Origin of the sequence: Gluconacetobacter diazotrophicus PA1 5 (assembly GCF_000067045.1) — a bacterium.
Taxonomy (GTDB): Bacteria; Pseudomonadota; Alphaproteobacteria; order Acetobacterales; family Acetobacteraceae; genus Gluconacetobacter; species Gluconacetobacter diazotrophicus.
This window is the reverse complement of record NC_010125.1, coordinates 1,662,501-1,777,153: the sequence shown is the minus strand read 5'-3', so window position 1 is coordinate 1,777,153 and position 114,653 is coordinate 1,662,501. Positions and strand designations below refer to the sequence as shown.

General features: G+C 64.4%; 107 protein-coding genes, 1 tRNA gene, 2 rRNA genes and 1 pseudogene (2 of these 111 cut by a window edge). 30 read left to right on the top strand and 81 right to left on the bottom strand.

Annotation, left to right across the window (positions count from 1 at the left end; all coding sequences use genetic code 11):
- The 11 genes from GDI_RS08310 to GDI_RS08260 form a co-directional block, all read right to left on the bottom strand.
- Positions 1-817: the 5' portion of an MIP/aquaporin family protein gene (locus GDI_RS08310; RefSeq protein WP_012225261.1), read on the bottom strand. The gene continues 32 nt to the left of window position 1, outside the view; 817 of the gene's 849 nt are visible here — the first part of the coding sequence; it begins with the start codon at positions 815-817; the stop codon falls past the left edge of the window.
- A 63-nt stretch (positions 818-880) separates the two neighbouring features.
- Positions 881-2,485 carry a glycerol-3-phosphate dehydrogenase gene (glpD, locus tag GDI_RS08305; protein ID WP_012555005.1) on the bottom strand — a complete coding sequence of 535 codons (1,605 nt, stop codon included), beginning with the start codon at positions 2,483-2,485 and terminating at the stop codon, positions 881-883.
- 151 nt (positions 2,486-2,636) lie between these two features.
- Positions 2,637-3,410, bottom strand: coding sequence for a DeoR/GlpR family DNA-binding transcription regulator (locus tag GDI_RS08300; protein ID WP_012225256.1), 774 nt, complete (start codon positions 3,408-3,410; stop codon positions 2,637-2,639).
- Between the two features lie 4 nt (positions 3,411-3,414).
- The gene (gene recQ, locus GDI_RS08295; protein ID WP_012555004.1) at positions 3,415-5,277 is read right to left on the bottom strand and encodes a DNA helicase RecQ; all 1,863 of its coding nucleotides are present in this window, start codon (positions 5,275-5,277) and stop codon (positions 3,415-3,417) included.
- Positions 5,278-5,302: 25 nt separating this feature from the next.
- Positions 5,303-5,677 carry an OmpA family protein gene (locus GDI_RS08290; RefSeq protein WP_012225253.1) on the bottom strand — a complete coding sequence of 125 codons (375 nt, stop codon included), beginning with the start codon at positions 5,675-5,677 and terminating at the stop codon, positions 5,303-5,305.
- A 140-nt stretch (positions 5,678-5,817) separates the two neighbouring features.
- Entirely contained in the window at positions 5,818-7,458 is a 1,641-nt protein-coding gene (gene cydC, locus GDI_RS08285; protein ID WP_012225252.1) for a thiol reductant ABC exporter subunit CydC, read from the bottom strand.
- A gap of 58 nt (positions 7,459-7,516) precedes the next feature.
- Complete coding sequence (gene cydD, locus GDI_RS08280) at positions 7,517-9,301, bottom strand: thiol reductant ABC exporter subunit CydD (RefSeq protein ID WP_041249364.1); 1,785 nt, start codon at positions 9,299-9,301, stop codon at positions 7,517-7,519.
- Positions 9,302-9,367: 66 nt separating this feature from the next.
- The gene (locus GDI_RS08275) at positions 9,368-11,179 is read right to left on the bottom strand and encodes a sensor histidine kinase (RefSeq protein ID WP_012225243.1); all 1,812 of its coding nucleotides are present in this window, start codon (positions 11,177-11,179) and stop codon (positions 9,368-9,370) included.
- On the bottom strand, positions 11,180-11,368 hold the full coding sequence (locus tag GDI_RS08270; protein ID WP_012555001.1) for a hypothetical protein: 189 nt from the start codon (positions 11,366-11,368) through the stop codon (positions 11,180-11,182).
- A gap of 162 nt (positions 11,369-11,530) precedes the next feature.
- On the bottom strand, positions 11,531-12,103 hold the full coding sequence (locus GDI_RS08265; RefSeq protein ID WP_012225239.1) for a sigma-70 family RNA polymerase sigma factor: 573 nt from the start codon (positions 12,101-12,103) through the stop codon (positions 11,531-11,533).
- Positions 12,104-12,201: 98 nt separating this feature from the next.
- Positions 12,202-12,723 carry a sigma-70 family RNA polymerase sigma factor gene (locus GDI_RS08260; protein ID WP_012225237.1) on the bottom strand — a complete coding sequence of 174 codons (522 nt, stop codon included), beginning with the start codon at positions 12,721-12,723 and terminating at the stop codon, positions 12,202-12,204.
- A gap of 247 nt (positions 12,724-12,970) precedes the next feature.
- Between GDI_RS08260 and GDI_RS08255 the strand changes: the two are divergent.
- From GDI_RS08255 to GDI_RS08240, 4 genes and pseudogenes are all read left to right on the top strand, one after another.
- A pseudogene (locus GDI_RS08255) lies at positions 12,971-13,958 on the top strand (IS481-like element ISGdi9 family transposase); the annotation flags it as partial.
- The gene (locus GDI_RS08250; protein WP_041249745.1) at positions 13,944-14,669 is read left to right on the top strand and encodes a response regulator; all 726 of its coding nucleotides are present in this window, start codon (positions 13,944-13,946) and stop codon (positions 14,667-14,669) included. The pseudogene GDI_RS08255 and the gene GDI_RS08250, both read left to right, overlap by 15 nt.
- A gap of 63 nt (positions 14,670-14,732) precedes the next feature.
- A complete protein-coding gene (locus GDI_RS08245; RefSeq protein ID WP_012225231.1) occupies positions 14,733-16,541 on the top strand; it encodes an ABC-F family ATP-binding cassette domain-containing protein in 1,809 nt (602 codons plus the stop codon).
- Between the two features lie 73 nt (positions 16,542-16,614).
- Entirely contained in the window at positions 16,615-16,962 is a 348-nt protein-coding gene (locus GDI_RS08240; protein WP_012225229.1) for a 4a-hydroxytetrahydrobiopterin dehydratase, read from the top strand.
- Here GDI_RS08240 and GDI_RS08235 read toward each other — a convergent pair.
- The gene (locus GDI_RS08235; RefSeq protein WP_012225222.1) at positions 16,959-18,002 is read right to left on the bottom strand and encodes a Gfo/Idh/MocA family protein; all 1,044 of its coding nucleotides are present in this window, start codon (positions 18,000-18,002) and stop codon (positions 16,959-16,961) included. The genes GDI_RS08240 and GDI_RS08235 overlap by 4 nt on opposite strands.
- A 141-nt stretch (positions 18,003-18,143) precedes the next feature.
- Between GDI_RS08235 and GDI_RS08230 the strand changes: the two genes are divergently transcribed.
- Complete coding sequence (locus GDI_RS08230; protein WP_144880013.1) at positions 18,144-19,295, top strand: PA0069 family radical SAM protein; 1,152 nt, start codon at positions 18,144-18,146, stop codon at positions 19,293-19,295.
- Between the two features lie 164 nt (positions 19,296-19,459).
- Positions 19,460-21,970, top strand: a complete 2,511-nt coding sequence (gene secD / locus GDI_RS08225) for a protein translocase subunit SecD (RefSeq protein WP_012225218.1) — start codon at positions 19,460-19,462, stop codon at positions 21,968-21,970.
- 60 nt (positions 21,971-22,030) lie between these two features.
- Here the strand turns inward: secD and GDI_RS08220 are convergent, their stop codons facing one another.
- Positions 22,031-22,378, bottom strand: a complete 348-nt coding sequence (locus GDI_RS08220; RefSeq protein ID WP_041249363.1) for a hypothetical protein — start codon at positions 22,376-22,378, stop codon at positions 22,031-22,033.
- 191 nt (positions 22,379-22,569) lie between these two features.
- Here GDI_RS08220 and GDI_RS08215 point away from each other — a divergent pair, with 191 nt between their 5' ends.
- A complete protein-coding gene (locus GDI_RS08215) occupies positions 22,570-23,301 on the top strand; it encodes an SDR family NAD(P)-dependent oxidoreductase (protein WP_012225214.1) in 732 nt (243 codons plus the stop codon).
- 211 nt (positions 23,302-23,512) lie between these two features.
- On the top strand, positions 23,513-24,862 hold the full coding sequence (locus tag GDI_RS08210; RefSeq protein WP_012225212.1) for an 8-oxoguanine deaminase: 1,350 nt from the start codon (positions 23,513-23,515) through the stop codon (positions 24,860-24,862).
- A gap of 50 nt (positions 24,863-24,912) precedes the next feature.
- Here the strand turns inward: GDI_RS08210 and mscL are convergent, their stop codons facing one another.
- The gene (mscL, locus tag GDI_RS08205; protein WP_012225210.1) at positions 24,913-25,377 is read right to left on the bottom strand and encodes a large conductance mechanosensitive channel protein MscL; all 465 of its coding nucleotides are present in this window, start codon (positions 25,375-25,377) and stop codon (positions 24,913-24,915) included.
- Between the two features lie 199 nt (positions 25,378-25,576).
- Between mscL and rpmE the strand changes: the two genes are divergently transcribed.
- The 3 genes from rpmE to GDI_RS08190 all read left to right on the top strand — a co-directional run bounded on the left by rpmE (position 25,577) and on the right by GDI_RS08190 (position 27,335).
- Entirely contained in the window at positions 25,577-25,807 is a 231-nt protein-coding gene (gene rpmE / locus GDI_RS08200; protein ID WP_012225209.1) for a 50S ribosomal protein L31, read from the top strand.
- A 195-nt stretch (positions 25,808-26,002) separates the two neighbouring features.
- Positions 26,003-26,515, top strand: a complete 513-nt coding sequence (locus GDI_RS08195; protein ID WP_012225207.1) for an Hsp20 family protein — start codon at positions 26,003-26,005, stop codon at positions 26,513-26,515.
- Between the two features lie 241 nt (positions 26,516-26,756).
- The gene (locus GDI_RS08190; RefSeq protein WP_012225206.1) at positions 26,757-27,335 is read left to right on the top strand and encodes a DUF1013 domain-containing protein; all 579 of its coding nucleotides are present in this window, start codon (positions 26,757-26,759) and stop codon (positions 27,333-27,335) included.
- 41 nt (positions 27,336-27,376) lie between these two features.
- On the opposite strand, the gene GDI_RS19085 is transcribed toward GDI_RS08190, so the two are convergent.
- Positions 27,377-27,547 carry a YdcH family protein gene (locus GDI_RS19085; RefSeq protein WP_012225204.1) on the bottom strand — a complete coding sequence of 57 codons (171 nt, stop codon included), beginning with the start codon at positions 27,545-27,547 and terminating at the stop codon, positions 27,377-27,379.
- Between the two features lie 161 nt (positions 27,548-27,708).
- On the opposite strand from GDI_RS19085, the gene GDI_RS08185 reads away from it, so the two are divergent.
- From GDI_RS08185 to GDI_RS08175, 3 genes are all read left to right on the top strand, one after another.
- Positions 27,709-27,909 carry a YdcH family protein gene (locus GDI_RS08185; RefSeq protein ID WP_012225202.1) on the top strand — a complete coding sequence of 67 codons (201 nt, stop codon included), beginning with the start codon at positions 27,709-27,711 and terminating at the stop codon, positions 27,907-27,909.
- An 80-nt stretch (positions 27,910-27,989) separates the two neighbouring features.
- Positions 27,990-28,475: a 5-(carboxyamino)imidazole ribonucleotide mutase gene (gene purE, locus GDI_RS08180; protein ID WP_012225200.1), complete on the top strand. Its 486-nt coding sequence runs from the start codon at positions 27,990-27,992 to the stop codon at positions 28,473-28,475.
- On the top strand, positions 28,472-29,620 hold the full coding sequence (locus tag GDI_RS08175; protein ID WP_012225199.1) for a 5-(carboxyamino)imidazole ribonucleotide synthase: 1,149 nt from the start codon (positions 28,472-28,474) through the stop codon (positions 29,618-29,620). The genes purE and GDI_RS08175 overlap by 4 nt, the downstream gene beginning before the upstream one ends.
- A 33-nt stretch (positions 29,621-29,653) precedes the next feature.
- On the opposite strand, the gene GDI_RS08170 is transcribed toward GDI_RS08175, so the two are convergent.
- Positions 29,654-30,637: a helix-turn-helix domain-containing protein gene (locus GDI_RS08170; protein WP_012225197.1), complete on the bottom strand. Its 984-nt coding sequence runs from the start codon at positions 30,635-30,637 to the stop codon at positions 29,654-29,656.
- A gap of 197 nt (positions 30,638-30,834) precedes the next feature.
- Here GDI_RS08170 and GDI_RS08165 point away from each other — a divergent pair, with 197 nt between their 5' ends.
- From GDI_RS08165 to GDI_RS08155, 3 genes are read left to right on the top strand one after another with little or no spacing between them, the layout of a single operon-like run.
- Positions 30,835-31,800: a thiamine pyrophosphate-dependent dehydrogenase E1 component subunit alpha gene (locus GDI_RS08165; RefSeq protein WP_012225195.1), complete on the top strand. Its 966-nt coding sequence runs from the start codon at positions 30,835-30,837 to the stop codon at positions 31,798-31,800.
- A gap of 45 nt (positions 31,801-31,845) precedes the next feature.
- Positions 31,846-32,874 (top strand): alpha-ketoacid dehydrogenase subunit beta, encoded by a 1,029-nt coding sequence (locus GDI_RS08160; protein WP_012225193.1) that lies wholly within the window; start codon positions 31,846-31,848, stop codon positions 32,872-32,874.
- 3 nt (positions 32,875-32,877) lie between these two features.
- Positions 32,878-34,002 carry an acetoin dehydrogenase dihydrolipoyllysine-residue acetyltransferase subunit gene (locus tag GDI_RS08155; RefSeq protein ID WP_012225191.1) on the top strand — a complete coding sequence of 375 codons (1,125 nt, stop codon included), beginning with the start codon at positions 32,878-32,880 and terminating at the stop codon, positions 34,000-34,002.
- A gap of 102 nt (positions 34,003-34,104) precedes the next feature.
- Here the strand turns inward: GDI_RS08155 and GDI_RS08150 are convergent, their stop codons facing one another.
- The 16 genes from GDI_RS08150 to GDI_RS08075 all read right to left on the bottom strand — a co-directional run bounded on the left by GDI_RS08150 (position 34,105) and on the right by GDI_RS08075 (position 51,384).
- The gene (locus tag GDI_RS08150; protein WP_231854272.1) at positions 34,105-35,070 is read right to left on the bottom strand and encodes a phosphatase PAP2 family protein; all 966 of its coding nucleotides are present in this window, start codon (positions 35,068-35,070) and stop codon (positions 34,105-34,107) included.
- Between the two features lie 25 nt (positions 35,071-35,095).
- Complete coding sequence (locus GDI_RS08145) at positions 35,096-36,262, bottom strand: glycosyltransferase family 87 protein (RefSeq protein WP_231854270.1); 1,167 nt, start codon at positions 36,260-36,262, stop codon at positions 35,096-35,098.
- 23 nt (positions 36,263-36,285) lie between these two features.
- The gene (locus tag GDI_RS08140) at positions 36,286-38,184 is read right to left on the bottom strand and encodes a hypothetical protein (RefSeq protein WP_012225186.1); all 1,899 of its coding nucleotides are present in this window, start codon (positions 38,182-38,184) and stop codon (positions 36,286-36,288) included.
- Entirely contained in the window at positions 38,184-39,707 is a 1,524-nt protein-coding gene (locus tag GDI_RS08135) for an NAD(P)/FAD-dependent oxidoreductase (protein ID WP_041249362.1), read from the bottom strand. The genes GDI_RS08140 and GDI_RS08135 overlap by 1 nt, the downstream gene beginning before the upstream one ends.
- Before the next feature lie 162 nt (positions 39,708-39,869).
- Positions 39,870-41,576, bottom strand: coding sequence for a TadE/TadG family type IV pilus assembly protein (locus tag GDI_RS08130; protein WP_041249361.1), 1,707 nt, complete (start codon positions 41,574-41,576; stop codon positions 39,870-39,872).
- Positions 41,573-42,205, bottom strand: a complete 633-nt coding sequence (locus GDI_RS08125) for a TadE/TadG family type IV pilus assembly protein (protein ID WP_231854269.1) — start codon at positions 42,203-42,205, stop codon at positions 41,573-41,575. Before GDI_RS08125 ends, GDI_RS08130 begins: the two co-directional genes overlap by 4 nt.
- Positions 42,177-42,668 carry a TadE/TadG family type IV pilus assembly protein gene (locus tag GDI_RS08120; RefSeq protein WP_012554990.1) on the bottom strand — a complete coding sequence of 164 codons (492 nt, stop codon included), beginning with the start codon at positions 42,666-42,668 and terminating at the stop codon, positions 42,177-42,179. Before GDI_RS08120 ends, GDI_RS08125 begins: the two co-directional genes overlap by 29 nt.
- Positions 42,646-43,341, bottom strand: coding sequence for a tetratricopeptide repeat protein (locus GDI_RS08115; protein WP_231854268.1), 696 nt, complete (start codon positions 43,339-43,341; stop codon positions 42,646-42,648). Before GDI_RS08115 ends, GDI_RS08120 begins: the two co-directional genes overlap by 23 nt.
- A gap of 86 nt (positions 43,342-43,427) precedes the next feature.
- A complete protein-coding gene (locus tag GDI_RS08110; RefSeq protein WP_012225178.1) occupies positions 43,428-44,369 on the bottom strand; it encodes a type II secretion system F family protein in 942 nt (313 codons plus the stop codon).
- Positions 44,366-45,319: a type II secretion system F family protein gene (locus tag GDI_RS08105; RefSeq protein WP_041249360.1), complete on the bottom strand. Its 954-nt coding sequence runs from the start codon at positions 45,317-45,319 to the stop codon at positions 44,366-44,368. The genes GDI_RS08110 and GDI_RS08105 overlap by 4 nt, the downstream gene beginning before the upstream one ends.
- Before the next feature lie 2 nt (positions 45,320-45,321).
- Positions 45,322-46,758, bottom strand: a complete 1,437-nt coding sequence (locus tag GDI_RS08100) for a CpaF family protein (RefSeq protein ID WP_012225176.1) — start codon at positions 46,756-46,758, stop codon at positions 45,322-45,324.
- Positions 46,755-48,356 (bottom strand): AAA family ATPase, encoded by a 1,602-nt coding sequence (locus GDI_RS08095; RefSeq protein ID WP_157871017.1) that lies wholly within the window; start codon positions 48,354-48,356, stop codon positions 46,755-46,757. Before GDI_RS08095 ends, GDI_RS08100 begins: the two co-directional genes overlap by 4 nt.
- A gap of 7 nt (positions 48,357-48,363) precedes the next feature.
- Positions 48,364-49,785, bottom strand: a complete 1,422-nt coding sequence (locus GDI_RS08090; protein ID WP_012225174.1) for a type II and III secretion system protein family protein — start codon at positions 49,783-49,785, stop codon at positions 48,364-48,366.
- Positions 49,772-50,650, bottom strand: a complete 879-nt coding sequence (gene cpaB / locus GDI_RS08085; protein ID WP_012225173.1) for a Flp pilus assembly protein CpaB — start codon at positions 50,648-50,650, stop codon at positions 49,772-49,774. The genes GDI_RS08090 and cpaB overlap by 14 nt, the downstream gene beginning before the upstream one ends.
- A 10-nt stretch (positions 50,651-50,660) precedes the next feature.
- Positions 50,661-51,152: an A24 family peptidase gene (locus GDI_RS08080; RefSeq protein WP_231854266.1), complete on the bottom strand. Its 492-nt coding sequence runs from the start codon at positions 51,150-51,152 to the stop codon at positions 50,661-50,663.
- 61 nt (positions 51,153-51,213) lie between these two features.
- Positions 51,214-51,384, bottom strand: coding sequence for a Flp family type IVb pilin (locus tag GDI_RS08075; RefSeq protein WP_012225171.1), 171 nt, complete (start codon positions 51,382-51,384; stop codon positions 51,214-51,216).
- Positions 51,385-51,815: 431 nt separating this feature from the next.
- Here GDI_RS08075 and GDI_RS08070 point away from each other — a divergent pair, with 431 nt between their 5' ends.
- From GDI_RS08070 to GDI_RS08060, 3 genes are all read left to right on the top strand, one after another.
- Positions 51,816-52,388 (top strand): flagellar basal body-associated FliL family protein, encoded by a 573-nt coding sequence (locus GDI_RS08070; protein ID WP_012225170.1) that lies wholly within the window; start codon positions 51,816-51,818, stop codon positions 52,386-52,388.
- Between the two features lie 62 nt (positions 52,389-52,450).
- Positions 52,451-53,638, top strand: a complete 1,188-nt coding sequence (gene fliM / locus GDI_RS08065; RefSeq protein WP_012225169.1) for a flagellar motor switch protein FliM — start codon at positions 52,451-52,453, stop codon at positions 53,636-53,638.
- 130 nt (positions 53,639-53,768) lie between these two features.
- The gene (locus GDI_RS08060) at positions 53,769-54,479 is read left to right on the top strand and encodes a DUF6468 domain-containing protein (RefSeq protein ID WP_012225168.1); all 711 of its coding nucleotides are present in this window, start codon (positions 53,769-53,771) and stop codon (positions 54,477-54,479) included.
- 88 nt (positions 54,480-54,567) lie between these two features.
- Here the strand turns inward: GDI_RS08060 and GDI_RS18605 are convergent, their stop codons facing one another.
- The 4 genes from GDI_RS18605 to flgF all read right to left on the bottom strand — a co-directional run bounded on the left by GDI_RS18605 (position 54,568) and on the right by flgF (position 59,443).
- On the bottom strand, positions 54,568-55,467 hold the full coding sequence (locus tag GDI_RS18605; RefSeq protein WP_157871015.1) for a MucR family transcriptional regulator: 900 nt from the start codon (positions 55,465-55,467) through the stop codon (positions 54,568-54,570).
- Between the two features lie 517 nt (positions 55,468-55,984).
- A complete protein-coding gene (locus tag GDI_RS08050; RefSeq protein WP_012225164.1) occupies positions 55,985-57,061 on the bottom strand; it encodes a flagellin in 1,077 nt (358 codons plus the stop codon).
- 19 nt (positions 57,062-57,080) lie between these two features.
- The gene (flgK, locus tag GDI_RS08045) at positions 57,081-58,592 is read right to left on the bottom strand and encodes a flagellar hook-associated protein FlgK (protein WP_012225163.1); all 1,512 of its coding nucleotides are present in this window, start codon (positions 58,590-58,592) and stop codon (positions 57,081-57,083) included.
- A 107-nt stretch (positions 58,593-58,699) separates the two neighbouring features.
- On the bottom strand, positions 58,700-59,443 hold the full coding sequence (gene flgF / locus GDI_RS08040; protein ID WP_041249359.1) for a flagellar basal-body rod protein FlgF: 744 nt from the start codon (positions 59,441-59,443) through the stop codon (positions 58,700-58,702).
- A gap of 252 nt (positions 59,444-59,695) precedes the next feature.
- Between flgF and flgG the strand changes: the two genes are divergently transcribed.
- Genes flgG through flgH form a run of 3 tightly spaced genes read left to right on the top strand, consistent with a single transcriptional unit; the run spans position 59,696 to position 62,265 of the window.
- Positions 59,696-60,481, top strand: a complete 786-nt coding sequence (gene flgG / locus GDI_RS08035; RefSeq protein WP_173363406.1) for a flagellar basal-body rod protein FlgG — start codon at positions 59,696-59,698, stop codon at positions 60,479-60,481.
- Between the two features lie 43 nt (positions 60,482-60,524).
- Positions 60,525-61,505, top strand: a complete 981-nt coding sequence (gene flgA, locus GDI_RS08030; RefSeq protein WP_012554980.1) for a flagellar basal body P-ring formation chaperone FlgA — start codon at positions 60,525-60,527, stop codon at positions 61,503-61,505.
- Positions 61,506-61,512: 7 nt separating this feature from the next.
- A complete protein-coding gene (flgH, locus tag GDI_RS08025) occupies positions 61,513-62,265 on the top strand; it encodes a flagellar basal body L-ring protein FlgH (protein ID WP_012225159.1) in 753 nt (250 codons plus the stop codon).
- Between the two features lie 22 nt (positions 62,266-62,287).
- On the opposite strand, the gene GDI_RS08020 is transcribed toward flgH, so the two are convergent.
- The 25 genes from GDI_RS08020 to GDI_RS07900 form a co-directional block, all read right to left on the bottom strand.
- Positions 62,288-62,674 carry a hypothetical protein gene (locus GDI_RS08020; RefSeq protein WP_012554979.1) on the bottom strand — a complete coding sequence of 129 codons (387 nt, stop codon included), beginning with the start codon at positions 62,672-62,674 and terminating at the stop codon, positions 62,288-62,290.
- Positions 62,675-62,806: 132 nt separating this feature from the next.
- Positions 62,807-63,265 carry a chemotaxis protein CheD gene (locus tag GDI_RS08015; RefSeq protein WP_012225157.1) on the bottom strand — a complete coding sequence of 153 codons (459 nt, stop codon included), beginning with the start codon at positions 63,263-63,265 and terminating at the stop codon, positions 62,807-62,809.
- On the bottom strand, positions 63,262-63,651 hold the full coding sequence (locus GDI_RS08010) for a response regulator (protein WP_012225156.1): 390 nt from the start codon (positions 63,649-63,651) through the stop codon (positions 63,262-63,264). The genes GDI_RS08015 and GDI_RS08010 overlap by 4 nt, the downstream gene beginning before the upstream one ends.
- An 86-nt stretch (positions 63,652-63,737) precedes the next feature.
- Positions 63,738-64,775, bottom strand: coding sequence for a protein-glutamate methylesterase/protein-glutamine glutaminase (locus GDI_RS08005; RefSeq protein WP_012225155.1), 1,038 nt, complete (start codon positions 64,773-64,775; stop codon positions 63,738-63,740).
- 3 nt (positions 64,776-64,778) lie between these two features.
- Positions 64,779-65,612: a CheR family methyltransferase gene (locus GDI_RS08000; RefSeq protein ID WP_231854264.1), complete on the bottom strand. Its 834-nt coding sequence runs from the start codon at positions 65,610-65,612 to the stop codon at positions 64,779-64,781.
- 5 nt (positions 65,613-65,617) lie between these two features.
- A complete protein-coding gene (locus GDI_RS07995) occupies positions 65,618-66,079 on the bottom strand; it encodes a chemotaxis protein CheW (protein ID WP_144880017.1) in 462 nt (153 codons plus the stop codon).
- 42 nt (positions 66,080-66,121) lie between these two features.
- Positions 66,122-68,377 (bottom strand): chemotaxis protein CheA, encoded by a 2,256-nt coding sequence (locus GDI_RS07990; RefSeq protein WP_012225142.1) that lies wholly within the window; start codon positions 68,375-68,377, stop codon positions 66,122-66,124.
- Positions 68,378-68,394: 17 nt separating this feature from the next.
- Positions 68,395-68,778 (bottom strand): response regulator, encoded by a 384-nt coding sequence (locus tag GDI_RS07985; RefSeq protein WP_012225140.1) that lies wholly within the window; start codon positions 68,776-68,778, stop codon positions 68,395-68,397.
- A gap of 2 nt (positions 68,779-68,780) precedes the next feature.
- On the bottom strand, positions 68,781-69,098 hold the full coding sequence (locus GDI_RS07980; RefSeq protein WP_012554973.1) for an STAS domain-containing protein: 318 nt from the start codon (positions 69,096-69,098) through the stop codon (positions 68,781-68,783).
- Complete coding sequence (locus tag GDI_RS07975) at positions 69,098-70,594, bottom strand: methyl-accepting chemotaxis protein (protein WP_012225134.1); 1,497 nt, start codon at positions 70,592-70,594, stop codon at positions 69,098-69,100. Before GDI_RS07975 ends, GDI_RS07980 begins: the two co-directional genes overlap by 1 nt.
- Positions 70,595-70,986: 392 nt before the next feature.
- On the bottom strand, positions 70,987-71,715 hold the full coding sequence (gene fliP / locus GDI_RS07970; protein ID WP_041249358.1) for a flagellar type III secretion system pore protein FliP: 729 nt from the start codon (positions 71,713-71,715) through the stop codon (positions 70,987-70,989).
- A 73-nt stretch (positions 71,716-71,788) separates the two neighbouring features.
- Complete coding sequence (locus GDI_RS07965) at positions 71,789-72,139, bottom strand: flagellar biosynthetic protein FliO (protein WP_012225132.1); 351 nt, start codon at positions 72,137-72,139, stop codon at positions 71,789-71,791.
- Between the two features lie 35 nt (positions 72,140-72,174).
- Positions 72,175-72,552 (bottom strand): flagellar motor switch protein FliN, encoded by a 378-nt coding sequence (gene fliN, locus GDI_RS07960; protein WP_012225131.1) that lies wholly within the window; start codon positions 72,550-72,552, stop codon positions 72,175-72,177.
- Positions 72,553-72,569: 17 nt separating this feature from the next.
- The gene (locus tag GDI_RS07955) at positions 72,570-73,268 is read right to left on the bottom strand and encodes a FliH/SctL family protein (RefSeq protein ID WP_012225130.1); all 699 of its coding nucleotides are present in this window, start codon (positions 73,266-73,268) and stop codon (positions 72,570-72,572) included.
- Positions 73,265-74,278, bottom strand: a complete 1,014-nt coding sequence (gene fliG, locus GDI_RS07950) for a flagellar motor switch protein FliG (RefSeq protein WP_012225129.1) — start codon at positions 74,276-74,278, stop codon at positions 73,265-73,267. Before fliG ends, GDI_RS07955 begins: the two co-directional genes overlap by 4 nt.
- Before the next feature lie 41 nt (positions 74,279-74,319).
- Positions 74,320-75,951 carry a flagellar basal-body MS-ring/collar protein FliF gene (fliF, locus tag GDI_RS07945; RefSeq protein ID WP_390614173.1) on the bottom strand — a complete coding sequence of 544 codons (1,632 nt, stop codon included), beginning with the start codon at positions 75,949-75,951 and terminating at the stop codon, positions 74,320-74,322.
- A 251-nt stretch (positions 75,952-76,202) separates the two neighbouring features.
- Entirely contained in the window at positions 76,203-76,520 is a 318-nt protein-coding gene (locus GDI_RS07940; RefSeq protein WP_231854262.1) for a hypothetical protein, read from the bottom strand.
- Positions 76,521-76,736: 216 nt separating this feature from the next.
- Positions 76,737-77,513 (bottom strand): flagellar hook assembly protein FlgD, encoded by a 777-nt coding sequence (locus GDI_RS07935; protein ID WP_012225126.1) that lies wholly within the window; start codon positions 77,511-77,513, stop codon positions 76,737-76,739.
- A gap of 41 nt (positions 77,514-77,554) precedes the next feature.
- On the bottom strand, positions 77,555-79,837 hold the full coding sequence (locus tag GDI_RS07930) for a hypothetical protein (RefSeq protein ID WP_012225124.1): 2,283 nt from the start codon (positions 79,835-79,837) through the stop codon (positions 77,555-77,557).
- Between the two features lie 36 nt (positions 79,838-79,873).
- Entirely contained in the window at positions 79,874-80,755 is an 882-nt protein-coding gene (gene motA / locus GDI_RS07925) for a flagellar motor stator protein MotA (protein WP_012225122.1), read from the bottom strand.
- Positions 80,756-80,872: 117 nt separating this feature from the next.
- Positions 80,873-81,979: a flagellar motor protein MotB gene (locus GDI_RS07920; protein WP_012225120.1), complete on the bottom strand. Its 1,107-nt coding sequence runs from the start codon at positions 81,977-81,979 to the stop codon at positions 80,873-80,875.
- 17 nt (positions 81,980-81,996) lie between these two features.
- A complete protein-coding gene (locus GDI_RS07915) occupies positions 81,997-82,761 on the bottom strand; it encodes a hypothetical protein (RefSeq protein ID WP_012225118.1) in 765 nt (254 codons plus the stop codon).
- Between the two features lie 191 nt (positions 82,762-82,952).
- Positions 82,953-83,381, bottom strand: coding sequence for a flagellar FliJ family protein (locus tag GDI_RS07910; RefSeq protein ID WP_012225117.1), 429 nt, complete (start codon positions 83,379-83,381; stop codon positions 82,953-82,955).
- Entirely contained in the window at positions 83,378-84,745 is a 1,368-nt protein-coding gene (fliI, locus tag GDI_RS07905) for a flagellar protein export ATPase FliI (RefSeq protein WP_012225108.1), read from the bottom strand. Before fliI ends, GDI_RS07910 begins: the two co-directional genes overlap by 4 nt.
- Before the next feature lie 138 nt (positions 84,746-84,883).
- Positions 84,884-85,729: a DUF1217 domain-containing protein gene (locus GDI_RS07900; RefSeq protein ID WP_012225103.1), complete on the bottom strand. Its 846-nt coding sequence runs from the start codon at positions 85,727-85,729 to the stop codon at positions 84,884-84,886.
- 222 nt (positions 85,730-85,951) lie between these two features.
- Between GDI_RS07900 and GDI_RS07895 the strand changes: the two genes are divergently transcribed.
- Positions 85,952-86,350: a flagellar biosynthesis regulator FlaF gene (locus GDI_RS07895; RefSeq protein WP_012225100.1), complete on the top strand. Its 399-nt coding sequence runs from the start codon at positions 85,952-85,954 to the stop codon at positions 86,348-86,350.
- A 30-nt stretch (positions 86,351-86,380) separates the two neighbouring features.
- Here the strand turns inward: GDI_RS07895 and GDI_RS07890 are convergent, their stop codons facing one another.
- Positions 86,381-87,214, bottom strand: a complete 834-nt coding sequence (locus tag GDI_RS07890) for a response regulator transcription factor (protein ID WP_012225098.1) — start codon at positions 87,212-87,214, stop codon at positions 86,381-86,383.
- A 231-nt stretch (positions 87,215-87,445) separates the two neighbouring features.
- On the opposite strand from GDI_RS07890, the gene GDI_RS07885 reads away from it, so the two are divergent.
- The 3 genes from GDI_RS07885 (at position 87,446) to GDI_RS07875 (ending at position 93,064) form a co-directional block, all read left to right on the top strand.
- Complete coding sequence (locus tag GDI_RS07885; RefSeq protein ID WP_144880019.1) at positions 87,446-87,694, top strand: hypothetical protein; 249 nt, start codon at positions 87,446-87,448, stop codon at positions 87,692-87,694.
- 1,182 nt (positions 87,695-88,876) lie between these two features.
- Positions 88,877-90,619, top strand: a complete 1,743-nt coding sequence (locus tag GDI_RS07880) for a hypothetical protein (RefSeq protein ID WP_162098032.1) — start codon at positions 88,877-88,879, stop codon at positions 90,617-90,619.
- Between the two features lie 204 nt (positions 90,620-90,823).
- Positions 90,824-93,064, top strand: a complete 2,241-nt coding sequence (locus tag GDI_RS07875; RefSeq protein WP_012225093.1) for a methyl-accepting chemotaxis protein — start codon at positions 90,824-90,826, stop codon at positions 93,062-93,064.
- 151 nt (positions 93,065-93,215) lie between these two features.
- On the opposite strand, the gene GDI_RS07870 is transcribed toward GDI_RS07875, so the two are convergent.
- The 5 genes from GDI_RS07870 to GDI_RS07850 all read right to left on the bottom strand — a co-directional run bounded on the left by GDI_RS07870 (position 93,216) and on the right by GDI_RS07850 (position 97,683).
- Positions 93,216-94,925 (bottom strand): flagellar hook-basal body complex protein, encoded by a 1,710-nt coding sequence (locus tag GDI_RS07870; protein WP_012225091.1) that lies wholly within the window; start codon positions 94,923-94,925, stop codon positions 93,216-93,218.
- A gap of 179 nt (positions 94,926-95,104) precedes the next feature.
- On the bottom strand, positions 95,105-96,181 hold the full coding sequence (locus GDI_RS07865; protein WP_012225089.1) for an EscU/YscU/HrcU family type III secretion system export apparatus switch protein: 1,077 nt from the start codon (positions 96,179-96,181) through the stop codon (positions 95,105-95,107).
- A 29-nt stretch (positions 96,182-96,210) separates the two neighbouring features.
- Complete coding sequence (locus GDI_RS07860; protein ID WP_012225087.1) at positions 96,211-97,023, bottom strand: flagellar biosynthetic protein FliR; 813 nt, start codon at positions 97,021-97,023, stop codon at positions 96,211-96,213.
- A gap of 34 nt (positions 97,024-97,057) precedes the next feature.
- Positions 97,058-97,333, bottom strand: a complete 276-nt coding sequence (locus GDI_RS07855; protein ID WP_012225085.1) for a flagellar biosynthetic protein FliQ — start codon at positions 97,331-97,333, stop codon at positions 97,058-97,060.
- An 8-nt stretch (positions 97,334-97,341) separates the two neighbouring features.
- The gene (locus GDI_RS07850) at positions 97,342-97,683 is read right to left on the bottom strand and encodes a flagellar hook-basal body complex protein FliE (protein ID WP_012225082.1); all 342 of its coding nucleotides are present in this window, start codon (positions 97,681-97,683) and stop codon (positions 97,342-97,344) included.
- A gap of 291 nt (positions 97,684-97,974) precedes the next feature.
- On the opposite strand from GDI_RS07850, the gene GDI_RS07845 reads away from it, so the two are divergent.
- A complete protein-coding gene (locus tag GDI_RS07845) occupies positions 97,975-98,961 on the top strand; it encodes a flagellin (RefSeq protein WP_012225079.1) in 987 nt (328 codons plus the stop codon).
- Positions 98,962-99,239: 278 nt separating this feature from the next.
- Here the strand turns inward: GDI_RS07845 and flgC are convergent, their stop codons facing one another.
- The 7 genes from flgC to GDI_RS07810 form a co-directional block, all read right to left on the bottom strand.
- Positions 99,240-99,647 carry a flagellar basal body rod protein FlgC gene (gene flgC, locus GDI_RS07840; RefSeq protein ID WP_012225078.1) on the bottom strand — a complete coding sequence of 136 codons (408 nt, stop codon included), beginning with the start codon at positions 99,645-99,647 and terminating at the stop codon, positions 99,240-99,242.
- 13 nt (positions 99,648-99,660) lie between these two features.
- Complete coding sequence (locus GDI_RS07835; RefSeq protein WP_012225077.1) at positions 99,661-100,080, bottom strand: flagellar basal body rod protein FlgB; 420 nt, start codon at positions 100,078-100,080, stop codon at positions 99,661-99,663.
- A gap of 160 nt (positions 100,081-100,240) precedes the next feature.
- Entirely contained in the window at positions 100,241-100,738 is a 498-nt protein-coding gene (locus GDI_RS07830) for a hypothetical protein (RefSeq protein ID WP_157871012.1), read from the bottom strand.
- A gap of 52 nt (positions 100,739-100,790) precedes the next feature.
- Entirely contained in the window at positions 100,791-101,510 is a 720-nt protein-coding gene (locus GDI_RS07825) for a glycosyltransferase family 25 protein (protein WP_012225075.1), read from the bottom strand.
- Positions 101,511-101,612: 102 nt separating this feature from the next.
- Entirely contained in the window at positions 101,613-102,032 is a 420-nt protein-coding gene (locus tag GDI_RS07820) for a hypothetical protein (RefSeq protein WP_012225074.1), read from the bottom strand.
- The gene (locus GDI_RS07815) at positions 102,029-102,355 is read right to left on the bottom strand and encodes a rod-binding protein (protein WP_012225073.1); all 327 of its coding nucleotides are present in this window, start codon (positions 102,353-102,355) and stop codon (positions 102,029-102,031) included. Before GDI_RS07815 ends, GDI_RS07820 begins: the two co-directional genes overlap by 4 nt.
- A 5-nt stretch (positions 102,356-102,360) precedes the next feature.
- Positions 102,361-103,428: a flagellar basal body P-ring protein FlgI gene (locus GDI_RS07810; protein WP_231854308.1), complete on the bottom strand. Its 1,068-nt coding sequence runs from the start codon at positions 103,426-103,428 to the stop codon at positions 102,361-102,363.
- Between the two features lie 316 nt (positions 103,429-103,744).
- Here GDI_RS07810 and GDI_RS07805 point away from each other — a divergent pair, with 316 nt between their 5' ends.
- A complete protein-coding gene (locus GDI_RS07805; protein ID WP_231854260.1) occupies positions 103,745-104,575 on the top strand; it encodes a transglycosylase SLT domain-containing protein in 831 nt (276 codons plus the stop codon).
- On the opposite strand, the gene GDI_RS18600 is transcribed toward GDI_RS07805, so the two are convergent.
- Together GDI_RS18600 and GDI_RS07795 are read right to left on the bottom strand one after the other, a co-directional pair.
- Positions 104,572-105,975, bottom strand: coding sequence for a tetratricopeptide repeat protein (locus GDI_RS18600; RefSeq protein WP_231854258.1), 1,404 nt, complete (start codon positions 105,973-105,975; stop codon positions 104,572-104,574). The two genes, GDI_RS07805 and GDI_RS18600, sit on opposite strands and share 4 nt — an antisense overlap.
- Before the next feature lie 178 nt (positions 105,976-106,153).
- Positions 106,154-107,827, bottom strand: a complete 1,674-nt coding sequence (locus GDI_RS07795; protein WP_231854257.1) for a tetratricopeptide repeat protein — start codon at positions 107,825-107,827, stop codon at positions 106,154-106,156.
- Positions 107,828-107,974: 147 nt separating this feature from the next.
- Here GDI_RS07795 and flhA point away from each other — a divergent pair, with 147 nt between their 5' ends.
- A complete protein-coding gene (gene flhA, locus GDI_RS07790; protein ID WP_012225068.1) occupies positions 107,975-110,224 on the top strand; it encodes a flagellar biosynthesis protein FlhA in 2,250 nt (749 codons plus the stop codon).
- Positions 110,225-110,302: 78 nt separating this feature from the next.
- Here the strand turns inward: flhA and GDI_RS07785 are convergent, their stop codons facing one another.
- The 5 genes from GDI_RS07785 to GDI_RS07765 all read right to left on the bottom strand — a co-directional run.
- Entirely contained in the window at positions 110,303-111,280 is a 978-nt protein-coding gene (locus GDI_RS07785) for a MotE family protein (protein WP_012225067.1), read from the bottom strand.
- Positions 111,281-111,505: 225 nt separating this feature from the next.
- Complete coding sequence (locus GDI_RS07780) at positions 111,506-112,792, bottom strand: ATP-grasp domain-containing protein (RefSeq protein WP_012225066.1); 1,287 nt, start codon at positions 112,790-112,792, stop codon at positions 111,506-111,508.
- 121 nt (positions 112,793-112,913) lie between these two features.
- Positions 112,914-112,990 (bottom strand) — tRNA-Met (locus GDI_RS07775).
- 38 nt (positions 112,991-113,028) lie between these two features.
- Positions 113,029-113,144: ribosomal RNA gene (gene rrf / locus GDI_RS07770) — 5S ribosomal RNA — on the bottom strand.
- A gap of 113 nt (positions 113,145-113,257) precedes the next feature.
- Positions 113,258-114,653: ribosomal RNA gene (locus GDI_RS07765) — 23S ribosomal RNA — on the bottom strand; it runs 1,345 nt beyond the window's last position.

The window sequence follows — 114,653 nt, the reverse complement described above, 5'->3', positions numbered from 1 at the left end:
CGGGCAGGGTCTCGACCAGGACCGGCGGCTGCCGGCGCGGCATGTAGGGCCGGATCAGCATCTGGTACGCCCCTGCCCCGACCACGCCGCCCAGCAGCGGCCCCATGATCGGCACCCACCAGAATACGCCGGGCGACGGCAGGGCGGACGGCCCCCACCCGGCCAGGAAGCAGAACAGGCGCGGCCCCAGGTCGCGCGCCGGGTTCAGGGCCCACGCCTCCAGATATCCCGCGGACCCGCCCAGCGCCGCCACCAGCAGGCCGATGATCAGCGCGCCGGAATTCGCCTGCGGCGCCTGGATATTATATTCGCACGTCACCGCGAAGATGCCGAACAGCAGGATCGCGGTCAGGATGGCCTCGTCCACCAGGGCGTGAAGCGGCGTCACGAAATCCCCGGGATGGGTGAAGAACACCCCGGCGGCCCCGCCGTCATGCAGCCGGTCCAGGTGATGCAACTGGTTGAAGTGATCGATCACCGGCGCATACAGCACGTAGACGATCGCCGCCCCCGCCATCCCGCCCAGCACCTGGACGGCGCTGTAGGGCAGGACCTTGCGCCAGGGAAAGCCCCGATAGAGCGCCAACGCCAGCGTGACGGCCGGGTTGGCGTGCGTGCCCGACACCGCGCCGGTGACGTAGATCGCGATCGTGACCCCCAGCCCCCAGACGATGCAGACCCCCCAATAGGCCGTCTTGTACGGGCTGGGGTCATAGAGCGTGTACATCGCCGCCACGGAATCACCGATCACGATGATGATGAAGACCGCGACGAATTCGGAGATCAGCTCCCCGATGAATTGTCTGTTCCTGAACATGTCCCACTTCTTTTCGGTTTCTTGTTGGGGAAATGTGTGGTTTTCGGTATTCGGCCGGCGCGGTCAGCCGGCCAGGGCGACCCGGGCCGGGCATGGTTCGCGTCTGTCTTCGGGGGCGGCGTCCCGCTGCCGGTCGCGCAGGTAGCGGTCCAGGCGCGCGACATCCTCGTCCGTGACATGCAGCCCGAGGCGGGAGCGACGCCAGAGGATGTCCTCGGCCGTCACCGCCCATTCCTGGCGGACAAGGTAATCGACCTCGCGCGCCGTCAGGCCGCCGCCGAACGATTCGCCCAGGTCCGCCGGGCCGCGCGCATCGCCGATGATGGTCCAGGCCCGCGATCCGTAATCGCGGACCAGCCGCCAGGACTCCTCGGCCGACAGGAAGGGCGCGTCCTTGCGCAGCCGCGCCAGGGCGGAATCGAACCCGCCCGGGCCCAGGTCACCGCCCGGCAGGGCGCGCTCGGCGGTCCATCCGTTGCCCTTCAGGACCGGCAGGAACGGCGCCAGCTTTTCCAGCGCATGTTCGGCCAGCCGGCGATAGGTCGTGATCTTGCCGCCGAAGATCGACAGCAGCGGCGCCGCGTCGGCAGGGTGCGCCCCGGCGGCCACATCGACGTCCAGCACATAATCGCGCGTTACCGCCGATGCGTTCCGCGCCGCGTCGTCATAGAGCGGCCGCACGCCGGCATAGGACCACACGACATCGGCGGGCGAGACCGGGCTGCGCAGATAGCGGTTCACACTGTCGCACAGATAGCGAATTTCATCGGCGGAGATCTCGACCTGTCCCGGATCGGTGGTCCACGGCAGGTCGGTGGTGCCGATCAGGGTGAACTGCCGTTCGTAGGGAATGGCGAAGACGATCCGCTTGTCGGGATTCTGGAAGATATAGGCCTGTTCGCCTTCGAACTGGCGCGGCACCACGATATGGCTGCCCTTGACCAGCCGCACCTGCTTCGTGGTGGCGATGCCCAGCCGGTCGCGCAGCATGCTGCCCACCCAGGGCCCGGCAGCGTTGACCAGGGCCCGTGCCCGGACCGTGCGGGTCCCGCCCGCCGCATCGGCCAGCGTGGCCTGCCACAAACCGTCCACGCGCCGGGCATCGACCAGCGTGGTGCGGGTGCGGATGTCCGCGCCGCGCGTCCGGGCATCCATCGCGTTCAGCACCACCAGCCGGCTGTCCTGCACCCAGCCGTCGGAATAGACGAATCCCCGCTTGAAGGCCGGCTGCAACGGCACCCCCAGCGGATCGCGGTCCAGCCGCACGCCGCGCGAGCGCGGCAGGGTCATCCTGCCCCCCAGATGGTCGTAGAGGAACAGGCCCAGCCGCAGCATCCACGCCGGCCGCACCAGCCGCGAATGCGGCAGCACGAACGACAGCGGCCAGATGATGTGCGGCGCGATGCGCAGCAGCCGCTCGCGCTCGATCAGCGCTTCGCGCACCAGGCGGAATTCGTAATATTCCAGATAGCGCAGGCCGCCATGGATCAGCTTGGTGCTGGCCGACGAGGTATGGCTGGCCAGGTCGTGCTGTTCCACCAGCAGCACCGACGCGCCCCGTCCCACGGCATCCCGCGCGATCCCGGCACCGTTGATGCCACCCCCCACGATCAGCAGGTCATAAGGGGGCCGCGCCGGTTCGCCCCCGTTCGATGCTTCGGACAGCATGCTCGTTTCCTCCCTACGATGTTCGTAAACGAACATCGTAGGGGTCTTCAAGCCTCTCTCATAGCGGGACAAGGCACGTTTTTGTGACAATTTGCGCAGTTTCAGCGGCAGGCAGCAGCAGAAATGTTCGTTTTGGAACGAGGGTTTTCGCTCAGGACTCGGCGATATGCAGGGCGACCCGATGCGCGTCCAGGATCGCGCGCACCGCCGGGGGCGGCGCGCGGTCGGTGAACAGCGCCTGCACGTCCGACAGGTGGCCCACCCGCCCCATCGGCCGGCGCCCGAACTTGGTATGGTCGGCCAGCAGGAAAATCGTGCGGGCGTTGCGCATGATGGCCTGCGCCAGGTCGATCTCGTCCAGGTCGAAATCCAGCAGCGTGCCATCCTCTTCGATCCCGCTGATGCCGATCACGCCGAAATCGGCGCGATACTGGTCGATCAGCGCGGTCGCGGTGGGCCCCGTGATGCCGCCGTCATGCGAGCGCACCGTCCCGCCGGCGATCACGACGCGGAAATCGGATTGCGGCGCCAGGGTGGACGCCACATGCAGGTTGTTGGTGATGATCCGCAGCGCCCGGTGGTGGCGCAGCGCCCGCGCGAACGCCTCGGTCGTCGTGCCGATATTGATGAACAGCGAGGAATTGTCGGGAATTTCCCGCGCCGCCACCTGGCCGATCGCTTCCTTTTCCCGGCGGTTGAGGATCTGCCGTTCCGCATAGGCGATGTTTTCGATCGACGAGACCAGGCCCGCGCCGCCGTGATGGCGCGTCAGCAGCCCGCATCCGGCCAGGTGGTTGACATCGCGCCGGATGGTCTGGACGGCCACGCGCAGCCGCTGGGCCAGGTCCTCGTTCGAGACATAGCCCCGCGTCCGCACCAGGGACAGGATTTCGCGGTGCCGTTCCTCGGTCGGGACGCCGGCCATCGCCCTAGTCCGCCCCGGCCAGGACCTGGAGCACCGCCGCGCCATAGCGATCCAGCTTGGATGCCCCCACGCCCTTGATCCGCGCCAGCGCGTCCAGCGTTGCCGGCCGTTCCACCGCGATGTCGTGCAGCACCGCGTCATGGAAGATCACGTAGGGCGGAATTTCCTGTTCGCGCGCCTCGCCCAGGCGCCAGGCGCGCAGGGCGGCGAACGGTCCCTCGGCTTCGGGCGGCAGCGACACGGCCGCCCGGTCGCCGCCGGCCGCCCGGTTGCTCCGGGTCCCGGCAGCCCGCAGATCGTCGGTGGGGTCGACGCGGAGCATCAGCTTTTCCTCCCCTCGCAGGATGGGACGGGCGGTGGCCTCGTTCAACGCCAGGGCGTTATATTCACCGGAAACCTGCACGATCCCACGGGCGATCAACTGCCGGATGACGCCGCGCCAGAACTGTTCCGGCTTGTCCTTGCCGATGCCGAACACGCTCAACCGGTCATGGCCCCAGCGCCCCGCCATGTCGCTGGTCTTGCCCCGCAGGATCGAGGCCACATGCACGGCGCCGAATTTCTGGCCGATGCGATAGATCGTGGACAGGACCTTCTGCGCGTCCACCGTGCCGTCGAACGAGGCGACGGGATTGCGGCAATTGTCGCAATGCCCGCACGCCGTGGCCAGCGTCTCACCGAAACAGGCCAGCAGCGCCTGGGTGCGGCAGCCCGTGGTCTCGGTCAGGGCGATCATCGCCTCCAGCCGCGCGCTCATGATCCGCTTCTGGGCCTCGGGCGCGCTGGACTGGTCCAGCCAGTGCCGCGCCCGGGCAATGTCGTCGCCGCCATACAGCAGGACGGTCTCGGATTTCTCGCCGTCGCGCCCGGCGCGGCCGATCTGCTGGTAGTACGCCTCGGGCGAGGACGGCATGTCCAGATGCACCACCGTGCGCACGTCCGGCCGGTCGATCCCCATGCCGAAGGCGATGGTCGCCACGATCACCACCGGCTCGCCGGAGCGGAACCGCGCCAGCGCCGCCCGCTTTTCGATCGGCGACAGGCCGGCATGGAACGGCAGGGCGGGCCAGTCCCGCTCGCGCAAGGATCGGGCGACGCGTTCGGTCTTGTTGCGGCTGCCGCAATAGACGATCGCGGCCTCGCCGGCGTGGCGGCCCAGCACGTCCAGCACCTGGCGCATTTCCGAAATCTTGGGCCGGACGGCGATGTCCAGGTTGGGCCGGTGGAAGCTGGCGCGCAGCACGCGGGCATCCGGCATCGCCAGGGCGTCGAGGATATCGGCCTGGGTACGGGGGTCGGCGGTCGCGGTCAGCGCGATACGCGGCACACCGGGGAAATGTTCCGGCAGGCGCGCCAGCGCCCGGTATTCCGGCCGGAATTCATGCCCCCACGCCGAAATGCAGTGCGCCTCGTCGATCGCGATCACCGACAGGGTCAGCCGCGACAGCCGGTCCAGCATCCCCGGCGACAGCAGGCGCTCGGGCGAGACATAGAGGATATCCAGCCGGCCCGCGACCAGGTCGGCGCGAATCCGCGCCGCGTCCTCGGGCTCCAGTTCCGAATGCAGCGCGCCGGCATTGACGCCGACCTGCCGCAACGCCGCGACCTGGTCGTCCATCAGCGCGATCAGCGGTGAAATCACCAGGCCGGTGCCGGGGCGGCTGAGGGCCGGCACCTGGTAGCAGATGCTCTTGCCGCCGCCGGTCGGCATCAGGACCAGGCAGTCGCGCCCGGCCATGACCTCGCCGACCGCCTGTTCCTGCAGGCCCCGGAAGTCGGGGAAGCCGAACACGCGTGACAGGATCGCCCGTGGCGCGTCGCCCGGCGGTTCCGCCTGAAGCGTGTCACCCGGATAGTGATCCGTCATGTCCATGATCCGGCCGCCCCGCGCGTCAGGACGCGCCGATCTCGATCTCGACCCGGCGCGAGCCCACCGCACCGTCCTCGTTGGACGGCGCACGAGGCATCTGGCGGATGCGCCCGGCAGCCACGCCGTCGGCGACAAGCTGGCTCGCAACCTTCTTCGCCCGGTCGACGGCCAGCAGCGCATCGGCCGACAGATCGCCATGGGCCGCGGCATAGCCTTCGACCGTGATGACCGATTGCGGGTCCCGCGCGGCCTGCTGCGCGGCATGCGTCACGACCCACAGGGCCGGATCTTCCAGCTTGACGGAATCGCGGGTGAAGAAGACGACGTATTTTCGCGACGGCTGGCTGGCGCACCCCGCCAGCAGACAAAGACCCACGACCAGTGACAGGCGACGCATCGGCAGACCCCCCTATGATTTCGGCTGATGGATGAATCGGCCGCCAACCATGCGGGAAAGTCAGCGACATAATACGGGATACCTTGGTGCCCGCTGGCTCGCCCCCCGTCAACCGTTCAGGTTCCGCCAATCCGCCGCGTTCAGACGGCGACCGCGACGGCCTTTCCGTCCGACAGGCGCCAGACGCGGTCCAGTCGCTCCACGCCCACCAGCCGATGCGCGATCAGAATGACCGTGCGGTCGGCCGTTACCGAATACAGCGTCTTCAGGAACTCACGCTCGGTCTCGGCATCCAGGCCGGTCGCCGGTTCGTCCAGGATCAGGATCGGCGCGTCGGACAGCAGGGTGCGGGCCAGCGCGATCCGCCGCCCCTGCCCGCCCGACAGCGACGCCCCGCCTTCGCCCAGCCAGGAATCCAGCCCCTCCGGCAGGGCGCGCACGACGTCGCCGACCTGCGCACGGTCCAGGGCGGTCCACAATTCGGCCTCGGTCGCGTCGGGCCCTCCCAGCAGCAGGTTGGCACGGATCGTATCGGCAAACAGGTGCGTCGCCTGCGACAGCCACGCGATCCGCTGCCGGACCGACACGCTGTCCAGCGTCGCCAGGTCCTGCCCGCCCAGCAGGATGCGCCCGGCCTCCGGGCTTGCCACCTTCAGCAGCAGGGCCGCCAGCGTCGATTTGCCGATGCCCGACGGCCCCAGGATCGCAACCCGCGACCCGGCGGGAATGTCCAGCGTCAGCCCGTCGAACACCGCAGCCCGGCCTGCATGGCCCCTGTTGGCCTGCCAGCGAAAGCCGACCTGTTCGAAGCGGATGTCGGCACCCGCCGGCGCGGGCAGCGTGCCCACGGGGGCGGACGGGGCATCCGTATCGCCCACCGAGACGATGCGCGCCGCCGCCCGGCTGATCCCGCCCGCCAGCGCACCAGCGCGCGTCAGGCCGCCCGCGCCCTCGAACCCGGCCACGACCAGGAACAGCAGACCCACCCCGCGCACCGCCGGGATCGGCCCCAGGCCGACCCCCAGGACCGCGGCCAGCACCGCCAGGATCGCGGCCTGCCCGCACAGGTAGACACGGCGCCCAGCAGCGCCAGCAGGCGCGCGGGATCCTCTAAGTCCCTGCAGCATAGCTGCCGCGTCGCGCGCCCGGACGTGGGACAGTACGCGCCCTTCCGCCCCGAAGGCGCGGATTTCCCGCAGACCGGTGACCAGGTCCAGCACCCCGATGCGCAGTCCGGCCAGGCGATGGGTCAGCAGCGCGGCCTCGCGCCGCCCCAGCATCGCCGCCGCCAGCGGCAGCAGGAAGGCCCCGGCCACGAACAGCCCGCCCACGATCGCGGCCAGCGTTGGATCGACCGGGGCCACCGCCAGCACCAGGAACGGCAGGATCAGGCACGCGCCGGCCAGGGGCACGAGAATGCGCAGATACAGCCCGTCCAGCGCCTCGACATCCGACACCAGGCGGGACAGCAGGTCACCGGCGCGCCGGAACCCCAGGCCGGCGGCCGCGCCGCCCGCCAGGCGGCGAAAGAACCAGACCCGGATGTCGGCCAGTGCCCGGAACATCGCGTCATGCGTTACCAGCCGTTCGACATAGCGCAGCACGACGCGCGCCACACCCGACGCCCGCAGCAGCACGACACCGACCACGACAAGGCCCGATACCAGCCCCGCCAGCCGTGCGCCGGCCCCCCGCATCAGGATCAGGCCCGCCATCAGCGCCAGCAGGGACAGCACCCCGCCCGCGATCATCCGTGGCGCCCGCCTGTGCCACAGCGCCATGATCCGCAGGACCGGCGCCACGCCATCCTGTTCTGCCCGATGCGTATCCGGCACGTGACTATCCGACATGGGCATTTCCCCCCACGGCAGGAACCGGGCCGCCGCGATCCGGCCCCGGGTCGCGATTCCGGCCCTGGTTCAGGCCTCGATCCCGGCCCAGGTCCAGGCCGAGATCCAGGCAGGGTCCGCCAAGCACGCGCGCCGCTGCCGAATGGCTGGACAGGATCACCGTCCGCCCCTGCGCCAGGTTCTGCAGGCTGACGAAAATGCCGGCCTCGGTCGCCGGGTCCAGATGGGCGGTCGGTTCGTCCAGCAGCAGAAGCGGCGCGTCCTTCAGATAGGCCCGGGCGATGGCCACACGCTGCGCCTGCCCGCCGGACAGGCCGAACCCGCCCTCGCCGATCACGGTATCCAGGCCGTCCGGCAGGCCGGGCAGGAAGGCATCGACCGACGCCGCGTGCAATGCGGCGCGCAGGGTGGCGTCATCAGCATCCGGCCGCGCGAACAGGATGTTCTCGCGCAGCGTTCCCGCGAACAGGACCGGCTTCTGCCCGATCCACGACACCAGGCCCGACAGGGTGGACGGCGCGATCGCGGTGATGTCGGCGCCGCCGACCAGCACCCGGCCGCTGTCCGGCACGATGAAGCCCAGGAGCATCTCGATGATCGTCGACTTGCCCGATCCCGAAGGCCCGACCAGCGCCAGGGTCTCGCCCGCCGCCACCGTGAAATCCAGGCCCTTCAGCACCGGCCCCCGCGCCGCGTCCCAGGCGAAGGTCACGTCCTGGAAGCGCACGGACACGCCCTGCGACGAAATACGGGGCGTCTGGGCCTGGCCGGCGGCCTGTGCCGGACCGTCCGGCAGGTCGCCCATCGCGGACGCCGCCCCGGCGGCGTGGGCCCGGTCCTGATAGGCCAGGGCCAGCCCGCGCAGCGGCGCGAAGAATTCCGGCACCAGCAGCAGGACGAACAATCCGCGCAGCGTGGCGTCGGCCAGCGCGGGCGTGGTGGCGGCCCCCTGATGCAGGGCCAGCACGACCGCGCCGTTGCGCAGCGCGATCAGCACCAGCGCCACGACCATCGCGCAGTCGATCGAGGCCGAGGACAGGAACGCGACCCGCAGGACCTTCATCGTGCGGCGGCGCAGTTCGTCGGCGGCGTCGGCCAGCCGCCGGGCCTCGTCATCCGTGCGGTTCAGCAGGACGATCGTCGCGATCCCGCGCACCCGGTCCAGGAACCGGGCCTGCAGCCGCGTCATCGCCAGGAACTGGTTGCGCGACGCCACCGCCGCACCGATGCCGAACAGCGCCTGCCCGACAGGGACCGCCAGCCCGCATGCCGCCATGATCGCCGCCGAACCCGGCTGGACCAGCGCCGCCAGGACCGCGATCAGCCCGGGCACGGCGATCCACAGGATGGAGGCCGGAATCCAGCGCGCGAAAAATCCGTCCAGTACCTCGATACGGTCAACGGCCAGCGCCGTCAGTTCCGCGCTGTGCTGGCGGCGCAGGAGGGCCGGCCCCCCGCGCAGGATGTCCGCCAGGACCTCGTAACGCAGCCGCCGCCGCGCGCGGCGGCCCGCCCGCGCCGCCGCGATGTCGCCGCCGGCCAGCAGCAGGCCGCGCAGCAGCGCCAGCCCGGCCAGGGCGGCCAGCAGCACGCCCGCGCCCGTCCCGCCCTTTCCGACCAGGCCATGGGCAAGGATGGATGCCACGCACCACGCCTGTCCCACCGCAACCAGCCCGGACAGCATGCCGATGGCCACGACAGGCGCCGCCTGCCTGCGACCAAGGCGTGACTGCGCCCGCGTCCAGGCCCGCGTCACTGTTTTGTCACCGCTCATGACCGCGCTCTATAATGGATGCGACCGGCCAGCGACACCCATTCTCGACGAACCCGCCATGCAACCTCAGCCCGGCGCGGCCGCCGCCGCGTCACCCCCCTTGAGGGGGAACGGCAGGATGTAGCGCGTCCCGCCTTCCTCGACGATGGTCAGCGTCCCGCCCAGTTGCCGGGCAAAGCCCCGGATCAACTGCATGCCGATGCCGGTGCGATCGACGGTGGCGCGCAAGCGCCCCTGCGCCAGGCCGATCCCGTCATCGGCGATTTCCAGCCGGGCCTGCCGCGCATCCACCTGGTTCAGCCGGACCGTGATGGTGCCGCGCCGCCCGTCGGGAAAGGCGTATTTGATCGCATTGGTGACGATTTCCGTGATGATCAGGGCCAGCGGAACCGCCTGGTCGGGCTCCAGCGCCAGTTTTTCGGCGCTGACGGACAGGACGATCCGGCCGTCGCGGTCCTCGCCCGCCGCCTGGAAGATCTGGCCGCAGAGTTCGGTGGCGAAATGCTCCATGCTCAGGCTGAACAGCTCGCCCTCGGCGTACAGGTAGCGATGCAGCGTCGCCAGGGCGCGCACCCGATCGCGCGCCTGGGCGAACTCCTCGCGCGCTTCGGGCTGGCGAATGCGGCTGACCTGCAAATTCAGAAGGGAAGCAACGATCTGCAGGTTGTTCTTCACCCGGTGATGCACCTCTTTCATCAGCAGTTCCTGCCTGACGGAAGCGCGGGCCAGACGCTGTTCGTGCCGGGTCAGGCTCCGGGTGGCCTGGGTGAAGGCATGGGCAAGGCGGCGAATTTCGGTCGGCATCGCCCAACTGGCATGTGCGTCGAACACGCCGCCGCCCGACTGCCACAACCCGACCGAACTGGTCAGGCGCCGCAGCGGCGCGACAAGCAGGATATTCGCGCTTTGCGCCACGCCGGCCAGACCGAAGGCCAGCAGCGCCACGATGACGAACAGCCAGACCGCGAACATGATCAGGGCATGCGTCTCGGCCGAATTGCGGCGCGTCACGGTCAGGGCGGCCACCCCGCCCTCCACCGGCCCGTACGCATAGGCCGCGTCGCCGACGCTGAACGTCCTGCGGGTATTCGACAGGTCGGACGGCATGGACCGGATCCAGCGTATGACCTGCGGCGGCGGCGCGCCCGGCTGCCAGCAATCGTCGCATAGCGGGGCGATGTCATGGTTGCGCCCGACGATCCAAGCCTCGATCGCACCGTCCTGCTGGATGAAATCCAGGCGCGGATCGCCGATCTGCAGATGATGGCGGCTCCAGACCACGGGCATGATCGCGGTCAGGAACCCCTTGCGGACGATGTTGCCTTCGGAATCGGCGATCGCAGTGGGAACGGTGATGCGGATATAGGAGTACCCGCCAGGGTTGGGACCCGCGATGACCAGCGGGCGGATCCGTACATCGCCGCTGAAGCGTGGCAGGTCATCGTCCGGCACCTGGGCGGGCAGCGGCAGCGGGCGACCGCTATCGACCGCCACCTGGATCACCCCCCGATCGTCCAGCAACGCCATCTGCCGGTAGAAATGCCCGGTCAGGGACTGCGCCAGTTGCAGGGTGCGCGCGATGCCCGGCTCGTCCAGCGACATATGGCTGACCGACAGCAGCAGGGCACTGACATGATCGACGTCGTGACGGATTTCCAGGTCGATGCGGCTGACCGCCATGTCGGCGCGGAACGCGGGGGCGGCCAGGGTGTGCCGATAGCTGTTCCAGGCCTGCAACCCGCCGATCACGGCAATGGGCCCCGCCGAGAACAGGATGATCAGCATCATGCGCGCACTGACCGTATCGAACAGCCGCCAAAGCCGCGCAACACGCGGGGCATTATGCCCCGGGCGGCCGTAACCCTTCTTACGATCCATCTATTTCCCGGTCTTGCGGTCTTCCTCGATCAGACGCAGCAGTTCTTCAGGAACCGGTTCGCGCGCCACATCATCGAATAACTGATGCAGCCCACGCTTCAGCCATAGCTCGAACGGATCGTCTTGCTGGGCTTTCATAGTGCTCTTTGACGGCCTTTTGGGAGGAGAATCCTTGGGCCGCGTCATCATTGATCCCTGAGGCCCACTGCTACCCCGCCAAAACTCTCGGACCCGCGTTCCGGTTGCATAAATGTTTACAAACCGTAAATCACCCCCCGCGGACAGTCCAGCCACTGCCCGATCAATATCGACCAAATTATGGCAAGGCGCCGTCAGCCCCCCTGCCTCTTTTCAGGGGCGGGGTGCGGCTGCCCCCTGCGCGGCGGTCCGTTCGGCCAGAAGCCCCCTCAGCCGGGCCGCACGGATCTTGACCTGGGTGCTGTCATATTCGCCCATCATCCAGCTCTCCAGTTGCCGGCGGGCCCGGAACACGCGGCTTTTGGCCGTGCCGACCGCGCACCCCGTCGCCTCGGCAAGGGATTCGTAGCTCATGCCGTGCAGGACCACCATGATCAGCGCTTCGCGCTGATCGTCGGGAAGGCGATCCATCGCCAGCGCCAGGTCCTTCAGCGCCAGCCTGTCCTCGTGCGAGGCCGAAGTCGCCAGCGCCGCCGCAGGCACGTCCTCGATATCCGTCGTCTCCCGCCGCTTGCGCAGGTCGGAGATGAAACGGTTGCGCAGGATGCGGTGCATCCATGCCGAAAAATTTGTGCCGGGGATGAAGCTCTCCTTGGCCGCCAACGCGTTGCATACGGCATCCTGCACCAGATCCTCCGCCATCGTCCTGTTGCGCGTCAGGGCGAGGGCCTGGACCCGCAGGCGGGGAAGGATCGAGATGACCTGGTCATGAAAATTGTTCGTCATTGGTTTCGGTTCCCTTCACACATCCGAAACAATGAACGGCGGCGCGACAGGGTTGCGTTTTTGTCATAACGAAGACGTGAGGTCCGCTTTTCGCCCCGTCACGGGGCCTCGTCGGCCGCAGGATCGCATTCCAGGTCGGCGTCCAGACCGCAGTCTTCGTGGGGCCGGGCGACCAGGATGGCCAGCCGGGCCCGGGCCCGCGACACGCGTGCCTTCATCGTGCCCACCGGCACGCCGCAGATCCTGGCCGCTTCCTCGTGCGTCATCTCCTGCGCGCCCACCAGGATCAGCGCCTCGCGCAGCAGGGGGGTCAGCAGCCAGAACACGCTTTCCAGATCGCGCACGTCGTCGCCCGAACTGGCCGGCCGCCCCTGGGTGCCGTGTCGCGGCTCGGCGGCATAATCGCTCATGACCAGCCGTTCACGCTGGTTGCGGCGCCTCTGCTCGTAAAAGATGTTGCGCTGGATGGTGAACAGCCACGCCTTCAGGTTGGTGTCCGCCCGGAACTGCTCCAGCGCCCCCAGCGCACGGACCACCGTCTCCTGCACAAGATCGTCAGAGGCCGCCGTATCCCGCGTCAGGAAGCGCGCAAACCCCCGCAAATCAGGTAAAAGACACATGATCTCGCGCCGCAGTTGCGATATCGTGCGATCACTCGCCGAGGCACTTTCTGACGCCAGGGTATGTCCCCTATTTTCCTTGCGAACAATTGTAACACTGTCATGATCCGGACAGATACCATATTCCTTCGGAGTTGAACGCCCGATGCCCCACTCGCGGCGGCAGGATCTGATCCGCGCCCTTCCCTATGTGTTTGGTCCCGGGATTTGGTGGTGCATTATTTTCACATGAGTGGAAGGATGCGCTATGGGCCAGGTTCACCACGGAAGCGCCACGACGACAGCGGCAGTCCGTCGAGCGATACAACATAGTCAAGAGAGCCTGAGGGTTCTGGCGAAACGCTACGGGATCAACCCGAAGACGGTCGCCAAATGGAAGGGGCGGACCGATACGTCGGATCGACGCACCGGTCCGAAGGTCGCATCCTCAACCATCCTGTCGACCGAAGAAGAAGCGATCGTTGTGGCCTTCCGTCGCCATACCTGCATGCCTCTTGATGATTGCCTTTATGCGCTTCAGGCGACGATCCCGCATCTGACGCGATCTTCCCTGCACCGTTGTTTTCAGCGCCATGGGATCAGCCGCCTGCCCGAGACCGAAGGCGACAAACCAAGACGGTCGAAGTTCAAGAGTTATCCGATCGGCTATTTTCACATCGACATTGCTGAAGTCCGCACTGAAATGGGGCGCCTTTATCTTCTGGTGGCGATCGACCGGACCTCGAAATTCGCTTTTGTCCAATTGCACGAGAAAGCGACACGTCGCGTTGCCGGTGACTTCCTGCGTGCTCTGGCCGCTGCGGTTCCCTACCGCATCCATACCGTGCTGACCGATAACGGCACGCATTTTACCGATCCGGCCGGCAATGGATGGACACCCGAAGACATCAAGGCCATGCGGGCGGATGGTGTCCTGTTCCGGTGCCACTCTTTTGAACTGGCCTGTGCTGATCTCGATATCGAGCATCGACTGACAAAGCCGCGACATCCCTGGACGAATGGCCAGGTCGAGAGGATGAACCGCACGATCAAGGACGCCACCGTCAAGCGCTTCTACTACGAAACACATGACCAGTTGCGTCAACACCTCGCCGACTTCGTTACCGCCTACAATTTCGCCCGCAGGCTCAAGACCCTGCGCGGCCTCACTCCATATGAATTCATTTGTCAGCAGTGGGAAAAAGAACCATCACGGTTCATACATTAATCCGCACCACCAAATCCCGGGACAAAACACCTATGCCAGGCGATATGCGCGCGCCCTGACCGGCAGCCAATCGCGCGGTGACCTCCTGGTTGCCGAAAGCCTGCGGGGCCTCGCCCTCGCGGAGGTCGGATCGCTGCCGGCCCGGCAGAGCCTGTATCAATGGATTTCCCGCCATTACCGACCCGCGGACACCTCCCATCCCGGAACGGACGCCCCGACCGGGATGGGGACGATCGAACGCAAGCTGCTGCTGCTGACGTCGCTGGAGGAACTGCCGATCGCCGAGGCGGCGCGGATCGTCGACCTGGACCTGGCCCGGGCCACCGAGATCCTGGCGCATGCCCGTGCCGGACTGCGCACGGTGGCCGAGACCTCGATCCTGATCATCGAGGACGAGCCGATCATCGCCATGGATATCGAGGACCTCGTGCGGCGCTGCGGCCATCAGGTCGCCGGCGTGGCCGCGACGGAAGCCGACGCCATCGCCCTGGCCCGGGAAACCCGCCCGGGCCTGATCCTGGCCGACATCAACCTGGGCGCGGGCGGTGACGGCATGAACGCCGTCACCAGCATCCTGCGCCACCACGACGCGCCGGTCATCTTCGTCACCGCCTATCCCGAACGACTGCTGACCGGCGAGGCCGTGGAACCCGCCTTCGTCATCACCAAGCCGTTCGAGCCGACGACCCTGGCCATCGCGACCTACCAGGCGGTCACCGGCGGCCCGCAGATAAGATAGGCCGGGCACCGGGCAAGGCATGGCCCTTGCGCCGGGCATGGCGCTTGGGCCAGAACCCTTGGCATGGCGCCTCCCCTTCTTCTCCTCCAGGACATCACGCTCACGCTCGGCGGCAAGCCGCTGCTGGACGGGGCCGGGTTCGGCGTATCCGCCGGCGAGCGGATCTGCCTGGTCGGCCGCAACGGCAGCGGAAAGTCCACCCTGCTGCGCATCGCGTCCGGCGACCTGCTGCCCGATGACGGCACCTGCTTCCTCCAGCCCGGCACCTCGGTCCGCACCCTGCCGCAGGAGCCCGACCTGTCGGGCTTCGCCACCACGCTGGATTACGTCCGCGCGGGCATGGCCCCCGGCGACCCGGAACACCGCGCCGCCCTGCTGCTGGGCGAACTGGGCCTGACGGGGGCCGAGGACCCGGCCAGCCTGTCGGGGGGCGAGGCCAGGCGCTGCGCGCTGGCCCGGGCCCTGGCGCCCGAGCCCGACCTGCTGCTGCTGGACGAGCCGACCAACCATCTGGACATGCCCACCATCGAATGGCTGGAACGCGAATTGCTGTCGCTGTCCTCGGCCATGGTGATCATCAGCCATGACCGGCGGCTGCTGGAAACCCTGTCGCGCAGCGTCGTCTGGCTGGATCGCGGCACGACCCGCCGCCTGGACCAGGGTTTCGCCCGCTTCGAATCCTGGCGCGAGGAGGTTCTGGAGCAGGAAACCCGCGACGCCCACAAGCTGGACCGCCAGATCGCGCGCGAAGAGGACTGGATGCGCTACGGCGTCACCGCCCGGCGCAAGCGCAACGTCCGGCGGGTGGGCGAACTGGCCGCCCTGCGGCAGGCCCGGCGCGAGGCCGTGCGCACGCCCGGCGGCCTGAAGATGCAGGCCAGCGAGGACGGGCTGTCCGGCAAGCTGGTCGCCGTGGCCGAACAGGTGCGCAAGGCCTACGGGTCCCGCGTGATCGTCGACGGGCTGGACCTGCGGCTGCTGCGGGGCGACCGTCTGGGCATCGTCGGCGCCAACGGCGCGGGCAAGAGTACGCTGCTGCGCCTGCTGACCGGCCAGGACCAGCCCGATTCCGGCGAGATCCGGGTCGGCACCGCCCTGTCCACGGTCACGCTCGACCAGCAGCGCCGGGCGCTGGACCCCGCCCGCACGCTGGCCGATACGCTGACCGGCGGCGGGGGCGACATGGTCCAGGTCGGGACCGAAAAACGCCACGTCGTCGGCTACATGAAGGATTTCCTGTTCCGTCCCGAACAGGCGCGCACCCCCGTCGGCATGCTGTCGGGCGGCGAGCGCGGGCGGCTGATGCTGGCCTGCGCGCTGGCGCGTCCCTCCAACCTGCTGGTCCTGGACGAACCGACCAACGACCTGGACCTGGAGACCCTGGACCTGCTGCAGGAGATGCTGGACGATTATTCCGGCACCGTCCTGCTGGTCAGCCATGACCGCGACTTCCTGGACCGCGTCGCGACGTCGGTGCTGGTGGCCGAGGGCGACGGGCGATGGGTTGAATATGCGGGCGGATATAGCGACATGCTGGCCCAGCGCGGCGGCGTGGCCCCGGCCGGCCGGGGCCGGCGCCCCGGCACGGAAACGCAGGCCCCCGCCCAGAAGCGTCCGGACAAGGGACCGGCACGCAAGCTGTCCTACAAGGACCAGCATGCGCTGGACCGCCTGCCGGGCCAGATCGCGGCGCTGGAGGATGAAATCGGCCGCTTGCGCACCGTTCTGTCGGATGGTGCGTTGTATGCCCGCGATCCGGCGGCGTTCACGGCGGCGACCGGGCAACTGGAACGGGCCGAGGCCGAACTGACCGCGGCCGAGGAACGGTGGCTGGAACTGGAAATGCTGCGCGAAACGCTGGGTTCGTCCTGACCCGGCGCCGGGTCTTCCGATGCCCCCGGAGCCGCGCGGCGAAACGGGACACAGGCAGAAGGAAGACCGCGCCATGCCGACATCCGCCGCCTCCGCCCTTGCCCGCGAAGTGATCGGCCCCTGCCCCCGGACCGCCGCCCCCCTGTCCCGGGCCGAGTCCGAAACCCTGCTGGGCCAGGTGCCCAACTGGACGCTGTCACCCGACGGCACGCTTCTGTTACGCGCCTTCGTCCTGCCCGATTTCACGACCGCCTATGCGCTGGTCGAACGCATCGCCGCCCTGGCCGAAGCCGCCGACCACCACCCCGACATCGCGTTCGGCTGGGGCTATGTGCGGCTGTCGCTGCAAAGCCATTCCATCGGCGGGCTGCACCGCAACGATTTCATCATGGCGGCGCGGATCGAAACGCTGCCGCATTAAGGTGGCGAAGCCACCCGGTGCACCAGCCCGGATCTCTCCATCCGCGCGCGGGCGGCCGCGATTCCGTTGGTGACGGCCAGGGCCGCCGCCAGGGCGCGGCGTCCGGCCTGGGCGTCGACCAGCACCGGCACCCCGTCCAGGCAGGCGGCGGCAAAGGCCGCGTGCTCGGCGGCCAGCGTGTCGTGGTCGTCCCACGTCACGGCTTCGCGCCGGAAGCCCCCGGTGCCCGGCAGGGGCAGTCCCTTCTCGCGCCCGATCATCGTCAGCTCGCGCTTCACGAAATCGGCGGACAGATAGCCCTCTTCGGAAAACAGCCTCATGCGCCGCTCGGTCTTCAGCGAGATCCGGCTTGCGGTGATGGTGGCCACGCAGCCATTGGCGAATCGGACGCGGGCATTGGCGATGTCCTCGTGCTGCGAACTGACCGCCGCGCCCAGCGCGTCGACATCCTCGATCTCGCTGTCCACGATCGCCAGCACCAGGTCCAGGTCGTGGATCATCAGGTCCAGGATCACCGACACGTCGGTCCCGCGCGGCTTGAACGGGGCGATGCGCGTGGCCTCGATATAAAGGGGACGGCTGATCCGCTCGGTGATCGCCCGATGCTCGGCGGAATAGCGCAGCAGGTGGCCGACCTGCAGCACCAGCCCGGTCTCCGCCGCCAGCGCGGCCAGCCGGTCCGCCTGCTCCAGGGTCGAGGCGATGGGCTTTTCCACCAGCACGTGCCGCCCCGCGCGCAGGGCACGGTCGGCCAGCACGAAATGATGTTCGGCGGGCGCCGCGATCACCACCGCCTCGCACTGCTCCAGCAGCGCGTCCAGCGGCAGGGCCGGCGCGCCGCCGGCCTCCGCCCCCACCGTGGCCGCCCGCGCCATGTCGGGATCATGCACGCCCACCAGGCTTTCCCGGGCCGAAGACGCGACCTTCAGGGCGTGGAACCGCCCGAAATGCCCGGCGCCGATGACGCCGACGCGCAACCGGCGCGCTTCGTCCCCCCGCCCGGCCCCGCGCCCCGTTCCGCCGCCGAAAAACCCTGCCATCGTCCCCTCCCGCGTCCGCGATGACGAAGGGGTAGAACAGCCATGGCGGATGGGCCAGAGGGGGCCGGCATGTGTTCCCGTTTTGTTCTTGACGGGCGGAAGGAGGGTCTGCCACCATGGATGGACACCCCGGAGCCCACGATGCCAGACCCCTCCCCCATCCGCATCGGCCAGGGACAGCAGACGCGTTCGGCGGCCCGGACGCTGGACGAACGGTCCACCAGCCTGGCCGGCATCCGCCACGGACGCGGCGCCACGCTGTCGCTGCCCGACCGCCACGCCGCGCAGCAGGCGTCCCCCGTCGATGACGGATGGGGCACGCTGGCCGAGGGCGAAGACGGCGCGCCGCGCACCGAACTGTCGTTCGAGGCCGCCCGGACCATCATCACCCGCAACACCAGCCCCGACCTGGGCTTCGACCGGTCGATCAATGCCTATCGCGGGTGCGAGCACGGCTGCATCTATTGCTATGCCCGTCCCACCCATGCCTGGCTGGGCCTGTCGCCCGGGCTGGATTTCGAAACCCGCCTGACCTGCAAGCCCGATGCCGCGCGTCTGCTGGAACAGGAACTGCGCCGCCCGTCCTACCAGCCGCGCCCCATCGCGCTGGGCACCAATACCGACCCGTACCAGCCGGTGGAGCGCACACAGGCCATCACCCGCGCCATCCTGGCGGTGCTGGAGCGGTTTTCCCATCCCGTGACCATCGTCACCAAATCGGCCGGAATCCTGCGCGACCTCGATATCCTGGGCGACATGGCGGCGCGCAGACTGGTGCATGTCAGCCTGTCCGTCACGACCCTGGACCCCGACCTGGCACGGAGGATGGAACCACGGGCCTCGACCCCGGCACGGAGGCTGGAGGCCATTGCCGCGCTGGCCCGGGCCGGAATCCCCACCAGCGTCATGGCCGCGCCGATGATCCCGGCGCTGACCGATCACGAACTGGAGGCGATCCTGAAGGAAGCCGCCCGGGCCGGGGCCAGCGGCGCCGCCTATGTCCTGCTGCGCCTGCCGCTGGAGGTCGCGCCGCTGTTCGAGGACTGGCTTGCCCGCCATTACCCGGACCGGGCGCAGCACGTGCTGCGGCGGATCCGCGCGATGCGTGGCGGGGCGCTGTACGATTCGACCTTCGGCCGGCGCGGCCGTGGCGAGGGCGCGGAGGCCGACCTGCTGCGGCAGCGTTTCCTGCGCGCCCGCCGCGCGCTGGGGCTGGACCGTGAGCGGCCGCTGGATTGTTCCCGCTTCGCGCCGCCGCCCTTGCGCCAGGACCCGCAGCTATCACTGTTTTAGGCGGGCAGTCCGGCAACAGGCCGCACGAAACGCGACCGGAACGGATGGATTTGCCTCCACGGCCCCTGCCAGGCGGTTGCATCCTGCGCCACGGCCCGGCATGTTCCCGCCCCACGAGAACTGGGAGCCGGCTGGGCCGGGCGTAAGGAGCACCCCTTTCAGTCATGATGTATTACAGCCGGCTCAAATTGGCCTCGGTCGTGGCCGTATGTCTTCTGGGAATGTTGCTCTGCCTTCCCAACGCCCTGCGCCAGCCCGCCCCCGCCGTGCCGTGGCGCCAGATCCACCTGGGGCTGGACCTGCGCGGCGGGTCGTACCTGCTGATGCAGGTGGACATGAACAGCATCCGCGCCGACCGCCTGCAGACCCTGGCGGACGGCACGCGCCAGGCGCTGCTGGGCGCCGGCCTGGGCTACCGTGACATCGCGACCGACGCGCAGGCCGGAACCGTGACCTTCACGCCCCGCGAGCCCGCCGAGTCCGATGCGGACCTGAAGACCCTGCGCGCCATGCCGAAGGCGGTGGCCGACGAATTTTCGGTCGATCGCCGGCCTGACGGCAGCATCGCCATCACGCTGTCGCCCGTCGCCATGCGCCAGCGCGCGGCCGAGGCCGTGACCCAATCGATCGAAATCGTGCGCCGCCGCATCGACGCGACCGGCGCGGTCGATCCCGAGATCACCCGCCAGGGCGAGGATCGCATCATCGTCGAACTGCCCGGCATCAGCGACCCCGAGCATGTCAAGAAGCTGCTGGGCACCACGGCGAAGATGACCTTCCACATGGTGCAGGAAAACGCCCTGGGCTCTGCCGTGCCCGGTCCCGGCGTCACCCTGCTGCCGATGCTGAACGCGCCGGACCAGAAGCTGCCGGTCAGGGACCATGTCGATGTCGACGGGTCCGACCTGACCAACGCGGGGGCGGCCATCGACCAGCAGAGCGGCGAATGGGCGGTCAATTTCACCTTCGATTCCGCCGGCGCGCGGGCCTTCGCCGCGACGACGCAGGCCAATGTCGGCCGTCGCTTCGCCATCGTGCTGGACAACAAGGTGGTCCAGGCCCCGGTCATCCGCACCGCCATTACCGGCGGCAACGGCCAGATCACCGGCGGCTTCGACGCGCAGTCGGCTACCGACCTGGCGCTGCTGCTGCGGGCCGGCGCGCTGCCGGCGCCGCTGTCGGTCATCGAACAGCGTTCGATCGGCCCGTCGCTGGGCGCCGATTCGATCCGCGCGGGCATGATCAGCCTGGGCGTGGGCTTCGCGCTGGTGATCGTGTTCATGGCGCTGTTCTACGGCCGGTTCGGCTGGTACGCGAACGCCGCCCTGCTGGCCAACCTGGTCCTGATGGTGGCCGTGCTGTCGCTGTTCCAGGCCACGCTGACGCTGCCCGGCATGGCCGGCATGCTGCTGACCCTGGGCATGGCGGTGGATGCGAACATCCTGATCAACGAACGCGTGCGCGAGGAAGTCGGCCGTGGCCGCACCCCGCTGGCGGCGATGCAGACCGGTTTCGAACGCGCGACCTCCACCATCCTGGACAGCAACGCCACCGCTTTGCTGGCGCATATCATGCTGTTCGTCTTCGGCACCGGCCCGGTCCAGAATTTCGCCCTGACGATCATGATCGGCATCGCGACCACGCTGTTCACCACCCTGCTGCTGTCGCGGATGCTGATGGTGCGCTGGTACGCCCGCACCCGTCCCACCGCCCTTCCAGTTTGGAGGCGCATCATGTTCTCTCGTCCCCTCCTGCGCTTCGTGCCCAAGGGCACCCGGATCAACTTCATGCGCGGCCGTTTCGTCGGCCTAGCGACCTCCGCCGTGCTGTCGATCGCATCCGTGATCCTGTTCCTGCATCCCGGCCTGACGCTGGGGCTGGACTTCCGGGGCGGCATCGTGGTCGAGGCCCGGACCCAGGGCCCGGCCGATTTCGGCAAGATCCGCGCGGCCCTGGCCGCCCAGCATGTCGAGGCCGCGGGCGTGCAGTCCTTCGGCGCGCCCGACGACGTGCTGATCCGCCTGGACGCGCCCCCCGCCGGCGACCACGACCGCGAGGCCCATACCCAGGCCATGGTGGATTCCGTGCGCCACGCCGTGGCCACCCTGCCCGGCGCGCAGGTGCTGCGGGCCGACGCGGTGGGCGCGTCGGTGTCGGCCGAACTGTTCCGCAACGGCATGCTGGCCCTGGGCATCAGCCTGCTGATGATCCTGGGCTATATCTGGTTCCGGTTCGAATGGGAGTTCGCGGTCAGCGCGGTCGTCACCCTGGTGCTGGACCTGACCAAGACCATCGGCTTCCTGGTGCTGACGCATTTCGAATTCGACCTGGTGATGGTCGCGGCCATCCTGACGATCCTGGGCTATTCCACCAACGACAAGGTGGTTGTGTACGACCGGGTGCGGGAAAACCTGCGCAAATACCGCACCATGCCCCTGGCCGAGCTGATCGACCTGTCGATCAATGAAACACTGGGCCGCACGCTGGGCACGTCCTCGACGGTCTTCCTGGCGGCGCTGCCGCTGGCGCTGTTCGGCGCCAGCCTGTCCAGCTTCGCCTGGGTGATGCTGTTCGGGATCGTGGTCGGGACATCGTCCTCGATCTTTATCGCGGCGCCGCTCCTGCTTCTACTGGGCGAGAAGCGACTTCGGCGCGACGCGCGTCCGGCGCGCTGACCGGCGCCGGCAGGCAGGCGGCGGTCGATCCGCTGTCGGCCTGCCCGACGCAGGCCAGCATCACTGGATGGCGACCTGGACCCGGCGCTCGCCGCCCTCGGTGGGATGCAGGACGTTTTCCGCCGCCAGGTGCCGGGCATACAGCGTGGTGGCGACCAGGTCGCGGGCCTGATCCTGCTTCAGGTGGCCGCTGGCCAGGCGGCCGCTGACCATGCCCTGCGCGATGAAATAGGTATCGATACTCAGATAGGCTTGCAGCGCCAGCGGCAGTTGCTCCATCGGCCGCACGGCGGCGTCGGGCGCCGTGGCGCGGCATCCCGCCATGGCCAGCACCCCGGCCAGCGTCAGCACAAGGGGACGCCCGGATCGCCGGCGCCGGTCGAACGAGGCGGGCGGTCTCTTCATCATGTCCGGGCTTCCTGTCATCAGCGAAGACTCTATCCTTCGATCGCGTCCAGTTGAAGCGACCAGGGGCGGCTTTTTGTCCCGACGGCACGCAGCGCGGCGCCGAAGCCCTGATCCGCGCCCGGCCGGGTTGCCCCACGGGGGAACGTCCGGCATGTGGTGGGCAGGTTCCATCAAGCCAAGGAGTACGATCCATGACCCAGCGTGTGGCTCTTGTCACCGGGGGAAGCCGGGGTATCGGCGCGGCCATCGCCCGGAAACTGGCCGAGGACGGCTTTGACATCGCCCTGACCTACGCCAGCAACGCCACGGCGGCGGCCCAGGTCGTCCAGCAGGTCGAGGCGGCGGGACGCAAGGGTGTGGCCATCAAGGCCGATGGCGGGACGACCGACGGCAACATCGCCGCCGTGCGCGACACCGTGAAGGCCCTCGGCCGGCTGGACGTGCTGGTCTGCAACGCCGGGATGTATCCCTACGGCCCGATCGGCGAGGCGACGGTGGAGCAGATCGAAAGGACGCTGAACCTGAACCTGCGCGCCGTGATGGTGGAAACCATGGAAGCCGTGGCGCACATGACGCACGGCGGCCGGCTGATCTATATCGGCTCGGCCTTCGGCGCGCGGGCGCCCTTCCCCGGCATCTCGCTCTATGCCGCCACCAAGGCGGCGCTGTGCGGCTTCGCGCGCGGCGTGGCGCGGGACCTCGGGCCCCGCGGCATCACCGCCAACGTGGTGGAACCCGGCCCCATCGATACGGAACTGAACCCCGCCACGGGCCAGGCCGCCGACATGCTGCGCAGCTTCACCGCCACCGGCGCCTATGGCGCGGTATCCGACATCGCCGGACTGGTGTCCTTCCTGGCCGGCCCGCAGGCCGGTTACATCACCGGGGCGGCGCTGGCGGTCGATGGCGGCCTGACAGCGTAACCGGACGAACCGGAAGCGGCCGCCCTGGGTGGGCGGCCGCTTTCGTGATCATCGCGCAATGGAATCGCGCACCGTTCGATGATAAAGGGTCGATCGACCACCGCCCGTTCAATACCGATTTGATGACGATCCGGACCTCGCACCTCCGGGACAGGGCTCATCGCGACAAGGCGCCCGCCTTGGCATCGGTATCTGCACGGAGGCCCCTATCATGACGGTCGATCTTCTTATCCGCGACGCCTATATCTACGTCGATCGCGATCATGAAATCGCGGACGGCTGGCTGGCCATCAAGGACCGGCGCGTTCATTCCGTCGGCGCTGAAGTCGCGACGGCGCCCCCCGCCCGGACCATCCTTTCCGCGCGGGTGCAACTGGTCACGCCGGGGCTGATCAACGCGCATCACCACATGTACCAGAACCTGACGCGGGCTTATGCGCCGGTGACGAACGGCACGCTGTTCGAATGGCTGACGGGTCTCTATCCGCTATGGGCGGACCTGGACGCGGAATCGGTCTACCTGTCGACCTGCGTCGCCATGGTCGAATTGCTGATGGGCGGCTGCACGACCTCGATGGACCATATGTATGTCCATCCCAAGCCCTTCCTGATCGACGCGCAGTTTCGCGCCGCGCGGGATATCGGCTTTCGTTTTTATGCCACGCGCGGGTCCATGACGCGGTCGGTGAAGGATGGTGGCCTTCCGCCCGCATCCGTCGTGCAGGACGAGGACACCATCCTGGCGGACAGCGAACGGCTGGTCGCGGCGTTCCATGACGCGTCGCCCGGCGCGATGGGCCGCGTGGCCCTGGCCCCGTGCTCGCTGTTCAGCGTGTCCGAGCGGATCATGACCGAATCGGCACGGCTGGCGGAAAAGCACGATCTGCGGCTGCACACCCATCTGGCGGAAGACCCCGACGAGGACCGGTATTGCGCCGATGTCTATGGGTGCACACCCACCGAATATTTCGAACGCGTGGGCTGGGCCACCCCCCGGTCGTGGGTGGCGCATTACATCTACCCCTCCAGCGACGAGATCGATCGCCTGGCCCATGCCGGGGTCTGCACGGCGCAGTGCCCGTGTTCCAACATGATGATCGGCGGCGGCGCGGCCGATGCGATGGGCATGCGCCGGCGCGGTATGCGGGTGGGGCTGGGCTGCGACGGCTCGGCCTCCACCGACCACGGATCAATGTGGCTGGAAACCCGCATGGCGCTGCTGCTGGGTCGCTTCAGGAACGGCCCGCATTCCATGTCGGCGCGTGATGCGCTGGACATGGCGACGCGCGGGGGCGCCGCCTGCCTGGGGTGGGAGGACGAGATCGGGCACCTGCGGCCCGGCGCCTGCGCGGACCTGGTCATCTGGAAGATGTCGGATATCGCGCGGGCCGGGGCCTTGAGCGACCCGGTCGAGGCCTGGCTGCGCTGCGCCCCCGCCGTCGCAGGGACGACAATCGTCAACGGCGCGATCCTGGTCGAGGACGGCGTGCCGGTCATGTCCAACCTGGCCGAAATCCTGCGCGACCATGCGCGCGAGGCCCGTCGCATCCAGCGCCTGTAACGCCCGGTGGGCGCGAGGTCATGCCCCGCGCCCACCGGACGGGCCGGACGTCAGGGCGCCGTCTTTTCCCTGGTGGCCAGCAGGTCGCGGATTTCCTGCAGCAGCACTTCGCTGCGCGGCGGCGCGGGCGGCGCGGCCGGGGCTTCGTGCTTCACAGTCAGCTTGTTCACGCCCTTGACCACCCAGAAGATCACGAAGCCGATGATGACGAACTGGATGACGGCGTTCAGGAACAGGCCCAGATTGATCGTGACCGCCCCGGCCTTCTGTGCGTCGGCCAGGGTGGGCAGATGCGGCCCGCGCAGGGTGAAGAAGACGTTGGTGAAGTCGATGCCGCCGATCAGCAGTCCGATGAACGGCGTAAAGATGTCCTTGACCAGGCTGTTGACGATCCCGGTGAAAGCGGCGCCGATGATGACACCGACCGCCAGGTCGACGACGTTCCCCCGCATGAGGAACGTCCGGAATTCGGAAATCCATCCCGGGGCGTGGATGGACGGGATCTTCGTGGCCATGGAGCCTCCTTCTTTTGGCTTACCCTGATAGCAATCCGCCGACCGTCGCAGGAACAGGAAAACAGCACGTTACCGCATTCCCGCCGCCGGCGTGGCGCCCGCGCCCCAGATAGACATTGATCCGGGGCCGGCGCTCGTCTATACGCCCACGCAAACGCCCCCGGTCGGCATCGGCGGGCCCAACATGTAAGGTTTGACGATGAAATCCGGCATCCATCCCGACTACCACGAAATCAACGTCATCATGACGGACGGCACCGAATACAAGACGCGTTCGTGCTACGCGCAGCCGGGCGCGACCCTGCGCCTGGACATCGACCCGAAGTCCCATCCGGCGTGGACGGGCGTGCAGCGCATGCTCGACACCGGGGGCCAGGTGGCGAAGTTCAACAAGAAGTTCGGTGGCCTGGGACGCCGCGCCAAAGCCTGATGCCGGCCGGGGGGTCCGCCCCCCGATCATCGCGATCATGTCTTGCGGAAACCCCGCCCCTTGAAAGAGGGCGCGGGGTTTCTCACGTATGGGACACGGGAACGCCATCCGGGTTCCCGCCAGCCAGGCACAGCCCGCTCGCCGAGGGGTATCGCGTTGCCTGCTGACATAGACCTTGCTGTTGAGGAGGTTGACATGACCTATGATTTCGCGCCGCTGTTTCGGACGGCCATCGGTTTCGACCGGCTTGCACGCCTTGTGGACAACGCCGCGCAAAACCCGGCGGTTCCGTCCTATCCCCCGTACAATATCGAACGGCTGGGTGACGGAAGCTACGTCCTGACCATGGCGGTGGCGGGCTTCGGCCCGGACGATATCGACCTGACGGTCCAGGATAACATGCTGGTCGTGACGGGGCGCGTCGCCAGCACCGCCCCGGCCGGCGAACTGCTGCATCGCGGCATCGCCACCCGCGCGTTCGACCGCCGCTTCGCCCTGGCCGATCATATCCTGGTCGAGGGCGCGGACCTGACGAACGGCCTGCTGCGCATCACCGTCAAGCATGTGGTGCCGGAGGCACTGAAGCCGCGCCGCATTCCGATCACCACTGCCTCCCCCGCCGTCGCACCTCCGGCGGAACCGGAACGGGTCGAAGCCCCCGCCGCCAATGACGGCGTCGCGGCGTCCCCGGCGGAACACGCGGCCTGATCGCGGCCAACACGTTGCATTCAGACCATGAAAGGGGGTCGGACCGCTGGTCCGACCCCTTTTTTCGCGGTCCCGAGCGCCCCTGCCTTCCTGCACCCTTGACCCGCCCCCCCGGCCGGCCCCATATCCATGGTCAAGTCATTGCGCGTCTGCAGGCACGCAGGGCGCCCGGGTCTCGGGGCGCCGACATGGGAAGGGTGCCTGCGCGGCGCCACCCATAGCGCAGTTAGGACCCGTCACCATGAATGCACTGCCCCTGATGCCGAAGGCCACCGCCGTGTGGTTGATCGAAAAGACGGCGCTGACCTTTACCCAGATCGCGGAATTCTGCGGTATGCATCCGCTGGAAGTGCAGGCCATCGCGGATGGCGAGGTCGCGCAGGGCATCGTCGGCTACGATCCGGTGGCCAATCATCAGGTGCGGCAGGAAGACATCGCCCGCTGCGAGGGCAATCCCGACCTGCGGCTGAAGATCCTGACGACGCCGAATCCGATTCATCGCCGGTCCAAGGGCGCGCGCTATACCCCCGTGGCCAAGCGCAACGACCGCCCGGACGCCATTGCCTTCATCCTGCGCAACTTCCCGCAGCTTTCGGAACAGCAGATCGTCAAGCTGGTCGGCACCACCAAGGACACGATCGCGAAGGTCCGCGACCGGCAGCACTGGAACAGCGCGAACATCAAGCCGCGCGATCCGGTCATCCTGGGCCTGTGCAGCCAGACCGACCTGAACGCCATGGTGCACGCCGCCAACGAGCGCCTGGCCCGCGAAGGCCAGGCCGTTCCGGCGCCGCTGGATATCGGCGAAGACGTCGCCTGATCCCGGCTCTCCGGGGGTGTTCTCCCCGGTAGACCCCGCCGTCAGGCGGGGTGGGACAGCCGTTCGATCTCTTCCTTGATGCGCAGCTTCTCGACCTTCAGCCGCTGCAGCACGGCGGGGTCGGGTGCGGGTCGGTGGTCCTCGTCGAAAATCCGGTCGTCGAGACGGGCATGACGCAGTCGCAGGCTGTGAATCCTGGCTTCGTAGGACATGGGACCTCCGGCAGATGTGCGTTTCGGTGTTGTCAGCCTAGGCCAGCCCCGCGTCCGGTGCGTATGTTAAATTTGCAGGACTTGGCGGGGCGGCCATGCATCTCGCCATCCTGGCTGGAATGGATAGAATGGCCCCGATGACCACAGGTTAGACAGGCAACATGCTGACAGACCGGGATACACTGCTACGGAAGCTGCACGAACTGCGCAGCGAGCACCGCGACCTTGACACCGTCATCAGCCGGCTGGCCCTGCATCCAATGGACCAGCTCCAGCTTCAACGCCTGAAGAAGCGCAAATTGCTGCTGAAGGACGAAATCGCGTGGCTGGAAAGCCGCCTGATCCCCGACAATATCGCCTGACCTCCATCCCTGATCCCCGAAAGCCTGCCCGCGTGAGCGATACGCCCCCCCTGCCCGATACCGCACCCTCATCCGCCGACATGTCCGCCCCGCTCGTGGGGATCATCATGGGCAGCCAGTCGGACTGGGAAACCATGCGGCATGCCGCCGAGATCCTGGGCAGGCTGGGCGTCGCGCACGAAGTCCGGATCGTTTCGGCCCATCGCACGCCCGACCGGCTGGCGGACTACGCCCGCACGGCCGCCGGACGCGGGCTGAAGGTCGTCATCGCCGGCGCCGGGGGGGCGGCGCACCTGCCGGGCATGTGCGCGGCGTGGACCATCCTGCCGGTGCTGGGCGTGCCGGTGGAATCGCATGCGCTGAAGGGCATGGACAGCCTGCTGTCCATCGTCCAGATGCCCGGTGGCGTTCCCGTCGGCACCCTGGCGATCGGCAAGGCCGGGGCCATCAATGCGGCGCTGATGGCATCCTCCATCCTCGCGCTGGGCGATGCGGCCCTGTCCGCCCGGCTGGCGGCGTGGCGCACGGCGCAGACGGACGCGGTCGCGGACGTCCCGGCCCGATGAGCGCCCCCTTCCCCGAAGCCCTGCCCGCCGGGGCGGTGCTGGGCATCGTCGGCGGCGGCCAGTTGGGCCGGATGTCGGCCGTCGCCGCCGCCCAACTGGGGTTTCGCGCCCACATCCTGACCGACGAGGCCGAGGGACCGGCCGCCCAGGTCGCCCACGCCGTCACGGTCGGCGCCTATGACGACCCCGACGTGCTGCGACGCTTCGCCTCGTCCGTCGATGTCGTGACGTTCGAATTCGAGAATATCAGCGCCGATGGGCTGGAACTGCTGGCCGGCCTGTGTCCCGTCCGCCCGTCGGGCCGCATCCTGCGCATCAGCCAGGATCGCATCGCGGAGAAACGGTTCCTGGCCGGGGCGGGAATTCCCCTGGCCCCGTGGGCCGAAATCCATACGCCGCAGGATCTCGACACCGCGATCGCGACACTGGGCCTGCCCTTCATCCTGAAGACCACCCGGCTGGGCTATGACGGCAAGGGGCAGCACCGCGTGCACGCCCCGGACGAGGCCCTGCCGGGCTTCCATGCCCTGGCCCCGCATCCCCTGGTGGCCGAGGCGATGATCGATTTCGCATGCGAAGTCAGCGTGATGGTCGCGCGCGGGCTGGACGGCACGGCCGTGACCTTCGACGTGACCGAGAACCGCCACCGGAACGGCATCCTGGATATCAGCCTGGCACCGGCCCGTGTTTCCGCCGACATCGCGGAACAGGCGCGCGACATCGCCATGCGCGTCGCGACCGCGCTGGACCTGGTCGGCCTGCTGGGCGTGGAAATGTTCGTGGACCGTGACGGCCGGGTCCTGGTCAATGAAATCGCCCCCCGGCCGCATAATTCCGGCCACTGGACGATGGATGCCTGCCCGGTGGACCAGTTCGCCATGCATGTCCGCGCCGTGACGGGCTTGCCGCTGCCCCCGGCCGTCCGCCATTCCGACGCGGTGATGAAGAATCTGGTCGGCCCCGACGACATGGCCCTCTGGCCCGCCATCCTGGCCACCCCGGGCCTGCTGCCCCACCATTACGGCAAGGAAGAGGCCCGGCCCGGCCGCAAGATGGGCCATGTCAACGTCCTGTTCCCCCATGGCGGCCTGCCGGGCGAATTCGGGGTAAACGCGGCGCTGGCGCCCTGCCTTCGAAATTCATAGATGAATTTCGGAGATCAGCAGGCCGCCAAGACTTTAGGCGTCCTCGCCACCCGACAGGGCGCGGATCTTCCGGTGCAGGGTTGACCGGCTGATCCCCAGTTGCCGCGCCGCCGCGCTGACATTGCCGCGCGCCGAGGCCAGGGCGGCATCAACCACCGCCTTTTCCGCCTCGCGAAAGCCGGATACGCCGCTCATGGCACCGTCCATCAGACAGAATTGCAGGTCGTCCCCCGGCGCCAGCCCCATCCGGCGCCGCGCCGCCTGGGTGGCGCCCACCACCCGGCGGTCGGAATCCAGCGCCAGCATGGGCGCGGAACTGCCGTCGCCCTCCTCGCCCTCGTCCCCCTCGCCCATCCTGACGATCATCTGCCCGCGATACAGGTCGGTGAAGCAGCGTGCCTCGATGCGCCGCGCCGCCTCGGTGATCGCGATGCGGATCAGCGCGACCTCGCGCCCATCGGGGTCGGGCCGGAACGAACTGGCGTCCAGCGCCCCGGCCAGCCGCCCCAGCGCGTCATAGACGGGCACGGCGCTGCAGGTCAGGTAGCGCAGATTCACCCGCCAGTGCTGGTTCATATGCACCGTCACCGCGCGCCCTTCGGCCAGGCAGGTGCCGATGCCGTTCGTGCCTTCGTCGCGCTCGTTCCAACTGGCACCGGGCCAGAGGTGCCAGCGCCGGCACCCGCGCTCGACGGTCTGCGCGGTGCGGCGCGTCAGCACGATCCCGGTCGAATCGGCCAGCAGCACCGCGTAATCCAGGCTGCCCACCACGGCGTGCAGCCGGTCCAGTTCCGGGTCCGCGAAACGCAGAAGCGGCCCAGCCTTGTCGCAGGACTGGCGCAGTTCGACGCAGGACAACAGGTCCGGCTGGCCCCAGCCTGACGGGTCCAGTGCGTAATCGCCCATGCAGCGCCGCCAGGATGCCGCCAGGATCGTCTGTCCCGTTGCCGGCGCCATGCCCATGGTCCGACCGATCGCCGGGTGACCTCCGGCGCTGTCCCTGTGAATCGATATCATCCGTCTCTTCCGAACGGTTATTGCGGTCGCCCTTTCTAAACCGCCCGACCTGTAGCAGTCCCGCGACAGTTCGGACGCGCGGCGTCACATATCCGTTATTCGTATAAGAGAATTTCTTGCTGAAAAGGCGGATCGGCGTTCCCGTGGGATCACGGATTTCGGTTCCGATATCCCATGAATAACAAGGAAGATTTCCAATGCAGATCGCGCGGGAAACGTTGCTTCGCTCCTATCGCGCCATGCGGACGATCCGTGATTTCGAGGAACGGCTGCATGTCGAATTCGCGACGGGCGAAATCCCCGGCTTCGTCCACCTCTATTGCGGCGAGGAAGCGTCAGGCGTCGGCGTCTGTGCCAACCTGACCGATACCGACACCATCTCCAGCACCCATCGTGGCCATGGCCACTGCATCGCCAAGGGGGTCGAGGTCGCGGGCATGATGGCCGAGATCTACGGCCGTCGCACCGGCGTGTGCCGGGGCAAGGGCGGGTCGATGCACATCGCCGACCTGTCGCGCGGCATGCTGGGCGCGAACGGCATCGTGGGCGGCGGCCCGCCGCTGATGTGCGGCGCCGCCCTGGCACACAAGACGCTGAAGGATGGCGGCGTCGCGGTCGCGTTCTACGGCGACGGCGCGTCGAACGAGGGCTCGACGCTGGAAAGCCTCAACCTCGCGTCGGTCTGGCGCCTGCCGGTGGTCTTCGTGCTGGAGGATAACGGCTACGGCGAGGCCACGGCGTCGTCCTACGCCTGCGCCGGATCGCAGAAGGCCCGGGCCGAAGGGTTCGGCATGCCCTACATGGAATGTGACGGGTCGGATTTCTTCGCGGTGCACCAGGCGGCGGCCGAAGCCATCGCCCATGCCCGCGCCGGAAAGGGCCCCGTCATGCTGCATGTCCATCTGGCGCGCTGGTACGGGCATTTCGAAGGCGATGCCATGACCTATCGCGCGTCCGGCGAAGTCGCGGCGGAACGGCGCGACCGTGACTGCCTGGCGCTGTTCCGCACCCGCGTGACCGAGGCCGGCCTGCTGGAGCATTCCGACCTGGACGACATCGACGCCTCGGTCCGTGACGAGATCGAAAGCGCGGTCGTCGCCGCGAAGCAGGCCCCGCTGCCCGAACCCGAGGACCTGCTGGCCGATGTCTATGTCCGTTACTGATCCCGCCCGCATCTCCCGGTTCCTGTCAGCCTGAAAGACATAAAAATGAGCAAGAAGAGCTATCGGCAGGCCATCAACGAGGCCCTGCGACTGGAAATGCGGCGCGACCCGCGCGTGATCCTGATGGGCGAGGACGTCGCCGGCGGACATGGCGGATCGTCGGGCGTCACCGACGCCTGGGGCGGCGTGCTGGGCGTCACCAAGGGCCTGTTGAGCGAATTCGGCGAGGATCGCGTCCTGGACACCCCGATCACGGAAGCATCCTATATCGGCGCCGCCGCCGGGGCCGCCGCGACCGGCCTACGCCCCGTCGCCGAGCTGATGTTCGTCGATTTCGTGGGCTGCTGCCTGGACCAGATCATGAACCAGGCCGCCAAGTTCCGCTACATGTTCGGCGGCAAGGCCCGCACCCCGCTGGTCATCCGCGCCATGTTCGGCGCCGGCTTCAACGCCGCGGCCCAGCACAGCCAGGCGCTGTACCCGCTGTTCACCCACATTCCCGGGCTGAAGGTGGTCGTCCCGTCCTCGCCCTACGAGGCCAAGGGCCTGCTGATCGAGGCGATCCGCGACGACGATCCGGTGATCTTCCTTGAACACAAGGTCATGTATGACGACGAGGAAGAGGTGCCCGACGAAGCCTATACCATCCCGTTCGGCGAGGCCAACCTGACGCGTGAGGGCGACGACCTGACGATCGTGGCGTTCGGCCGCATGGTGAAGCTGGCGAACGAGGCCGCCGACCGGCTGCAAAAGCAGGGCATCGGCTGCACCGTCATCGATCCGCGCACCACCTCGCCGCTGGATGCCGAGACGATCCTGGACAGCGTGACCGAGACCGGCCGGCTGGTGATCGTCGATGAATCCAGCCCGCGCTGCAACATGGCCGCCGACATCTCCGCCCTGGTGGCCGAACAGGCGTTCGACGCGCTGAAGGCCCCGATCCGGCGGGTGATGCCACCCCACACGCCGGTGCCGTTCGCATCGGTGCTGGAAAGCCTGTACCTGCCCGACGTGGCGAAGATCGAAGCGGCTGCCCGTGCCGTGATGACCCATCGCATCCGAGAGGTCGCCTGAACCATGACTGATTCCATTACGCCCATCACGATGCCCAAGTTCGGCCTGGCGATGACCGAGGGCAAGCTGGCCGGCTGGATGGTCCGCCCCGGTACCAGCGTGAAGGCCGGCGACGACCTGGCGGATATCGAGACCAGCAAGATCACCAACGCCTATGAAAGCCCGGCCGGCGGCGTGCTGCGCCGCCAGGTGGCGGCGGAAGGCGACACGTTGCCGGTGGGCGCGCTGATCGGCGTGCTGGCCGATGCCAGCGTGCCGGATGCCGAGATCGACGCCTTCATCACGCGCTTCAACGCCGAATTCTCCTCCGGCGCCGGCGGCGAGGCCGAGGAAGCGGCCCCGGAACCGAAACTGGTGGACGTGCAGGGCAACAGCCTGCGGGTCCTGGACCTGGGCCATGGGGACGCCACGCCCATCGTGCTGGTCCACGGCTTCGGCGGTGATATCGGGAACTGGCTGTTCAACCACGCGGCCCTGGCCGCCGGCCGGCGCGTCATCGCCTTCGACCTGCCCGGGCATGGCGGATCGACGAAGGATGTGGGCGCGGGGTCGCTGGATTTCTTCGCCGGCATCGTCGTCGGGCTGCTGGACACGCTGGGCATCCCGCAGGCCCACCTGGTGGGGCATTCGCTGGGCGGCGGCGTTGCCTTGACGGTGGCCCGGACCGCACCCGCGCGCGTCGCCTCCCTGGCGCTGATCGCGCCGGCCGGCATGGGCCCCGAGATCAACATGGACTTCATCACCGGGTTCATCACGGCCGACCGGCAGAAGACGATCCAGCCGGTCCTGGCCATGCTGGTCCATGACAAGACGCTGGTGGGGCGCAAGATGGCGGACGACGTCCTGCGCTACAAGCGCCTGGACGGCGCCGTCGCCGCCCTGACGCAGATTGCCGCCACCTGCTTCCCCGACGGCAAGCAGGCCGACGACCTGCGGCCCGTGCTGGAACAGGGCGACGTGAGGGCGCTGATCCTGTGGGGCGAGGACGACGAGATCCTGCCCGCGAAGCAGTCCCGGGGCCTGCCGGGCCGCGTCACGATCGACCTCCTGCCCGGGGTCGGCCATATGCCGCAGATGGAGCGGGCGGCCGACATCAACAAGGCGATCGCGGCGTTCGTCGCGAAATAGAAACGATCTGTTCTATCCATGAGAAGGGCGGCGGCCGGTCAGTCCGGCCCCGCCCTTTTTTGTCCCGCAATCCGAACGGCGCCATCTGGGCAGGCGCGCCGCTCATGGCTTCGGCGGGGCATCGCTCCCGGACGTCTCGCCCGTCCGGAATACACGGCCAGTCAAACAGAGCGTCAGGACAGCCACGGTCGCGCCGGACACGATGTCGCACAGGTAATGTCCGCCTTCGGACGGAATAGAGAACAGCATGATGCCGTTGACGACGGCGAAAACAGGAAAAAACCCCCGAATTCCACGTTGAGAATAAGTAAACAGAAACGCCATGACCGCGTGAAAGGACGGAAAAGTATAAACCCCCTCCATCCTGTTCAGGATGAAGGGTGGATTGTGACCGTTTCTCAATGCCATGAAACTATCTATGTAACTATATTTTACGTGTCCTGCGCTTGAAAAATAGGTCCAGGGGCCCGCGGCCGGCATCAATGCGACCAGCACCGACGTCAGGCACAACGCAACCTGCATGTTGACCAGAAGCTCCCGATTGCGGCCTCTCTTCCGCGCCAGGGCCAACACCAGCAGAGACCCGATGATCTGGAATATCAGGCTGCCGTACGTCGCCGCCATCACCACCTGCACGAACGGATGGGCCTTCAGGCCCTGTATCCATTCCGGCCAGTCGAAACCGAGATTCCGGTCGAAACGCGCAAGGTCTGCGTCCCGCAGCGGCCCCGACAGCGCGATGACGTGATAGGTCAGAATGGCGCCGAACAGGCAGAATCCCACCCAAAGCGCGGTATAGATGACCAGTTCGGCAAGCTCCGGCCGCTTTCGGACCGTCGTATAGACAACACCGATCGACAGCAGAAACGTGATCGCGGAAAGAGGAAGCGCCCACCCGGTAAAGGCAAGGCCGGTCCGCAGATCCAGCGCCCCATCCAGCAGGGCGATCATCAGGATGAAACCGACAGGCAATCCGTACCCGGATCCGGTACTTCTTCCCCGGGCAATCAGCGGCGGGGGCCTGTCCAGTTTTTCGTCGAGTTGAAACGAGTCGATCGAATCTGACATGGGCTGACCAAGGCAGAAAAAATTCCTATTTGTCAATTTCGCCTCGGAACGCCGCCTGATTTGCCGTCAGCATCAACGCAAGACCAAGCAGGACCAGCAGACATGCCGATCCAACAGGGGAATGGCCCACCAGCAGGACCGGGATCACGACGCAGCCAAGAAGGACGGGCAATTCGCCGGCGCGAAACCGCTGTCCCGCCTTGATGCGCGAGGAGATCACAAGGAGAATCGATCCGGTCACGACGGGAAGATCGTAATGGAATGCGTAGGGCGTCGCGAGGAACGTTCCGATAGGCAGGCAGGATCGCGCGGCCACATCCCGGCGTCCCCGGACATGCCACAACGCATAAATCGCCAGAACGACAGCCGCGGCCTGGGCTGAATGGGCCTGCGCCACGGATCCGCCCATCAATCTGGTCAGTGATGTCACGGTGGGCATCATGTCCATAAGCTGCCCCTCGCGCCCTGCGGTCAGGGACACGCCCTGATGCAGCAGAAACATGATCCATGCATGCCAGATTCCGATTCCGAAGGCCGCCATGCTGGTCACGATCAGGACTGCCGCCATGATCGCGGCGCCCCCCAGCGCCCGCCAGTACCTGCCGAACAGCAGGTAGAATGGCACCAGAATGGCAAATTGCGGCTTGATCGCCACTGCGGCCAGCATGCCCCCAGCCAGAACGGGCCGCGATGACAGAAGGCCAAGACCGCCCAGCATCAAACTGGCGAGCAGCAGGCCCCCCTGCCCCACGAGGCAGCAGACCACCGTTGACGGCGCGACCAGCAGGAGGAGCATGAGGGGCCTTGGCCATTGCCAGACCGCCAACGACGCGCCATAGGCGGACAGCGACACGCCCAGCCACAACAGCCGCGCCACCGTATAGGGTAATGCCCCAAAAGGAGCCAGCAACAACAGAATGGGCGGGGGATAAGGAAAGGGATAGGTGCCTGCCGTTGCCACGGGCATGCCCAACCCGCCTTGGAACGCCGTCAACCTGGCTGCATCGTAAATCGTAGCCGGATCATGGGTCAGGACAAAACGTCCAAAAGTCCACAGGCCGAAGAAGTCCGGGTACAGGACCTCGTGCCCGGTCATCAGTTTCGCGATAAAGATAATCGGCAAGATGGAACATGCGGCGGCCGCGATAGTCAGCACGCGCATGACGTTACGGCGATCGACCTGCTCCGGCATCGCGGAGGATCGTGGCAGGACGATCATCGCAGGGCGGCACAGGAATAAATGAAGAATGTGTTCGTCGCGTATCGCTTGAGGACGCCGCCGCGCCGCACTTCATTCACCTGCTCGGCCGGTGCTACCCAAACGGCACCGGGGTCATCGGCAGCTTGTCGCGCCAGCACCAGCGCCTCCAGCCCCGGTGAAGCCGCGCAGACCGACGACAGGTCCCCGCGCGTGAAAATCTTCTGCTGGTCATCGATGGCGGGACAGAAATGACCATCGAAATCGAAGGTACGAAGAGAGCGAAAAACGTCGGACCGGCGCTGGAAATTGATCGCCGTCCCGCGTGAGAACAGCACGCCGGCGCCTTGATCGCAGGAAAAATAGCTCGGCCGCTTCAGGACGAACCATGGCACGGTCACGTCGCCCTCCCAATAGATCGGCCCGTTTCCGGGCAACAGGGCGGCCAGTGCGGCGGGTGGCCTGTCCGCCGTATCGACGAAGATCCGCCACGGCGCGCGATGGTCCCAGCCAAGACCCGCAAGCGCGAGCAGCACCGCCGGCACGACCAGCGCCGACAATGGACGGGGCGTCCATCCACCGCCCGCCGATCCCCCGGACACACGCCACAGGACGACCAGCGTCACCGCCGCCACCGCCGCGCCATAGATCGACCACCAGACGAACGGCGGCGTGACCAGTGCGGAATACAGGATCACCAGTGTCAGCCCGAGGGCCGCCCCGGTACAGAGCTGGACCAGGAAACGGCCCCTGAAGGGAAGAGGCTGTCGGTATTTATGCTCCCAGGCACACACGCCCAGGGTGACCAGCGCCATCGCGGCCGCCGCGACATTCACCGCGGGCAGGAACGTGGCCAGGAACAGCAATCCCCACGTCACCGCCAGCACGGACGCGGCGCTGCCCGCCGAAAAATCGCTCCGTGCGCGGACACGCAGAAGCGACGCACCGGCAAACAGATGCACGACCAGGTCCAGCAGCCAGATCGCGCGCCAGGACTGGAGATCGACGATCAGTTCGTTATGAAGCCAGTCACCGCCGATCAGGCTGGCCAGGAAACCGCCGGCGGACACGACCAGCACCACTGCCACGAACCGCCGTTCCCAGGCATCGGCGAAGATCATCACGATAGCCGCCAGCACGAAATTGTCGGCGGCCGGCAGCCATCTCGTGATGCCCCACTCCGTCAGGAAACAATTGGAATCCCGGACCCATACGATCCGCAGCCATTCGGCGTCGAAACGCGCCAGGACCCTTGGAAACGGCTGGATCCCGCCATAGGCCAGCATCAGGATGACGGGAACGGCAATGGCGGCAAGCCCCCACAGGGCCGGCCGCCTCGTCGCCTGGTAGAAAAACAGGACCGCGATACCCCCCAGCGTCGCCAGGGGGTGAATGAAAAGGGAGAACCCCAGAAGCACCAGCGCGCGCAGCGGATAGCCGCGCAGCATCGACCCCAGGGCCCACATGGTCAGGGCTTCGGCAAACAGCCGGGGGGTCAGCGGCGCATCGCCGGACCGGGCCAGTTCGAACCGTCCGGGTTCGATCGCGATAGCCCCCGCCATGGCGATCACGGTCAGCCGGCCATCCCTGAAAAGACCGCCGGCCAGGCGGGACAATCCGGCCACCCAGCAGGCATATCCGATGACCGAAAGGATGAAATTTCCCCAGGCCAGACCGAAAAGGCGCAGAAACGGCTTATAGATTACGGAAAATAACGTGAATTGGTCCTGCGATCCGTACTGGAACCACAGATCCGTCGCGAACCGTCCGGGCATCAACCCGTTCAATGCCTGGATCGTATAAAGTTCCGCATCTTCGGCAATGCCCAGAAACGGCCGCGCCGCGCACCACAAGGCCGCAAGAAGCAGGACGACCGCGACCGATCCGACCCACGTGTACCGTTGCGCGACCGGCACTATGCCTCTCCGGCGGTGGCCTGGGCCATCTCTCGCGCCGCCGGTGTGCGGTGACGTCCGGCATCGATCGTCTGGCGGGAACCGGCCTGCCCCTCCTCGTGATATTCGGCGTCCTGATTGACCTGCCAGACATCATAGAGCCTGCGTCCGGCCATGATATTCCTGACCGTCAGCATCGCGGTCATCATCGCATGGTCCTGGTTATTGTATTTATGCATGCCGTTGCGTCCGACCGGATGCAGATTGGGACAATGCGCATCCAAGGCCTGACGGATTGTGGCGACCTGGTCCTGGTACTCGCCGTCATAGACCGGATAGGCCTTGGGCTGACGCACGACGGTACCGTCCACGATATCCCCGGCGGTCACCAGGCCCAGCTTGACAAGTTCCGCACTGGCCAGCCGGACCAGCGCATCATCGGGCGCGTTCCACAGATCGTCGCCCTCGAAGCAGAAATATTCAAGCCCGTAGCAGTTAAGGGCCGGGTCCGGCACCATGTCCGGCGACCATGACTTGAAATTCTGGATCCGGCCGACCTTTACGTCCGGATCATGGATATAGATCCAGTTGTCATCGAATATATTGCGATCCTTCAGGACGAGCGCGACGACCAGGAAATCGCGATACCGCAATCCGGCGGCGGCGCGCGATACGGCATCCGGCAGGACCGGCGCCACGACGCCGACCAGGTCGCGCATGGGCATGCTGGATATGACATGATCGCAATCGAAATGCTGTTCGCGACCGGCGCGATCCCGCGCGGTCACGCGCCAGCGTCCATCCGCGCGCCGGCCGAGCGCCGTCACGCGGCGGCCCATCAGGACCTCTCCCCCCTCGCGACCGATCCTGGCCGCCACGGCCTCCCACAACATGCCCGGACCACGCCGGGGATACCGGAAGCTGCCGACCAGCGTCTTGATGATCTTTTCGCGTGCGCCGTCGGTTTTCTGGGGAATCAGGGAATGCCAGATCGCCTTGGACAGGGACAGCCCCTTGATTCTCTGCGCCGCCCAGTCCGCCGAAATTTCGGTGCAGGGCATTCCCCAGACTTTTTCGGTGTAGGTACGAAAAAAGATTTCGAACAGCCTTTTTCCGAACTTGTCCGTCACCCATTCCTGAAAATTGCGCGGCGCCCGGTGGGGACGAAGCCGGACCAGGACATAGGACAGGACGCAGCGCGTGGCCTCCCACACACCAAGCTTCGACAGGGCATCGAACGCACGCAGCGGGTAGTCGAACAGGCGATGGCGATAATAGATGCGCGATTTTCGCGGCCGGGTCAGAAACCCGTCGGGCAGCATTTCATCCCACAGGCGTTCGACATCCCGCGATTTGGAAAAGAAACGATGCCCGCCAATGTCGAAGGCAAAATCCTTGTAGGTCGCCGTCCTGGAAATACCGCCGACGTATACGGGATCCTGTTCAAGAACGGTGACCGCCACGCCCTCCTTGCCAAGCAGATAGGCGGCAGTCAGGCCCGCGGGCCCCGCACCGATGCAAACCACCGATAAATTCGAAGACATGCTCAATCCTGGCCGGCGACAGGAACTGCCGCAAACATGAAGACGCCGGAAGACACCCGGGGTGGTGCTCTACCTGCAGGATAGCCCACCGGCACCCACCTGCGCAAACCGACGGCATTCGCGATGGCACTCATCCGGGACAAGCGTGCGCCTCACCCCACTTCATTGTGAAATTCGCAAAGCTGATAGCTGCCCACCTAGATCACTGAACGCCTGTTTCATGGAAGCCGCGGTTGGAGCGTCATAATAATTTCCTGGCTTTGACGCACAATTTTGCAACATTGCCTGCGTCGTAGCATCAGCTTCCTCACCTTCGTGAGTGTACAGAATAACGTATATCGTTATACCGGAATTTTTTATGTTATCACATACAGTCGAAACAAGAGAATTCATTTCAGGAAGAATGTTACTAGAAAATCCATTGCTTCCATAATATCCGTTTCCATTATAAGATGAAACGACCCCCAACTCATCCTGAAGTAACCGTCCATACGCAACCATGTCGGTATCACCGTTTGACTGCGGCGGTGCTACAGGTCCATAATAATTGTACACTGGAAAACAGGGACAGATCTGGTTGTTTCCGTCCGTCATCAGGACCAGTACCTTGGTCATGTTGGGGGTGTTGTACGCCAGCGGCAGCGCCGGATTGGGCCAGAACCCCTGCCAGTTCGGACTGATCGTAAACCAGCCGGCCTGCAAGGCCTGGGGCAACATCGTGCCGCCACGCGACATCATGGGCATCGAACTGATATGCGCTTCAACCACCGAGCGACTGGCCGTTTCAGGCAACGTCGGCGAGGGATCGCATCCCAAATTCGGCCCAACCTGCAGGCCGGATTCAGTGACCAGGCTTCCGGACGTCGTGGGAAAACTGGTTATAAGCGGACTCTCAGCCATCTGACCGTATAAAGATCTGGCCGCGCTGCTTGGCGTGACGACGCCCCCCGACAAGATCCAGTCATTATCCCCGACAACCCATGAGGTTCCCCCAAACCAACTGCTCTGGCTATATTTATGATAGGTCGAAGGCCAGTAAAACGGGGTGAACGGGGCCTGGATCGGATTGGCGTCGTTCACGTCGTAGATATGCGCGGGACTGTTGTTGTACCCGCTATACCGTGCCATCACGCATCCCATCCAGCCGTTCGACCCGTACCGGGTCGTGCTGATGTCGCTCCCCGCCGTAAGCCAGCCGGAGGGCATGCTCTGCCAGTTGCTCGGTCCGCCATAGGTAGAGCCGAATATATTCATCTCGCCGGCGAACGGCACGATCGAGACCCAGAGGTTGGGGACGGTATCGGCTCCCGTTCCGCCGCCGCACGACCCGGGTGCCGCCACGCCATAGACGGTATCCACAAGTATCTTCGCACCACACTGCAGATCCTCGATACCCTGGGCTTCCAGCGAGTCGGTATTATCGAGGACCAAGGCCAGTTCCATACCCATGTTCGATCTTACGGCCTGCGCATGTTCGGACAGCGCGATCTGGCTCACCCCCAGGATCTTTGTGAACAGCAGGGGAAGCTGCACATTCGCCTGGATCGTGATCGTGGAGGCGTTCTGCGGGGTGATGACCGGTCCCGTCGACACTGCCTGGAACGGGCCCAGACCGTTCGCCTGATGCGCCGAGGAGAAATTCGCCCAGAAGATTGCCGTCGTGTCCGACGCGCAACTCCCGGTACAGGTGCCAACGTTGTTGACCGCGCTCATTTCCCGGGCGGCGACGATCGAGGCCGCATCCAATGCCGTCTGCAACCGTTCCTGGACGATATAGATCCGCGCCAGCTCGACCCCCATCATCGAAATGGCAAGCATGGCAAAGGCGCAGACGGCCATCACGATGCTGACTGATCCCTTCCGTTTCATTGCGTACACAGCGCTCCGCTTGAGGAATTGCTTGCGGGCGACGTGGCAAGGCCGGTCGCCGCCGTGGTCGTGCCGCTGATCCGCCCGATAAACATCGACTCGCTGGACAGGAGGGGCTGCGCGTTTCCCATCCATCCATATGACAGGCCCCAGAGAGACGGCTTGGCGAAGGACTCGACCGCGATCAGCACCTCTCCGCTGGTCAGGCTGAACTGGCCGATGTTGGTCGCCGAGACCGCGCTGCCCTGACCGCCGAAATTGCTGTGATTGCCCGAATAGCCCTGGAATTGCTGCCACTCCACGACGGGCGTGTTCCCGCTGTTCAGGCCGATCACCGTGATGTACGTCGTGCCGTTCACCGAACTGTCCGCCCCGGTGATGCTGAGCGGGGCCGCGATCTGCGCCGCATCCGCGAACAAGGCGTTGATATCGGTGGGGGAAACTGCCTGGCACTGCGACACGATCTCGCCAATCTGGGTCGTGACGTTATTGAGCCGGTACCAGTTCTCGATTTCCAGCACCAGGTCCGCGGCACCCAGGCACATCAGCAGCAGCACCGGCGCCAGCAGTGCCATTTCGATGGCCGCGATCGCGCGGCGCTCAGCAGCTAGGCGTCGAATAAGGTTCATTTTGCACAAGCATGGTGACCTGGTGGGTCATACTGGTTCTATGGAGTACCATCGATCCCAGGGGCGTCAGGAACGGCTGGCTGTATGTGAAGACATAGACGATCGTCTGGGTCGCATTTCCCCCGAAACCCGATTGCGAGGAACCGACGGCGGTGCCGCCGTTGGCACTGGCCATGACGGACAGGTTCGACGGTGACAGGATACCCGGCGCCTCGGCGGTGGCCAGCCACACGATCGCCTGCGCCCGGCAGGTCGGCGAACCGTCCAGGCCGGGAACGGTGGATTGTCCGGTCATCGCGAAACGCGCGGCATCATGCACCCCGTGCTGCAATGCGATTTCGGTCGCCATCTGCCAGCCGACCTCCAGAACCATCAGCAGCAGGCCGATTATGACAGGGGTCAGCAGACCGAACTCGACCGCCGTAACGCCGCGCCTGTCCCTACGGAATGCGGTTGAAGTCACGGAAGACCTCCAGCATCGGACCGATCCTGTCCTTGGGCAGGTCCCGGGCCAGCATCCGACGCGCGATGTCTTCATGTCCGGCCTGGACCTCGGCAAAGGCAAAATCCTGGCGGATGCGCACGGTCCCGTCGGCGGACGTGGCCAGCGGGCCGAGAATCTGCACCGCTTCGTTCGGCCTGCCGCTCATGGCCAGCGAAAAGCCCAGATTGACCTGCGGCGCGATTGCGAACGGGTTCAGCCGCATGGCCTGCCGGTACGCCGCCTGCGCCTGCGCATGTTGCAGGCACAGATCGTAGGCGACTCCCAGGTCGGTCTGGACCTGCGCGTCCTCGGGATGCCGGGCCGCCAGGCTGCGCAGGGTCGCCAGCGCTTCCCGTGGGTCGGCAGCCAACTGGACCCTTGCCAGCCCCTTGCCGGCCTCGACCGAATCCGGGTCCGTGGCCAGGACCTCACGGAAGAAGAGGACAGCCGGCTCCGTCCGCCCCAGGGCCGCGTTCGCCCGGCCGAGCCTGACCAGGGTGTCCGGCTCATGCGGATGTGTCTGCAGTCGCTTCTGCATGATGCTGAGTGCGGCCTGCGGCGCGCCGCTCTCCAGCTCGACATCGGCGAATTTCAGGTCGTCATTCGACTTGTCCGGTACGGCGCTGGTGCCCGCCCCCGTACACGCCGTCACCAGAAACGCCGTGACGAGGATTGCGGGAAAGCGAAGCAGTACGGCCGTCAAAGGCCCGCGTCGCGGGGTACGGTAGGGGTGCATCCTTATCGTCCGAGCGCATGCATGACGGTCACCGCTGCCGGCCCGCCAACCACAAGAAAAACAACCGGCAGGATGAATAGGATCATCGGCAGGGTCAACAGGACCGGCAACCGGGCCGCGCGGGCCTCATACTCCGTCAGGGCGTCCTTTCGCATTTCGACGGACAGCACCCGCAAGGCCTGCGTGACCGAAGATCCGGCCTGCAGGGTCTGGTTCAATGCGCTGCCGATGCGGCGCATGCTGGACAGGTTGGTCCGCTCTCCGAAATGCAGGAACACGTCGCGCCGGTCCGACGCGACACCCATTTCCTGCGCCGTCAGGCGAAATTCGTTCGCGACGCTGCGATTGACGGCTGTCATCTCCCGCCCGACGCGTCCGATCGCCGCCTCGATCGGCAACCCGGCCTCGGCACAGATCACCAGCATATCGAGCGCGTCGGGTATCCCCTGGTCGACATTGCGCAGATAATGCGCCTGCATCCGCTTGACGACGAAATCCGGAGCCAGCAGGCCCACCACCGGCGCCCCCAGGCTCAGGACCAGGTACAGCATCCCGTCGGATCGCGTCTCCTCATGGATCAGCCATCCCACGACGATGCCGACGACCAGGGTCACGGCCTTGGCCCCGATGAACACCGGCAGGAAACGAGTACCCAGGAACGACACCGAACTCAATGTCTGCTGCAATTCCCCCAGGGTCTTGGCGCTCAGCAGGCCGCTGCGCGCGAAAAACACACCGATACGCTCCAGGAAGCGGAACCAGATCCGGCCGTCGATCGTCCGGACCGCGTTCGCCTCCCCCACCGATAGTTCATGCAGTTGCCGCAGGCGCAGGGTCCGCCTGCCCTCCTGCTCCATCCTGGAAAACAGCAGGTAGCAGGCGGAGAAGATGCCGCCGATCGTCATGAGCAGCGCGGCAATCATGATCATTGTGTTGCTGTTCATCCCAGGGACCGCTTCATGATGAAACGCATCGACCCGAATCCCAGGCCCAACATCAGCGCGGACACGCCCAGCAGCATATGCCCCATGTGCGTCGTCAGAAAAACCGCCATGTAGTCGGGATTGATAATGGACATGATTCCGCCGATGGCGAAGGGAATCCCACCCAGGACATAGCAGCTCATGCGTGCCTCCGATGCCAGGGCGTGGCCGCGCTTGCGCGCCGCGATCCGCTGACGGATCATGTCGGCGAAACTTGCCAGTACGTCCGCCAGGGTTCCGCCCGTCTGGGCCTGCAACGCCATGATCGTCGCAAAGAACCGATATTCCTGCAAACCGGTGCGCTCGGCCAGATTATGCAAGGTATCGCCCAGATTTTTTCCGACCGCCACGTCCTGCGAGATCATTCTGAATTCGTCCGCCGTGGGGTATTCCGCCTCCTGACCCACGATGATCAGGGCGCGGCTGAGGGGAATACCCACCCGCAACGACCGGACGATCATGCCCAGCGCATCGGGCAGTTGCTGAAACAGCTTGGCGGCATACCGCCGGTCCACGATCCGGAATGCCAGCCGCCCCAGAATCACCCACAGGACCAGCAGCAATGCCGGGCTGGCGGGACCGATCAGCAAAAGTCCCGGAACAAGCCCCACGACCGGCAGGATGGCGGAAAAACCGACCACACGCTTCATCCCCGCCTGCATATGGGCATAGGATTCAGGGCGGAAGCCGAAGACCCGCGCCGTAACCGCCGACAGGTTCAGCGCCGCGCGCAGATGATCGAGCCGTCCCGATGCGGTAACGGGCAACGCCCGCAGGCGATAGGCCCCGAGTTCAGCTTCGAACCGGCCTTCCCGTCGTTCGGTCGCCATGCTGCGCCGGTACAGAAGAACGACACTCGTCACCAGCGAGAATATCGTCATCAGCAGGCTGAGCAGGACAATCCCGAGCATGCTCACTCAAGCTCTTCGAACGCCGCGTACCAGGCACGATCCAGCTCATAATATTTCAGCTTGTCGAAAAAGCTCGGGCGGATCTTCGATTCCTCGTACCGCCCGTGCAGGCGTCCGTCCATGTCTTCCCCGTCGAAGACGAAATTGAAGATATCGTTCAGGACGACGACATCGCCCTCCAGCCCCGAGACATCGGTCACCTGCACGATCCGGCGGCCGCCGTCGCGATGACGGCCGACCTGCACGATCATGTCCACCGCCCCCACGATCTGGGTCCGGATGGCCGTGGTCGGCAGTCCGAAGCTGCCCATCTGGACCATGTTCTCGATACGGGTGACGGCATCGCGGGTGGTGTTGGCGTGAATCGTCGACATGCTGCCGTCATGGCCGGTATTCATGGCCTGCAGCATGTCGAACGCCTCGGCGCCTCGGACCTCGCCGATGATGATCCGGTCGGGGCGCATACGCAGCGCATTGCGCACAAGATCGCGCTGGGTGACTTCCCCCTTGCCCTCGATCGACGGGGGACGGGTTTCCAGACGCACGACGTGCGGCTGCTGAAGCTGCAGTTCCGCCGCGTCTTCCACCGTGATGACGCGTTCGTCGAAATCGATGAAATGCGACACCGCATTCATCAGGGTGGTCTTGCCCGACCCCGTGCCGCCCGAAATCACGATATTCAGGCGCACCCGTCCCGCGATTTCCAGGATCTTCGCCAGCTTGGGCGTGCAGCTACCATTTTCGACCAGACGGGAAAAATTGATCGGGCGTTTGGAAAATTTCCGGATCGATACATAGGGACCGTCCAGCGCCAGCGGCGGAAAGACGATATTGACGCGCGATCCATCCTTCAGGCGCGCATCGACGGTCGGGCTGGATTCGTCGACGCGCCGCCCGACAGCCGAGGCAATCCGCTGGCTGACGGACACCAGATGATCGACATCGCGGAACCGGACATTCGACAGGACCGTCTTGCCCCGCCTTTCCACGAAGATCCGGTTCGGCCCGTTGATCAGGATGTCCGAAATCGTTTCGTCGTCCAGCAGGGGCTGGATCGGCCCGAGACCGAGCATGTCATGGACAAGTTCGGTCGCGATTTCCCGCTGCTCGCGCAGGTTGAGCTGGATGCGCCGCTCGGATGCGGCCTGGCCAACGACGCGTTCGACTTCCTCGGCCAGCCGCTCGGGCGCCAGGGCGAGCACGACGCCCGGATCCAGACGGGCCAGGCACAGCGCGCGCAATTCCAGCGAATGGGCTTTCGTCGCCGTGTTTTCCTCGACATCGACAACGGGGGCCTGGTCCGGAACCGCCGGGACGGCGGGTGGCTGGCTCGGCTCCTGAACAGGCTGAAGGCCCCCCGCCGATTGGCTCGGCGCCGGATCCGGCCTGGTGGCGACAGGCTTGTTCTCTAGCCGGCCGAAGCCCTTTCCGAAGCTCATGTGCCGCGACCGAACAGGCGCCGGAACAGGCCCGACGAAAATCCGGGCGCATGATGCGGCTGGTCGGCGACCACCGATGCGGCCTCGTGCGTCAGCTTCACGATGGCCGACCGGAACTCCTTGCAGGTCTTCACCGCCGGGATGCCGTCCACTTCGGCCGTCCCGAGGGGCTTGGGCAGGAAGGGAATGACCACGTCAGGCTTGTCTCCCAGGCTCTTCACCACCTCATCCAGCGTCAGCGTACCCGGCCGCCCCAGCCCGTTCAGCACCACCAGCGGCTGGGACCCCTGTCCCCGGGTCTGAAGCAGGGGCATGATTCGCAGCGTATCGCGCACGGCCGCCAATGTCGGATCGAGAACGATAATCCGCTGGAACGTGACGTCCAGCAACGCGGCCTCGGTCTCGTCCGGGCACAGCGGGGCTTCCGCCAGGACGAAATTATATCGCTTTGTGACCGTCGCCATCAGGTGGCGCATGGCCGCGGCACTGGTCTTCGGCCGCGTCTGCAGGTCGCTCAGGCTCGACAGCAGGTTCAGCCGGTCGCCGACCAGTTGCGCGCTGCGTTCCAGGAACAAGGTGTCCACGCGATCGGGCGTTTCCATGGCCGAGCGCAGGCCGTTATTGCTCTGCGTCCCCAGCAGGAGCGCGGTCTTGCCGGTCGTCAGGTCGAAATCGACGATCACGGTATGTCGCTTGGCTTCCTCGGCCAGGTACCATCCCAGGTTGGTCATGATCGTCGTGGCGCCCACACCGCCGCGCACGCCACTGACCGTAATCACGCGCCCACCACGCGGCGCATCCGGCGCGACCTCGCCGCCCATGATGACCGGTCCGAAAAACCGCGTCGCCATGCTGCGGTTCAGCGGCTTGTACAGATATTCGGAAACGCCGAATCCGCGCGTCACCTGCCGATAGAAATTGGCATCTTCCCGATCGCCGATCAGCAGGACCGTGACGTCGGGCGACACGACATTCGCCAGTTCGGTCAACGTCGTCAGCGGCTGGTCCTCGCCGCTGACATCCAGGATCAGGATCCCGGGAGTCTCGTGACTCCGCAGGTACTCGACCGCCTGCTGGCAGGACATGCGCATGACCGTGCTGTCCTGGTGATGCAGGTCCGCCAGGCACTCCCGCAGCAGGGATTCCGTGAAAGCGTCCGAGACCAGCGCAAGGATTTCCGAGGGTGGCGTGCCTTCGGCATTCGTCTGGGCCCGGGGGGCGGAGATCGTCCCGGACATCAGGGCGCCTGCTCCCGCGCTGGCACCCGAACCCGAGCCCGAACCACTGGACTGCAAGGTCATTTCAGCCAGTCCGCTATTCCCGAGGTCCATGACCTTGCCGTCCCGCCAGCGCTGTACCGCCACCGCCGCCTCATGCGCGTCGGCATCGCCCAACGGACGTCCATGTACCAGGTCCTGGGGGCGTTCGACCTGCGCCTCGATGTTGGATTGATTGGTCCCGAGCGGCCGCCAGTGATAGGTCATCTGCAGCGGCGCCATGGTCGTGCACCCCCCCAGAGCCGGCAGGGCCAGGGCCAGGGCCAGCCGGGCACGGCACCCGATCCGCGCAAAGGCGACATGATTGCGGCAAATGGTCATTCCATGGTCACTCCACCATGAATCCAGCGTCGCTGTTCACGTCGCGACGCGCCACATTTTTCTTGCCGGCATATTTATAAATATTCTGTCGCATCAGGAAAATACGATCCAGATCGCCCGGCGGAGCCCAGTTGTCGTCCGGGCTATGCAGCATCGATTCATTATCCACCGGCCGGACGAGATAAGGCGTGACGACAATGACCAGTTCGCTTTCGTTCTTCTGGAAACTGCTGGATTTGAACAGGGCCCCCAGAACCGGAATATCGCCCAGGAACGGCAGGCCCAACCCCTGCATGTTGGTCGAATCCTGCATAAGCCCGGCAATGGCAAAACTCTGGCCGCTCCCCAGTTCGACCGTCGTATCCGCGCGCCGGACCGTCAGGGCCGGAATCTGCAGGTTGCCGTTCGCCTCGGACAATGTCACTGCCCCCTGGGTCGAAAGCGCGCTGACTTCCGGCCGCACATGCAGGCTGATCCGTCCATCAGCCAGCACGGTCGGCACGAAGGCCAGCGAAATGCCATACTGCTTGTACTGCACGTTGATGTTGTTGTTATAGCTGGAAACCGGAATCGGATATTCGCCACCCACGATGAAGCTCGCGGCCTGACCGCTGACGGTGGTCAGGTTGGGCTCCGCGAGGCTGTGGATCAGCCCGTCCTGGGACAGGGCATCGATGACGGTTTCCACGGTCACGGGACGCCCCGCCGCCGAAAAGCGGGACAGAAAGTTGAAGGCACTCTGTTCCGTCGTCAGGGCCGCCAACGGGTTGCTGGTCGATATCCCGATCGCCGCCGCCGTCCCCAGCGCATTGACCGACTGCCATTCCACGCCCAGTTCGCGTACCAGACTGCGGGACATTTCAACGATCCGGACCTTCAAATTGACCTGGATCGAACCGGGCACGGACGCATAATCGCCGACACGCCCCCCCTTTCCGACCAGCGCCGTCGCCCCCTCCAGCGCCTGCTCGGCCGATTCCGAGGAGGTTTCAGTCCCCTCGATGCCGATGCTGCCGTCCGCCCCCGTTCCGATGCGGACACGAGGATTCTGCTGCCCCACATCCCGGCGAAGGGCCGACGCGCGATAGCTCGAGGGCAGGACGACCACCGTATAGCGTGCCACCACGCCGCCGGACCGGCTGGTGGCGATCACCGTCGTCTGCCCGGCCCCGACCCCGAACACGAACATGCTGTCCGGACTGGCGGCCCGGACCTCGACCACCTTGGGGTCCGCCACGAAGATGTTCGTCGCGATGCCATCCAGCTTCACCAGCTTGCCGGCGCCTTCCTCGATTCCCAGCACCGCGTGGGCACCGTGCGCCACCGATCCGGATGCGGCCGGGTGAGTCGATCGGGCATCCGCACCCGCCAGGCATAGCGACATGCCCGCGAACGCCGCCATGGGCAGAACCCGTCTAGAAATGAACATCTTTTAGATCCGCGGTCCCATTATAAAGGTGCACCGTCTCCGCGTCGGATTCCGGGCCATGCGCCAGCGCGGGCGAAACATCGCCACCCCATGTCGTATGCGGGGCAAAAGCCGCGACCCCGGCCTGATCGAGCGACCTGACCGCCAGGGTCAGGCGCCCCAGCCGCCCCGCCACGGCGACAGCCTCAGCCTGGGCCGGTGTCACCTCCAGCGTGACCGTCCGGTTACCCACTCCCCGGCTGTCGACAGTGCTCGTATGCTGCATTTCACGATCGATGGCCACGACACGCAAGGCGGACAGGACCGTTTCGGCAGCAATACGACCGCCACCCGCGTCCCCGCCCGGATTGCCGCCTGCCCCACCCCCCGAATTGGCGACGTCGGCCGTCGCCACGTCATGGGTCACGATCAGATCGACGTAATCCCCGGGCTCGATCAGGTCGGCCACCCCCGAAACGGAGTCGACACCGACGCTGACGGCTGAATCCCCGGGCTTCAATACGGCTGCCAGAAACCCGTGATCGCCGACGCGCAGCACGGCTTCATTCGTCAGCAGGCCGCCCTCGGGAACCGGCACGCGCAGCAACCCGCCCGTCAACGCCGCGCGTTCGGACGGCACGTCGTGAATCGCACCGGGGGGCACCAGGTTGGCGGGAAAATCTTTCGTCTGAAGATCCCCGGACTGCAACAAGGCACCGGCCGGCTCCGCCTTCCGCGCAACCAGGACGCCGACGGTCGGCACCTTCTTTTCCGTGACCTGCGCGACCACGGGCTTCTCACCCGAATGGAGCGCCAGCCGTCCCAGGATCACCACGCCGATCAGACCGGACACGGCAACGACTATCAGCAGGATACGCCCGATCATTCAGACAACTTCACCGGATAAGCTGAAAACAGGACCCCGCCGCGATGGCGACGGCATAAGGCAAAGGACCGCCGCGACGCATCCGCCAACGCTCGCTCCGCACAATACGGCCGAAACAACCGTGTCGCACCGGACCGACCGTGACCCGATGACGTACCATCAAGTAGAAACCGGCCAGAACACCACCCGACATGGCTATCGTCAAAATCCATGACGGCACCGCGGCGGGCGGAAACAACAAGGACGCCGCACTGAGCAGCTTGACGTCGCCGCCCCCGATCGCCCCGAACCACCAGATCGCGAAGCACAAACCGAATACGCAGATCGCGACCAGAATGGAACCCACGATATGGCCATGCAGAATGGCGATCGTCGCCCCAAGCCCACCCAAGGCGACGACCACTTGATCAGGTATTGTTCGGACCGCCACATCATGCAACGCGGCATATACAAGAAAAATGGTGGAAATAACGACTAAGCCATCAACAACCCAGCCCATCATCCCACCAGTTTCTCATATACTCAGGCCAGTGACATGCCTTGGCGACTTACCCTGCGTTCAATTAGAGATCGGTACCGATAGAGCTGAAAACCGTGTTCAGCTTGCTGCCGATCGTCCCTACCGCGGTCATGATGACCGCAGCGATCAGGGCCGCGATCAGGCCATATTCCAGCGCCGTAACGCCGCGACGGCTATTCTTGAGGACAAGCAATTTCAGAAGAAGAGTATTCATCGGATTTCCATATCACATTCAGTCGCACGAACAAGCAGCAACGCCCAACGACCCGCATGGAATAGGCTGGGCATGAACGCGGTTCTACGCAAACCGCAACCGGAAGTAAATTATAAAAATCATTCGTAGCCCGAATGAAAGCTATTTCGTTCCACGCAAACAGACCAAGAACACCCACCCTTTCGGCAAGCAATTCGTCGAACCGCAACGCAACAAATTGCAACAGTGACAGGTGCGCCCTTTTCGGCACAGAATGCTCTGCCGCCCCTGTCGACGGCGGCGAAAATCCCCCGGTCATGTCGCTATGCATGCATATAGGCATCGGCCGGCCCGGCCGCCAGCCGGCATGGCCATATAGAGACCATTGAGTAGGCGCGGCCCAATGGCTAGACTGCCGATGGATAGATTTTACCCTCCCGGAGCCCCCACATATGAGCGAGACTGCAACCGGCGGCCCAACCGCCTCCCCGCTTGGAGGGGCACGGAAGGAGTCGGCGCTGCGGGCGGAAACGGCGGAGACGGCTCTCCCTCACAGGAAGGACGCAAAGCCTGCGAAGCGGAAGCTGATCATCGCCGCCGCGGGCGGGATCGCGGCCCTTCTGCTTGTCGCCGGCGGCGTGAAGTGGGAGCGGGGCGGCGTAGCGCAGAAGGTCGAGAAGGACGTGGCGAGCCGGGAGAGCGCCGCCGACAGTGTCCTTCATCCGCCCATTATTCTCGGCATTCCGCCGATCATCTCCAACCTCGATAGCGGAGATGGACGTCCGGTCTATGTGAAGATCACCGCGAAGGTCGAGATCTCGGGCGCGTCCGACGAAGCCTCGCTCCAGGACAGGATTCCCGAGATCCAGGACGTGTTCCAGACGTACCTGCATGAAACCCGCCCGCAGGATATCCGGGGCAACGGGATATATCGGCTGCGCGAAGCCATCATGCGCCGCCTGCGCGTCGACATGGCGCCCTTGAAGGTGACCAATCTCTACCTCGTCGATTTTCTCGTCCAGTGATCCCGCAGACCTCCGAAATATCGAAAAATTTTACTCATCTGGGAACGGCGGCAAGCAACGACATGCAGGACGGGGACGACACGACGAAGGGAGCCGACCACCACGAGACGGCCGCCGGATCCCAGCCCGAGCCCGTGCATGAGGCCGCGCCTGCCGGGGCAGGCGGCGGGCACGCCGCCAAGGAAGACAGTTCGCCCGCGATGGCTCATGACGATATGGGTGGTCACGTGCTGGACCAGTCCGAAATCGACAGCCTGCTGGGGAACGCGTTCGGCGGGCTTCCCATCAAGGAAGAGTCCGGCCTGGAACGGGTCATCAAGGCAGGGTTCGTGGCCTACGAACGCCTGCCGATGCTGGAGATCGTATTCGACCGCCTGGTCCGGATGTTGTCGTCCACGCTCCGCAGCTTCACGAACGACAACGTCGAAATCACCATCGACGGCATGCGCTCGATGAGCTTCGGCGACTATATGAATGCCGTGCCGTCATCGTCCCTGTTCGCGGTCTTCAAGGCCGTGCAATGGGAAAATTACGGCCTGATCGTCATCGATTCCGCGCTGTCCTACTCGATCATCGACATCCTGATGGGTGGTCCGCGCGGGGTCGGCTACGCAGGGGTGGAAGCGCGCCCACATACCGCCATCGAAAGGGCGCTGATCGAAAAGCTCGTCACGTTGACGCTCAACGATCTTTCCACGGCCTTCAATCCGGTCTGCACCATCGACCTGACGTTCGAGCGGCTTGAGGTCAGTGCGCGCTTCGCCGCGATCGCACGCGCCTCGAACGCCGTCGTGATGACCAAGCTTCACATCGACATGGAGGACCGGAGCGGAAGCCTGGACCTGATCATTCCCTACGTGACGCTGGAACCTGTCCGCGATCAGTTGTCCCAGCAATTCATGGGCGAGCGGTTCGGACGCGATTCAAAATGGGAAGGTCACCTGGTTTCCGAAATTCTCGAAACCGACATCCAGGTTTCGGCGGTATTCGAGGAAAAGACGATTCTGCTTTCGGAGGTCCTCGGCCTCCGTCCCGGCATGCTGATCAGCTTTCCCCATCAGAACGGAACACCGATCCACGTCCGGCTCCAATGCGGCCAGACCCCCCTGTTCGAGGGACGGCTGGGAAAACTGCAGGACAAGGCAGCCGTTAAGATCGAGAAGAGGCTGGTGCCACCCGCTGGGCCGCACATGAACGAGGCGGCCGTTCCCGATCCGGCCCCGCCAGACGAGCAGAAGACGCAAGCCTGAATGGAATGGACCGTCGCCCCGCCCCGTGCGGCGGGGACTGGAACGCGACGGGGCGGACTCGTCCAGTCGCAAGACGATGCTTTAAGAACAGAAAGCCAGAGTACGTGACAGACTGGAGATCATCGAGCAGATGCTGACACAGATCCAGATGATCATCGAGATCATCCTGTCGTTCTTCCTGCTTTTGGGAATAATCTACAGCCTCTATTTCAGTCGCGTCCTGTCGAACCTGAAGCGGGACCGTGAAAGCCTCCTCGGTCTCGTCGAGAAACTGCAAAGCAGTGTGAAAAGCGCCGAAGAAGGGGTCGAAAAACTGCGCATTGCCGGCGAGGTCAGCGGACGTCCGCTCAGCAGGATGATCGAACAGGCCAAGATGGCGAGCACGGAACTCGACACCATGGTGAGCAAGGCCGATTCGATGGCCGACCGCCTTCAGGGCCTGGCGACGAAGATACCGTCCCAGGAGAGGCGACTGGAAGATTTGCTCGAGAAGACCGAGGAAACCCGGCTGGAACTTGTCCAGGAAGCCAGGAATCTCCGATACCCGGATTGCAGTCCGGAGCTGACGTCCTCGCCCCATACGCCAGAGGCCGAGGATGCCGGCTCGGACCAGGATGCGTCGGACAAGCCTGATTCCATCGTCGCATCACCGGCCGACGCAACGGTCGTGGACCTGGAAGAGGACACGCCCGCCGAGGACAAGTCGCCGGAGGACAAACCCACGGGAAACAAACCCACGGGGAGCAAGTCGGCGGGCAACGAACCCGCAGGGAACAAGCCCACCCCCGGTCGCAGGCGCGAAGGACGCCAGAACAGGTCACGATCGGGCAATTCCGCCTGACTCCGATCGCCAGACCTGTCCTTTCGGCCCGTCTTCGCATGATGAGGTGAGCCCACCCCATCACGATCCGCGCCAGCCCCCGCCGGCCTCAGCGCCACGCGCTGTTCGCGCCCCGCCCCTTGGCTTCCTTTTTCTGGTTCCTTTTCCGCCGGTCGTAGGAGCCGAACTTGGATATCTCCGCCTCGGCCTTTTTCATCTCGGAATAGGCCTCGCTGGCCATGGGGTAATTCGCCGGCAATCCCCAATACACGCGATATGCCTCGGGCGTCTGCCTGTGCTTGTTTTCGATATGACGCTTGAGCATCGTAAACGCCTCGCCGCAATGCAGGCACGTCAGGGAATCCTCACGGACCGAGTTCTGCACCGGGTGGGTGGGATGGTCCCGCTTGGCAATCCACTGACGGGGTTTCCATGGCAGTTCAAGCGACATACCGGGCTGGACTCCGTCACCGGCCGCCAGGGTGGCTTCCCGTCCATAGTCCGCCTTGGCGGGCATTTCGGCCTGTCCGGACGGCAGGTCTGGTATCTGGCTCGCCCCCTGCCCCGGCGCGGAACCGGACGGAGCCACGGCGTTGACTTTCCGATAGGCCACATTCGGTGCCACGCGTGGCTTGGATGGATAAGGCCGCCGAGGCAGCGCCGGTCCCGTTGCGTCCATGGTCCGAACGCCCTCGATCACCTCGATAGGCAGCTTGTTCTCGATGCGCAGTGCTTCCTGAAGTGCATCGTCCATATTGCGGATAATCCCGACATCTGCCATTTCGGACAGGATGCCAAGGATAGCCCCCAGGCGCTCCGGGCTATTCACCGCGATCCTTTTCAAGGCGACCGTCACGTCCTTGACCTTGCCGGCCTGCTCGATAATCGCATCGGGCGTTTGCAGGGGAAGGAATTCCGTATGCAGCCTTCCGACAAGGCGGCTGATGCGCATGTCCGTAATGTGACCCACAGGTGAGGTAAAAATATTATCTGTGCTGGTATCCGCCACGACAGCCTCCACAATACACATGTTCACCACCTCATTCTGAGGTGGAAATTTATTCCCCCCGCCTTGAAATACCGTAGTCAGCGGGATCAATTCTCATAATAATCTCCGAAAGTCGGCCTCACGCGCCGCGCTGAACATTCGGAAGCGAAACGAGCCGGCCCTATCCTGAAACGCGCCATGAGCCTTGAGAAGGCCATAGGGATAACGTGGCAACTGGCCCGCAGATCCATAGGCCTTCGTTAAATTTATCGCTGTTCGCCGCGGGCCTGGCCGCTGTGCCGCCCGGTCCGATGAAGCGGCACCGCCTGCCCTGGCCTTGCAAGGCATTCCCTGCTGGCGGCGGACCCCGCATGGGCCGCTCCTGATGGCGATCATGCCCCGAAGGAATTTCCATTCGATATGATCGAATGAGCTATCCTGCTGTTGTCGTTCAGGACATCAACAGGTCATTACAATATTGGATGATCCAATGTCCCGAACCTGAAATCCATCAGATCCGGAACATTGGACGGAATGCCTAGATGTAATTCGCCAGCGTCAGGCTCTTCATGTCCGAAACCAGCATGTACGATGCCTTGAGACTGGTATCGAGGCTGGACGACTGCACCGCCACCGCGGCGAGATCGGCATCGCGGGCATCGCCAAGCTGACCCGTCAGCGCGGTATTCATGCTGGTCAGCAGGGTGGCATTTGCGGTCAAATTGTCCTGTGTCGTCCCGACCGACGATTCCATATCCGTAAGCTGGCTGATGGTGGTCTGAAGAGACGAATAGACCTGGCTGACCAGATCCGAATACCCGCTCGTGGTGGACGACATCCCGCTCGTGCCGGAAACGATCATCATGTCGCGCATCAGGTCCCGGATGGGAGAGCCGGTGGAGGTCAGGCTCGCTGCAGTTCCCTGTGTCGCCACGATGCCGACCTCGGTCGACGTATTGCTGCCGGTTACGACCGACTTCTGCAGAGCGGTCGCCGCATCCCCCGAGACCGAAAGCTGCGACGAGAAAACCGACGTGCCCGCCGTATTGTCGGCTGCCGCGGTCGTGGCCTGCTCGATAACGGTCGATGCGTCGGAAGACCCCAAGGAACTGACGATGCTGGCGATCTGCGTGGCGAGCGTGCCGCTTGTAACCGATGCCGTGTCCTCGATCGGGGGCTCGGTCGAATCCTTGCCCGCAAAGACATACCCGGATCCGTCGGACGTATTGAGGACGGTTGCAAGCTCCGACAGCGCGGTCGTCGCCTCGCCCGCGGTGGCCGTGACGGCGCTGTCCGTCGTCGTTCCGGTGACGCCGATCAGGCTGGTGGACAGCGACTGCGCCAACGAGACGATCTGCGTCAACGCATCCGCCTGGACGGACAGGCTGTTCTGGGCATTCGTCACGTTGGTCTGCCAGGCTGCGACCTGGGTGATCTGCGGGGCAAGGGAAATGGCGGCGGATCGCGCCTGGCCAAGACCGGCGTAGGTTTCCGAAAGCGTATCCGTGGACGTCTCCCACGCGATCGTCTGCTGCTCCTGCGTCATCGCGTCGATACCGGCGGAGAGGATGAGGGACGATCCGAAATTTCCGTACTGACCGATAGTCGTGCTCATGGCGGTGTCTCCCAGCCGTCTATTGGATCGCGTCGAGAAGCGCGGTGAACATCGTCTGCACCGCGGTCACCACTTTCGCATTGGCCGCGTAGGCGTTCTGCAGCGCGACGACCGTCGACATCTGATCGTCCACGTTTACGCCGGACACGTTGGCGACAGACGTCTGCAACGTTGTCTGCACCGAGGTAGCGGACGTCAGATCGTCGGTGGCGTCGCCGATGACCGCGCCCTGGGCCGAGGTCAGGGACGTGGCAAGGGCCACCAGTCCCTGGGTGCCCGAATATCCGGTCGACAGATTGCCCTCCGGTCCAAGGCCGCTTGACGGCGCTTCAAGCGAACCGCTCACATCCGTCGAAGCGGTTCCGAAAGCCGTGCTGAGGACCGCCGTAATCGTCGACGTATCGCCGTCCGTCGTCAGCGGCGCGGACGTATCCACGCTGATCACCGACGACAGGCCGACGATGCCGCTGGGCGTCTCTGCCGTCGGGTCCGTTGCCGGAACAGCCCCCGTACCATCGGTGAACAGCGAAAGCCCGGCATCGGAAAACCGGGTCGCGAGCGTGGAAGAAAACGAGTCCAGCTGGGCCTGCATCGTCGGATACGTGCTGTCGCGCAGCGTGATGTTCGCTCCGAGCGTTCCACCGGTCAGATGCGCGGTGATGTCCGTGCCGTTCAGCGTGATCCCGGAGATCGTCGAGTTAGTATCTCCAGCCTGGTAGTACGACGATGGGGTAATGGTGCTGCCGGATGTCGAAAGCGGCCATGTGCTGGTGGGCAGCGTGACCGTGCTGTCATTTTCCCCGATCTGGTCGGGACGGGTCGGAAGCTCGGTTCCATCGGCGGTCCGGACGATCATGTCGCCGGTCGACGTCTCGGAAAACGTGACCGAAAGTTCGGACGACAGGCTCGACATCACCTGCAGACGCTGGTTCTCGACGTCGGCGGTGCTTCCTCCGCTGGCCTGCAGGCTCATGATCTGCTGCGAGAGCTGCCCGATCTGCGTCAGGTCGTAATTGACGGAGGATACCGTCGAGACAACGCTGTTTTCCGCGTCCTGGCGCTGGGCCGTATAGGTCGAGGAAAGCGACTGGATGGTGGTGGTCAGGGATTGCGCGGCGGAATACACGTCCGATTGCGACGCGCTGTTCGTGGGGGTCGAGGTCAGGGTCGTGAGGGCGCTTTGCACATTGCCAAGTTCGTCGGCCAACGTGGTCGTGCTTCCCGCATCCGCCGATGTCGATCCCTGGATGTCTGAAACCGCCGCCAGCGAGTTGTTCGTCGCCGTCAACGACGCCACCTGCGCATTCTGTCCGTAAAGAGCGGCCATCAGGGCCTTGTTCACACTCAGTTGCGTCGTGCCGATCTTGATACCGACCCCGACGCCACCCGCCACGGCCGACGATACCTCGGCCGTCTCGCTGACATATCCCGTGGTGCTCGAGTTCGAGACGTTATTGGACAGCACGCCCAACTGATACTCGATCCCGTTCAGTCCGCTGGTGGCCGTTGACAGCGATGACAGCAGGTCCATCTTATTCCCTCGCGCGAATCACGGCCACACAATGCCCATGCAACACTACTGCCTTCGTATGGCGTATGTTCATGGCCAATACAAGGCTTTTGCGCGCGCGGTCGGGCCTATGTGGTCGGGTCGGCCGTGATCTTGTCTATCGCGTTGGACTGGCGGGTGGATTCCGTCTGGATCAACTGGAAGGTCAGGTCGTAATCGCGCTGGATCTCGACCATCTCCGTCGTTTCGGAAACGGCGTTCACGTTGCTCGACTCCAGCATCCCCTGCCGTATTTCCTTGTTGGCCACGTTCCGGGTCGGCGTCGTCGGCCGCAGGAGGTAGCCGCCCTCCGGCACCAGGGTATTGGGGTTGTCGACGGTCACAAGGTCCAGCGTGGCGACCCGTCCGGTTTCAGTCGACATCGTTCCGTCCGACGCCACCGACAGCGTATGATCCCGCGGCGGGATGACCACGTTGTTGCCGTTCCTGTCGATCAGCGGGTTTCCCGAACCATCGACGATCGTCCCGTCCGCGCGACGGTTGAATTCACCATTGCGGGTCAGCCGGACCCCCTGCGTGGTGCGAACGGCGAAATAGCCCTCGCCATTGATGGCGAAATCCGTCAGGTTGCCCGTCTGCCGCAACGCCCCCTGCAGACGGTCCTGATAGGTCGACCTGTCCTGAGTGTACACCTCTTCCTTGTCGCCCGGCAGCCCATGCACGTCCTTCTGCTGGACGAGATAGTCCGAGAACAGCTCCTTCGAGGCCTTGAAACCGTCCGTGTTCGCGTTGGCCAGGTTGTTGGCCGTCACTTCGAGCGCGCGGGACAGCACGTCGACGCGGGACAGGGCGATGTAGGTCGTGTTTTCCAATATCCGGCTCCGGAAGGACATGGTCCGGCTGGGCGGCCCGCCTGCGATTCAGGATATCGGATCGCCATGACAACGGCAACACTTCAGAAAAGGCCTTGCCATGGCGGTGGCGTCCGCCTATTTTTCCAAGGCCAGCGCGTCGTGCGGACGACAATCCATTACATTTTATATACGCGTGGCACACCGTAGCCCATATCTGCATGCCGGCAATGGTCGTGACGTGAAATACATCCGGAGTACCGCCATCCCATGATGCCGTCCCTTGATATTGCCGCCACGGGCATGCAGGCTCAGACGACGAACGTCGATACGATTTCCAACAATATCGCGAACATGACGACCACCGGCTACAAGCGTCGCCGGGCGGAATTCCAGGATCTCATCTATCAGGACGTCCGGCGCGTCGGGACCATGAGTTCCGACACGGGCGACCTGGTACCCGCGGGCGCGCAGATCGGCCTGGGTGTTCGCACCGCCGGAATCTACCGGATCAACGAACAGGGCACGCTGGAGCAGACCAGCAACGCGCTCGACATGGCCATCCAGGGGCCGGGCTATTTCCAGGTGACGCTGCCATCGGGCGAATATGCCTATACGCGTGACGGCACCTTCTCGCTGTCGGAAGACGGCACGATCGTCACCGCGGACGGATATCCGCTGAGCCCGAACATCACCCTGCCGAACAACGCCGAGAACATCACCGTCGATCAGAGCGGCCAGGTCCAGTACACGATATCCGGCCAGACGCAGGCTCAGGTCGCGGGCCAGATCCAGCTTGGGATCTTCCAGAACGAGAACGGGCTGGCCGCCATGGGCCAGAACCTGTTCACGCAGACGACGTCGTCGGGTGACGCGATCCTGGGCACCCCCCAGGCCCAGGGGTATGGCCTGATCCAGCAGGGATTCATCGAGGAATCGTCCGTCAACGTGGTCACCGAAATCACGGACCTGATCACGGCGCAGCGCGCCTATGAGATGAACAGCAAGGTCATCACCGCTTCGGACGAAATGCTTCAGACGCTGACGAACCTGAAATAACGTGTCCATGCGAGCAGCACTTGTGGCAACCGCTGCTGCGGGCATGATGACATTTCACGTTGCTTCCGTATGCGCGGCGACATTGCGAAGCGCCACGGTCATCACATCGAACACGGTCAGGCTGTCGGATCTCTTTGCCGATCTGGAGCCGGGCGAGGACAGGGTCATCGGCCCGGCGCCTGCACCCGGCGCCAGCATCCATGTCGGCGGCGGCCAGTTGATCGCCATTGCCGACCAGTTCGGCGTGGACTGGATCGACCAGTCGCCGTCGGCACTGGCCACCATCACGCGGGCCGGCCGGCTTCTCGACAAGGAGTTCTTTGTCGAATTCGTGCGCAGGAGCCTGTCGGACGGCGGGACCGATCCTCTCTCGGTCGACCTGGTCGATTTCCATCCCCTGATGGTCGCGCCGGACGATCCAAAGCCGGTCACCATGTCGGACGTCAGTTGGGATCAGCGCAGCGGCCGGTTCTCCGCGACAATCTATCGCACGCATCCGACCGGCGACGTGACGCAGGATTCGTTCATGCTGACCGGGACCGTGCACGCTGCGCAAAGGGTGCTGGTGTTCGCGCGCGCGCTGTCCGCCGATACGGTACTTTCTTCCTCGGACGTGCGCGTGGACGACGCCTATGTCGGCCGCCTGTCGGATGGCGTGATGACGGATGCGGGCGGGATCGAGGGCATGACCCTCATGCACAATGTCGTCGCCGGCCAGCCGGTCCTGGACCGGGACCTGCACAGGTCGGTCGTGATGCATAAGGGCAATCCTATCCTGATCGCGTTCACCGTCCCCGGAATCCACCTGGCCGCAACCGGAAGGGCCCTGGAAGATGGCGGTGACGGCCAATATGTGCATGCGCTGAACGTCGGCAGCGGCATGATCGTGACCGGCCGCGTGACCAGCGCATCGGAAATCCAGGTCGATTCCAGATCGACGGCCGTGCCTTCGAATTCGAACGCCCTGCGGCTTCTGACCGCGTCCGCCCGCCCGAACACGCGGGCGGAGTCTTCGTTCCGGTAATCGCCAGATGCGTTGGGACCTTTCAGTGACGCAATATTACCTAGCGGGCGCGGCCATGGCAGGCCTGCTGTTCCTGACCGGATGTGCCGGCCTGTCGGATCTCAGCGAGAACGGCCATCCGCCGCGCATGACCACGACATCGGACCCGACGCAGAGTCCCGATTACCGGCCGGTCACGATGCCGATGCCGCCGCTCCAGGCGCCGCCTACGGAAGTCGGTAGTCTGTGGCGACCGGGAAGCCGATCCTTCTTCAAGGACCAGCGGGCATCGCAGGTTGGCGACCTTATCACGATCATCGTGCAGGTGGCCGACAACGCCAACATCGTCAACAATACGTCGGCTGCCGGCAGCGGGTCCGAAGATTTCGGCATTCCCAGCATCTTCGGCCTCAAGGGCAAGGTGGCGTCACACCTTTCCAGTTCGAGCGCCCTCAACACGAGCAGCGCCACCGCCAACACGGCAACAGGCAGGATCACCAGGACCGAGGCAGTCGGCCTCACCCTGGGCGGGACGATCACGCAGGTCTTGCCGAACGGCAATTTCGTCGTGGTGGCCCGCCAGGAAGTCAGGGTCAACGGCGAATTGCGGCAGCTTATGGTCAGCGGCGTCGTCCGGCCCCAGGACATCACGGAAGATAACACGGTGACCCATGACAGGATCGCCGAGGCCCGGATTTCATATGGCGGACGCGGTCAGTTGACCAAGCTCCAGACGCCGCGATACGGGCAGCAGATCCTGGATAACGTTCTTCCGTTCTGAATCGACAGCGTGTCGTAACCTGTCAGAAAAAATCGATCTCGCCGGAAGGATGCGTCATGTCCGGCGCGCTCTCGCCCCTCAGCACTTGCTGAACGGCGCTGAGCTTCACCCCGTCATAGAGGCCGGCCGTGCTGACGGTGGCTGTCTTCCAGGTGGTGGAAAGGCATGTCAGGTTCCGCAGGATCGTCGCCACGGCTTCGATGATCTGCGTCGCCGAATCCAGTTTCTGGAGACTGCGCATCTCCTCTTCCCCGATCACGACCTTTGTCACGCAATCGTCCACGGCCTGCTGGGCGCCGAGCAGATCCGCGCAGGCTTCGTCCAGAAGCCACGTGACCCGTGTCATGGCCTCCTGCACCGTGACATCCCTGCCCGGCACCTTCTGCGTCGGGGCGGAGTGCGTTTCCATCGTGATCTCTCTCTTTTGGGCCCGGACACTCAAAACAGTTCAACGTCGGAGCCGGACTCCTTGGCCCATTTCTGCTCGGCTTCCGCCTCGCGCCGGCTATAGGCCACTTCCTGCCGCCCGATGGCCTGTGCGTCATGCACCAGGCTCTGCTGCGCCCTGCCGCTGATCGGCCCAGAACCGTACACGCCGCGCCTGACTGCCGCCGAGGCTCTGCGAAACGCAGGTTATTCCCTCGGTCGAAAGATAGTTCAGCGCGAAACGAATATTCTCCCGCCCGACCCGGCCCAGGGAAGGCACGACGGCAGCCCCTCCGAACGCCTTGCACAGGAGACGCGTCCGGTTTCCGCCAGCCTTGAGAATCCCGTTCACAAGCATTTCCATCGAGTTGACGCCGAACCGCATCGCCGTACCGTCGTGGCCTTCGCCGCCCCCCGGAAGCAGAAAATGGTTCATGCCACCAACGCGCGCGACCGGATCGTACATACAGATCGAAATACAGGAGCCAAGCAGCGTGCCCAGGACGACCGAAGGATCGTCCGAGATCATCACTTCGCCCTGTACAACTGTCGCAAGCGTGGAGGCTGTCGTCACGTTATAGGTCCGAACACCTTTTCCAGAACCTCCCGCAGCTTCGCCACGGTATACGGCTTGGCGAGGAAGTTGTTCACGCCGGCCTTGACGGCCTCTTGAACAAGGTCCTTGCTGGCCTCGCTGGTCAGGATGATGAAGGCGACTTTCTGGGTCTTCGGATTGCCTCGGACAGCACGCAGTAGAGCCAGGCCGTCCATGACGGGCATGTTGAAGTCCGAAATCACCAGATGGGTCTGGTTCTGGTCCAGATATTCGACAGCTTCCTTGCCATCCTTTCTCTGCGCGATATTGGTAAAACCGAGCTGAGCCAGGCTGTTGGCCAGAACCTGGCGGATAGAGGACTGGTCGTCGACGATGAGTGACCTGATCTGTGAAGCGGCTGGCATTGCCTCCCCTTTCTCTCTTTGTCCAAATTCCGGCCGATGTCGCCGGCATCAAGCGCTACTGTGCGGTTTCCCGCCGATATGTCACGTCAACGCGTATGAACGGTCATGGCGGCGGCGCTGATCTGGCAAAGAGGGACAATCCGGGAAGCCGCCCCGATCTCGGCTGCAATCCGAGGCATTCCATAAACGACCGCAGACGCCTTGTCCTGCGCAATCGTCTGAGCCCCGGCATGCCGCATGGCAAGGAGGCCCTCGGCTCCATCCTGGCCCATGCCGGTCAGGATAATGCCAAGGGCATCGTTGCCGGCCTGCCTGGCAACGGAGCCGAACAGGACATCCACCGAGGGGCAGTGGCCACTGACCGGCGGTGATTTCACCAGGCGCGTCACGTACCGGCCGTCGCGCCGTTCCACCACGGTGTGCCTGTCCCCACCCGGGGCGATCCTGACGACACCGGGCGCCAGCACCTCGCCATCCCTTGCCTCACCTATGGACAGGGCCGCGATCTTCTGGTCCAGCCTGTTGGCGAAGCTGGCCGTGAAAAGCGCGGGCATATGCTGGCAGATGACGATGGGTGGGCTCTGGGCGGGAAAGCCTGACAGCACTTCCTCGATCGCCTCGACTCCACCGGTCGAGGCCCCGATCGCGATCAGCCCGATCGAATGCCCCCAGTCCGCATGCTGGCGCGGCGGGGACGCCGGGTCGCGACGCGGAAGCCTGGCAACGGGATGCGAACGCGCGGCCTGGATGACAAGCCGCGCCAGGCCGGCGAAAGCATCCGCGCCGACGACCGAGGACGGTTTCGGGAAACAATCGAACGCGCCCATCTGCAGGGCCGTGATCGCCGTGTCGGCACCCCGCGCGGTCAGGCTGGATACCATCACGACCGGAATCGGGCGCAGTCGCATGATCTTCTCCAGGAACTGGAGACCGTTCATGCCGGGCATCTCGACATCGAGCGTGATGACGTCCGGCTGATCCTGGATGATCAGGTCCCGCGCCTCGATCGGGTTCGCCGCTTCGCCACAAACGACGATATCCGGGTTCTGGCCGAAGGACCTCTTGATAAGCGCCCTTATTGTCCGCGAGTCGTCAACAACGAGAACCCTGATCGGCTTCTCCATGGCTCAGTGACCCTTCCTGTAGATCGTCGGTGCAACCTGCTCCAGGCCACACTCGCTTTTGGACGCCACCCTCTCGGAATGGCCGACATAGAGGAAGCCGCCCTCTTCGAGCCGGTCGGCGAGGCGGCGCCACAGACGTTCCCTTGTGGCCTCATCGAAATAGATGACGACGTTGCGGCAGAAGATGGCGGAAAAACTTCCCTTTATCGGCCAGTCGGCATTCAGGTTGAGGACGCGGAACGCCGGCAGCCGACAGATACCGCCGGTGAAGCGGAAGTCGCCGCCGCCGCATGGCTCCATGAACTGGGCCCGCTTGCCCGCCGGAATGGCTTCGACTTCCGCTTCCGGGTAGATGCCGGTCGCGGCCTGCGCCACGACGTCGGAATTGATGTCCGTCGCAAGGATACGCACGTCGTGCGAGGACGCTTCGGGAAACGCCGCCATGACGGACATGGCGATGCTCCACGGCTCCTGCCCCGTCGAACAGGCCGCCGACCACAATCGCCCACGCCCTCCCGCACGGGCCTTCGCCGCCAGTCGCGGCACGACGAATTCCTTCAGGTGGGTGAAGTGGTTCTTCTCGCGAAAGAAGCTGGTGACGTTGGTCGTCAGGACGCAGATGAATTTTTCCAGTTCGTCCTGCCCTTCGGGGGCCTGTACGAAATCCAGATACGTGCGGAACGACGCCAGCCCAAGTTCGCGCACCCTGCGGGACACGCGCGAATACACCAGCGTTTTCTTGGAATCCGGAAGGCATATTCCGGCTTCCTTCTGCGCGATCCGCTGCACGGTCTGGAAATCGGCATCCGTGTAATCGGGACCGCCGGCTGACGTCATGTCCATCATTCGGGAATCGCGTTCCCCACCAGCTCGCCCACGACAGTATCCAGGCGAAGAACGCCGATGATCCGGTCGCCGATCATGACCAGCCCGCTAAGGCTGCTGCCTTCCTCGGACACCGCCTGGATTTCGCCGAGATTGACGTCGGCCATGTCGATGACCCGATCGACCAGAATCCCGCACACGATGCCGTTGCTCGATTCGACGATCACCACGACCCGGCGCGGATTGTCGGCCTCCGGCTTCACGTTCAGATAGACCGCCAGGTCGATCACCGTGAGGATGACGCCCCGCAGGTTGATGGCCCCGCATACATAGGCCGGGGCATAGGGCAGCGCGGTCGTCTTTTCGAATTTCCGGATCTCGCGGACACTCAGGATCGGTATGCAGTATTCCTGTTCCCCTACGACGAATACGATCATCTTCACGATTTTGGCGTCTTCGGTCCCTGCTTCTTCCGTCATGTCGGTTCCCTGCTGAATACTGATCGCCATACTGCGGTTTTGTTACGCCGCCAACCCTGTGCGGGCCCCCGGGGGCTTGGTATCGATACGCCCGATGACGGAGGCGATCAGGCCCGGCACGTCGAGGATCAGGGAAACGCTGCCGTCGCCAAGAATGGTCGCCGCCGAGACGCCGGGGATCTGCCGGTAATTCTTCTCCATGCTCTTGATGACGACCTGCGTCTGGTCGTGGATCTTGTCCACGATCAGCGCCGCCCGGGCACCCGACTCGTTTTCGACGACCAGGATGACGGCCTCGTCCGACCGTTCATCGGACCCGGCCGACGACAGGCCCAGTTCCTTACCCAGCGGCACCAGCGGCATGCAACTGCCGCGGATCGAGATCACGTTCCCTCCCCCCGGCAGGGTGTAGACGTCCTGATGGTCGATCATCATGGTTTCCACCACGGATGACACCGGAATGACCATCATGGAATCGCCGGCACTGACCAGCATGCCGTCCAGCACGGCCAGGGTCAGAGGAAGGCTGAGGCAGAACGTGGTTCCCTCGCCCCGCACGCTGCTGATCGTGATCCGGCCGCCAAGGCTGAGGATCGCCTGCTTGACGACATCCATGCCCACGCCGCGCCCGGACAGGTCGGACACCTTTGCCGCTGTCGAAAAGCCGGGCGCGAAGAGAAGATTGTTGATCTCGTCATCGGTCAGGACCGCGTCCGGCGCGACGATGCCGCGCGAGATCGCCGTCGCGAGGACACGCTCGCGATTGATGCCGCCCCCGTCATCCCTGATCGTGATCAGGATGCGCCCGGAACGGTGCGCCGCGGACAGAAGAACGTGGCCGGTCGCGGACTTGCCGGCTGCCAGGCGGTCCTCCGTCTTCTCGATGCCATGATCGACCGCATTGCGCAGCATGTGGGTGAGCGGGTCGGTCAGCTTCTCGACCAATGTCCGGTCGACTTCGGTGTCTTCACCCTCCAGCGTCAGGACGACATCCTTGTCGGTCATCGAACACGCCTCGCGCACCACGCGCTGCATGCGCTGGAACACGCTGCGCACCGGCTGCGCCCGGACCGCCATGACGGCGTCCTGGATGTCGCGTGTCAGGGACTGCATGCTGGTGACACTCTCCACCAGTTCCCGCATTGCCGAGGAATCGTCCCGTCGGGACAGGGATTCGATCGCCGCCTGCGCGATGACCAGTTCACCCACAAGGTCCATCAGGTCGTCGATCCGGTGAAGATCGACACGGATGGATGCCTGCTCGGGCCGACGGACCGGCGCCCCGCCACCGCCCCCGGTGGCCGGGGGTGCCTCGGGCGCCGGCGCCACGTGGACAGGCGTGTCCTGGGGCGGGCTGGACGCCGGCAGCAATACCGCCGCGTCCTCGGCCTCCGGTACCCCTGCATCCGATGCGACGGCATCCGGTGCGGGCAGCGCCGCCTCGTCCTGATCCGGTTCCTGGTCGTCACCGCGGGACACCGTGAGGTCGCACACATCGCCGACCCAGTCGAACACGGCCCGGACGCTCTCCTCCGTTACCTCGGAGGGAAGAACGACGCGCCACGACAGGTAGGAGATTTCGGGGTCCAGCGACGCGAAGGCCGGAAGCGCCGAAACATCGCAGGTGCCCGTTCCCACTCCGCCATAGGCGGATGCCGCGTCCGCAAGCCCGATCAGGATGTTCCTGGCATCGTCTCCGCGCTCGTACATGGCATCATGCGGGCGGAACGTGACGACGAGGTGCGAAGCGGCGGGAGCGGCAGGCGCGGGTTCCTCGTCGAAACTGAAATCCACCGCCACCGGCTCGAAATCCACGGGAACCGGGACGAAATCCATCGGGACCGGGACGAAATCCGCCGGAATGACATCTTCCGTCTTTTTCGGCGCACCATCGCCGTTGATGAGGGTCTCGAGTTCCGCCTGGCTTTCGGCGACACGTCCGTGATCCACGGACGCCCCATCGCGGGCCTCGGCCACCAGGTCGCTGAGAACGTCCATCGCCTTGAGGAAGGTCTTGATGATCTCGGGCGTCGGCGAGATACGGTCGGAACGCAGACCGTCCAGGGAGCTTTCGAATACATGCGCGAAGCGCACGAGGTTTTCGAGTCCGAATGAGGCCGCGCCCCCCTTGATGGAGTGCACGGCTCGAAAGACGGCATTGATGGTCTCGTGCCCGGATTCGCCGTCCGAAAGTGCCGACAGCCCGCGCTCAAGCTCCTGAAGCTGTTCGTCACACTCCTGAAAGAAAATCTGGAGGATGTCGTCCATGTCGCCGTTCATGTCGATGTCACCACTCATTCTGGTGCTCCTCCCTGTCAGGCGGTAACCCGGCGGATCGCCGCCACGAGACTGTCGGTGCTGAATGGCTTGACGATCCACCCCGTCGCCCCGGCCGCGCGGGCCCTGGCCTTCTTCTCGGGATCACTTTCCGTGGTCAGGACGATGATCGGGAGATGCTTGAACTGGTCCATCTTGCGGACCGCCTCGATCACCTCGAACCCGTCCATGCGCGGCATGTTGATGTCGGTAATGATCGCGTTGGGGGACGGACTGGCGGCCTTCAGGACCTCGATCCCTTCCACTCCGTCGCCGCCCTGGATGACATCGTATCCGTTCCCTTCCAGGGCCTTGCGCAGCATGCCCTGCATGGTCCGGGAATCGTCGATGGTGAGGACGCGCACAGCCGGTTTTCCCACCATGTTCATTGCTCCACGGGAAGGGTGAGTGGTTCTGACAGGAATTCACCCGTCCCGAAAAGCGAGTACGCTTCCTTGACCTGCTCTGAGGGCGAAACGAGCGGACATCCGCTTGCGACAAGGATCTGCAGGCACAGGCCGCCGACATAGGCAACGCCCGACGAATCAAGGCTGACCCCGTTCGCCCCACCCTGTTCCTTCGCCTGTTCGATCATGCCCTTCAGCGCAAAGGCTGCGGCGGTATCCAGACGCTCGGGCAGCGTCACGCAGACCGCGGGACCGGCACCGGACTCGATAGATGTGGACAAGGAAGCGGCCGCCATCAGAATTCCTCCCATCCACTGTCGGAAGACGTTGTCGAAAGTGGCGTGGCGAGCGCGGTTTCCGCGACCCGGCTTGGCTTGACGACCGCCCGCGCGGGCGGAAGCTTCGCGGGACTCTGGCCGGCAATCCCGTTTTCTCGCCCCATGCCGATCTTGAACCGGCTGAGCGTCTGCGCCAGCGTCCTGGTCTCGGCGGTCAGGTTGTGGCTGGCAGCCGTCGTCTGCTCGACCATGGCGGCATTCTGCTGCGTCACCTGGTCCATGTCGCCGATCGAGGCCGTGATCTCGGACAGGCGCTGGGCCTGGTCCTGCGTGGAGACCGAGATCTCCCCGACCCGGGTCGCGATGTTTTCCGTGCTTACCGCGAACTCGGCCAAGTAATGACCGGTCTGCTGCACCAGGTCGACGCCCTTGACGACCTGATCGGCGGAAACGGAAATCAGTCGCTTGATCTCTCGCGCCGACTTGGCCGACTGCTCGGCCAGGGACCGCACTTCCTGCGCCACCACCGCGAAGCCGCGTCCCGCGTCACCGGCACGGGCCGCCTCGACGCCCGCGTTCAGGGCCAGGACGTTGGTCTGGAACGCGATGCCGTCGATGACCGAGATGATCTCGCCGATCGCGTCGGACGACTTCTTGATCCCGTCCATCGCCTCGGTCGTTTCGGCCATGACCCCGGTGGCCGACTTGACCTTCTCCTGAGCCTGTCTCGTCTCGGCATTGGCCTCCGCGCAGGCCTTCGCGTTGCGCTGCACGCCGTCGGTGACGGTGCGGACGGACGCCGCCGCCTGGCCGAGATTCGCCGCCTGCTTCTCGGTCCGCTTCGCAAGGTCGTCGGAAGCGGTCGAGATCTCGGTGGCGCCGGTCGCAATCAGGTCGGAGTTGCTGGCCACGGCCCGCAGCGCCTCGCTCAGGCGCAACGCCGAGTGATTGAACGCGTCACGCAGCGGCGTGAATTCGCCGTCGAAGATCGCGCCCGAGATCCGCACCCGCAGGTCGCCCTTGGCCATATCCGCCAGGGCCGAGCCGAGAGATTCGATGACCTCGTGCGTCTGCCGGTCGCGTTCCTGGCTGCGCTTGAGCGATTCCTTGATTTCCTCGGCCATCGCATCCTGGCGCGACTTGGCCTCGCTCTGTTCCCGCACGCTCCGGGCGAACGAGACCATCACGCGGGCCAGGCGGCCCACCCCGTCCTTGTTGTCGAGGAACGGAACATCACCACTGATCTCGCCACGCCCCAGACTCTCGCCGATATCGACGATCTGCTCCAGAGGGGTCGTGACCCCGATCGTCAAGGCGTACCACAGCGCATAGACGACGATTTCACCAAAGCCGAGCGCGCTCATGTTCATCAGGAACATATGCTCGACCGGCTCGTGATTGAGATAGCCTACTGCCTCGATGATGATCTGGAGCATCAGGTAAGCTTCCAGACACAGCATAGCTATCCTGATCTTGACGCGCAGCGGGGCGTCCTGGTTCAGCCACTTCAGCATGCGGATGCAACTTCCCTTCTTGTTTTCACGGGGTGCCACGCATGGAAGCGCCAGCGCACCAATTCCCGCCTCATATAGTACGTCTGGTGCCGATGGCCTTTTCATCGCCGCCTTGCCGGCCACCAACCGTGGAAAACGCCCGGACATCATCCAAGCCAGTTTAGATGCTTCATGACTACATGTCTTTATTGCGTGGGAGCCGCTACAACAAGGCGATCGTCCAAGCGCGCAACTCTGTCAAGCCCGTCGTTCAAGGCTTTCGCATGGCTATCCTGATCCCCGATCCTCCTCTACCGATGCCCGGCAAGCCCCAGACGGCCTTCGGGAAGGAATTCTTCCCAAAAACCAATACTGTAACGAAACAGGATCACCCTTGGCGGTCGCCGCTTCGGTCAGCCCCCGAAGCTTCTGACCAATCCCCCCGCCACCATCTGCCACCCATCCACCATGACGAAGAAGATCAGCTTGAACGGCAGGGAGATCGTGGCAGGCGGGAGCATCATCATGCCGAGACTCATGAGGACGCTCGACGTGACGATGTCGATGACCAGGAACGGCAGGTAGAGCAGGAATCCCATCTCGAAACCGCGGCTGAGTTCGCCGATCATGAAGGCCGGCATGATCACCCGCCACGGCGTCTCGGCAGGCGTCGCCGGCGGCGGCACGTTTGCGAGATGCAGAAACGTCGTGATGTCGGCCGGCCGCGCGTTCGCCAGCATGAACGTCCGGAACGGCTCTGCCGCGGCCGTCAGGCCTTCCATTTCACTGACGCGGCCATCCATCATGGGGACGATGCCATGATCCCATGATTGTTGGAAAACAGGCTGCATGACGAAGAAGGTCAGGAACAGCGCCAGGCCGATCAGTACCGTGTTGGGAGGGGCCCCCTGCGCCCCGATCGCACCACGCAACAGGGACAGCACGACGATGATCCGCGTGAAGGCGGTCACCATCACCAGCAGGCTGGGCGCAAGCGAGAGAATCGTGATCAGCGCCGTCAACTGGACGAGGCGGCTGGTCGTTCCCGCGTCACCCATCCCCTTCCCCAGATCCAGCGACAGGGACTGGGCGTGGGCCAATGTCGGCATGCCAGCCAGCACGGCACCCGCTACGACGCACATGACGACGGCACCGAACCTGGCGGCACGCCCCGTGGATGACCGAGATGTCAACGCGTTCGCTCCGGTATTCACGTCATTCGCCTGGATCGCTCGCGGAATTGGCCGAGGGCGCCACCGGTCGCGGCCGGCCGTCCTCGCCATCCATCCAACCCAGAAACACGTCATTTCCTCCACCAGTCAGGATCAGGGCCGTCTTCTCGCCGCACCTTATCAGGCTGACGCGCCGACGCGGGTCGATGGCCAGGCTCTCCACCATCGCGAGGCTACGTGTCCGGCGCGCCTTCAACAGATAGGGCTCAAGGAATTTCAGGCCGTAGCGGCACAGAAGGATAAGCGCGATGACGATGGCGAACGACGCGAGGCCCGTCAGCCACACGGTGGCGAACGGTCCCGTGCCATGCGCGAGCGACCCGGTCTGGGACATGTTCGGAACACCTGTCCCGGACATTCCGATGTCTCCTAGCCGGACACGGCGGCCGACGAAATGATCTCTGTCATTGTCACGCCGATATGGTTGTCATCGACCACGACGACCTCGCCCCGGGCGATCAGCCGGTTGTTCGCATAGATATCCACGGCCTCCCCCAACTTCCTGTCCAGTTCCACGACCGCGCCGCGACCGAGCTTGAGCAACTGGCTGACGGGCATCGTCGCCGAACCGATCACGGCCGTGATCTTCACCGGGATGTCGTAGACCGCTTCCATCTGGCCGGAGCCGTCGCCATTCTTCTGCTTCCGGCCGGCCGCCGTTGCGCTGCCATCCGGCTCCGCGCCCGCGGGCGACGGAGCGGCGCTGGAGAAATCCTCAAGTCCGATGCCTGGGTCGTTAGTGCTCATGGTACTCTCCGCCTGATCTATGCTTTCTGCACGCCCTGATCCACGCGCCGCTCCGCGAGGGCCGTCACTGCGGCAACAATTTTCTCGGCAACGGATTTTCGCCACTGTTCCGGATCGATGACGATGACGTTCGCGGCCGATACGATGCGTACCTTCCCCTCATCAATGCCCGGCACCGCCTCGATCTGGACGATCTTGTCCCCCGTGACGAGCGCCTGCAGGCGCGGGACATCGGCCGTGCTGCACTGGACCGTAACGGCGCCCTCGCATTCCGCCACGAACGCCAAGGCATCGGAAAGAAGATCCCGCTGCATGCCGGCCAGGACATCCCCGTCGAGCGCCGTCAGGCTCCGGACGACATCGACGACGGTCGCCACGAAGGATTTCCCGGCATCCGCCACCAATTGGTTTCGCCGGCCGTTCTCCGCCTCGAACGCGGCGGCAACGGAAGACAGGCTGGACGCGAATTGCCCCTGCAGCACCTCTTCCCTGTCCCGCGCGCCTTTTTCAAGGCCCGCGTTGAAGGCGGCCTCGCGCAGGCTGTCCAGGTCGGCCTGCGTCATCGTGAGAAGATCGGGATCGGGCTCGGGTTCAGGCGCGGGCTCCTGCTGCGGATTATCCGCATGCGCAACGACCGCGTCCATGTCCCTTACGGGAGCGGCGAAATCCTCCACATCAACGAACAGCCGCCGGATTGGCCGGAACGCCGCCGTCACTGAATGATCTCGTCGTTGCCGCCGTTTTCGGTCAGGTCGATGATACCGGCGTTGGCCATCTTCTTGATGGTCAGCACGATATCCATCTGCGCCATGTCCGCGTCCCTGACGCGAACCGGCCCGAGTGCCGCGATCTCTTCGAGAAGGATGCTTCCGGCGCGCTTCGACATGCATTGCAGGAACATCTTGCGCACCGTCTCGGACGCCCCCTTCAGGGCCAGCGGCAGCTTCTCGCGATCGATCTCGTTGACGATCCGCATGAGGTATTCGTGCGACAGGCGCTTGATGTCCTCGAAGGTGAACATCAGCGCCTTCACTTTTTCCATATCGTCGTGATTGCGCTTGTCCATCGACTCCATCAGACGCGTCTCTGTCTTGCGGTCGAAATTATTGAAGACTTCCGCAAGAAGCTCGTAGCTGTCGCGCTTGGCCGAGCGCCCCAGGGACGAAATGAACTCGGACCGCAGCGTCGCTTCGACGCTGTCCAGAACGTCCTTCTGCACGGTCTCCATGTGCAGGATCCGCATCATGACGTCGGTCGCGTAATCCTCGGGAAGCAGGGCGAGAACGCGCGCGGCATGCGCGGGCAGCAGCCGGCTCAGAATGACCGCGGCCGTCTGCGGGTACTCGCTGCGAAGATAGTTGGCGAGCACCGTTTCCTGCACGTTCGCCAGCTTGTCCCACATCGTCCTGCCGGTCGGACCACGGATTTCATCCATGATCTTCTCGACCTGCTCCTCGGGCAGGGCCTTGCGCAGCAGTTCTTCCGTAGTCTCGAACGTTCCCACAAGCCCTTCGGAGGATTCGAAGTTTCTTGTGAATTCGTGACAGACGGATTCCACGAGGTCGGCCCTGATCAGGCCGAGGCTCGCCATAGCGACGGAGATGTCGCGGATTTCGTCTTCCTGCAGGAACTTCAGGATCTTCACCGATTCATCACGCCCCACGGCGAGCATGAGAATGGCGGCCTTCTGCTTGCCGGACAGATGCACCGGCGCGGGCTCGGGCATCCGGCCGCCGTCGAGTGGAGTTACTGGTGCCTCGGCCATGTCTAGCCTCTCTTCCCCGGATCCGGCTCGGCCAGCCAGTTGCGAATGATAAGGACGCTTTCCTGAGTACTTTCCTCAATGCGGCTTGCGACTTTCGCGATCGCCTCGGCCCGCATCTTTCCCTCGATACCGTCGATGCTGACCGTTCCGTCGCTGCCGATATGGGCGGAAGGAATCAATGCGCCGGTCATCTCGTTGCCGATGCGGCCGGCATGCCCGGCAATGCCAGGCAGTCCCTCCTGCAGGTGGCCGGCGGCAAGGGCGGGAAGATTGATCGCACCGCGCCGCAGCATCGGCCGGATACCGATGAAGATGGCGCCAAGCGCCAGGATGATGGGGATGACCCATTCCGCGATATAGATCAGGGTATCGCGACTCAACACGCTGCCGGTCGATGTCGGGAAGCCCAGCCCCCCGTCAGGCATGAAGCGCATCGAGACGACATTCACCTCGTCGCCACGGCTCTGGTCGTACCCGATCGCCGTCTTGGCGAGTGTCGTGATATTCTGGATTTCGGCCGTATCGAGCGGCTGCCAGACATCCTTGCCGTTCTTGTCCCGCGTCACCATCCCGTCGACCATGACGGCGAGGCTGATCCGGGATACGCGCGGGCGGGTCTGGCTGATCACGCGGACGCGCTTGCCGATCTCGTAGTTGTTGGTGTCCTCCTCGCGGTCGTCGCTCGAACCGGTCTTGTTGTCCTGGTTGGCGTTGGCGTTCGGCAGGTTGTTCGAGACCGTGGTGTTCGGACTCGCCTCGGTGTTCACGCTCTTGTCGGACGTCGTCTGTTCCGACCGCAGGACCTGCTGGTTGGGATCGTAGCTTTCATCCGTCTCGTGAATTTCGTCGGTCGCCATGGTGACGGCCGCGCGGGCACGGACATGCCCGGCGCCCAGGGTCGGCACCAGCATGTCTTCCACATCCTGCGCCAGCCGCTGCTCCTCGGCATGCTGAAGCTTTTCGATCGTGGATTCCTGGCCGGCAGCGCTGTCGGGGTCACCTGGCTTCACCAGGACGTCGCCGCGCGTATCGACAATGGATATGTTCTGCGGACGCAGGCCGGGCACGGCCGCCGCGACCAGGTTCTGGATCGCCTGGATGCCATCAGGCGCCATGCGCCCTGCCCTGCCGATATCGAGGACGACACTGGCCTGTGACGGGCTGGTCTGCGTCGAAAACAGGTCGCGGTGCGGAAGGACCAGGTGAACCCGGACGTTGCGTACCCCGTGGACGAGGCGGATGGAGCGCTCGAGTTCGCCCTCCATGGCCCGCGTCTCGTTGATCGTCTGCTCGAACTGCGTGCTGGTGAGCGTCCCGCTCTTGTCGAACAGTTCGTAGCCTACCGCTCCGCCGCTGGGCAGGCCGTCCTTCGCGAGCAGGAGTCGGGCGCTGGCGACCTTGTCACGTGGAACGTAGATGCTCGTTCCGTCGGGACTTGTCGTGGAAGAGATGTGGGCCTTGGCCAGGTCGTCGATCATTTCGGCGGCTTCGCCGAGGTCGACATCACCGTACAGCAGGGCCATCGTCTGACCGCCCCCCTGGAAGACGAGAAATCCGAGTATCGTGAGAAGAACCGCCGCCGCACCCCCCAGCGCCGCCAACTGCTTGCGCCCAAGGCCTTTCAGGCTAGCCAATATGTTCTGCATGCAGGATTCGCTACGTTGTCACGATACTGGAACTGGAGCCCACAAAATCCTCCGGCAATTTAGCTATTCGATGACCATGCCCCTCGCCTTGCCGTCGCCTTGTCATCCGCGCCGAGGCAGTCTGGAGCATCCGTAAACCATAATAGCGACACGCGCGCTATCAGAAAGGCACAAAAGGCCCCTTGTGATAAAAACGCAACGCACGGCTCCGAGCCTCGGCTCCGCTCGCCCGGTCTCCCCTATGGGGTGTAGGCGTTCGTCGGTGGGACCGTCTTGACCGAACTGTTCAGCCTGTTGGCGTTCTGGTCCTGGGTCAGGCCGGTCGGGCCCTCCGCGACTTCGCGGGCGACATTCGGCATCAGGTCGGGACGGCTCCAGCAATCCACGCCGTTCCAGCTTGCCGTGCAATAGGGCTGCGGGGCCGGGGGCCTTTCTACCGGCGCGCACCAGTCCTCGCCCTGCTGGATATAGCCGGCATTGCACTCGCGTCCGGTAAGGCGCTTGGCGATGTAGTCCGGGGCACACCCTGCAACAGCCACGGCCAGAAGTACCGTCATCCCGCGCTTCGTCATCATAGATACCTGTTCCCGTCCCCCAGGACTTTACACGCGCGATACATTATCGGATCAGGTCCAGCCTGCCCGCCCGGCCTCGGATAACCCCCGCCTCCATTTACGGGACCGGATACATCGATTCACGCATCACTGCCATATCCAGCGAAGCCGGCAGAAGGCAGACAGGCCAACTGCCGCCTTCGGCCGTGGCGGCGACAATCAGGAGCCGGTGCTGCTTCCACTGGACGACGTCGACGTTGACGATGTGGAGGACGAGGTCGCCGTGATGTCCGCCATCGGAATATCCGCGCTTCCCATTTCGGCTTCCATATCGGTGCTTCCCTTCGTCACGCCCGTGATGGTGCCGCTGACCGTGAACGGCACGGCAGAGGTCGTACCGGAGGAATTGATCGTCTCCACCGCGACGCTGTAGGCACCGTCCGTCAACTGGTTGCCGCTATTGTCCGTTCCGTCCCACGTCCACGTGTTGGTACCGCTGTCGGCGGTGGCGACGACGTCCTTCACGACCGTGCCGGAGGAATTGGCCACAGCGATCGCAACCGTCTCGCCGGCGGTTCCCGTGAAACTGAGGGAAGCGGAACCATTCTGCAGGGGCAGCGTCGTCGAATCCGCGGTCGCCGTCTTGCCGACCAGGCTGGCATCGGAATTAAGCTGGCTTTCCTCGTTCAGCGAAATCAGGGTCGAAAGATTGGTATTGGTCTGGACCTGCTGCTCCACCCCGGCGAACTGCGCGAGTTCCTGCGTAAAGGTGTCGGAACTCATCGGGCTGCTTGGGTCCTGGTTCTGCAACTGCGTCGTCAGCAGGGTCAGGAAGGTGTTGTAATTATCCGCGAGCGACGCGAGGCTCGATACGGAACTGCTGCCCGTTCCGGTGGCGGCGCTGCTGCTCGCATAGCTGCTCGCCGACGTCTTGGCGGACGATTCCGCCGCCTGGACAAGCTGATACTCGCTGCTGATGCTCGATGTCGTCGTCATTCCCTCTTATCCTTCCCCTGCCACCGTGACCATACCCGCGGTCATGCAGTAATGTTGATTCCGCTTCCCGCGCTGGCCCGAACAGGCATCGTGGACCCGTCCCCGCCGTCTCCTTCACTGTCGACGCCTCCCTGCCCCAGGGATGCGCTGCCGCTGTTCCATGCGTTGCCCTGGTAGGACTGCCCGCCATTCTGGCCGGCCCCGTTGCCGGACATCCCGCCGGAGAAATTCCCGCTGTTGGCCGAGCCGCCCCCCGATCCCTGGTCCTGCTGGCCTCCAGTGCCGTGACTGGGGGGCACGACATCAATGCGCACCTTGTTTCCGTCCACTCCGGCGGCATCCAGCGCCGCGACCAGTTCGTGCTTGCTGCTGGCCAGGTGACGGGCCGTTGCCGCGTCCTCGCTTTGAAGAACGACACCGGTCGTAACGCCATTCGCCCCTTCGACACGAACATGAACGGGGGTGGAATCATCCGTCAGGACGGTCATGGAAAGGGAGGTCGAGCCATCGGACGGTCGTGCCAGCGACGAGGTGAAAAGAGACTGCGCCCCCCCCTCGGCATCTCCGGCGGTGCGATTTCCGGCGGCATGGCCTCCGTCAGTCCTATCTCCCCCCTCGGCCGACTGCGCAACGGCGAACTTGCCGTCCAGCGCCTGGGAAAACGAACCTGGCAGGGCAATCCCGACAGGGAGGCCGGTATCGTTCGCGCTCCCGGCGGTAGCCGCCTGGCCGCTTCCTTCCTGCCCATGATCGGACGCCCCGGGATGCCCGCCTGCCCCCTCCTGAAATCGCGCATCCTCGACGGTCGCTGTCCCGCCGACCGCAGTCAGGGTGGCGCCATATCCCAAGACGTCTCCGCCATCCGGGGATGCGGATCGGGACGGCTGGGCACCATTTTTGTCGCCCGGACCGGGCGCCGCCGTCACGACGCCGTTCACGGCCACCTGGAGTTGCTGGGCCACGCCGCCGGGTCCGCCCTGCGGCACCTGGGCGGGCGAGGCACCAGCCGCAGAAGCGTCCGAGGTCGCGCTTCCTGCCGATGGACCGCCACTCACCACCGACGATTTGACGAGGCTCGAATAGGCCGAAGACACGACGGATGGGACGCCGCTCGCCGCAATGTCCTGATATGAGGCCGCAGCCCCTGCGCCATTCTGCGCCGCCGGAACCGGCGACGTGGCGCCGGCCACAGTGGCCTGGGATTGCCTGGCCTGGGTCCCGGCATCCCCCTGCATCCGGACAGAGGACGCGGTGACAGCGGCGATGCCAGAAAAATCCGGGGACGGGACGGACGCGCCGCCGGCCGCCACCATCATCTGGAATGGCTGGGTCACGGCTCCAGCATCGGTCTGCGGCATCGGGATGGATGACGCACCTGTGGCGGTGCTCCCCGCGGAGGCCGAGGGCTGGCCAGACGCCGCGTCGCTCGCGACAGTCGCCAGCGATACGGGTGACGCGGCGGAGGCGGGCGCCGGGGCCGCATTCCCTCCGACCCCGTCACCGGTCACCGACGGCGCGGCAGAACCCGTTCCGGCAACCGACGGGGTTCCGGAAGCCGCTCCGGAAACGGCGAAGACCGACGTCAGGTACGTGCTCGTCGCCGATTGGGCCAGTTGGCCGCCATCCGCATCGGACTCCGCCGATGTTTTCGTATGGTCCTTCGCCTGCCCGCGCGTGACATGGGATGAGTGCGGCGTCGACGCGGTGACCGTGGCAGACGGCAAGGATTGTGCCGCAACCGCAGCGGGAAAAATGCCACCCGTCCCGATTCCAGCCAAGCCGGCGGCGCCGAGCAGGGTCGTATCTGTCGTATCTGACGGTACGTCTTTCGACGCCGCCGGGGGCGTCTCATTTTTAGCGTCCGCCGGGGCCGGTTCCGCTGCCTGCGTCGGCATGGCCATCTGCGTCATGGCCATGCCTGGCCATGCCTGCAGGTTCAGCACCTGCTGGCCCGTGCCGGTGGAAGCATCAGAGGCCACACTCGCCTGGCTGTCGCCCGCGTCACGGAGCGATCCGGAGGCGGAACCGCCTGTCCCCGCGGAGGCTTGGGAAGACCCGCCATCGACTCCGTTCGCGCCGTCATCCGCCGACAGGTCCGACGTCGCCGCCGTGCCGTTTCCCTGCCCCTTGCCGCCCTGATGACCGGCGAGATTCTTGAGGATCTTACCGAACCCCTCTCCTCCACCCGCCGCTTGCTTTCCAGAGGTGCCTGACGACGCGGCCGCCGTCGATTTCTGTGGCGACACGGCAAGCAACAAGCCCGACAGCGGCGTTTCCTGCGCCGGATCGGTCGAAGTCGAACCTCTCGTTGCCGTAATACCCATCAGATGCTCCGTAATCCTGACCGCTTTACTGCGCGATCAGGCAGTTCCTGGGGGTGGGTTGGATGACTCTGTCAGGGCCATGTCGAGTTCACTGAACGAAGGCATGAAGATATGCGGAATATCCTTGCGACCGATTTCGGCACAGACCTGAGGCGGGCTGCCCTGAAGGTGGGTCACCAGGACGATCCTGATAAGGTCATGATAGCGACTATCCTGCATTACCACATCACGCATCCTTGCCGCCAGAGGCGCCACAACGCCATAGGACAGAAGAACGCCGAGAAACGTGCCGACAAGGGCACCGCCGATCATCGCGCCAAGGACAGCGGGCGGCTTGCTGATCGAGGCCATGGTCTTGATGACGCCAAGGACCGCGGCGACGATGCCAAGCGCCGGCAATGCGTCGGCTATGCTTTGCAGACATTTCGCGGTGTGCAACTGCTCCGTGAGGTTCTTCTTCAGTTCACGGCTCATCACCTCGTCCATCTGATAGGCGTTTTCTATGTTCAGGCTGGTCAGCCGGAGATAGTCGCAGATCAGATTGCAGGTTGTCTTGTCATCCCGAATACGCGGTGACATCGCGAAGATGGCGCTGTCGTGCGGGTTCTCGATATGCTCCTCAAGCGCCATGTCGCCCTTGGCCTGCGCGAGGCGCATGAACCGATAGAGCAGGACCAGCAGGTCGAGGTAAGCTGCCTTGTCGTGCCGCGGTCCGGCCAGCACCAGCCGGAGGTCGCCAGGAACGTGCTTGAGCGCCTCCTTGGAATTCCCCATCACGAATATTCCGACGGCCGCCCCAAGAATGGTCAGCAGTTCGAAGGGCATCGACATGATCAGGGGGGCCAGAGCCCCCCCGGACGCCACGAAGGAGGCGAAGACACAGAGCAGCACAAAGACGAGCCCCCCGATGAAAAGCATTTAGCAGTCTCCACTTCCGTCCATGGTTAAGCCGCGCGGCAGAAGCGCCGACGGCGGTCTACGGTCCTTCCCGGCAGATTGGCCGGCGCCGGCGAAGGGCGTGCCGGCCTGCACCGCCTATTTCGGCGCCCCCGCGCCGGCTGTCCCCTCGGGTTTGTCTGCCTTGGCAGGACTGGCCGGCGTGCCAGGCGCCCCGGCGACCGGGGCAGGGCCGGCCGGGTTGCTGAAACGCCGGTGCATGATCAGCACGACCCTGCGATTCCCGGCGCCCGAGGGATCGGACGGAAGAGCCAGATCTCTGTCCGAGCGGCCTGACACGTCAAGAATGTTGCGATCCGGGTAGCCCGCCTGGACGAGCGTTTCGCGGGCGTGGTCGGCCCGCATTACGGATAGTGTCCAGTTGGACATGCCCCATTGCCTGCCGACGTGATAGGGCGCCCCATCGGTATAGCCGACGATGGAGATCGGCTCGGGCATGGGCGCAAGCCATGCGGCAATCTGGGCCAGCATCTGCTTGCCGAGACGATTGGGCGTCGCCGATCCGCTGTCGAACATCGGCGTGTTGTTCGAGTCCCGAAGTTCGATCCGAATATCGTCCCGTCCGATCTGGATCGACACGTCGGAAGCCGCATCCCGTATTTCCGGATTGTCCTGGATGGCCTGGCGCAGGCCGCTGGCCATCTGTTCGACCGCCGCCTCTTCGGCGGACGCTTCGGCCGGACTTCCCGCGCCGATATAGCCCACGCTTCTGGCCGCACCGGTCTGCGGTCCCCCGATCGGAACGATCGCGGGCGGCGACGGATTGAGCCGCGTCCTGAGGCCCAGGGTTATGTCATCGGACGAACGGTCCTGCCGTACCGTCCTGGGTGCATTCCGCGCCCCAGGCGCCCCATCCTGCACCGGGTCCAGCGTGTCGCCATTCTTGATGCGCCTGATCGCACTGCCCCCCCAGAGAGGAGAGGGCTGGACGTCGAGCATCGAGTCCGTAGGCTGTGCGTGCGTGTCCCGATCGGCCATCGGATTGAAGAACTGCGCAATGCCCCTGCGTTGCTCGTCCGTAGTGGCATTCAGCAGCCACATGACGAGAAAGAACGACATCATGGCCGTCATGAAGTCGGCGTAGGCGATCTTCCACGCCCCCCCGGAGTGCCCGCCCTCCTCCGAGTCCTCGCCGTCGCTTCTCCTGATGAGGATAGGCTGCTGCTTGTTGTCGTTCTTCGCCATCTGGCTTTATCGCGGTCTTACGCGCCCTTGTGGTGAAGCATGCCGACACGGCTGGACGGATTTCCGCGGAATACGGCGCGCCCGGCATGGGTCAGGCTGATGGACGTATCCAGCCAGACCTCGCCCCCGATTTCCCGCCAGCGGCGACAGAAGGTGAAATCCTCGCTCAGATACGTTCCGGTATCGGGATCGATGCTTGCATCGAACAGGGCATGATACAGTCCCCCGTCACCGTCATCCGCCGCGTCGATCCGGCGGTATGCCGTTTCGGGATAGGCCTTGATCATCATGCCGACCGCCTTCCGGCTGATCATCATGAACCCCGTTCCCGCATAATGGGTCTTGAGAAGCGGTCCCTTTTCCCACTCCTTGTGCATGGCCTCCGTCTCGCCGACATAGCGCAGCGAGGCAGTGTCCTGGGTTTCGCCATGCCGCGCGTATTCCTGGGTCGCCTTGTCCCAGAACCGTTCCTTGATCGGATACAGACCGGCCACGAGATCCTTTCCGGCAGCCAGGAGCCGCGCGGGCGCTTCCGCCGGGAAGCCCATGTCGGCATCGATGAAAAGGATATGGGAGGCATCCGACCGCGCCCAGAACTGATGCAGAAGCGTGTTCCGCGCCCGGCTGATCATCGCGTCGTCGCCCAGCAGCGAGAGCGTCATGGGAACCCGCAGGACACCGGTGCAGGCAATGATGGATTCCATGTATTCTTGCGTCACCAGACCACCAAAGCATGGCGTGGCGATAAATACCTTTTCAGCCGGCTGCTGTGTCTGTTGCATGCGCTTTCCTAGTCACTCATGGCCATGGGGATATCGGATCGCATCTACTGCGGTCATATTCCGCCCCGGTTGAAAGCGATAGCGGGCGCATTCCAGTTTCTCAAGGCCGAAACATGATAAAGCGCCTCGTCAGATCGACTTTAGAGAGCCGGCATCCTCGCGACAATGGCCCTTTCATGACCATAAAAAGGCTATGTGGAAAAAGCCCGGTTCCGTCGCGACAGGTCATCGAGTTCCGCCTGCTCCCTGCGGGCACGCGCCTCCCTTTCCTCCTCCAGCCGCTTGTCCAGGATGGCCTCCGCCGCCTTCAGGGCCGCGTTCGCCTGCATGAGCATTCCCCTTGCCTGATCGGATGCCTGGCGAGCGACATCCAGTGCCGCCCTGGCGCGTTCGACGGCATCTACACCCGCCGGCAGCCAGGCACGGAAATCGTCGAGCGACGCGTGCCCCAGGGATGCTTCACGCTGCTCGCTGTCGATCAGTGCAAGTCGGCTTTCGACCAGGGCGCCGGCGGCGTGTTCCTCGGCCATTGCCCTGGCCATCGCGCTTCGCGCGTGATCGACTTCGGTCTTCCGTAGCCGGACCAGCGAGTGCAGCGCGCGCGTCCGGGCGTCCGTCACGGAGTCCCGGGCGGCGACAAGGCGGCGCGCAGGGCGTCGAAGCTTTCGGCAATCGTGGCTTTCTCGCCGCGTCCCTGCCTCAGAATCTCTTCAATGGCGGGCGCGATACGGATTGCCTGATCGACCTTCGGATCATTCCCCGCGCGGTAGGCGCCCAGGCGGACCATGTCCTGCATTTCCTCCCAGGTCGACAGGTCGGCCCGCGCATCGCGGGTCAACGCGTTTTCCTCAGCAGAATTGCATCCGGGAACGGTCCGCGAGAGCGAGCGAAGGACATTGATGGCGGGGTACCGTCCGGACTCCGCGATCCGCCGTTCCATGACGACATGTCCGTCCAGAATGCCGCGCACCGCGTCGGCGACCGGTTCGTTATGGTCATCACCCTCGACGAGGACCGAGAACATGGCGGTAATCTGCCCCGCCTTCCCGTCCGGACCGGGAAGGCCCGGCCCCGCGCGTTCAAGCAGGCGCGGCAACTCGGCGAAGACGCTCGGCGGATACCCCCTGGTGGCAGGGGGCTCGCCGGACGACAGGCCGATCTCCCGCAGGGCCTGGCAGAACCGGGTGACACTGTCCATCAGCAGCAGGACGGACTTGCCCTGATCCCTGAAATGCTCGGCAGCAGCCGTCGCGGCATACGCCGCTTCCCGGCGCATCAACGGCGACGTATCAGAGGTGGCGACCACGACAACCGACTTGGCCAGCCCTTCCGGCCCAAGATCGTCCTCGACAAACTCCCTGACTTCCCGTCCCCGCTCCCCCACCAGGGCGATGACCGCAACGTCGCAGTCCGTGTTGCGGGCCAGCATGCCCATCAGGGTGGATTTCCCGACGCCGGAGCCGGCAAACAGACCCAGCCTCTGGCCCTCGCGGCATGTCGCGAACAGGTTGAGCACGCGCACGCCGAGATCGATGCGCGGGCCGAGCCGCGCCCGGAGCGCCGCCTCGGGCGGGGGAGCATGCAGCTTCTGGGGCACGCCGTCAGGGGGCAGCGGCCCCTTTCCGTCAATGGGCCTGCCCATAGGGTCGATGACACGCCCCTGCCATGCATCATTGACGACCAAGGTGCCGCCAGCCCGCCGCCTTCTCTGCTCCGGGTCGAACAGCTGGAACATGGCCCGGCATCCCGACCCGATCCCCTCCAGCGATCCGTACGGCATGATGATCGCGGTGTTGATGTGAAAGGGGAGGATATCCGCATCGGTCTCACGCCCGTCCAGGCCGAAGATCGTCACCCGATCCCCCACCCCGGTGAAATCCCGCAGGCCGCTGAGCGACACGGTCAATCCCGACAGCCCGGTCACCCGCCCCTCAAGAACGCCAACCGGGACATCGTGGCGCGGCGCAGCCACGGCGGTCCGCATTGCGTCCAGTATATCGGGGATCTCGGATACGACGTCAGTGGACGGCGACGGGGGAATCTCTGCGCTCATTGCATCGGGGCACATGCTGGAATCATGACGTCAGGCAGGGCATGTCGGTGGCCACCGACCCACGACACGTCAGAACATCGAGAGTTCCGGGCTTCCCGACGAAGAGGAACTGCTGCTGGAACCGAAAAGCGCGAGAATTCCGTTGCTGTTGGTACCGCCCCCAAACAGGTCCATCATGGTTATCGGCGTATCAGGCGTCTGAGGGTTGATCTGCAGCATGGCGAGATACTGCTCGGCATATTTCTGAACCCCTTCCGGCGTCGAAAAATCGCTGAGATCGACCTTGTTCTGCAGCAGACGGACCTGCTCCGGATAGTCGAGCGCCCCGAACTGGTCGGGATTGAATCCCGAAACCGTCTCGACGACCTTGAGCAGGGTCGCATTCGACATGATATCCGCCAGCGACATGGAACTGGTCATGTTGCGCGTGAAATAGAGCGCATTGCCGACGCCGCTGTTCTGGTTGGCGGTGCTGCTTTCGTATTGACTTTCCTCGAATTTCGTCACGATCGAACTGATCGTGTCCGAGGTAAACGGCGACGCGCTCGCGCTTCCGCCATTCTGGCCCCAGGTCGAGAACGCATCGGCGAAGGCCAGCCACGTCGCGTTGCCCGACGATTTCGCGACCGATTTGGAAGATGTCGGATCCTGCGTCAGCAGGTCCTTGACCAGGGCCGTTTCCCCCGAGATGGAACTGAGATTGTAGGCCCCGAGAACGACCTGCTCCGCCGTATAGTTTTTATTGCTCATCAGATCGGCGGCGGAAGTAATGGAGGACGCCGATTCCTCGAAGGAGGTCACCTCGTTCTGGATCGTCGGGTTCTCCTTCGTATAGTTCGCGGCCGCGGTTTCTTCGTCCTTCTCGGCGGCCAGGTACAAACTGATCGGGGAGGTACCGCTGATAGACCCACTCATCAGTCCACTCCTTGCATTCGTGACCGCGACACAGCAGGACACAACAATTCCACGAACCGCCACTATATGGCCTTGCCCCGCACATTTCCACATGGAATTGGCCATGGAGAACGCCGCCGTCGAAGGTCTGGTCAGGAATGCCCACCCTGTGTAGAACCATGACCGGCAATACGCCACGGTGTCATGACCGACGGTTGAGAATGACGGACGGTTGACGGAGCGATGATGACGCACCCCGGAATGAAAGCCTACCAGAGCATCGCGGGATCATCCCTGACGGGACGCGAAGCCGATGCCGCATGCTTCAGAATGCTGATCGACGAACTCAAGGCCGCCGAGGCGAGTTCGGATCATACCGTCCGACGGCATGCCCTGGCCAGGAGCCAGCGCCTCTGGGCGATGATCATGAATGCGAACGTTCAGGATTCGGGCCTTACGCCCCAGGAAGACCGTCAGCTTTTCGTCACCCTGGCCCATCGGTCCCAGCTCTATGGAATCAGGGCCATGCTGGACCCCGCCCTGCCGCTTACCCCCTTGATTCGGATCGCGGAGAATGTTCGCGATGGCCTGGAACTCACAGGCAGCCACAACATGCAGGAATTCGGCGCCGACGCGACCTGATCCTGACCAGCCCCCTCGCCTCCGGCCGCTTCAGTTTGTCTGGGATGATCGAGCCCCCGAGGGGGCCATGATGGCGATGCCCGGCGTCACGGGAATACAGGACTCCCTTGGCCCCTGCCCGACGATTCCATCCATCCGGGCACCCAGCGGAGCGAAGGCGTCCTCGTTGAGGCGGTAGCCAATGCCCCATTGCGTCGTCAACGGTTCCTCTATGCCCAGGCCACGCATCTTCTTGCGGATCTTGCAGATCATGACGTCGATGACCTTGCCACTCGGCTCGTGCTGTCCGGCATAGAGGCTGTCGAGGACGGACTCCTTGCTCAGTGCCTGATTCTTGCGCAGCGCCAGAAGCTCGACCACGTCATATTCCCGCCGGGTCAGTGGAACCGGCTTCCCGTCGATATGGACCTCCCGCTGGTTCACGTTCACGGTCAGGCGTCCGATCTGGAGCGTCAGGCTGTCATGCCCGCCGGCGCGCCGGACGATGGCGCGCAGGCGGGCCAGAAGTTCCGTGGGGTCGATCGAGGCGGGAACGCAGTCATCGGCACCGACGGAAAGGACCTCGGCGATCGCGGGCGGAGTCGTGTCCCGGGCAATGATGATGACCGGCGTCGGAACGCGGCTGCTGCGTATGCGGCGCAGCAGCCGTGCATTCGGCGATCCCTGCTGGATCACGGCGAGGTCGTAATGGGAGCGGCGCAATGTTTCCACGCTCCCCTCGGGGCCCGACATCGTTATCGACACCGCCCCCTCGATCGCGGCTTTCGCCAATCCGCTGCACGGCCTTCCATCACCATCGGCCGAACTGTCACCGATACAAAGTATCTGCATATCCATTCCCGCAGCGTAAGTGCCGACAGCCATCCTGGCATGGGAACCGGCCCCCAGCTATCTATCCCTTATAAGCGGATGCCATAAGCCAAAAAACACCTTGGCTTGGCCATGGCCATCCCATAGACTGAGGTTCTATAGTTCAGCTAATACGAGGGCATGATCGAAGCAGATGGACAGACTCGGGGCAGGGTCTGTGTTCGGCTTTGTTGCCGGGCGGTTCTTCTTTCTGTTCGTTCTCTGATTCCAAAGGGTCATTAAAAAATGACGGATACCACAGCAGCAGCGGCGCTCGCTTCCAGCATGCGCATTGCCACGACGCAGAATGCTCATGCAGCCCACCGCGCCGTGAAGCCGGAATATGCGGCTGGTGTCGGCGTCAATCTCGTCTCCGCCAACGCTGACGGGTCCAAATCGTCCACGCAGTTCGATTCGACGGGCCAGATCGTTCCCTCGACGACATCGCACAACAAGGCCTCCGCGACGGCCAGTGCCGTCGATCTCTTCGCCTGAGCAGCGTCCGGAGCGGACGCGAACACGATGCCGCGGGGCGGTCCTTCCGCCCCGCGATCAGCATTCTTCGGTGCCGGTATCCCGCGCGTTCGGGAAAAAGAGGCCTCTGACCTTACGGCGTTTCTACCCCTGACGAATGGGGCGCGTATCAATGGTGACATCGAAGGCATGGTGGAGGTGCCGGGCTGGCAGCTTGCGGTTCTGCCGGACGAGTTCGCCCCACGATGTGCATTCCGCCCCCGTTGGTCATCCTCGACGCATGTCCCATCGACGACAACCGACCGGAATGCGGAAGAGTACAGCCAGACAACTGGGGCATCGGCCCTTCAGGATTGAGGACACGTGTATTTCAGCGGATCCCCACGCGTGAGACGCTGCATCGCGCTTCCGATTATCATGCTCCTGTCCTGCTCGGCCTTCCCCCCCGCCATGGCGGGGGCGCGGCATGGGCATTCCCAACCCCAGGGAAAGCAGGACAAGCCGGATCCGGCCGCCCCCCCTCCGGTCACGCCCGTACCCCCCGTTTCACCGCAAGATGGCGATCTTTCCGACGGGATCCTCCTGCAGGGACTGCCGGCGCCGTGGAAGGCGACGGTTCTTGATCTTCCTCCACCCGCACCGAAGGCGCACGCCGCAATCAAGAGTGCCCGGGCCGGGAAAGCGAAGGGCACGCGCAAGCCCGCGCCGGCGGAAAATGCCACAGCCGGCACGAAAGGAGCGAACCAGGGCACGGCCATCGGCAATCGCGTCCTGATCCCGGTACCACCGCATATGGGAATCGCCGCCTACCAGAGCGGCGACTCGTTCTTCATCGTCGTCGACAATGCCGAGCCGATGGATACCAGCACATTGCGGGGAGACGGGATCTTCTCGACCCTGACCGTCAACACCATGCCGGATGCCACCCTGATCCAGGTCCACCTTCCGGACACGCGGCAGCTCTACCTGTCGCAGCAGGCCGAGGGCTGGGTGCTGGGAAGCGAACCGCCACCCGGAGCCGACTATGGGGACAGGCGCGTCATCAACCCGCGGCTGGGCGACGGGGGTATCCTTTATCCGATGCGCCGGCCCGGTCGCGTCCTCTCGATCACGGACCCGACGTCGGGGGCGCGGCTTTTCGTGGGCACGTCGACAACGGACGATGGCGGTATCCTGTCCCTGCGACAGGGAGAAGGATATGACGTGTGGCCGACGAAGGAAGGTGTCGTCGTCGCGGCCCGGTCTCCGGACGTTGGCATGCGGGCGACACCCGACGGCGCCCTGCTGACCTGGTCCGACAAAGCCGTTCCCGACGGCGGGACGGCGATCTATGCCAGCGATGTCGATCTGAAATGGCTCGGCCTTCAGAACCGTCCCGACCAGGAGTTGCAGAAACGGTTTCACGATGCGACCCTCGCCGCTGCGGATTCGGATCCGGCACAGCGCTTCGCGCGCCGGCTTGACGCGGCAAGGGCTGCGTTCGGTATCGGGTCCTTCGTGGAGGCACGCGGCATCCTGACGGTCGCCCTGCAGGACGACCCGGAAGAGATATCACGGCCGGATGTCAGGTTCCTTCTCGGAGCGACCGAGCTTCTGTGCAACGATGTCGGGGACGCGTCCCTGCTGGAGGGGCCTTGGCCGGACGACCAGCAGCGCGCGACGCAGGTATGGCGCGGTCTGTACCTGACATCGGCCGGCGGCCATGACGCGGAGGCGGCTCACCTCCTCGCAAGGGATTTCACAAGGCTGAGGAATTATCCCGCCAATGTGCGGGACGTCGTCCTGCCGCTGGCCGCCGAGGAAATCGGACGCTACGGATCCCAGGACGATCTGGCTGCCCTGAACGACATGCCGGCGGACTCGCCTTACCAGCTCGCCGCCGCGTTCCGCGATTTGCGGACCGGAAAACGCGACCTTGCGTATGCGGCGTTCAAGAAGCTCGCCGATGACCGCAACCCGCTGGTTTCCGAAAAGGCGTCCGAGCAGGCGATCTCGCTCGATCTTGCCGGCGGAAACATCACGCCCGACGCGGCCGCCGATGCATTCGGCTCGATCATCCCGGATGCGCGGCTTGCCGGCCGGGAAGCCATCGTGCGCTTCCTGCAGGCCGACGCCTTCATGCAGGTGCATAAATGGACCGATGCGCTCACCGCCATCGACAAGGCCCAGGCCGCATCCTCTCCGGCAAATGAGACGATGGCCGCGCCGCTTCTTTTCCAGACCCTCGCGGGCGTGGCCAGCGCGGGCGTAAACGGAACGGACCAGAACGGCCTGCTGCATGACGCGGCCATGCTGGGCGCGCATCTGCCGGAACTGACGCCGGGTCCGAAAAAGGGCGAGATCCTGGTCGCATACGGCAAGATGCTTCTTACGCTCGGCCTGCCGGACCAGGCGGCCCAGATCCTCTCCCAGGCAATCCCGATGCTCGATTCTCCCGATATTCGGGGAATGGCTGGAGAAGAACTGGCGAGCGCCGACATCGAGAGGAAACTGCCCAAGGACGCGACGGACGCCCTGGCCAGGACAGACGACCCCACCCTTTCGGACGACATCAAGGCGTCCAGGCGGCGGATATCGGCCGAGATCGCCCTCGTCAGCGGCGATCAGTCCGCGGCGCTCTCCCTTCTCAACGGCGATATGAGCGTGGCCTCTCTCGATACGAGTGCCCACATTCACGAAGGCAAGGGCGAGTGGGCTGCGGCAGTGGCCGACGTGCGCAAGATCGCTGCGGTGCAAATTCCGCAGAAGGGTCCCCTGACCAAAGATCAGCAATCCATCGCCATTCGCCTGGCATCCGACGCGTCACGGGTAAACGACCGGCGCACGCTCGACTGGATCGCCGATCGGGTGGGAAACAGGCAGATGGACGGTGACAACGGACGCGTTTTCGCGCTGCTGGCAAAGCACGTGGACGGCGCGCTCGCGGAAAGCTCGACGCCTCCCTGAGGCCCCTCGCCGCGCCGTCCTGCTTCCCTGCCCTTTCTATATGGCCACCGCATCCAGTCCTCTCAAAAACGTTTTGGCTGCGACACGTGTCGTCCAATAACATCGTGCGTATAGTCGTCCCTGTTCGGATCAGATTGACGTACGAAATGAATTATTGAAGGTTGTTTCCACGACGAAATGGAATCAATCCAGAGGTGTTCGCTTATGACGCCCACCCAACAGCCGCATTTTTTCAATTCCCTCTCCAGGAAGCTGATCGGCACAGCCGGGCTGGCGTTCGCCGTTATTCTTTGCGGCGCGATCGCACTGTTGGCCTGGACGACCAAGACACGTGTCGAGCGCTATGTCTTTGCCCAGGCCGATGCACAGGCGCAAATAGCCGCCAACGAAGTCGCAACAAGGCTGACGGCGCAAAATTCCGCGGCGAATTTCATGAGCGGCGCCGTAGAGGCCGCACACGAGGCCGGGTTGCCCGACCGTGGCCTGATCGTCGCCATGCTGCGGATGAGCGAAAAACGGCTTCCCGATCTTTTCGGCACCTGGATGGAGGAGGCGCCGCTGGGCCTGGACGGGACCACCAACCCCCATGCGCCAGGCGACAACGCGGACGGCGTCTTCAATCCGTACTGGATGAGAGGAAGCGACGGCAAGCTCACGTTCTCAGCGCTGCCGGCCCATTATTCGCAGACATGGTATACGCTTCCGATGTCCCAGGGCCGCGGCATCATCACCGAGCCCTATGTCGATGAGGGCAGCGGGATCGAGATGGTCTCGTTTGCCTATCCTGTCAAATTTGACGGCAAATCAGTCGGCGTCACCGGAATCGACGCGCCGCTGGACCGGCTTTCCCGAATGCTGGCGACCATGAGACCATTCGGCAGCGGTCATGTCATGCTGGTTTCCGGCAGCGGCACCTGGGTGACCAACCCGGATGCGCATCTTCTGATGACGGCCTACGCGGGAGAAGGCGCCAGGGAACTCGCGGCCGCCATCGCGGACGGTCGGTCGCGTATCCTGCACAAGATCCACGGTGGAACCATCGAACGCGTCATCTATCCATTTGCCATACCGGATCTGAAAACGACCTGGGCCATCATCGTCGATGTCCCCGAAGACGTCCTGGAAGCACCGGTCCGGCAGGATCTGCAGGTGATGATCATCGGTGGGCTGATCACGGTCCTTCTTGTGCTGGGAACGCTCTACTTCATGGTTACCGTGCTGGTGCGCCGCCCGATGGAATCCCTGCTGGCGTCTGTCGAGACACTCAGCCAGGGGGATTACGCCCGCCCCGTAACGGGCCGGCAGCGGCACGATGAAACCGGCACCATCGCGACTGCCCTGGACGGCTTCCGCCTTGCCCTGGCCGACGGCCGGCGCAACGAAGAGGCCGCGACAGCGGAACGACGCAAGGCCGAACGGCTTCGTGCCGAGACCCAGGCTGCCCAGGCCGCCAAGGCTGCCGAATTGAACAAGGTCGTCACGAAACTGGGACACGGGCTGGAACGCCTCTCCTCGGGGGACCTGCTCTTTCGCCTGGATGAACGTTTCGCCCCCGAATACGAGACGCTTCGCGGCGATTTCAACACCGCGATGGACAAGCTTCAGGAGACCATATCGGCGATAGCGTCCGCGGCAGGCGGTGTGACATCCGATTCCACGCAGATCGCCACGGCCACCGAGGATCTGTCCCGCCGGACCGAACAGCAGGCCGCCAGCCTGGAGGAGACCACCGCTGCCCTGCACGAAATCACCGTGACGGTCCGCAAGACCGCGCAGGGCGCCTCCAATGCGGACACCCTGGTCAGCAGCGCCTCAACCGATGCGGCGCATTCCGGCGCGGTCGTGAAGGAAACCGTGGCCGCCATGAACGGGATTCAACACGCGGCGAGTGAAATCCGCCATATTCTCGGGCTGATCGACGAAATCGCATTCCAGACCAATCTTCTGGCGGTCAGCGCCGCGGTCGAGGCCGCCCGGGCGGGCCAGGCCGGCCGAAGCTTCACGGTCGTCGCCACCGAAGTGCGGGCCCTGTCCGACCGGTCGGCCGAAGCCGCCAGACAGATCAAGGACCTGATCGCCACGTCGGACGAGCAGATCGATCGCGGCGTGAAGCTGGTCGGCGAAACCGGCAAGGCACTGGAGCGCATCATCGGCCAGGTGGGACGGTTGAGCGAATTCGTCTCCAGGATCTCGTCAGCGGCGCAAGAGCAGGCAACGGGACTGAACCAGGTCAATATCGCGATGGGTCAGATGGATCGGGTGACACAGCAAAACGCGGCGATGTCGGAACAGTCGCGGGCAGCGTCCCATTCCCTGAAGCAGGAGGCCGGAACATTGGCCCGCCTCGTCGGGGAATTCCAGATCGACGAATTGAAGACGCCTCGTCGGGCAACGCGCCCGGGCATCAGGACTGCGGAGCTTGCAGGGTCCATACGGAACGACTGAGGGGCCTCGCCCCTGCACGTTGCGTTCCCCAAAAACGAAAAATCCAGGGCTCTGCCCTGGACCCGCCAAACGCCGCTGGCCTTTGGAAACCCTCTGAAGGCTACTCGACTTCATGCCCGGCCCGCGCTCCCGCGCGGGCCGGGCATGGTCATCAGCCCTGCTTCATCGAGATGGTGGCCTGGAGCAGGTCATCAGCAGTCGTGACGACCTTGGTATTGGCCGAGTACGCTTCCTGATCCACGATCAGGGCGGACAGATCGCTGGTCAGGTCGGTCGTCGAGGATTCGACATAGCCGACTTCCAGCGTTCCCGTTCCATTCGACCCGACGGTGCCCGTCTGCGCCGCGCCGGATGCCGCCGTGGCGGTATAAGCCTGGCCGGTGACCGCATTCAGGCCATCGACATTGGCAAACGTGCTGAGCGCGACCTTGCCGATCAACTGCGTGTCGCCGTTGCTGAACTCGGCCATGACGGAGCCGTCGCTCTCGATTTCGGCCCCCTCGTAGGTGCCGCTGGTCACGCTGTCGCTGGTCAGCGCCGTATTGGTGGTCAGCGCGGTCGTGGACAAAGAGGCCGCGCTGGCATCCAGGGTGTAGGCCTTACCGTTAACTGTCGCGCTCAGGCTGGACAGCGTGGTCGTCGCGCCAGTCGTCGTATCAGTAACCGTTTGCGCCGTGCCATTGGAATTGAAAACGACGCTGTAGGTATCTGAACTGACGTCGGAACCACCATACGGATCGACCAACGAAACCGACCACGTCGAAGGATTGGCAGATGTCTGGCTCCACACGGCCGACACGGGCACGCTGTTGACGTCCGTCGGCGCCGTCATATAGCTCTGCCCCGATCCGGTGGTCGTACCCAGCGTGGTCGTCGCCATCGAGAGCGCTGTCCCTGACGCCGACAGGCTGGTCACCCCACTCGCGCTTGCCGTACCGCTGGACGCCGCCATCGTCGTGCCGCTGGTTCCGCCAATCGTGCCGAGATCAAGACGGATCGTCTGCGCAACGCCATTGGAGGTCAGCGTAATGGTCGGATCAACCGAGGCACCGCTGGACGTCGAAGACGTATAACTGGAGCCATCGCTGGTGCCCGTGACGGAAGCCAGATCACCGCTGCTGTCAAACGTCACCTCAAAACTGTTCGAGGCAACCTTGCCGGTGCCGCCGGCATCATAGGCGCTGACCGTCCAGACCAGAGGGTTGGTCGAACTCTGGGTCCAGGTCAGTGCGACCTTGGAGGCGTTGCCATCGGCATCATACGTCGTGACCGGAGATGTCGAATACGACTGGGCTGTATACGAGGTCGAATCACTCGGGATCGTGCCCACGGCGGCGGATTGCGTAATGGTCGTCGTTTCCGTCGGGCGGAAGGAGACGTTGGCGACGTTGATCTGGGTCAGGGTGTTTCCCAGGGAACCATTGCTGTCAGCCATGTAGCCGTCAAGGTAATAGCCGGTCGTGTTGACCAGGTAGCCCTCGTTGTTCTCATAAAACTCGCCGTTTCGTGTGTAGTACTGCGTATTCTCGAACTGCGTCGTGCCGGACGTCGCCTGGCCTGTCTCCTCGGACACGTCGAAGAGCCCGTTTCCGTTGATGGCCATGGCCAGGGTATCGGTGCTGGCCGAGGCCGTCCCCTGTGCGCCGACATTCTGCACGTCGACGGCAGCCACCGAATCCGAAATATCGCTGGACGCCGTGCTCGACGTCAGCGATCCGGCCACGAAATCCTGGAAGGACGTCGATTCGGCCTTGTAGCCGACGGTCTGGCTGTTGGCGATGTTGTTACTGAGGTTCGTGAAGGCCGTCGACTGCGCGTCGATCCCGCTGACAGCCGTCGAAAGGGCGTTGAAAACTGACATAAGCCATCCTCGTTCTGTGCGCGCTGTTACCGTCCGAAGGCAATGCTCCATGAACGCCGATGGAATGGCCTATGCCCTCACTATGGCTTGAGTAGCATGCACCTCGCGAAACGCAAGGTTTTCCTTCGCCTCAGGCAGGCAGCAGGCCGTCAAGAACGGGGCAACAGGCCATGGCCTTTCTATGGAGCGCGCGCACCGGGAGTCTTGAGCTTCATGACATAGGCGATGATCGCCGCGACGGGCTGGAAATATTCCGACGGGATTTCGGAATCCAGTGGAAGCGCATGGAGCGCGCGGGCCAGCGGTGGGTTCGCGACCACGGGGACCTTTGCATCCTCCGCGGCATGGCGGATGCGCGCCGCGAGTTCGTCGGTTCCGCTGGCCACTATCTTCGGAGCACTGTCCGCCCCGCTTTCGTAGGACAGCGCCACGGCGTAATGCGTCGGGTTCGTGATGACGACCGTGGCGGTCTTGACCGCCTGGAGCATGCGCCGCCGGGCACGCCGGCGGCGCATCTGCTTGAGCCGCCCCTTCACCTTCGGATCGCCCTCGGTCTGGCGGAACTCGTCCTTGATGTCCTGGAAACTCATGCGCAGCCCGACGATCCGGTGATAGCGCGTCCAGAGGTCGTCGAGGATGGCTATGACGCACTGCACGAGCAGGACGACCAGCACGGCATACGCGAACCACGAGGAAAGTTCCGAGACGAGACGGAGCATGGACCACCGCTCGGCCTCGGGCGCCACATGCAGCGTCCCCTTCGCCACGGCGTAGAGAACGACCCCGAACACGACGAACTTCGTCAGGCTCTTGAGCATCTCCACCACGTTGGTCATGCCGAACATGCGCTGGAGGCCGCGCATGGGCGAAAGACGCGTGATATCCGGAAGAATGGCCTGCGGACGATACAGGAACCCCGTCTGGAGCATTCCGCAGGCGATGGTCACCACGAAACCGGTAAACACAAGCGGGGCCGCCAGCAGCACCCCTTCCAGGGCCGTCTGGACCGCGATCCGGTAAATCGACGTCATGTCCGTCGGGATGCTGTCGAAATGTTCCATGGTGCCACCCACATGGGCGACGAACCTGCGCGCCGAGTCTGCGGTCGCCATGGTAAAGACCAGCAGAAACCCGCCAAGTATCGCAAGCATCAGCAATTCGCGCGACTGGGCGACGTTTCCCTCTTCCCGCGCGGTCTCCAGCCTTTTCCCGGTAGGGTCCTGGCTCTTCTCGCCACCGCCCGATCCTTCCGCCATGTGCGTGCGTGCCCTAAATCAATGCGGTTTCAGTGGTGCGGCGGACTGCCGCCGGTGCCAGGCAGAGCCACGAGCAGATCGGCCACCCTTTCCTGCCAGACGCCCGTCATCACCTGGATCAGCATGGCCAGGAGAATGACCCCACCCAGCAACTGTGCCGGCATGGCGATGGAATAGACCTGGATCGATGGAAGAAGCCGGTTCAACACGCCCAGCATGGCTGGCCACAAGGTCCCGATCAGGACGAACGGCGCGGCCAGTTGCAGCGCCAGCGCGAATGTCTGCGACGTGGCTTCCGTGACGCTCCTGGCCATGTCGCCGACCATGGGCATATGGCCCGGCGGGAACAGGCTGTACGACCCCGTGATCGCAGCCAGCGGCAAGGCATAAAGGCCCGTTGAAAGGAAAATGACGGGGATCAGCATCGATGCCATGTGGCTGATCGCGGTACTCGACGCGCCAAGTTCGGAATCCGGCTGGAGCACACTGGCCAGGCCGGTAAAAACGGCAACGACCTGCATGGCGATACTGATCGCCATGGTCACCAGCCGCGCCAGCCATCCGATGAAGACCCCGCACAGCAATTCGCCGACGACCACCGCGATCGCCACGGACGGCATGCGCAACGCCGTCCCGGATACCTCCACGAGCCGATCCTGGACCACCGGCAGGATGGCGACGGTGGCGGAGACCGCGATCCCGGCCCTGACGCGCATCGGGGACGTCGTCTCGCCCAGGCCGGGAGCCGCCATGACCAGGGCGCTGACACGGCACAGGACGACGAGGAACATGGTGGCGAGAACTGGCAACGATCCGCCAGGAAAGGACGGATCGCCCGTCATTCCGGCGCGGCGATCATCCGTGCGCGGCCGCCTGTCACGAACCGCCGACCATGACCATCTGGTCGAAAATGACGTGAGCGTATGTATTCAGCGTGGAATACATGAACGACCCGGTCAGCAGAAGAGCGGCCATGGCCGCGACGAACTTCGGCACAAAGGACAGCGTCGCTTCGTTCACCTGCGTCATGGCCTGGAACAACGAAACGAGCACGCCGGCGCACAGGGACGCCAGCAGGGATGGAGCCCCCATCTTCACGGCGACAATCAGCGTCTGGCGCAGGATATCGTGAATGTCGACCGTATGATGCATAAACGGGCTTAGATCGTCATCTGCATGACGTTCTGGTAGGCTTGGACGACACGGTCGCGGACCGCCGTAACGGTCTGCAGGGTCAGCTTCGCTTCCTCGACCGAGGTCGCGATGTCCGTCAGGTTCCCCTTCCCGGACAGCCCGACCGCGGTTTGCGCTTCGGCCGTCTTTCCCGTCTTGATGGCGCCCTTGATCGCGCTGTTCAGCGCATCGCTGAAACCGGTCACGACGTCGGAGGACTGCGCGTTGGGGTCGGCGTCCTGCGTGTCGGCGGACGCCTGCATCGTTTTCTGAGTCAGCCCGTAGGCGTTGACCGCATCGAGACTGCGTGTGGCGATGTCACTGATCATGATGTCCGCGCCCTTCCCTGCCGACCTCTCCAAGAGGCCGGAAGCGCGCTCCTGCCAATTGCCTAGGTTGGGAATAACCCAGCCATGCACTGATCACAAGGCCAGTCTCCTTATACCATGCATCGAAATGCCGCCTCGTCATCGAATGGCAACACCGGCGCCATCCGGACCGGCGGGCTTTTCCATGAAAGCCTTAAAAAAGACCATGCAGCTAACCTTCTCTTTACCATTTTCGGCTCTACTGGCGTTGGAAGAGCGCGCGTCTAGCCCGACTCGACATGGAGAAAAAACATGAGCCTTTCCATCAACACCAATACGTCGGAGATGATCGCGCTCCAGACCCTGGACGCCACGCAGACGTCGCTGAGCAACACGGAAAACGCCGTCTCCACCGGCAAGTCGGTTGCGACCGCCGCCGACGGCCCGGCCGCCTTCGGCATCGCCCAGCAGATGAGCGGCAACATCGCCGGCCAGACCGCCGTGAACAGCGGCCTGTCCTTTGCCGCCCAGGTCGTCAGCGGGACCTCCGACGCCGCCAACCAGATCATCACCCTGCTCCAGAGCGTTCAGCACGCCGTCACCAACCTTGGCAACGATTCGGGCTCGCCGACCTCGCTGGGCCAGGACGCGACCGAAATCACAGGCTATCTGGCTCAGATCGACACCATCGCCCGGAACGCGACCTTCAATGGCGTGAACCTGCTGGCCGGCTCGACCACGGATGGCAGCGGCATCACCAGCCAGACCCTGAACTACGTGACGGGCCTGCAGGGCGACACGCAGTCCGTTTCGGGCTTCAACTCCATGATCTCGAAAGACATGAGCGGCGCCACGAGCACGGGCACGGCTAGCCTCTCGCTGTCGGAAGCGCTGGGTCTGGCGGTCGGCGGCTCGGCCGGCGGCAACGCGACCGCGAACGTTTTTGTTTCGTTCAACCCCACCAGCGGCACGGGCGCCTTCACCGGCACCTTCGGCAACTCTGCCGGCATCGCTTCCACCGGCGTCGCCATGATGATCACGCAGGTTCAGGACGCCATCACCGCGATGACGAACGTCACCTCGACGCTCGGCAATGCCTCGAACCTGATCGCCAGCATGACCACGTATGGCACGACCGTTTCTGACGACCTGACGGCGGGCGTCGGTGCGCTGACGGATGCCAACATGGCCGCCGAGAGCGCGCAGCTCACCTCGCTGCAGACCAAGCAGTCCCTGGCGATCAAGTCCCTGACGATCGCGAACGGCCAGTCCCAGAACATTCTGCAGCTGTTCCAGTAATCGTCTTCCGATTACGGTATTACGCAGAAAGTGCCCCCGGCTTCGGCCGGGGGTATTTTTTTTGTCCTGCCGTAAGGCGACGGCGAACGAGAGATGTGACAGGACGTCAACGCACTGCCAGGCCCCGCAAAAGCCCGGCCCTCCTTCAGAAGCATCACTGTCCTTGCTGATCGGGTATTATCGCGCCTGCCAGCCTGATCGCACGGCAAGCAATGCTTCCTCCCGGCCCCGGATTGCCGACCCGGCCGCCGTCCGCGGATTGCGGTACCGAGGCTTTCCTACTTTATGAGGTTGATGGTGCGCGTCGCCATCGAACGGGAGATCTGCATGGTGTTCAGATTGGCCTCGTACGAATGCTGTGCTTCGTGCGTGTCCATGATCTCGACCATCGAATTCACATTCGGCATCTTCACGTAGCCATTGGCATCCGCCGCCGGGTGTGACGGGTCGTACTTCGTCTGGAAGGGCGTATTATCCTGCCCGATCCCTTTGACCTTCACGCTGGAGACGCCGGAAGCCTGGTCCAGCGTCGCCTGGAACGTAATGGTCTTGCGACGATAGGGATCGGCACCGCGGGTCGAGCCCGTCGTGTCCTTGTTGGCAAGGTTTTCAGCCGCGACCCGCAGCCGCTCTTCCTGCGCGCGCATCCCGGCGGCGGATACCCCTATGGTGTCCGAGAAATCCATGGTTGCCTCCCGCCTACGAAGTCGATCCGCCCGTGCCCAGGGCGGTCGAGTACATCGACATATACAGGCTGTACACGTTCGTCGCGAAACGCTGCTGGTCGCTTGTATCGGCTACCTTTTCAAGTTCCGCCTCAAGACTGACCTCATTCTTGTCAGCGGAGGCGGAGCCACCGGTCCGATGCGTCCTGGCACTGCCGCCCTGGCCAGCCATGTGACCCGGTTCGGTCTGGGCCAGCGTCATGCCCATCTGTTCCTGCAGGACGCCCTGGAATGGGGTCATGTCCTTCGGTACGTAGCCAGGTGTGTTTGCATTGGCCACGTTGCCCGCGAGGACGGATTCACGGGCCTCAAGCCAGTGCAGCCGATCCTTGGCCAGCCCCAGCAGATCCGTCCCGCCATTGGCTGATGCGGCCTGGGACAATGCTTCCAGCATACGACATCACTTCCATTTCTTTCCGTGGTGGCACCACGGCCTGAACAGCATTCAATAGTCCAGTAGACTAGATAGCCATACTTGCCCCGGCCGCACAAGGCCGTTTCCGGAAGACCATTCCAAAAACGTCACGACAGGCGAGCGACGCCACAGCCCACGCTCACCAATATCCGCCGATCACATGCCGCGGTTGGTCGCCGCCCGGGTCGGCGTTCGACGACCACGCGCTCCAGTCCCAAAGGGCGGTATCACGCCGGTTCTCGGCCACCATCGCCTCGAGATCCTGCTGGACCGATGCCGCCTTGCGCCCTTTTCCGGCCGGCGCCGCCCCCCGCGACGTCCTGTAGGCGGCTTCCGAGCCCATATAGACGCAGCCGCAACCGATCGGATCGGCATAAAGATAGATCGGCCCCATCGAGGAGGGGCGGTATGTCAACTGACCCGGCGGAAGCGTGTTCATCATGGCATAGCGCGCCGTCGTGTCCGCCGGATGAGCGACGAAACCAGCCTGCGACAACGCCATTCCCTCGTTCAGGTATGGCCGCGCCGGTGTCGAACATCCGGCAGCGCCAGCACAGAGCAGCATGCCCGCAACCAGCGCGCCAAAGGGACGCGGCCTCATCGCGGCCTGACCGCCGGAACGACTGCTTTCGCCCACCTGGCTATCCTCCGTCCCAATCATGATCGGGCCCGGAACCCGATCACCCGTGTCAGGCATCGAAACCGACCGCTTCGTCGTCGGTCAGGCACAACGGCGGAAAGCTGATATAGGATTTCATCTCCGCGTAATGGCGATTCATCAGGGTATCGATACCGGTCGCCGGAAGGATACGGCCACCAAGGCAGGCATGGGGAACCTTCACCGTCGTCAGCGGAAGACAGCGCTTGATCATCTTCCTGGCGCCGGCCGGCGAGATCGCATAGCCGCAGGTTCCGAACGTCTGCGTCAGCCTGAACGGAAGGGTCGTCACATCCATCATCCCGAACGCATCGATGCCCTCTCTGACGGATGTCTGAGGGACGATCGTGAAGCACTGCGTAATCCCCGGCAGAAGCTCGAACAGGGCCATGCCGCGATGGTTGCTGCCCCACAGGATGATTTCCCAATCCACCGGCAGGTCGGCGATGACCCGCGCGCTTTCCTGCTCGAAATTGCGGCAGAGATAGGTATCGTCCTCGAAAATATGGGCGGGGACGCCGCTTTCCGCGACGTTCCCCCAGAACGCGACATGGGCAAGCCCGGCCCCGATCGCCGCACGCGTGAACTCACACGCATCCGATACCAGACCCATCTCCCTCATCGCTTCGATATCCACCGTCTCTCCATCGACACCAGGGGAGCGTTCGAACCCCGGCACATGGGCGTTGGCGGCCAGGAACCGCTCGGCCCGCTCCGGAGTCCGGTCGAGGCTGATGAAGAATTTACGCATGTAGGATTCCTGCCATGAAGATACGCGCCGCGCCGCCGTAGGCACATGCGGGGATGACGGGCCGGACGATGATCCCCGCCGCGTCGTTGATTGGGTATGACGTCAGACGTCGCTGCGCAATCTCAGCGCCCCCGAGGCGATCGTATCCGCCCCATAATGACCTGAAGAGACATATCCCGCGGATGACGCCTGGGCCGCGTCCACGATCAGTCTGATCACCGCATTCTGGGCGTCGATAGCGTTTTTCAGAAGCTTGCGATTGGCGCGCACCAGGATGCCGAACCGCCTTGCCGCTTCTTCCAGATCCGGGGTGGCCAGCGCACGCTTCTGCTCGGCAGCGCCCTCATTGGCAGACAATGCGTCTTCAAGCGCCGCCATCTCCTTCTGCTTCATCGGAAGCATGGCCGCCACGTCTTTCAGTTTCCCGGCGGCCAGAAGGTCATTCTCCTTTTCCAGCGCGGCACACACCCGCTGAAAGCGATGCAGGAGACGCGCGCCCGATCCAGCCCGGGAGAAAATCATGACTGGGCCTTTTCCTGCATGGCCAGCATCTGCCGATAAACGCTGTCAGCCAGGCCGATCCCACCGGAATTGGCGATCTGCTTGCCCATTTCCGACACCTGGAGCGACCGGAACTGCGATTCCGCCGCCCCCCCCCCGAACATGTCGTTCGAGGTATCGACGGTGTCGAACATCGGCTGGATCAGTTCGCCGATGGTCAATCCCTCGAATTCGACGGCGGCCTTGTGCGCCTGTTCCGCCGTGCGGGTGTCCTTGGCGGACGGCGCGGGCGACAATTGCTGCTGGACGGAGGACAGCGAGGCCGCGATGCTTCCGATGCTCATGTTCCCTACCTTACCTCCAGATCCGCCTGCAGGGCGCCATCGGCCTTGATGGCCTGCAGGATACTGATCATGTCCCGTGGCCCCATGCCCAGTGCATTCATGCCGCCCACGAGGCTGGCAAGGGTCGGGCCCTCGCGCAATATCCCGAGACGATGCGTACTGTCGGTGCTGGCGGTGATCTGCGTTCGCGGCACGACCGCGGTCTGCCCGTTCGTGAAGGGGGCCGCCGGGACGGCCTGCGGCGTCTCCGTGATCTGGATGGTCAGGTTGCCCTGGGCGATCGCCACCGTGGTGATACGCACGTTGTCGCCCATCACGATCGTGCCGCTGGCCTCGTCCACCACGACCTTGGCCATGGTATCAGGTTCGATGAGGAGGTCGCCGATCCGGTAAAGCGTCTGCGACGGATCGCGCCCCGTCAGGTTGACCGCGACCGTCCGGGGATCATCGACCCGGGCGATGCCCCGGCCGATATGACTGTTGATGGCATCGGCGATCCGTGTCGCCGTCGTGAAGTTGGGATTGTACAAGGAAAGCCGGATGAAGCCCTTTTCCCCGAGCATCACCGGAACCTCACGCTCGACCACGCCACCGTTGGCGATATGGCCGCTGGTCGGGATATTCCGCGTGACGTTGGCAGCCTGGCCGGTCGCGGTGAAGGCATTCGTCACCAGCGAGCCCTGGGCCACGGCATAGACCTCGCCATCGGCGGCCTGGAGCGGTGTCACGAGCAGGGTGCCGCCGGTCAGAGCGCGGGCATCGCCCACAGCGGAAACGGTGACATCGATATGTCCGCCGCCATGCGAAAAAGGCGGCAGTGTGGCCGTGACCATCACGGCGGCCACGTCGTGCGTCTGCAACTGGATTTCCCGGTCGCGAATATTCACGCCCAGCCGGTTCAGCATGCTGATCAGCGTCTCTCGCGTGAAGATCGTGTTGGTCAGGCGATCGCCGCTCCCGTTCAGACCGACGACGAGACCGTAGCCGACGAGCTGGTTGTCCCGCACGCCTTCGTAATCGACGATATCCTTGATCCTGACCTGCTCGCCCCGGGCTGACGACATCGGGGCCATTCCGGTTGCCAAAAGAGCCACCGCGGCCAGCAGGATACTCCAGCGCGACAGTCCGCCTCGATATCCGACAGTCGCCTTGAGGCGATTCCTCATAGAACTGGTCACCCTTGCGTTTCAGCCCATGACTTTCCGAGGACAGGCCACAGCTTCGCGGCAAGGATACGCGCCCACGCCATGACATTCAATGGCCATGGCCATCCTCTGTTCCATGCCGGGACGGATCGCCGGCAAAAAAACATTCATGGTTGCGCGGAATTTGGATATGGAGATCGGAATGGACGCCATGCCGATCCCTTGCCTGCGTCGCCGGTCCCGCATGGCTCTTATCACGACTGCCATTCTGGTCCATCCGGTATGGAACGCTTCTGCCCGCTCGCCGCAGGCTTCGCTGTGCGTGGAGGCGACGACACAGGCCGAGCGGGCACTGCATATCCCCGATGGATTCCTTGCCGCGATGAGCCGGGTCGAAAGCGGAAGGCCGGAACCGGACGGCATGATCTCCGCGTGGCCCTGGACCATCACCGTCAACGGGGTCGGGCATTACTACATGACCCGCGAAGACGCCATCGCCGCCGTCCAGATGTTCCGCCAGCAGGGAAACCCGTCGATCGATGTCGGCTGCATGCAGGTCAACCTCCAGCAGCATCCGGACGCTTTTTCCACCCTGGATCAGGCTTTCGATCCTGTTCGCAACGCGCGCTACGCCGCCACCTTTCTCCTGAAATTGCACGACAAGATGGGCAGTTGGCCCCGGGCGGCGGCGGCCTATCATTCGCAGACGCCCGGCATCGGCACGCCCTATCAATGGAAGGTGCTGGAGGCATGGGCTGTTCCGCAGGACGGGCGCGACCCGCAGATATCGCCCCGAAAGGACGCCCGGGCCGCGCCCTATTTCGCGGCACAGACCTTCCCCCGTCCGCTTGTCCCCGCCTTGGCGCCGCACCAGCCCGTCATGGCGGCGGCACCGGCCGGAATGACGACGACGCCGGTCAGGGCGTTCCATCCCTTCGTCGGCAACAGGAATTTTGCCCCACCGTCTCCGAACAGGCCGGTCACGAAAGGCACGCAGGGACGGACGCTGGCCTCATACCGCGCAGCCCCCGTGGCCCTGGTCGCGCCGCGGCGGCTGGCGCCACAGCCGGGTTAGCACCCTGCGTTCCAGGCGGTCACCCAATCCCGCAGGGCCGCGCCGACTTCACGCAGGACGGGGGCGAGGGATCTTTCCCGCGCACGGAACAGGCGCATGGTGGGGTACCATGCCGATGTGTCTCCATCGTCCCCCCACCGCCAGCAGGCATCCCGCCGGCTGACAAGCCACACCGGACGCCCGAGCGCACCAGCCAGGTGAGCCGGCGACGTATCGACACAGATAAACAGGTCGAGATTTTCCAGGATGGCGGCGGTATCGGCCATGTCGCGGACGCCGTCCATCGGGTCGAACAGCATCTGGCCATCCCATGTCCCGATTTCCCCGCGCGGAGGACCCAACTGGAGATTGACCAGCGTGGCCGCAACGGGGCTGAGGGCCGCCCCCATCGCCGCGAGCGTTGTAGACCGGCGTTCGTCGGTCGCGGCCAGGTCGGGCCTTGCCCGCCGCTCGCCGGCCCATACCAGGCCGATACGGGGACGCCCGGTGGGAAATTCAGCGGCAAAGGTCGCAACGTCGCCGGGATCGGCCCGTAGATAGGGAATGCGCGCGGGAATGTCGCTTTCGGACGCCATGCCGACGATAAAAGGCAAGTCGGGGATCGGGGCGGCATAGCTGTAGCCGTCTTCCGCATCCAGCTTCGATCGTGTCGTGACGACGGACACACCGGGAAACGACAGGGTCAGGAGACGCACGAGGGATTCCGGGATGACGATCGTCACCTCCGCCCCCTTTTCCAGCAGACAGGGAACGAACCGGATGAACTGGATCGTGTCTCCCAGTCCCTGCTCCTGATAGAGGATGACTTTCTTTCCGGCCACGTCGTCGCCAAGGCGCAGGCGAGGCAGCGACATGAACCACATCACACTGCTGGTCGCCGGAGCCCGCTCGGCATAGCGCGCCCACCCTTCCCGGAAATTCCCCGCCTTGAGCAGCGTCGTCGCGTATCCGAAGGCGAGGATCGGGTTCTCCGGGGCCAGCGCGCAGGCCCTCTCGTACCACGAAATAGCCTCGGGGGAGCGACCAAGGCGGTCGAGCGCGCAGGCCATGTTGTTTACCAGCGCAACGTTTGTTTCTCCGTCCTTGAGGCCGAGGGAAACGATCTGCATCGCCTCGGCGGGATATCCCGTATTCAGGAACGATGCGGAGATGTGCTCGCACAGCATGACATGCTCGTCAGGATAGCGGGCCATCATCCGGGAAAAGAGCGCACATCCTCCAGCGAGATCGCCGCCCGCCACCAGGGCGCCCCCAAGGCTGAGTTGCGCCAGCATATGGTCCGGCTCCAGGCGGAGCACACGCCGTAGCAGCGTCGCCACGACGTCATGCCTGGCCGTATGCTTCGACATCAGCGCCGCTGCCGCCAGGGTCAGGGCCGCATCGTCCGGATGGCGGGACACGACCTCCAGGGCCAGGCGCGCGGCGTCCCTGCCCTGCCCCCGCGAGAAAAAGGTTTCGCATACCTGGGTCAGTTTTCAGGCGTCGGGGATTGCAGTACCCCACCCATCCAGACATTCAGGTCCAGCGGCGGCATCGTCCCGTTTCCACCTGATGGCAGATCGCGACGGGCAGGATCGATCATGCTCCCTTGCCCGGTTGCCAGTCCTTCACCCACTCACGCAGGGCTTCCCCGACTTCGCGCAGAACGGGGCCGAAGGTCCTCTCCTGCGCGCGGAATACACGCATGGTCGGATACCACGCCGACGTATCCCCCTCCGCTCCCCATCGCCAGCAGGCATCCCACCGGCTGATCAGCCATGTCGGACGGCCGAGTCCGCCGGCCAGGTGGAGCGGCGAGGTATCGACGGAGATGAACAGGTCCAGACTTTCCATGATGGCGGCGGTGTCGGCCATGTCGCGGACGCCGCCCATCGGGTCGAATACGGGCTGGCCGTGCCATGCCGCGATCTCGGCGTGTGGAACCCCGAACTGGATGTTCACCAGGGTGGCATCCACCGGAGTCAGGGCCTCCCCCAGCATGGCCAGCGTCGTGGAACGACGCCTGTCGGCCGCGGCCAGTTCAGGCCTTCCACGCCGCTCGCCGGCCCACACCAGGCCGATACGGGGACGCCGGGAGGGAAGTTCGGCGGCGAATTTCGCGATATCGCCGGCATCGGCCCGAAAATAGGGAATATTCGCAGGGATATCGCTTTCCGACATCACGCCGCCGATAAAGGGCAGGTCCGGGATCGGAGCGGCATAGCTGTAGCCATCCTCCACCTCCCTGCCGAATTCTTCAATCAACCTGACGGATGCGCCCGGGAACGACTGTGTCAGAAGACGCAGAAGAGCCTTCGGGACCACGATCGTCACGTCCGCCCCCTTCGCCTGAAGATAAGGGACAAAGCGGATGAAGTGGAGAGTGTCTCCCAGGCCCTGCTCCTGATAGAGGATGATTTTCTTTCCGGACACGTCGTCGCCATGACGCAGGCGGGGCAGCGACATGAACCACCATGTCACGCTATTGGTCAGGGGAACCCGCTCGGCATAGCGCGCCCATCCTTCCCGGAAATTCCCCGCCTTGAGCAAGCTGAGCGAATACCCGAAGGCGGCGGTCGCATTCCCCGGATCCATCGCCAGGGCCCGCTTGTACCATGAGACGGCCTCGGCGGGGCGGCCCATCCGATCAAGGATGCATGCCATATTGTTCAGAAGCGAGAAACTCGGTTCGCCCTCCTGGAGCCATGCGGTCAAAATCCCCAGCGCCTCGAAAGGATATCCCGCGTCCACCAGCGAAAAGGAAATATGCTCGCATAGGCCGATGCGCTCTCCAGGATAGCGGGCCATCATGTCTGCAAAAAGAGCGCATCCTCCGGCAACATCGCCACCTGCCACAAGGGCGTCCGCAAGGATGGTCTGGGCCCCGACGCTGTCCGGCTCCAGCTTCAGCGCGCGCCGGGCGAGCGTCGCCACGACGTCGTACAGGGCGGTATGCCGCGCGAGCAAGGTCGCCGCGACCAGGGTCAGGATCACGTTGTCCGGGTGCCTGGCCACCACCTCAAGAGCCAGGCGAACGGCGTCGAGGACCTCCCCCTTCAGGAAAAGGTCGCTGACCATGGTGGTGACATTTTCCGCCGTCGGCGACTGCAGCACAGTGTCTTTCGAGAGGTCGGCATCCAGGGACTGCGTCGCATCGCCTTCACATGACGACACTGTTTCTATTTGCTGCATCCTGATCCTCTGCCGCTTCCGTCGCGCGCCCTGCCAGCCCGCGGGATCATTCCCGCGCGTTCCCGCATGGCCAGTCATCATGAAGCGATTATGGCCATAAGATTCGAGACAATGGAACGCCTGTCGCCGTCATTTTCCGGCCTTGCCCGGGACCCGCGATAACGGTAGTTTCCGGCCCTGAAGTCACAGCCCGGTGACCGGGACGAATGGCCGGGCAGGCCGCTGGCCATGTGCCTTGCGGAAGGGCAGTGGCTCATCCCCACACGAAAGGAAACACGGCTCTTGGATACCGCCGGTGGCAGCGAAATCAAGAAGCCGGGCGGCGGCAGACTGGCCGAAATAACGGCCGCAGCGCGACAGAAGATTTCATCTGCCTCCCGCAACGTGACCCTTTCGGCCGAGACGCTGCGAAGCGGGGGATGGCGGGCAACCTCATGGCGTTCCCTGGTTCCCGGCACGGACGTTGGCCTCGCCCTGGGCGTGGTCGTCCTGCTGGCCATCCTGATCATTCCGCTTCCGACCTTCATCCTCGACATGGGTCTTTCGCTGTCGATCACGTCGTCCGTGCTGGTCCTGATGGTGGCGCTGTTCCTCGAGCGCACGCTCGACTTCACGTCGTTTCCCACCCTGCTCCTGCTGACGACCCTGCTGCGCCTGTCGCTCGAAATCGCGACCACGCGCCTGATCCTCAGCCATGGCAGCGAGGGCACCTACGCCGCCGGACATGTGGTGGCCGCCTTCGGCGGGTTCCTGATGGGGGGCGACCTTTTCATCGGCGGGATCGTGTTCTGCATCCTGCTGGTCGTGAACTTCATGGTCATCACGAAGGGTTCGGGACGCATCGCCGAAGTGGCGGCCCGGTTCTTCCTGGACTCGATGCCCGGCAAGCAGATGGCGATCGATGCCGACCTCTCGTCCGGGGCGATCAACGAACGGACCGCGCGCGCGAAACGCAAGGAACTGGAAGACGAGAGCGCCTTCTACGGCGCGATGGACGGCGCCGCCAAGTTCGTTCGGGGAGACGCGATCGCCGGCCTGATCATCACGGCGATCAACATCGTCGGCGGCCTGGCCATCGGTATCCTGCGGCATGACATGCCCCTGAGCGAGGCCGCCAGCACCTTTACCACGCTGACGGTCGGTGACGGGCTGGTCTCGCAAATCCCCGCCCTGCTGGTGTCGACCGCCGCCGGTATCGTCGTCACCAAGGGGGGCTCCGACGGATCGACCGACGTCACGCTGGTCCGGCAGTTGGGCGGCAATCCTAAACCGCTGGCCGTCGCCGGCGGGCTGTCGGCCCTCTTCGCCATCATGCCCGGTCTGCCCGCCCTTCCCTTCCTCGTCATCGCCGTCGGGGCCGGCATCGGGGCGTGGATGCGCCACAAGACCCCCGTCAAGGATGGGGACGGAGACGTCACCCAGATCTCGCCCCAGCCGACGGCGCCGCCGATTTCCGAGATGCTCAAGCTGGACCTGCTGCGCCTGGAACTCGGCTTCGGCCTCCTGCCCCTGACGAGCGGCGAGAATCCGCAACTGACCGAACAGATCAAGGCGCTGCGCCGGACGGTTGCCACCGAACTGGGATTCATCACCCCGCCCGTGCGGATACAGGACAACATCCTGCTTCCGTCGGATAATTACGTCATCAAGCTCAAGGAAATCGAAATCGGATCCGGCGAGGTCAAGCCGGGGAAACTGATGGCCATGAGTCCGTCCGGCGGCGCGCCGGACCTTCCTGGCGACCGGACGACGGAGCCGGCATTCGGCCTTCCCGCCGTATGGATCGACCCCTCGCTCAAGCCCAAGGCGGTCGCCATGAAATGCACCATCGTGGACCCGGCCAGCGTCATCGTCACGCATCTCAGCGAGGCGGTGAGGCAGAACTTGCCCGACCTGCTGACCTATGTCGCCACCCAGACATTGCTGGACGACCTTCCGCGTGAGCAGCAGAAGCTGGTCAACGACCTGATTCCGTCGCAGGTGCCGTTAAGCACGATCCAGCGTGTCCTGCAGTCGCTCCTGGCCGAGCGCGTCTCGATCCGCGATCTTCCGACCATCCTCGAGAGCATCCAGGAAGGATGCAGCCTTGGCCTCCGTGGCGTGCAGGCCCTGACCGGCCACGTGCGGGTTCGCCTTTCCCGGCAGATCTGCAACGCGCTGGTTGGCGGGGCCGGATACATTCCCATGATTACCCTGTCAGCGGAATGGGAGGCCGAATTCATGGCCCATATCACCGGACAGGCCGACGATCGGCGGCTGGCCATGCCGCCTTCCATGCTGAACAAATTCGTCGGAAAACTGCGCGAGGTCTTCAATACGGTCTCGGCGAGCGGAGAGATCCCCGTCGTGGTCGTTTCCACCCCGGTCAGGGATTCCATGCGTTCGATCGTGGAACGCGTGCGCCCATCGGTTTCGGTCCTCTCGCAATCCGAGATATATCCGCGCTCTCGCATCAAGACGGTCGCGACAATCACCTGAGGGCGTTACCGTCTCCCACACAGGACCAACAGCATACAAAAAAGCCCGGGCAGAACCCGGGCTTTTTTCGTCGAATGGTTATTGCCAGGAAGGCTTCAGCAGCGGAGGACCCTGGTCACGTTGATGCTGCGCGGAGTTCCCTGCCCACCAGGTAGCGGACGCTCCGGCATCCGCCGCCTGCTCCGGCGTGCCGTCACTTCCCAGGGAAACATGGGGAGGGCGGAAACTCCGCACACCGGCCAGGTATTGCGAGACAAGGTTCACACGCTCCGGCGTCATGTTCCCCATGATGGCCGAAACCTTTCGGGGGTTCATCTTGTTCGCGACGGATACCAGCACGTGGATATCCATGATGTTGAAGACAGCGGCGGCCGCCTTTGCAGGCATTTCCTCGTATATTTTCACCAGCCTGTCGGTTTCGGCCGACATGGTCTCCTGATGGGCCGCCTGCTTTTCGGCAAGCGACGCCATGGACATGTCGAGTTCGTGCATTCTCTCGTCAAGCGCGACCCTGGCCGCTTCGAGAACGTGCTTCTGCTCGTCCAGGTCCCGCTGCTCACTGTCAAAACTGGATCGGCGCGCCAGGATGTCCTTGACCAGGCCGGCCTCTGCCTTGCTGACATCGGGGTCGGTGTCGCTGCCCTGCGCAGCCGCCGCCTTTTCCATCCCGACGCAGGATATATCCTTCGGGCAGTCTCCTTCGGACACGGCGACCTTCTGCACGGTGGCAGGCGCAGCCGTCTGAGTGGCCTCGCCTTCATGCCCGCCGGGCTGAATAAGGGACACCCATCCCTCGGCCGTCTTGCGGGCTGCCGCCACATCCCCGGACACTGTGCCGGACACTTTGGCAGACATGGACCGGGCATCGCCGACGATCGACTCGGTATATGTCCCTTCCGCCGCCTTGGCCTGGCCCATGAGGGTCTGCCCGGACGTTTCCGTGCCGTCATCTCTCAGGTATTCGGCAAGGGAATGCATGTTCATGGCCAGGAGAAGTGTCATCAGGCTCGACGAAATATGCACAAGTTTCCCGAACGACAGACGGGGTATCAGCATTTCAACCTAGTCCACTAGCAGTTTTTCTGGCGGGCGTAGCAAGTAATGTCTCAGAAAGAAGTCAAACACTTTTCCTGTCGGACCAGGCCGATGCCGCTTTTGTTTCAGCGGCCCGGCTTATTCGCCCCTATGGATCGACTGCCGTCTCCTTCGCCTTGTCTAGCCATGCTATAGCCTTTCGCCCGGCTTTCTGAAACCTTTTTCCATCCGGCTGCATCGTTGCCGTCATAATCCAGCCGCATCCGTGTGCTCGCCGTTCCGCCGCGCCTTGGCGGACAGCATGTCCCGAAAGGCGTGGAAGATTTTCTGCATCTGGGGAATTTTATAAGGAAACAGCGCGGGATCGTCAGCCGCATGGATCACCAGCGCATTCGACAATTCGAAAACCAGCAGATCTCCATCCCGGGTTTCCGCGCAGTCAAATCCAACATAGTCGAGTCCGATGCGTTCATGAATCGCGGCCATGGCACGACCGTGCCGAACCGCGAAATCATCATCGAAACGTGCCATCCGGGACGCTTCTTCCGCCCGCCGGGCCGGATCGGCCTTCATTTCCTTGTAGGGATAATGGACGACCCAATGTTCGGAAATTCCCATGTGGGCCAGAAAAGGATGCCCGTCGATCAGGACCACGCGGAATTTGCGAAACAGACCGTCAGCCGAGGCGTAATCGATAAAGTTGGAAACAAAGAACCGTTCGGCGTCGGCTTGCCGCAGATACACGGCAATATCCTCAGCCGCCTCGATCCGGCTGAGCTGGATACCGCCATGGGCGCCCTGGGGACGGACGATGATCGGAAAGCGGAGGTCGCCCCACTGGTGCGGCAGCGAGACCGCGCCAGTCGCAAGTTGCTCCAGCGCGGCACGATCGATGCGGTAGGTCGGGGTCATGCACAGTCCCGGCACGTCGTGAAGCACGTCGAACGCCTCGGCACGGGACAGGTGGGGAACATTTTGCGGCCGGTTGAGAACGGACCGTGGCCAGTCCTTCAGGTAGACGGCGAGTTGGGCGAGCGTCGCCCTGTGGGAATCCGCCTCGCCAATGGCCACGAAGACGAGGTCGTGGGGCGGCAGGCGCGCCGGCCATTCAAGGCCAGGCCCCACATACAGCACGTCGATCGTCATCCCCGCGTTTTCGAGGATGCATTCCAGCGGCGTGTTCGCCGTCAGGTCACCCGGCGTCTTGATGACCAGCAGATGGAGTGCCTGGTCACCGCCGCTGGCAATGCGGAACACCTGCCGCAGTTTCAGCGCCTCGCCCAGGATGGCCAGGCCGCTTTCCTTCTGGAAACGCAACTGATGGATCAAGGCCAGGTCGAGCAGCGCGTAGGCATCGGCCTCGCGTTCGGCGCGCGCGATCAATCCCGGCACATGACGAGCAATGTCCACTTCCTGCAAGGCCGTCCGAAACAGTTCCGCCAGCCCCAGCAATGGGGGCGCAGCCCCCTGCTCTTCGCTATCGGAAAGCACCAGCGCGCCGGCGGCGCCGGGGGATGTGTCAAGCAGGGACATTCAGGAAATCAACCTTCGCGGTTCGCACAGTATTTTCGATTGCGGCCGTATAGCGGGGCCTGTGCCTAGCACAGCAAAAACCCCACAGCCTGTTTGGGCGGTGGGGGGTTCCAAGTCAATATGGTTGCGGGGACAGGATTTGAACCTGTGACCTTCAGGTTATGAGCCTGACGAGCTACCGGGCTGCTCCACCCCGCGCTGGTGTGGTGTGTGTGTTGTGAGGGGTGGACTGGAAGACCTGGCGGCGACCGACTTTCCCGCGTCTTGAGACGCAGTATCATAGGCGCTGGGGCATTTCACGGCCGAGTTCGGGATGGGATCGGGTGGGTCTATCCCCGCCATGGCCACCAGGTCGTCCAGTCCACCCTGTGGGGTGTTATTGGGCGTGTGAGGTTGGTGCGGTGAGAGGTGAGTGTGTTGTGTGGATGATTGCTGTGCATGTGTGTTGCCTGCTGGGCAGGCGGTGTGAGTGAGCCTGTTGGGCGATTAGGACCAGTTAGCTGCACGCATTGCTGCGCTTTCACATCTGGCCTATCGACGTGATGGTCTATCACGGCCCTCGGGGAGACCTGGTTTTGAGGTGGGTTTCTCGCTTAGATGCTTTCAGCGATTATCCCGTCCAGACTTAGCTACCCGGCTGTGCCGCTGGCGCGACAACCGGTGCACCAGAGGTCTGTTCATCCCGGTCCTCTCGTACTAGGGACAAATCCTCTCAAGTCTCCAACACCCACGGCAGATAGGGACCGAACTGTCTCACGACGTTCTAAACCCAGCTCACGTACCACTTTAATCGGCGAACAGCCGAACCCTTGGGACCTGCTCCAGCCCCAGGATGTGATGAGCCGACATCGAGGTGCCAAACCTCCCCGTCGATGTGGACTCTTGGGGGAGATCAGCCTGTTATCCCTAGAGTACCTTTTATCCGTTGAGCGATGGCCCTTCCACGCGGGACCACCGGATCACTATGGCCGACTTTCGTCTCTGATCGAGCTGTCACTCTCACAGTCAGGCGGGCTTATGCCATTGCACTCAACAGTCGATGTCCGACCGACCTGAGCCCACCATCGCGCGCCTCCGTTACACTTTGGGAGGCGACCGCCCCAGTCAAACTGCCCACCATGCAGGGTCCCGGACCAGGCTTACTGGTCTCGGTTAGACATCAGAAACAGTCAGGGTGGTATTTCAAGGATGGCTCCACCGGAACTGGCGCCCCGGGTTCAAAGCCTCCCACCTATCCTACACAGAATGTCTCTGATGCCACTGCAAAGCTGCAGTAAAGGTTCATAGGGTCTTTCCGTCTGACCGCGGGTACCCCGCATCTTCACGGGGAATTCAATTTCGCTGAGCCGATGCTGGAGACAGCGGGGAAGTCGTTACGCCATTCGTGCAGGTCGGAACTTACCCGACAAGGAATTTCGCTACCTTAGGACCGTTATAGTTACGGCCGCCGTTTACCGGGGCTTCAATTCAGTGCTTGCACACCTCCTCTTAACCTTCCGGCACCGGGCAGGCGTCAGGCCGTATACGTCGTCTCTCGACTTCGCACAGCCCTGTGTTTTTACTAAACAGTCGCTACCCCCTGGTCTGTGCCACCCACCGATGGTTGCCCAACGATGGGTCTCGCTTATCCCGAAGTTACGCGAGTAATTTGCCTAGTTCCTTCAGCATCGTTCTCTCAAGCGCCTTGGTATGCTCTACCAGTCCACCTGTGTCGGTTTCGGGTACGGTCTATATGCCAGAGCTATTTCCTGGAATGCGCCAAAAGCCGGATCAATCCGTTAAGACCCGACAACATATTGCATTCGTCACTTCTGGCAGGCCCGGGAATATTCACCCGGTTTCCATCGACTACGGCTTTCGC

Bases quoted from the DNA above. Each gene is read 5' to 3' on its own strand.
- GDI_RS08105 (WP_041249360.1), bottom strand. From the start codon at position 45,319: ATGCTCGGGATTGTCCTGCTCAGCCTGCTGATGACGATATTCTCGCTG.
- GDI_RS07885 (WP_144880019.1), top strand. From the start codon at position 87,446: ATGACGGATACCACAGCAGCAGCGGCGCTCGCTTCCAGCATGCGCATT.
- fliM (WP_012225169.1), top strand. From the start codon at position 52,451: ATGCAGGACGGGGACGACACGACGAAGGGAGCCGACCACCACGAGACG.
- GDI_RS07995 (WP_144880017.1), bottom strand. From the start codon at position 66,079: ATGACGGAAGAAGCAGGGACCGAAGACGCCAAAATCGTGAAGATGATC.
- glpD (WP_012555005.1), bottom strand. From the start codon at position 2,485: ATGCTGTCCGAAGCATCGAACGGGGGCGAACCGGCGCGGCCCCCTTAT.
- GDI_RS08125 (WP_231854269.1), bottom strand. From the start codon at position 42,205: ATGAACCTTATTCGACGCCTAGCTGCTGAGCGCCGCGCGATCGCGGCC.
- GDI_RS08100 (WP_012225176.1), bottom strand. From the start codon at position 46,758: ATGAGCTTCGGAAAGGGCTTCGGCCGGCTAGAGAACAAGCCTGTCGCC.
- GDI_RS08185 (WP_012225202.1), top strand. From the start codon at position 27,709: ATGCTGACAGACCGGGATACACTGCTACGGAAGCTGCACGAACTGCGC.
- GDI_RS08145 (WP_231854270.1), bottom strand. From the start codon at position 36,262: ATGCCGGAGCAGGTCGATCGCCGTAACGTCATGCGCGTGCTGACTATC.
- GDI_RS07980 (WP_012554973.1), bottom strand. From the start codon at position 69,098: ATGGCGGCCGCTTCCTTGTCCACATCTATCGAGTCCGGTGCCGGTCCC.
- GDI_RS08110 (WP_012225178.1), bottom strand. From the start codon at position 44,369: ATGAACAGCAACACAATGATCATGATTGCCGCGCTGCTCATGACGATC.
- fliI (WP_012225108.1), bottom strand. From the start codon at position 84,745: ATGCGGACCGCCGTGGCTGCGCCGCGCCACGATGTCCCGGTTGGCGTT.
- GDI_RS07900 (WP_012225103.1), bottom strand. From the start codon at position 85,729: ATGAGTGGGTCTATCAGCGGTACCTCCCCGATCAGTTTGTACCTGGCC.
- GDI_RS07895 (WP_012225100.1), top strand. From the start codon at position 85,952: ATGATGACGCACCCCGGAATGAAAGCCTACCAGAGCATCGCGGGATCA.
- GDI_RS07780 (WP_012225066.1), bottom strand. From the start codon at position 112,792: ATGTCCCTGCTTGACACATCCCCCGGCGCCGCCGGCGCGCTGGTGCTT.
- GDI_RS08075 (WP_012225171.1), bottom strand. From the start codon at position 51,384: ATGAATACTCTTCTTCTGAAATTGCTTGTCCTCAAGAATAGCCGTCGC.
- GDI_RS08090 (WP_012225174.1), bottom strand. From the start codon at position 49,785: ATGTTCATTTCTAGACGGGTTCTGCCCATGGCGGCGTTCGCGGGCATG.
- fliP (WP_041249358.1), bottom strand. From the start codon at position 71,715: ATGTGCGTCGTAGCGGGTGCCGTGCTGGCTGGCATGCCGACATTGGCC.
- GDI_RS08165 (WP_012225195.1), top strand. From the start codon at position 30,835: ATGCAGATCGCGCGGGAAACGTTGCTTCGCTCCTATCGCGCCATGCGG.
- GDI_RS07835 (WP_012225077.1), bottom strand. From the start codon at position 100,080: ATGCTGGAAGCATTGTCCCAGGCCGCATCAGCCAATGGCGGGACGGAT.
- motA (WP_012225122.1), bottom strand. From the start codon at position 80,755: ATGCTTTTCATCGGGGGGCTCGTCTTTGTGCTGCTCTGTGTCTTCGCC.
- cydC (WP_012225252.1), bottom strand. From the start codon at position 7,458: ATGGCGCTGTGGCACAGGCGGGCGCCACGGATGATCGCGGGCGGGGTG.
- fliG (WP_012225129.1), bottom strand. From the start codon at position 74,278: ATGCCCGAGCCCGCGCCGGTGCATCTGTCCGGCAAGCAGAAGGCCGCC.
- GDI_RS08270 (WP_012555001.1), bottom strand. From the start codon at position 11,368: ATGATGACGCGGCCCAAGGATTCTCCTCCCAAAAGGCCGTCAAAGAGC.
- GDI_RS08210 (WP_012225212.1), top strand. From the start codon at position 23,513: ATGACGGTCGATCTTCTTATCCGCGACGCCTATATCTACGTCGATCGC.
- GDI_RS08155 (WP_012225191.1), top strand. From the start codon at position 32,878: ATGACTGATTCCATTACGCCCATCACGATGCCCAAGTTCGGCCTGGCG.
- GDI_RS07850 (WP_012225082.1), bottom strand. From the start codon at position 97,683: ATGATCAGTGACATCGCCACACGCAGTCTCGATGCGGTCAACGCCTAC.
- GDI_RS08240 (WP_012225229.1), top strand. From the start codon at position 16,615: ATGCCGACATCCGCCGCCTCCGCCCTTGCCCGCGAAGTGATCGGCCCC.
- GDI_RS08190 (WP_012225206.1), top strand. From the start codon at position 26,757: ATGAATGCACTGCCCCTGATGCCGAAGGCCACCGCCGTGTGGTTGATC.
- GDI_RS08000 (WP_231854264.1), bottom strand. From the start codon at position 65,612: ATGACGTCAGCCGGCGGTCCCGATTACACGGATGCCGATTTCCAGACC.
- GDI_RS07795 (WP_231854257.1), bottom strand. From the start codon at position 107,827: ATGATGACTGGCCATGCGGGAACGCGCGGGAATGATCCCGCGGGCTGG.
- GDI_RS07855 (WP_012225085.1), bottom strand. From the start codon at position 97,333: ATGCATCATACGGTCGACATTCACGATATCCTGCGCCAGACGCTGATT.
- GDI_RS08130 (WP_041249361.1), bottom strand. From the start codon at position 41,576: ATGAAACGGAAGGGATCAGTCAGCATCGTGATGGCCGTCTGCGCCTTT.
- flhA (WP_012225068.1), top strand. From the start codon at position 107,975: ATGTGCCTTGCGGAAGGGCAGTGGCTCATCCCCACACGAAAGGAAACA.
- GDI_RS07890 (WP_012225098.1), bottom strand. From the start codon at position 87,214: ATGGCTGTCGGCACTTACGCTGCGGGAATGGATATGCAGATACTTTGT.
- mscL (WP_012225210.1), bottom strand. From the start codon at position 25,377: ATGGCCACGAAGATCCCGTCCATCCACGCCCCGGGATGGATTTCCGAA.
- GDI_RS07845 (WP_012225079.1), top strand. From the start codon at position 97,975: ATGAGCCTTTCCATCAACACCAATACGTCGGAGATGATCGCGCTCCAG.
- GDI_RS08080 (WP_231854266.1), bottom strand. From the start codon at position 51,152: ATGATGGGCTGGGTTGTTGATGGCTTAGTCGTTATTTCCACCATTTTT.
- GDI_RS07965 (WP_012225132.1), bottom strand. From the start codon at position 72,139: ATGTCCCAGACCGGGTCGCTCGCGCATGGCACGGGACCGTTCGCCACC.
- GDI_RS08020 (WP_012554979.1), bottom strand. From the start codon at position 62,674: ATGGAAACGCACTCCGCCCCGACGCAGAAGGTGCCGGGCAGGGATGTC.
- GDI_RS08175 (WP_012225199.1), top strand. From the start codon at position 28,472: ATGAGCGCCCCCTTCCCCGAAGCCCTGCCCGCCGGGGCGGTGCTGGGC.
- GDI_RS08220 (WP_041249363.1), bottom strand. From the start codon at position 22,378: ATGATGAAGAGACCGCCCGCCTCGTTCGACCGGCGCCGGCGATCCGGG.
- GDI_RS08230 (WP_144880013.1), top strand. From the start codon at position 18,144: ATGCCAGACCCCTCCCCCATCCGCATCGGCCAGGGACAGCAGACGCGT.
- GDI_RS08160 (WP_012225193.1), top strand. From the start codon at position 31,846: ATGAGCAAGAAGAGCTATCGGCAGGCCATCAACGAGGCCCTGCGACTG.
- GDI_RS08300 (WP_012225256.1), bottom strand. From the start codon at position 3,410: ATGGCCGGCGTCCCGACCGAGGAACGGCACCGCGAAATCCTGTCCCTG.
- GDI_RS07990 (WP_012225142.1), bottom strand. From the start codon at position 68,377: ATGAGTGGTGACATCGACATGAACGGCGACATGGACGACATCCTCCAG.
- GDI_RS07915 (WP_012225118.1), bottom strand. From the start codon at position 82,761: ATGCAACAGACACAGCAGCCGGCTGAAAAGGTATTTATCGCCACGCCA.
- GDI_RS08135 (WP_041249362.1), bottom strand. From the start codon at position 39,707: ATGTCTTCGAATTTATCGGTGGTTTGCATCGGTGCGGGGCCCGCGGGC.
- GDI_RS19085 (WP_012225204.1), bottom strand. From the start codon at position 27,547: ATGTCCTACGAAGCCAGGATTCACAGCCTGCGACTGCGTCATGCCCGT.
- flgK (WP_012225163.1), bottom strand. From the start codon at position 58,592: ATGGACCTGCTGTCATCGCTGTCAACGGCCACCAGCGGACTGAACGGG.
- GDI_RS07805 (WP_231854260.1), top strand. From the start codon at position 103,745: ATGGCTCTTATCACGACTGCCATTCTGGTCCATCCGGTATGGAACGCT.
- GDI_RS07875 (WP_012225093.1), top strand. From the start codon at position 90,824: ATGACGCCCACCCAACAGCCGCATTTTTTCAATTCCCTCTCCAGGAAG.
- recQ (WP_012555004.1), bottom strand. From the start codon at position 5,277: ATGACGGATCACTATCCGGGTGACACGCTTCAGGCGGAACCGCCGGGC.
- flgA (WP_012554980.1), top strand. From the start codon at position 60,525: ATGATGACATTTCACGTTGCTTCCGTATGCGCGGCGACATTGCGAAGC.
- GDI_RS07935 (WP_012225126.1), bottom strand. From the start codon at position 77,513: ATGACGACGACATCGAGCATCAGCAGCGAGTATCAGCTTGTCCAGGCG.
- GDI_RS08290 (WP_012225253.1), bottom strand. From the start codon at position 5,677: ATGCGTCGCCTGTCACTGGTCGTGGGTCTTTGTCTGCTGGCGGGGTGC.
- GDI_RS08010 (WP_012225156.1), bottom strand. From the start codon at position 63,651: ATGCCAGCCGCTTCACAGATCAGGTCACTCATCGTCGACGACCAGTCC.
- GDI_RS07975 (WP_012225134.1), bottom strand. From the start codon at position 70,594: ATGCTGAAGTGGCTGAACCAGGACGCCCCGCTGCGCGTCAAGATCAGG.
- GDI_RS08150 (WP_231854272.1), bottom strand. From the start codon at position 35,070: ATGTCAGATTCGATCGACTCGTTTCAACTCGACGAAAAACTGGACAGG.
- flgH (WP_012225159.1), top strand. From the start codon at position 61,513: ATGCGTTGGGACCTTTCAGTGACGCAATATTACCTAGCGGGCGCGGCC.
- GDI_RS07820 (WP_012225074.1), bottom strand. From the start codon at position 102,032: ATGATTTTCTCCCGGGCTGGATCGGGCGCGCGTCTCCTGCATCGCTTT.
- cpaB (WP_012225173.1), bottom strand. From the start codon at position 50,650: ATGATCGGGCGTATCCTGCTGATAGTCGTTGCCGTGTCCGGTCTGATC.
- GDI_RS08005 (WP_012225155.1), bottom strand. From the start codon at position 64,775: ATGGAGAAGCCGATCAGGGTTCTCGTTGTTGACGACTCGCGGACAATA.
- GDI_RS08195 (WP_012225207.1), top strand. From the start codon at position 26,003: ATGACCTATGATTTCGCGCCGCTGTTTCGGACGGCCATCGGTTTCGAC.
- GDI_RS08095 (WP_157871017.1), bottom strand. From the start codon at position 48,356: ATGACCATTTGCCGCAATCATGTCGCCTTTGCGCGGATCGGGTGCCGT.
- GDI_RS08060 (WP_012225168.1), top strand. From the start codon at position 53,769: ATGCTGACACAGATCCAGATGATCATCGAGATCATCCTGTCGTTCTTC.
- fliN (WP_012225131.1), bottom strand. From the start codon at position 72,552: ATGAGCACTAACGACCCAGGCATCGGACTTGAGGATTTCTCCAGCGCC.
- GDI_RS07810 (WP_231854308.1), bottom strand. From the start codon at position 103,428: ATGGCCCCGATGTCGTCAGCCCGGGGCGAGCAGGTCAGGATCAAGGAT.
- GDI_RS07870 (WP_012225091.1), bottom strand. From the start codon at position 94,925: ATGTCAGTTTTCAACGCCCTTTCGACGGCTGTCAGCGGGATCGACGCG.
- GDI_RS08275 (WP_012225243.1), bottom strand. From the start codon at position 11,179: ATGGATCGTAAGAAGGGTTACGGCCGCCCGGGGCATAATGCCCCGCGT.
- GDI_RS07940 (WP_231854262.1), bottom strand. From the start codon at position 76,520: ATGACGGTACTTCTGGCCGTGGCTGTTGCAGGGTGTGCCCCGGACTAC.
- GDI_RS08170 (WP_012225197.1), bottom strand. From the start codon at position 30,637: ATGATATCGATTCACAGGGACAGCGCCGGAGGTCACCCGGCGATCGGT.
- secD (WP_012225218.1), top strand. From the start codon at position 19,460: ATGATGTATTACAGCCGGCTCAAATTGGCCTCGGTCGTGGCCGTATGT.
- GDI_RS08235 (WP_012225222.1), bottom strand. From the start codon at position 18,002: ATGGCAGGGTTTTTCGGCGGCGGAACGGGGCGCGGGGCCGGGCGGGGG.
- GDI_RS08050 (WP_012225164.1), bottom strand. From the start codon at position 57,061: ATGAGCACGACTATCGGTCAGTACGGAAATTTCGGATCGTCCCTCATC.
- GDI_RS07920 (WP_012225120.1), bottom strand. From the start codon at position 81,979: ATGGCGAAGAACGACAACAAGCAGCAGCCTATCCTCATCAGGAGAAGC.
- GDI_RS08215 (WP_012225214.1), top strand. From the start codon at position 22,570: ATGACCCAGCGTGTGGCTCTTGTCACCGGGGGAAGCCGGGGTATCGGC.
- GDI_RS08245 (WP_012225231.1), top strand. From the start codon at position 14,733: ATGGCGCCTCCCCTTCTTCTCCTCCAGGACATCACGCTCACGCTCGGC.
- GDI_RS08265 (WP_012225239.1), bottom strand. From the start codon at position 12,103: ATGACGAACAATTTTCATGACCAGGTCATCTCGATCCTTCCCCGCCTG.
- rpmE (WP_012225209.1), top strand. From the start codon at position 25,577: ATGAAATCCGGCATCCATCCCGACTACCACGAAATCAACGTCATCATG.
- cydD (WP_041249364.1), bottom strand. From the start codon at position 9,301: ATGAGCGGTGACAAAACAGTGACGCGGGCCTGGACGCGGGCGCAGTCA.
- GDI_RS07930 (WP_012225124.1), bottom strand. From the start codon at position 79,837: ATGGGTATTACGGCAACGAGAGGTTCGACTTCGACCGATCCGGCGCAG.
- flgC (WP_012225078.1), bottom strand. From the start codon at position 99,647: ATGGATTTCTCGGACACCATAGGGGTATCCGCCGCCGGGATGCGCGCG.
- GDI_RS08260 (WP_012225237.1), bottom strand. From the start codon at position 12,723: ATGTGTCTTTTACCTGATTTGCGGGGGTTTGCGCGCTTCCTGACGCGG.
- GDI_RS07815 (WP_012225073.1), bottom strand. From the start codon at position 102,355: ATGAGCATCGGAAGCATCGCGGCCTCGCTGTCCTCCGTCCAGCAGCAA.
- purE (WP_012225200.1), top strand. From the start codon at position 27,990: ATGTCCGCCCCGCTCGTGGGGATCATCATGGGCAGCCAGTCGGACTGG.
- flgG (WP_173363406.1), top strand. From the start codon at position 59,696: ATGCCGTCCCTTGATATTGCCGCCACGGGCATGCAGGCTCAGACGACG.
- GDI_RS07860 (WP_012225087.1), bottom strand. From the start codon at position 97,023: ATGACGGGCGATCCGTCCTTTCCTGGCGGATCGTTGCCAGTTCTCGCC.
- GDI_RS08070 (WP_012225170.1), top strand. From the start codon at position 51,816: ATGAGCGAGACTGCAACCGGCGGCCCAACCGCCTCCCCGCTTGGAGGG.
- GDI_RS07865 (WP_012225089.1), bottom strand. From the start codon at position 96,181: ATGGCGGAAGGATCGGGCGGTGGCGAGAAGAGCCAGGACCCTACCGGG.
- GDI_RS07985 (WP_012225140.1), bottom strand. From the start codon at position 68,778: ATGGTGGGAAAACCGGCTGTGCGCGTCCTCACCATCGACGATTCCCGG.
- GDI_RS07825 (WP_012225075.1), bottom strand. From the start codon at position 101,510: ATGCGTAAATTCTTCATCAGCCTCGACCGGACTCCGGAGCGGGCCGAG.
- GDI_RS07785 (WP_012225067.1), bottom strand. From the start codon at position 111,280: ATGCTGATACCCCGTCTGTCGTTCGGGAAACTTGTGCATATTTCGTCG.